General features: G+C 63.6%; 115 protein-coding genes, 2 pseudogenes and 1 riboswitch (1 of these 118 running past the window's edge). Of the genes and pseudogenes, 69 read left to right on the plus strand and 48 right to left on the minus strand.

What is annotated here, in order from left to right; translation table 11 throughout:
• On the minus strand, positions 1-3,134 hold a 3,134-nt coding region (locus FFS37_RS26770), incomplete at its 3' end, for an efflux RND transporter permease subunit (protein ID WP_171026437.1).
• Positions 3,119-3,370, minus strand: a complete 252-nt coding sequence (locus FFS37_RS26775) for a hypothetical protein (protein WP_137933982.1) — start codon at positions 3,368-3,370, stop codon at positions 3,119-3,121. The genes FFS37_RS26775 and FFS37_RS26770, both read right to left, overlap by 16 nt.
• Before the next feature lie 245 nt (positions 3,371-3,615).
• Here FFS37_RS26775 and FFS37_RS26780 point away from each other — a divergent pair, with 245 nt between their 5' ends.
• Positions 3,616-4,206 (plus strand): TetR/AcrR family transcriptional regulator, encoded by a 591-nt coding sequence (locus FFS37_RS26780; protein ID WP_137933983.1) that lies wholly within the window; start codon positions 3,616-3,618, stop codon positions 4,204-4,206.
• A gap of 370 nt (positions 4,207-4,576) precedes the next feature.
• Here FFS37_RS26780 and FFS37_RS26785 read toward each other — a convergent pair whose 3' ends face one another.
• The 7 genes from FFS37_RS26785 to FFS37_RS26815 all read right to left on the minus strand — a co-directional run bounded on the left by FFS37_RS26785 (position 4,577) and on the right by FFS37_RS26815 (position 12,740).
• Positions 4,577-5,599, minus strand: a complete 1,023-nt coding sequence (locus tag FFS37_RS26785; protein WP_137933984.1) for a LacI family DNA-binding transcriptional regulator — start codon at positions 5,597-5,599, stop codon at positions 4,577-4,579.
• Between the two features lie 136 nt (positions 5,600-5,735).
• A complete protein-coding gene (locus tag FFS37_RS26790) occupies positions 5,736-6,527 on the minus strand; it encodes an ATP-binding cassette domain-containing protein (RefSeq protein ID WP_137933985.1) in 792 nt (263 codons plus the stop codon).
• 3 nt (positions 6,528-6,530) lie between these two features.
• Complete coding sequence (locus tag FFS37_RS26795) at positions 6,531-7,517, minus strand: ABC transporter permease (protein WP_137933986.1); 987 nt, start codon at positions 7,515-7,517, stop codon at positions 6,531-6,533.
• A 114-nt stretch (positions 7,518-7,631) separates the two neighbouring features.
• Complete coding sequence (locus FFS37_RS26800; RefSeq protein ID WP_137933987.1) at positions 7,632-8,567, minus strand: substrate-binding domain-containing protein; 936 nt, start codon at positions 8,565-8,567, stop codon at positions 7,632-7,634.
• Between the two features lie 339 nt (positions 8,568-8,906).
• Positions 8,907-9,935: an ABC transporter permease gene (locus tag FFS37_RS26805; RefSeq protein WP_137933988.1), complete on the minus strand. Its 1,029-nt coding sequence runs from the start codon at positions 9,933-9,935 to the stop codon at positions 8,907-8,909.
• Positions 9,932-11,461 (minus strand): sugar ABC transporter ATP-binding protein, encoded by a 1,530-nt coding sequence (locus tag FFS37_RS26810; RefSeq protein ID WP_137933989.1) that lies wholly within the window; start codon positions 11,459-11,461, stop codon positions 9,932-9,934. Before FFS37_RS26810 ends, FFS37_RS26805 begins: the two co-directional genes overlap by 4 nt.
• A 118-nt stretch (positions 11,462-11,579) precedes the next feature.
• Positions 11,580-12,740, minus strand: a complete 1,161-nt coding sequence (locus tag FFS37_RS26815) for a fumarylacetoacetate hydrolase family protein (RefSeq protein ID WP_137933990.1) — start codon at positions 12,738-12,740, stop codon at positions 11,580-11,582.
• 298 nt (positions 12,741-13,038) lie between these two features.
• Between FFS37_RS26815 and FFS37_RS26820 the strand changes: the two genes are divergently transcribed.
• From FFS37_RS26820 to FFS37_RS26855, 8 genes are all read left to right on the plus strand, one after another.
• Entirely contained in the window at positions 13,039-13,923 is an 885-nt protein-coding gene (locus tag FFS37_RS26820) for an ABC transporter permease (protein ID WP_137933991.1), read from the plus strand.
• Positions 13,920-14,741 (plus strand): ABC transporter permease, encoded by an 822-nt coding sequence (locus FFS37_RS26825; protein WP_137933992.1) that lies wholly within the window; start codon positions 13,920-13,922, stop codon positions 14,739-14,741. Before FFS37_RS26820 ends, FFS37_RS26825 begins: the two co-directional genes overlap by 4 nt.
• Before the next feature lie 29 nt (positions 14,742-14,770).
• Complete coding sequence (locus tag FFS37_RS26830) at positions 14,771-15,841, plus strand: ABC transporter substrate-binding protein (protein ID WP_137933993.1); 1,071 nt, start codon at positions 14,771-14,773, stop codon at positions 15,839-15,841.
• A gap of 206 nt (positions 15,842-16,047) precedes the next feature.
• Complete coding sequence (locus tag FFS37_RS26835) at positions 16,048-16,656, plus strand: cupin domain-containing protein (RefSeq protein WP_137933994.1); 609 nt, start codon at positions 16,048-16,050, stop codon at positions 16,654-16,656.
• On the plus strand, positions 16,646-17,731 hold the full coding sequence (locus FFS37_RS26840) for an ABC transporter ATP-binding protein (protein WP_137933995.1): 1,086 nt from the start codon (positions 16,646-16,648) through the stop codon (positions 17,729-17,731). Before FFS37_RS26835 ends, FFS37_RS26840 begins: the two co-directional genes overlap by 11 nt.
• A gap of 39 nt (positions 17,732-17,770) precedes the next feature.
• Positions 17,771-19,198 (plus strand): aldehyde dehydrogenase family protein, encoded by a 1,428-nt coding sequence (locus FFS37_RS26845; protein ID WP_137933996.1) that lies wholly within the window; start codon positions 17,771-17,773, stop codon positions 19,196-19,198.
• A gap of 88 nt (positions 19,199-19,286) precedes the next feature.
• Complete coding sequence (locus FFS37_RS26850) at positions 19,287-19,895, plus strand: 2'-5' RNA ligase family protein (protein ID WP_232375782.1); 609 nt, start codon at positions 19,287-19,289, stop codon at positions 19,893-19,895.
• Positions 19,896-20,046: 151 nt separating this feature from the next.
• Positions 20,047-20,400 carry a SnoaL-like domain-containing protein gene (locus FFS37_RS26855; RefSeq protein WP_137933997.1) on the plus strand — a complete coding sequence of 118 codons (354 nt, stop codon included), beginning with the start codon at positions 20,047-20,049 and terminating at the stop codon, positions 20,398-20,400.
• Positions 20,401-20,494: 94 nt separating this feature from the next.
• On the opposite strand, the gene FFS37_RS26860 is transcribed toward FFS37_RS26855, so the two are convergent.
• Genes FFS37_RS26860 through FFS37_RS26870 form a run of 3 tightly spaced genes read right to left on the minus strand, consistent with a single transcriptional unit; the run spans position 20,495 to position 21,902 of the window.
• On the minus strand, positions 20,495-20,974 hold the full coding sequence (locus tag FFS37_RS26860) for an SRPBCC family protein (protein WP_137933998.1): 480 nt from the start codon (positions 20,972-20,974) through the stop codon (positions 20,495-20,497).
• Positions 20,971-21,324, minus strand: coding sequence for an ArsR/SmtB family transcription factor (locus FFS37_RS26865; RefSeq protein ID WP_137933999.1), 354 nt, complete (start codon positions 21,322-21,324; stop codon positions 20,971-20,973). The genes FFS37_RS26860 and FFS37_RS26865 overlap by 4 nt, the downstream gene beginning before the upstream one ends.
• A gap of 2 nt (positions 21,325-21,326) precedes the next feature.
• Positions 21,327-21,902, minus strand: a complete 576-nt coding sequence (locus FFS37_RS26870) for a dihydrofolate reductase family protein (RefSeq protein WP_137934000.1) — start codon at positions 21,900-21,902, stop codon at positions 21,327-21,329.
• Positions 21,903-22,060: 158 nt separating this feature from the next.
• Between FFS37_RS26870 and FFS37_RS26875 the strand changes: the two genes are divergently transcribed.
• Positions 22,061-22,408, plus strand: coding sequence for an ArsC family reductase (locus FFS37_RS26875; protein ID WP_137934001.1), 348 nt, complete (start codon positions 22,061-22,063; stop codon positions 22,406-22,408).
• A 228-nt stretch (positions 22,409-22,636) separates the two neighbouring features.
• Here FFS37_RS26875 and FFS37_RS26880 read toward each other — a convergent pair whose 3' ends face one another.
• Both FFS37_RS26880 and FFS37_RS26885 read right to left on the minus strand, forming a co-directional pair.
• Positions 22,637-23,893 carry an aminopeptidase gene (locus FFS37_RS26880; protein ID WP_137934002.1) on the minus strand — a complete coding sequence of 419 codons (1,257 nt, stop codon included), beginning with the start codon at positions 23,891-23,893 and terminating at the stop codon, positions 22,637-22,639.
• Entirely contained in the window at positions 23,890-24,882 is a 993-nt protein-coding gene (locus FFS37_RS26885) for a LysR substrate-binding domain-containing protein (protein ID WP_137934003.1), read from the minus strand. The genes FFS37_RS26880 and FFS37_RS26885 overlap by 4 nt, the downstream gene beginning before the upstream one ends.
• 97 nt (positions 24,883-24,979) lie before the next feature.
• Here FFS37_RS26885 and FFS37_RS26890 point away from each other — a divergent pair, with 97 nt between their 5' ends.
• The 3 genes from FFS37_RS26890 (at position 24,980) to sbmA (ending at position 27,887) form a co-directional block, all read left to right on the plus strand.
• A complete protein-coding gene (locus tag FFS37_RS26890) occupies positions 24,980-25,204 on the plus strand; it encodes a hypothetical protein (RefSeq protein ID WP_137934004.1) in 225 nt (74 codons plus the stop codon).
• A gap of 145 nt (positions 25,205-25,349) precedes the next feature.
• Positions 25,350-26,510, plus strand: coding sequence for a YbfB/YjiJ family MFS transporter (locus tag FFS37_RS26895; protein ID WP_137934005.1), 1,161 nt, complete (start codon positions 25,350-25,352; stop codon positions 26,508-26,510).
• Positions 26,511-26,624: 114 nt separating this feature from the next.
• On the plus strand, positions 26,625-27,887 hold the full coding sequence (sbmA, locus tag FFS37_RS26900) for a peptide antibiotic transporter SbmA (protein ID WP_137934006.1): 1,263 nt from the start codon (positions 26,625-26,627) through the stop codon (positions 27,885-27,887).
• A gap of 20 nt (positions 27,888-27,907) precedes the next feature.
• Here sbmA and FFS37_RS26905 read toward each other — a convergent pair whose 3' ends face one another.
• Complete coding sequence (locus FFS37_RS26905) at positions 27,908-28,915, minus strand: polysaccharide deacetylase family protein (RefSeq protein WP_232375783.1); 1,008 nt, start codon at positions 28,913-28,915, stop codon at positions 27,908-27,910.
• A gap of 198 nt (positions 28,916-29,113) precedes the next feature.
• On the opposite strand from FFS37_RS26905, the gene FFS37_RS26910 reads away from it, so the two are divergent.
• Positions 29,114-29,779, plus strand: coding sequence for a tetratricopeptide repeat protein (locus tag FFS37_RS26910; RefSeq protein ID WP_137934007.1), 666 nt, complete (start codon positions 29,114-29,116; stop codon positions 29,777-29,779).
• A 3-nt stretch (positions 29,780-29,782) separates the two neighbouring features.
• The gene (gene der, locus FFS37_RS26915) at positions 29,783-31,210 is read left to right on the plus strand and encodes a ribosome biogenesis GTPase Der (RefSeq protein ID WP_137934008.1); all 1,428 of its coding nucleotides are present in this window, start codon (positions 29,783-29,785) and stop codon (positions 31,208-31,210) included.
• Positions 31,211-31,216: 6 nt separating this feature from the next.
• Here der and FFS37_RS26920 read toward each other — a convergent pair whose 3' ends face one another.
• Positions 31,217-32,134, minus strand: coding sequence for a LysR substrate-binding domain-containing protein (locus FFS37_RS26920; RefSeq protein ID WP_137934009.1), 918 nt, complete (start codon positions 32,132-32,134; stop codon positions 31,217-31,219).
• A gap of 116 nt (positions 32,135-32,250) precedes the next feature.
• On the opposite strand from FFS37_RS26920, the gene FFS37_RS26925 reads away from it, so the two are divergent.
• The 7 genes from FFS37_RS26925 (at position 32,251) to FFS37_RS26955 (ending at position 37,820) form a co-directional block, all read left to right on the plus strand.
• The gene (locus FFS37_RS26925; RefSeq protein ID WP_137934010.1) at positions 32,251-33,552 is read left to right on the plus strand and encodes an MFS transporter; all 1,302 of its coding nucleotides are present in this window, start codon (positions 32,251-32,253) and stop codon (positions 33,550-33,552) included.
• Positions 33,553-33,698: 146 nt separating this feature from the next.
• Entirely contained in the window at positions 33,699-34,883 is a 1,185-nt protein-coding gene (locus tag FFS37_RS26930; RefSeq protein ID WP_137934011.1) for a cell wall hydrolase, read from the plus strand.
• 256 nt (positions 34,884-35,139) lie between these two features.
• Entirely contained in the window at positions 35,140-35,547 is a 408-nt protein-coding gene (locus FFS37_RS26935; protein ID WP_137934012.1) for an AtpZ/AtpI family protein, read from the plus strand.
• Between the two features lie 63 nt (positions 35,548-35,610).
• Positions 35,611-36,378 (plus strand): F0F1 ATP synthase subunit A, encoded by a 768-nt coding sequence (locus tag FFS37_RS26940; RefSeq protein WP_027034167.1) that lies wholly within the window; start codon positions 35,611-35,613, stop codon positions 36,376-36,378.
• A 59-nt stretch (positions 36,379-36,437) separates the two neighbouring features.
• The gene (locus FFS37_RS26945; protein ID WP_137934013.1) at positions 36,438-36,665 is read left to right on the plus strand and encodes a F0F1 ATP synthase subunit C; all 228 of its coding nucleotides are present in this window, start codon (positions 36,438-36,440) and stop codon (positions 36,663-36,665) included.
• A gap of 83 nt (positions 36,666-36,748) precedes the next feature.
• Positions 36,749-37,321, plus strand: a complete 573-nt coding sequence (locus tag FFS37_RS26950; protein ID WP_137934014.1) for a F0F1 ATP synthase subunit B — start codon at positions 36,749-36,751, stop codon at positions 37,319-37,321.
• A gap of 7 nt (positions 37,322-37,328) precedes the next feature.
• Positions 37,329-37,820, plus strand: coding sequence for a F0F1 ATP synthase subunit B (locus tag FFS37_RS26955; RefSeq protein WP_137934097.1), 492 nt, complete (start codon positions 37,329-37,331; stop codon positions 37,818-37,820).
• A gap of 233 nt (positions 37,821-38,053) precedes the next feature.
• Here the strand turns inward: FFS37_RS26955 and FFS37_RS26960 are convergent, their stop codons facing one another.
• Both FFS37_RS26960 and FFS37_RS26965 read right to left on the minus strand, forming a co-directional pair.
• Positions 38,054-38,749, minus strand: a complete 696-nt coding sequence (locus FFS37_RS26960) for a ribonuclease HII (RefSeq protein WP_137934015.1) — start codon at positions 38,747-38,749, stop codon at positions 38,054-38,056.
• A gap of 151 nt (positions 38,750-38,900) precedes the next feature.
• Positions 38,901-40,055, minus strand: a complete 1,155-nt coding sequence (locus tag FFS37_RS26965; protein ID WP_137934098.1) for a PA0069 family radical SAM protein — start codon at positions 40,053-40,055, stop codon at positions 38,901-38,903.
• Positions 40,056-40,205: 150 nt separating this feature from the next.
• Here FFS37_RS26965 and FFS37_RS26970 point away from each other — a divergent pair, with 150 nt between their 5' ends.
• On the plus strand, positions 40,206-40,733 hold the full coding sequence (locus tag FFS37_RS26970; protein ID WP_137934099.1) for a glycosyltransferase: 528 nt from the start codon (positions 40,206-40,208) through the stop codon (positions 40,731-40,733).
• A 147-nt stretch (positions 40,734-40,880) separates the two neighbouring features.
• The gene (locus FFS37_RS26975) at positions 40,881-41,855 is read left to right on the plus strand and encodes a hypothetical protein (RefSeq protein WP_137934016.1); all 975 of its coding nucleotides are present in this window, start codon (positions 40,881-40,883) and stop codon (positions 41,853-41,855) included.
• Between the two features lie 6 nt (positions 41,856-41,861).
• On the opposite strand, the gene FFS37_RS26980 is transcribed toward FFS37_RS26975, so the two are convergent.
• The 8 genes from FFS37_RS26980 to FFS37_RS27015 form a co-directional block, all read right to left on the minus strand.
• Positions 41,862-42,302, minus strand: a complete 441-nt coding sequence (locus tag FFS37_RS26980) for a GFA family protein (RefSeq protein WP_137934017.1) — start codon at positions 42,300-42,302, stop codon at positions 41,862-41,864.
• 139 nt (positions 42,303-42,441) lie between these two features.
• Positions 42,442-42,996: a molybdenum cofactor biosynthesis protein B gene (moaB, locus tag FFS37_RS26985; protein WP_137934018.1), complete on the minus strand. Its 555-nt coding sequence runs from the start codon at positions 42,994-42,996 to the stop codon at positions 42,442-42,444.
• A gap of 1 nt (position 42,997) precedes the next feature.
• Positions 42,998-43,885 (minus strand): 4-(cytidine 5'-diphospho)-2-C-methyl-D-erythritol kinase, encoded by an 888-nt coding sequence (locus FFS37_RS26990; RefSeq protein ID WP_137934019.1) that lies wholly within the window; start codon positions 43,883-43,885, stop codon positions 42,998-43,000.
• Positions 43,886-43,911: 26 nt separating this feature from the next.
• Positions 43,912-44,097, minus strand: a complete 186-nt coding sequence (locus FFS37_RS26995) for an NfeD family protein (protein ID WP_137934020.1) — start codon at positions 44,095-44,097, stop codon at positions 43,912-43,914.
• An 83-nt stretch (positions 44,098-44,180) separates the two neighbouring features.
• A complete protein-coding gene (locus tag FFS37_RS27000) occupies positions 44,181-45,044 on the minus strand; it encodes a S49 family peptidase (protein ID WP_137934021.1) in 864 nt (287 codons plus the stop codon).
• A 79-nt stretch (positions 45,045-45,123) separates the two neighbouring features.
• On the minus strand, positions 45,124-45,939 hold the full coding sequence (locus FFS37_RS27005; RefSeq protein WP_137934022.1) for a tRNA1(Val) (adenine(37)-N6)-methyltransferase: 816 nt from the start codon (positions 45,937-45,939) through the stop codon (positions 45,124-45,126).
• On the minus strand, positions 45,939-46,163 hold the full coding sequence (locus tag FFS37_RS27010) for a putative signal transducing protein (protein WP_137934023.1): 225 nt from the start codon (positions 46,161-46,163) through the stop codon (positions 45,939-45,941). Before FFS37_RS27010 ends, FFS37_RS27005 begins: the two co-directional genes overlap by 1 nt.
• A 73-nt stretch (positions 46,164-46,236) precedes the next feature.
• Positions 46,237-47,883, minus strand: coding sequence for an alpha/beta hydrolase (locus FFS37_RS27015; protein ID WP_137934024.1), 1,647 nt, complete (start codon positions 47,881-47,883; stop codon positions 46,237-46,239).
• Between the two features lie 154 nt (positions 47,884-48,037).
• On the opposite strand from FFS37_RS27015, the gene FFS37_RS27020 reads away from it, so the two are divergent.
• The 5 genes from FFS37_RS27020 (at position 48,038) to FFS37_RS27040 (ending at position 52,884) form a co-directional block, all read left to right on the plus strand.
• Positions 48,038-49,054, plus strand: a complete 1,017-nt coding sequence (locus FFS37_RS27020; RefSeq protein ID WP_137934025.1) for a polyprenyl synthetase family protein — start codon at positions 48,038-48,040, stop codon at positions 49,052-49,054.
• A 100-nt stretch (positions 49,055-49,154) separates the two neighbouring features.
• A complete protein-coding gene (locus FFS37_RS27025) occupies positions 49,155-49,823 on the plus strand; it encodes a GntR family transcriptional regulator (RefSeq protein WP_137934026.1) in 669 nt (222 codons plus the stop codon).
• Positions 49,824-49,930: 107 nt separating this feature from the next.
• Positions 49,931-50,524, plus strand: a complete 594-nt coding sequence (locus FFS37_RS27030) for a biotin transporter BioY (RefSeq protein ID WP_137934027.1) — start codon at positions 49,931-49,933, stop codon at positions 50,522-50,524.
• Positions 50,521-50,946, plus strand: coding sequence for a DUF1284 domain-containing protein (locus FFS37_RS27035; protein ID WP_137934028.1), 426 nt, complete (start codon positions 50,521-50,523; stop codon positions 50,944-50,946). Before FFS37_RS27030 ends, FFS37_RS27035 begins: the two co-directional genes overlap by 4 nt.
• Before the next feature lie 165 nt (positions 50,947-51,111).
• Positions 51,112-52,884: a tetratricopeptide repeat protein gene (locus FFS37_RS27040; protein ID WP_137934029.1), complete on the plus strand. Its 1,773-nt coding sequence runs from the start codon at positions 51,112-51,114 to the stop codon at positions 52,882-52,884.
• 92 nt (positions 52,885-52,976) lie between these two features.
• Here the strand turns inward: FFS37_RS27040 and FFS37_RS27045 are convergent, their stop codons facing one another.
• Positions 52,977-53,438, minus strand: coding sequence for a GNAT family N-acetyltransferase (locus FFS37_RS27045; protein WP_137934030.1), 462 nt, complete (start codon positions 53,436-53,438; stop codon positions 52,977-52,979).
• A 193-nt stretch (positions 53,439-53,631) separates the two neighbouring features.
• Here FFS37_RS27045 and FFS37_RS27050 point away from each other — a divergent pair, with 193 nt between their 5' ends.
• Positions 53,632-54,576 (plus strand): glycine--tRNA ligase subunit alpha, encoded by a 945-nt coding sequence (locus FFS37_RS27050; protein ID WP_137934031.1) that lies wholly within the window; start codon positions 53,632-53,634, stop codon positions 54,574-54,576.
• An 89-nt stretch (positions 54,577-54,665) separates the two neighbouring features.
• Entirely contained in the window at positions 54,666-55,355 is a 690-nt protein-coding gene (locus FFS37_RS27055) for a DUF4328 domain-containing protein (protein ID WP_137934032.1), read from the plus strand.
• On the opposite strand, the gene FFS37_RS27060 is transcribed toward FFS37_RS27055, so the two are convergent.
• Positions 55,316-55,504 carry a hypothetical protein gene (locus FFS37_RS27060; protein ID WP_137934033.1) on the minus strand — a complete coding sequence of 63 codons (189 nt, stop codon included), beginning with the start codon at positions 55,502-55,504 and terminating at the stop codon, positions 55,316-55,318. The genes FFS37_RS27055 and FFS37_RS27060 overlap by 40 nt on opposite strands.
• Positions 55,505-55,713: 209 nt before the next feature.
• Between FFS37_RS27060 and FFS37_RS27065 the strand changes: the two genes are divergently transcribed.
• The 3 genes from FFS37_RS27065 to FFS37_RS27075 all read left to right on the plus strand — a co-directional run bounded on the left by FFS37_RS27065 (position 55,714) and on the right by FFS37_RS27075 (position 59,299).
• Positions 55,714-56,112: an endonuclease domain-containing protein gene (locus FFS37_RS27065; RefSeq protein ID WP_137934034.1), complete on the plus strand. Its 399-nt coding sequence runs from the start codon at positions 55,714-55,716 to the stop codon at positions 56,110-56,112.
• A 189-nt stretch (positions 56,113-56,301) separates the two neighbouring features.
• Complete coding sequence (glyS, locus tag FFS37_RS27070; RefSeq protein ID WP_137934035.1) at positions 56,302-58,761, plus strand: glycine--tRNA ligase subunit beta; 2,460 nt, start codon at positions 56,302-56,304, stop codon at positions 58,759-58,761.
• 190 nt (positions 58,762-58,951) lie between these two features.
• Entirely contained in the window at positions 58,952-59,299 is a 348-nt protein-coding gene (locus tag FFS37_RS27075; RefSeq protein ID WP_137934036.1) for an ATPase, read from the plus strand.
• Positions 59,300-59,373: 74 nt separating this feature from the next.
• On the opposite strand, the gene FFS37_RS27080 is transcribed toward FFS37_RS27075, so the two are convergent.
• Both FFS37_RS27080 and FFS37_RS27085 read right to left on the minus strand, forming a co-directional pair.
• Positions 59,374-59,763, minus strand: coding sequence for a hypothetical protein (locus FFS37_RS27080; RefSeq protein ID WP_137934037.1), 390 nt, complete (start codon positions 59,761-59,763; stop codon positions 59,374-59,376).
• A gap of 194 nt (positions 59,764-59,957) precedes the next feature.
• A complete protein-coding gene (locus tag FFS37_RS27085; RefSeq protein WP_137934038.1) occupies positions 59,958-60,410 on the minus strand; it encodes a hypothetical protein in 453 nt (150 codons plus the stop codon).
• A gap of 178 nt (positions 60,411-60,588) precedes the next feature.
• Between FFS37_RS27085 and FFS37_RS27090 the strand changes: the two genes are divergently transcribed.
• The 3 genes from FFS37_RS27090 to FFS37_RS27100 all read left to right on the plus strand — a co-directional run bounded on the left by FFS37_RS27090 (position 60,589) and on the right by FFS37_RS27100 (position 63,754).
• Positions 60,589-61,563, plus strand: coding sequence for an L-threonylcarbamoyladenylate synthase (locus FFS37_RS27090; protein ID WP_171026438.1), 975 nt, complete (start codon positions 60,589-60,591; stop codon positions 61,561-61,563).
• Positions 61,564-61,572: 9 nt separating this feature from the next.
• On the plus strand, positions 61,573-63,003 hold the full coding sequence (locus FFS37_RS27095) for an FAD-binding oxidoreductase (protein WP_137934040.1): 1,431 nt from the start codon (positions 61,573-61,575) through the stop codon (positions 63,001-63,003).
• Between the two features lie 184 nt (positions 63,004-63,187).
• Positions 63,188-63,754: a DUF6101 family protein gene (locus tag FFS37_RS27100; RefSeq protein WP_137934041.1), complete on the plus strand. Its 567-nt coding sequence runs from the start codon at positions 63,188-63,190 to the stop codon at positions 63,752-63,754.
• Positions 63,755-63,923: 169 nt separating this feature from the next.
• Here FFS37_RS27100 and ubiA read toward each other — a convergent pair whose 3' ends face one another.
• The 3 genes from ubiA to FFS37_RS27115 are packed head-to-tail and all read right to left on the minus strand — an operon-like array spanning position 63,924 to position 66,458.
• Positions 63,924-64,907 (minus strand): 4-hydroxybenzoate octaprenyltransferase, encoded by a 984-nt coding sequence (ubiA, locus tag FFS37_RS27105; protein ID WP_171026444.1) that lies wholly within the window; start codon positions 64,905-64,907, stop codon positions 63,924-63,926.
• Positions 64,908-64,939: 32 nt separating this feature from the next.
• Complete coding sequence (locus tag FFS37_RS27110) at positions 64,940-65,530, minus strand: GNAT family N-acetyltransferase (protein ID WP_137934100.1); 591 nt, start codon at positions 65,528-65,530, stop codon at positions 64,940-64,942.
• A 16-nt stretch (positions 65,531-65,546) separates the two neighbouring features.
• Positions 65,547-66,458, minus strand: coding sequence for a LysR family transcriptional regulator (locus FFS37_RS27115; protein ID WP_137934043.1), 912 nt, complete (start codon positions 66,456-66,458; stop codon positions 65,547-65,549).
• A 90-nt stretch (positions 66,459-66,548) separates the two neighbouring features.
• Between FFS37_RS27115 and FFS37_RS27120 the strand changes: the two genes are divergently transcribed.
• On the plus strand, positions 66,549-67,370 hold the full coding sequence (locus tag FFS37_RS27120; protein WP_137934044.1) for a phytanoyl-CoA dioxygenase family protein: 822 nt from the start codon (positions 66,549-66,551) through the stop codon (positions 67,368-67,370).
• Between the two features lie 157 nt (positions 67,371-67,527).
• Positions 67,528-68,805 (plus strand): phosphoribosylamine--glycine ligase, encoded by a 1,278-nt coding sequence (purD, locus tag FFS37_RS27125; RefSeq protein ID WP_137934045.1) that lies wholly within the window; start codon positions 67,528-67,530, stop codon positions 68,803-68,805.
• A 16-nt stretch (positions 68,806-68,821) separates the two neighbouring features.
• Here purD and FFS37_RS27130 read toward each other — a convergent pair whose 3' ends face one another.
• Positions 68,822-69,982 (minus strand): glycoside hydrolase family 25 protein, encoded by a 1,161-nt coding sequence (locus FFS37_RS27130; RefSeq protein WP_232375785.1) that lies wholly within the window; start codon positions 69,980-69,982, stop codon positions 68,822-68,824.
• Between the two features lie 88 nt (positions 69,983-70,070).
• A complete protein-coding gene (locus tag FFS37_RS27135) occupies positions 70,071-70,307 on the minus strand; it encodes a hypothetical protein (protein ID WP_137934046.1) in 237 nt (78 codons plus the stop codon).
• Positions 70,308-70,510: 203 nt separating this feature from the next.
• On the opposite strand from FFS37_RS27135, the gene FFS37_RS27140 reads away from it, so the two are divergent.
• Both FFS37_RS27140 and FFS37_RS27145 read left to right on the plus strand, forming a co-directional pair.
• Complete coding sequence (locus FFS37_RS27140; protein WP_137934047.1) at positions 70,511-72,280, plus strand: acyl-CoA dehydrogenase; 1,770 nt, start codon at positions 70,511-70,513, stop codon at positions 72,278-72,280.
• Positions 72,281-72,299: 19 nt separating this feature from the next.
• Complete coding sequence (locus FFS37_RS27145) at positions 72,300-73,052, plus strand: crotonase/enoyl-CoA hydratase family protein (protein WP_137934048.1); 753 nt, start codon at positions 72,300-72,302, stop codon at positions 73,050-73,052.
• A 20-nt stretch (positions 73,053-73,072) separates the two neighbouring features.
• Here the strand turns inward: FFS37_RS27145 and FFS37_RS27150 are convergent, their stop codons facing one another.
• A complete protein-coding gene (locus FFS37_RS27150) occupies positions 73,073-74,410 on the minus strand; it encodes a serine hydrolase (RefSeq protein WP_210240481.1) in 1,338 nt (445 codons plus the stop codon).
• A gap of 111 nt (positions 74,411-74,521) precedes the next feature.
• Positions 74,522-75,139 (minus strand): pyridoxamine 5'-phosphate oxidase, encoded by a 618-nt coding sequence (gene pdxH, locus FFS37_RS27155; protein WP_137934049.1) that lies wholly within the window; start codon positions 75,137-75,139, stop codon positions 74,522-74,524.
• 58 nt (positions 75,140-75,197) lie between these two features.
• Here pdxH and FFS37_RS27160 point away from each other — a divergent pair, with 58 nt between their 5' ends.
• The 4 genes from FFS37_RS27160 to FFS37_RS27175 all read left to right on the plus strand — a co-directional run bounded on the left by FFS37_RS27160 (position 75,198) and on the right by FFS37_RS27175 (position 78,258).
• Positions 75,198-75,659, plus strand: coding sequence for an RT0821/Lpp0805 family surface protein (locus FFS37_RS27160; RefSeq protein ID WP_137934050.1), 462 nt, complete (start codon positions 75,198-75,200; stop codon positions 75,657-75,659).
• Positions 75,660-75,760: 101 nt separating this feature from the next.
• Positions 75,761-76,693 carry a DnaJ C-terminal domain-containing protein gene (locus FFS37_RS27165; RefSeq protein ID WP_137934051.1) on the plus strand — a complete coding sequence of 311 codons (933 nt, stop codon included), beginning with the start codon at positions 75,761-75,763 and terminating at the stop codon, positions 76,691-76,693.
• 106 nt (positions 76,694-76,799) lie between these two features.
• Positions 76,800-77,618 carry an enoyl-ACP reductase FabI gene (gene fabI / locus FFS37_RS27170; RefSeq protein WP_137934052.1) on the plus strand — a complete coding sequence of 273 codons (819 nt, stop codon included), beginning with the start codon at positions 76,800-76,802 and terminating at the stop codon, positions 77,616-77,618.
• Between the two features lie 52 nt (positions 77,619-77,670).
• Positions 77,671-78,258, plus strand: coding sequence for a histidine phosphatase family protein (locus tag FFS37_RS27175; protein WP_137934053.1), 588 nt, complete (start codon positions 77,671-77,673; stop codon positions 78,256-78,258).
• A gap of 125 nt (positions 78,259-78,383) precedes the next feature.
• Here FFS37_RS27175 and FFS37_RS27180 read toward each other — a convergent pair whose 3' ends face one another.
• Positions 78,384-78,644 (minus strand): DUF1344 domain-containing protein, encoded by a 261-nt coding sequence (locus tag FFS37_RS27180; protein ID WP_137934054.1) that lies wholly within the window; start codon positions 78,642-78,644, stop codon positions 78,384-78,386.
• A gap of 184 nt (positions 78,645-78,828) precedes the next feature.
• Here FFS37_RS27180 and aroC point away from each other — a divergent pair, with 184 nt between their 5' ends.
• Entirely contained in the window at positions 78,829-79,944 is a 1,116-nt protein-coding gene (aroC, locus tag FFS37_RS27185) for a chorismate synthase (protein WP_137934055.1), read from the plus strand.
• 76 nt (positions 79,945-80,020) lie between these two features.
• Positions 80,021-81,121 carry a 3,4-dihydroxy-2-butanone-4-phosphate synthase gene (ribB, locus tag FFS37_RS27190; protein WP_137934056.1) on the plus strand — a complete coding sequence of 367 codons (1,101 nt, stop codon included), beginning with the start codon at positions 80,021-80,023 and terminating at the stop codon, positions 81,119-81,121.
• A gap of 52 nt (positions 81,122-81,173) precedes the next feature.
• Here the strand turns inward: ribB and FFS37_RS27195 are convergent, their stop codons facing one another.
• A complete protein-coding gene (locus tag FFS37_RS27195; RefSeq protein WP_137934057.1) occupies positions 81,174-82,397 on the minus strand; it encodes an MFS transporter in 1,224 nt (407 codons plus the stop codon).
• A gap of 115 nt (positions 82,398-82,512) precedes the next feature.
• Here FFS37_RS27195 and FFS37_RS27200 point away from each other — a divergent pair, with 115 nt between their 5' ends.
• Together FFS37_RS27200 and FFS37_RS27205 are read left to right on the plus strand one after the other, a co-directional pair.
• Positions 82,513-83,121: a TetR/AcrR family transcriptional regulator gene (locus FFS37_RS27200; RefSeq protein ID WP_137934058.1), complete on the plus strand. Its 609-nt coding sequence runs from the start codon at positions 82,513-82,515 to the stop codon at positions 83,119-83,121.
• Between the two features lie 89 nt (positions 83,122-83,210).
• Positions 83,211-84,195, plus strand: a pseudogene (locus FFS37_RS27205) (hypothetical protein).
• Positions 84,196-84,359: 164 nt separating this feature from the next.
• On the opposite strand, the pseudogene bluB reads toward FFS37_RS27205, so the two are convergent.
• Positions 84,360-84,941, minus strand: a pseudogene (gene bluB, locus FFS37_RS36210) (5,6-dimethylbenzimidazole synthase); the annotation flags it as partial.
• A gap of 100 nt (positions 84,942-85,041) precedes the next feature.
• Positions 85,042-85,223: riboswitch (cobalamin riboswitch) on the minus strand.
• 178 nt (positions 85,224-85,401) lie between these two features.
• Here bluB and FFS37_RS27215 point away from each other — a divergent pair.
• The 7 genes from FFS37_RS27215 (at position 85,402) to FFS37_RS27245 (ending at position 93,125) form a co-directional block, all read left to right on the plus strand.
• Complete coding sequence (locus FFS37_RS27215; RefSeq protein WP_137934060.1) at positions 85,402-86,328, plus strand: histone deacetylase family protein; 927 nt, start codon at positions 85,402-85,404, stop codon at positions 86,326-86,328.
• A 3-nt stretch (positions 86,329-86,331) separates the two neighbouring features.
• A complete protein-coding gene (locus FFS37_RS27220; RefSeq protein WP_137934061.1) occupies positions 86,332-86,583 on the plus strand; it encodes an exodeoxyribonuclease VII small subunit in 252 nt (83 codons plus the stop codon).
• Between the two features lie 41 nt (positions 86,584-86,624).
• Complete coding sequence (locus FFS37_RS27225) at positions 86,625-86,891, plus strand: DUF2277 domain-containing protein (RefSeq protein WP_137934062.1); 267 nt, start codon at positions 86,625-86,627, stop codon at positions 86,889-86,891.
• A gap of 9 nt (positions 86,892-86,900) precedes the next feature.
• Positions 86,901-87,821, plus strand: a complete 921-nt coding sequence (locus tag FFS37_RS27230; protein WP_137934063.1) for a pirin family protein — start codon at positions 86,901-86,903, stop codon at positions 87,819-87,821.
• 401 nt (positions 87,822-88,222) lie between these two features.
• The gene (locus FFS37_RS27235) at positions 88,223-90,592 is read left to right on the plus strand and encodes an autotransporter outer membrane beta-barrel domain-containing protein (RefSeq protein WP_171026439.1); all 2,370 of its coding nucleotides are present in this window, start codon (positions 88,223-88,225) and stop codon (positions 90,590-90,592) included.
• Positions 90,593-90,769: 177 nt separating this feature from the next.
• Complete coding sequence (gene dxs, locus FFS37_RS27240) at positions 90,770-92,683, plus strand: 1-deoxy-D-xylulose-5-phosphate synthase (RefSeq protein ID WP_137934065.1); 1,914 nt, start codon at positions 90,770-90,772, stop codon at positions 92,681-92,683.
• A gap of 148 nt (positions 92,684-92,831) precedes the next feature.
• Positions 92,832-93,125 carry a hypothetical protein gene (locus FFS37_RS27245; protein WP_137934066.1) on the plus strand — a complete coding sequence of 98 codons (294 nt, stop codon included), beginning with the start codon at positions 92,832-92,834 and terminating at the stop codon, positions 93,123-93,125.
• On the opposite strand, the gene FFS37_RS27250 is transcribed toward FFS37_RS27245, so the two are convergent.
• Positions 93,122-93,523: a GFA family protein gene (locus tag FFS37_RS27250; protein WP_137934067.1), complete on the minus strand. Its 402-nt coding sequence runs from the start codon at positions 93,521-93,523 to the stop codon at positions 93,122-93,124. The genes FFS37_RS27245 and FFS37_RS27250 overlap by 4 nt on opposite strands.
• 120 nt (positions 93,524-93,643) lie before the next feature.
• Between FFS37_RS27250 and FFS37_RS27255 the strand changes: the two genes are divergently transcribed.
• The 4 genes from FFS37_RS27255 (at position 93,644) to FFS37_RS27270 (ending at position 98,557) form a co-directional block, all read left to right on the plus strand.
• Positions 93,644-94,408 (plus strand): TlyA family RNA methyltransferase, encoded by a 765-nt coding sequence (locus tag FFS37_RS27255; RefSeq protein ID WP_137934068.1) that lies wholly within the window; start codon positions 93,644-93,646, stop codon positions 94,406-94,408.
• A complete protein-coding gene (locus tag FFS37_RS27260; protein ID WP_137934069.1) occupies positions 94,405-95,643 on the plus strand; it encodes a class I SAM-dependent RNA methyltransferase in 1,239 nt (412 codons plus the stop codon). The genes FFS37_RS27255 and FFS37_RS27260 overlap by 4 nt, the downstream gene beginning before the upstream one ends.
• Before the next feature lie 143 nt (positions 95,644-95,786).
• Positions 95,787-98,111, plus strand: coding sequence for a caspase family protein (locus tag FFS37_RS27265; RefSeq protein WP_137934070.1), 2,325 nt, complete (start codon positions 95,787-95,789; stop codon positions 98,109-98,111).
• A 173-nt stretch (positions 98,112-98,284) separates the two neighbouring features.
• Complete coding sequence (locus tag FFS37_RS27270) at positions 98,285-98,557, plus strand: hypothetical protein (RefSeq protein WP_137934071.1); 273 nt, start codon at positions 98,285-98,287, stop codon at positions 98,555-98,557.
• Between the two features lie 126 nt (positions 98,558-98,683).
• Here the strand turns inward: FFS37_RS27270 and mctP are convergent, their stop codons facing one another.
• The 7 genes from mctP to FFS37_RS27305 all read right to left on the minus strand — a co-directional run bounded on the left by mctP (position 98,684) and on the right by FFS37_RS27305 (position 103,996).
• Complete coding sequence (gene mctP, locus FFS37_RS27275; RefSeq protein ID WP_137934072.1) at positions 98,684-100,222, minus strand: monocarboxylate uptake permease MctP; 1,539 nt, start codon at positions 100,220-100,222, stop codon at positions 98,684-98,686.
• 4 nt (positions 100,223-100,226) lie between these two features.
• The gene (locus tag FFS37_RS27280; protein WP_210240482.1) at positions 100,227-100,448 is read right to left on the minus strand and encodes a DUF3311 domain-containing protein; all 222 of its coding nucleotides are present in this window, start codon (positions 100,446-100,448) and stop codon (positions 100,227-100,229) included.
• Positions 100,449-100,638: 190 nt separating this feature from the next.
• A complete protein-coding gene (locus tag FFS37_RS27285) occupies positions 100,639-101,028 on the minus strand; it encodes a type II toxin-antitoxin system VapC family toxin (RefSeq protein WP_137934074.1) in 390 nt (129 codons plus the stop codon).
• Positions 101,015-101,290 carry an AbrB/MazE/SpoVT family DNA-binding domain-containing protein gene (locus FFS37_RS27290; RefSeq protein WP_137934075.1) on the minus strand — a complete coding sequence of 92 codons (276 nt, stop codon included), beginning with the start codon at positions 101,288-101,290 and terminating at the stop codon, positions 101,015-101,017. Before FFS37_RS27290 ends, FFS37_RS27285 begins: the two co-directional genes overlap by 14 nt.
• Positions 101,291-101,362: 72 nt before the next feature.
• Positions 101,363-102,775: a metalloprotease TldD gene (gene tldD / locus FFS37_RS27295; protein WP_137934076.1), complete on the minus strand. Its 1,413-nt coding sequence runs from the start codon at positions 102,773-102,775 to the stop codon at positions 101,363-101,365.
• Between the two features lie 119 nt (positions 102,776-102,894).
• Complete coding sequence (locus FFS37_RS27300; RefSeq protein WP_137934077.1) at positions 102,895-103,362, minus strand: YbjN domain-containing protein; 468 nt, start codon at positions 103,360-103,362, stop codon at positions 102,895-102,897.
• 73 nt (positions 103,363-103,435) lie between these two features.
• Positions 103,436-103,996 carry an invasion associated locus B family protein gene (locus FFS37_RS27305; RefSeq protein WP_137934078.1) on the minus strand — a complete coding sequence of 187 codons (561 nt, stop codon included), beginning with the start codon at positions 103,994-103,996 and terminating at the stop codon, positions 103,436-103,438.
• A gap of 380 nt (positions 103,997-104,376) precedes the next feature.
• Here FFS37_RS27305 and coxB point away from each other — a divergent pair, with 380 nt between their 5' ends.
• The 9 genes from coxB to FFS37_RS27350 form a co-directional block, all read left to right on the plus strand.
• On the plus strand, positions 104,377-105,243 hold the full coding sequence (gene coxB / locus FFS37_RS27310) for a cytochrome c oxidase subunit II (RefSeq protein ID WP_137934079.1): 867 nt from the start codon (positions 104,377-104,379) through the stop codon (positions 105,241-105,243).
• Positions 105,244-105,281: 38 nt separating this feature from the next.
• Complete coding sequence (ctaD, locus tag FFS37_RS27315) at positions 105,282-106,934, plus strand: cytochrome c oxidase subunit I (protein WP_137934080.1); 1,653 nt, start codon at positions 105,282-105,284, stop codon at positions 106,932-106,934.
• Positions 106,935-107,010: 76 nt separating this feature from the next.
• On the plus strand, positions 107,011-107,955 hold the full coding sequence (locus FFS37_RS27320; protein ID WP_137934081.1) for a heme o synthase: 945 nt from the start codon (positions 107,011-107,013) through the stop codon (positions 107,953-107,955).
• A 2-nt stretch (positions 107,956-107,957) separates the two neighbouring features.
• Entirely contained in the window at positions 107,958-108,119 is a 162-nt protein-coding gene (locus tag FFS37_RS27325; RefSeq protein WP_137934082.1) for a hypothetical protein, read from the plus strand.
• Positions 108,119-108,745, plus strand: coding sequence for a cytochrome c oxidase assembly protein (locus FFS37_RS27330; RefSeq protein ID WP_137934083.1), 627 nt, complete (start codon positions 108,119-108,121; stop codon positions 108,743-108,745). The genes FFS37_RS27325 and FFS37_RS27330 overlap by 1 nt, the downstream gene beginning before the upstream one ends.
• A 1-nt stretch (position 108,746) precedes the next feature.
• Positions 108,747-109,625 carry a cytochrome c oxidase subunit 3 gene (locus tag FFS37_RS27335; RefSeq protein WP_137934084.1) on the plus strand — a complete coding sequence of 293 codons (879 nt, stop codon included), beginning with the start codon at positions 108,747-108,749 and terminating at the stop codon, positions 109,623-109,625.
• A gap of 168 nt (positions 109,626-109,793) precedes the next feature.
• Entirely contained in the window at positions 109,794-110,282 is a 489-nt protein-coding gene (locus tag FFS37_RS27340) for a L,D-transpeptidase family protein (RefSeq protein WP_137934085.1), read from the plus strand.
• A gap of 24 nt (positions 110,283-110,306) precedes the next feature.
• Entirely contained in the window at positions 110,307-110,693 is a 387-nt protein-coding gene (locus tag FFS37_RS27345; RefSeq protein WP_137934086.1) for a DUF983 domain-containing protein, read from the plus strand.
• Positions 110,690-111,062, plus strand: partial view of an SURF1 family protein gene (locus tag FFS37_RS27350; RefSeq protein WP_171026441.1) — the start only. The gene runs 383 nt beyond the window's last position; the window shows 373 of its 756 coding nt (coding positions 1-373); it begins with the start codon at positions 110,690-110,692; its stop codon lies beyond the right edge, outside the window. The genes FFS37_RS27345 and FFS37_RS27350 overlap by 4 nt, the downstream gene beginning before the upstream one ends.

The following is a 111,062-nucleotide window of genomic DNA, read 5'->3' on the forward strand; positions in this document are numbered from 1 at the left end:
ATATGTTGGGAGGCGGGTTCGCCGCCTTGGCGGCGCTCCCGCAGCTGTTCGATGACCGCGTAGAAGACCGGCACGAACACCAGCGACAGGATGGTCGCGGCGACCATGCCGCCAAACACGGTGGTGCCGATCGACTGGCGGCTGGCGGCGCCAGCGCCGGTGGCGAACATCAGCGGCAGCACGCCCAGGATGAAGGCGAAAGCCGTCATCAGGATCGGGCGCAGTCTAAGCCGCGCGGCCTCCATTGACGCCTCGATGATGCTGAGGCCTTCCTCGCGCCGTCGCCTTGCGAACTCGACGATCAGGATCGCGTTCTTGGCCGCCAGGCCGATCAGCATGACGAAGCCGATCTGCGAGTAGACGTCGATCTGCATGCCGCGCGCCCAGAGTGCCGCGAACGCGCCGAACAGAGCGAGCGGCACGGCGAGCAGCACCATGAACGGCATGGCCCAGCTCTCATATTGCGCCGCCAGGATCAGGAAGACGAAGACGATGGCCAGCGCAAAGACCACCGACGCGATCGATCCCGCCTTGAGTTCCTGGAAGGTGATGCCGGTCCATTCGAAGCCGAAATCCCTGGGCAGGGCGGTGGCGGCGGCCCGTTCCATGGCGGCGACCGCCTGGCCCGACGAGAAGCCCGGAGCGGCACCGCCATTGATGGTGGCCGAGGCGTTGTTGTTATAGTGCGGCACCGTTTCGGGACCGACGAACGGCACCAGCTTTCCCAGCGTCGAGAGCGGCACCATGCCGCCCGAGGCGTTGCGCACATAGAGCCGCGAGATGTCGGCCGCACCCGCACGCGCGTCCTTGTCGGCCTGGATGGTCACGCGGAACGTGCGGCCGAACAGGTTGAAGTCGTTCACGTAGAGCGAGCCGAGATAGATCTGCAGCGTGTTGAAGACGTCGGGCAGATTGAGCCCTAGCAGCTTCGCCTTGGCCCGGTCGAGGTCGTAGTTGAACTGCGGCGTCGAGGTCGAGAATGGCGAGAACAGTTGCTGCGGATTGATCTCCGGCTGCTTGCGTGCCTCGGCGATCACGGCTTGCGTGGCGTCGTTGAGAGCGGTGCTGCCGCGGCCGGTGAGATCCTCGACCACGAATTCGAAGCCGCCCGTGGTGCCGATGCCGGGGATGGAAGGCGGATCGAAGGAAAGCGCGAAGGCTTCCGGAATCTGCATCAGCTTGCCGCGCACGTCCGAGACCAGCTTCGATGCGCTCTGGTCTGGCCCGCGCTCTTCCCAGGGCTTGAGAATGGCGAATTCGACCGCCGAGTTCGATTGCGCCGCACTGGTCAGGAAGTTCAGGCCGCTGATCGAGCCGACAATGTCGACGCCGGGCGTCGCCTGCAGGATGTCTCGCGCCTTCTGCGCCACCGCGTCGGTGCGCTCCAGCGAGGCGCCGTCGGGTAGCTGGATCACGACGAAGAAATAGCCTTGGTCCTCGACCGGGAGGAAGGTCGAGGGCAATTTCTGCCAGACGAAATAGGTGGCGACCAGCCCGGCCGCGAACAGGCCGAGCATGATCCAGCGCAAGCGGATGAGGAAGCGCACGCCATGGGCGTAGGCATGCGACAGTCTGTCGAAGCCCGTGTTGAACCAGCGGAACAGCACGAACTGCTCGCCATGGCGATGGCGCAGGAAGGCGGCGCTGAGCGCCGGGCTCAGCGTCAGCGAGTTGAAGGCCGAGATGCCGACCGAGATCGCCACCGTCAGCGCGAACTGATTGTAGAGCCGTCCCGACACGCCGGGAATGAAGGCGACCGGGATGAACACCGCCATCAGCACGGCCGTAGTGGCGATGATCGGGCCGGTGACCTCGGCCATGGCCGCCTTGGTCGCCGCGAGCGGTTTCAGCCCGGCTTCGAGCTGTCGCTCGACATTCTCGACCACCACGATCGCGTCGTCGACGACGAGGCCGATCGCCAGCACCATGCCGAGCAAAGAGAGCATGTTGAGCGAGAAGCCCATCATCTCCATGACGACGAGCGTCGCCACCAGCGACACCGGAATGGCGATGGTCGGGATGATGGTCGTGCGCCAGCTCTGCAGGAAGATGAACACCACGGCGACGACCAGCACCAGGGCTTCGCCGAGCGTGATCAGCACGTCGTGCATCGACGCCGAGACGAAGCGCGTCGTGTCGTAGTGCATGGCGTAGGACACGCCCTTGGGGAAGCGCGTGGACAGTTCCTGCATCTTGTCCTTCACGCGCTGCTGGAGGTCGAGCGCGTTGGACCCGGGCATCTGGTATACGGCCAGCACCACGGTCGGGTCCTTGCCGAAGAAGGCGGAGGACGAATATTGCAGCGCGCCGAGTTCGATGCGCGCGACGTCGCGCAGTTTGACCAGCGAGCCGGTCGCCGTGTTGGCGCGAACGACGATGTCGCCGAATTCCTTCGGATCGCTGAGGCGGCCGACGGCGTTGACCTGCATCTCGAAGGCGGTGCCGGCCGGCGCCGGCGACTGGCCGATCTTGCCGGCCGCGACCTGGACGTTCTGCTCGGCGATGGCGTTCTGCACGTCGACGGCGGTGATGCCGAGATTGGCGAGCTTGTCCGGGTCGAGCCAGACGCGCATCGAATAGCGCCGCTCGCCGAAGATCTGCACGTCGCCGACGCCCTGCAGCCGCTTCAGCGGATCGACGACCTGGAGATAGGCGAGATTGGAAAGCGCCACCGGATCGACGGAATTGTCGGGCGAGGTGAGATTGACGATCAGGACGAAGTTCGGGTTCTGCTTCTTGATCGTCACGCCGCCCTGGTTGACGATCGCCGGCAGCGAGGAGGCCGCTTGGCTGACGCGATTCTGCACGTCGACGGCGGCGGTGCTCAGGGAATAGCCGACATCGAAGGTGATGGTGATGGTCGAGGAGCCGTCATTGGAGCTCGTCGACGACATGTAGGTCATGCCCTGCACGCCGTTGATCTGCTGCTCGAGCGGCGTCGTCACCGTGTCCGCCACCACCTGCGCGCTGGCGCCCGGATAGTGGGCGCTGACCACGACCTGGGGCGGCGTGATGTCGGGAAACTGCGATACCGGCAGCAGGAAATAACAAATCGTACCGGCGAGCACCATGATGATGGCGATCGCCGAGGCGAAGATCGGACGGTGGATGAAGAAGTTTACCACGACACGCATGCCTCGCCGGCTGCTCTTGCCCGCCCGAAGGCGCTGGCAAGCCTGGACAATTGGCCGTGCCCGTCACGGGATTGCTCCCGTGACCGCAGCAGCGGCACCTCGCGCCCTTGCTCTTCGGCAAGCGAGCGAAGCATGGTCTCGAAGGCGCGGGGGTCGACCCCGTCTGCCTTCATGACCAGCCGGATCATCGGATCCCGGATGGCCTCATCTATGGTAAGATCGCGGCGCTGTGGCATTGGCCGGCTCCCTGTCTGTCGATTCGCAGCCCATGCTCGCGAACCGTTTTCATCTCTTCACCGGCCGAGGCCGCATGATTGGCAGTTTTTCCACCCGTCTCGATCTGGCAGGACCAGTTCACGGCCTTGTTATTGACGACGGATGATATAGGTGTTACCAGTAAGTAACATTCTGGAAGTTACAGACCGGTAACACCCTAGTCAAGAGGTGGCCGAGGGTTTTTTGGAAACGAAAGGAGATCATGATGACAGACGGCGTCGTGGAGCGCTCTCGTCCCCGGGATCGGATCCTGGAGACTGCGCGCGACATGTTCCACAAGCACGGCATCAAGGGCGTCGGTGTCGATGCCATCACCGAAGCCGCTGGCACGAACAAGATGACGCTCTATCGTCACTTCGAATCCAAGGACGATCTGATAATCGAGTGCCTGCGTGCCAATGCCGCCAAGGCCGGCGCGATGTGGGACACTTTCGAGACCGAATTTCCCGGCGACAAGCTCGCGCAGCTTCACGCCTGGGTTCGCAAGGCGGCTGCCATGCTCAACACCGACGGCCGCGGCTGCGACATGGCCAATGCCGCCGCCGAGCTGACCGAGCCTGACCATCCGGCGAGGCTGGTGATCAAGGAACTCAAGGAGGCTCAGCGCGAGCGGCTGGTTGGACTCTGCCGGGATGCCGGCATCGGACAGGCCGAGTTGCTCGCGGATACGCTGTCGCTGCTGTTCGAGGGCGCGCGCGTCAGCGTGCAGACCGTCGGCGCCGAAGGCCCCAGCACGCAGTTCGTGCGCATGGCCGAAGGATTGATCGTCTCCTTCCGGGGTGCCGCGGCCGGTTGAATTTCGCCGCGGCTGTTTGCGGACGGCCAGCCATCTGGGCGAGGCAGGTGCACGATTGTTGCGCGCCGCAAATACCGCAATCCGATGCGACGTCTGATGCGCTTCCGGCGGGTAGCGGCTTCGCGCTTTTCCGTGGAATTGCTTCTGGCTGAACGAAAAAAGCCCGCTGCCGGGAGGAGGTGGCAGCGGGCTCGATTTCGAATGTGGCGCGGGAGGAGGTGCACCCCATTCAGGGCCGGCATCGCATCTGGGAGGAGTAGATGGCCGACAAGGACAAACTACGGATTGCCCAACGATTCGGCAACGATGAATTGTGCATAGCAGCTGTGCAGATTTGCCGTGTCGCCATGGAAACCCTTGAGATACGGGCTCACTGTACCGGTACGTTTTCCCTGAAGATCAATCGCGGCTCGATGAACTTGCGCGTCAGATAGGGCGCCGACGAGGCGATCGAGCCGAGCAGTTGGATGACCGACTGCTCGGCGATCAGCCTGGCGTTTTGGTCGATGACGACATCGGCGAGGTCGTCGACGAGATAGCCGCGCGTTTCCCTTGTCAGATCATGGCAGATGAACACCGGCTTGCGGTTGGGCCGGGCTTCCCGGATCGCCTTGGCGACGCCGGAGCGCCCGGCGCCGACGCAATAGATGCCGAGCAGTTCCGGTTCGTTGCGCAGCGCCTTCATGGTTTCGGCATAGCTGGCGTCGGGCTCGTCGTTGATCTCGACGGCGCTGCTGACGGTGAGGTTGGGAAACTCCTCGCCGAGCACGGAACGGAAGCCCATCTCGCGCTCCTCGTGGCCGCGGTACGAGCGGGAGCCGACGACCATTGCCAGGCGCCCCTCGCGTCCGCCGAGGAAACGTCCCATCAAAAGCGCCGCCGTGCGTCCCGCCACCCGGTTGTCGATGCCGACATAGGCCGAGCGAGGGGCGGCCGGAATGTCGGATACCAGCGTCACCAAGCGGATGCCGGCCTCGACGATGTCGCGCAGGATGTTGCGCGTCCTGGGATGGTCGACGGCGATGACGCCGACGCCGTTGGCCCGCAACGACAGCTTTTCCACTGCCGTCTGCAGCGCGTTCGGCGAGATGCCGGCGAGGTTGTGGATCCGGCAGGATGCCACCAGCGGCAGGCGCGATGCATAGTCTTCGATGTGCCTGGCCAGATCCTGCATGAAGGCGTTGCTGCCGATCGGCAGGAAGAATTCGAGATTTGCCGGCTTGGAGGGAAGCGTCACCTGGTCGGCGACCGGCAGATAGCCGAGCTGCTTGGCGGCTTCCAGCACGCGCTGCCGGTTGGCGGCGCTGGCGCCCGGCCGGTTGTTGAGCACCCTGTCGACCGTGGCGGTCGACAGCCCGCAATTTCTGGCGATGTCGGAGACGGTGGCCTTCATGCCGCGACCCTATCCGTCGACGCGATGGCACGCCACACAAGTGATGTGACAGGTGATGTGATCTGAGGGGCGGGCGATCGACACCCGTCACCGTGATGTGGATCCGGTTGCTTCGACAAGGCGAATCCGCCCGTCCTCAGTGCGCCGGCTTGCCGTCGGCGACGGCGTCGCGGATTTCTTTGTCCGACATGCCGGTGATGATCCGTTCGACTTCCGCCACGGTTGTCTTCTTCGGATCGATGTCGTCGGCGACCACCTTGCCCCGGCGCATGACGACGATGCGGTCGACCACCTGGAAGACATGGTGGATGTTGTGGGCGATGAAGATGCAGGAATGGCCGGAATCGCGGGCGTTGCGCACGAAGCTCAACACGCCCTGCGTCTCGGCGACGCCGAGATTGTTGGTCGGTTCGTCGAGGATGATGAGGTCGCTGTCGAAATGCATCGCGCGGGCGATCGCCACGGCCTGGCGCTCGCCGCCGGAAAGCGAGCCGATCGGCGTCGTCGGCGGGATGTTCTTGGAAATGCCGACCTCTCTCAGAAGGTCGCGGGCAACCGTGTTCATCGTCTCCTGGTCCATGCGGTTGAGGAAGCGCGGTGGCTTGATCGGCTCGCGCCCGAGAAACAGATTGCGCGCGATCGACAGTTGCGTGACCAGCGCCGAATCCTGGTAGATCGTCTCGATGCCGTGGGCGATGGCGTCGCTGGTGCTGCGCAGGCTGACCTTCTTGCCGCGGATGAAGATGTCGCCGCTGGTCAGCGGCACAGCGCCGGAAAGAACCTTGATCAGCGTCGATTTGCCGGCGCCATTGTCGCCGAGCAGGCCGACGATCTCCTTTTCGTTGACATGGAAATTGGCGTCCACCAGCGCTTGCACGCGCCCATAGGACTTGCGGATGTTCTGCATGCGGATCAATGGCTCGGCCATGGTTCAAGTCCCTGCCTGGTGCCGGCGTTCCAGCCATGAATGCAATGCCATCATGCCAAGGATGATGGCGCCGATGAAGATGTTGTAGGCAAGCCCCGGCACGCCGATCAGCACGATGCCGTTGCGCATCACGCGCAGGATCAGGATGCCGAGCACGGTGCCGATGATGGTGCCGCGCCCGCCCGTCAGCGCCGTGCCGCCGATCACCACCATGGCGATGACTTCGAGCTCGTAGCCGGTTCCGCTGTTTGGGTTGGCGGCCGATGTGCGCAGCGAGGAGATGACGCCGGCGAGCGAAGCCATCACCGAGGACAGGACGAACAGGCCGATCTTGACGCGGCTGACATTGACGCCCCGGGCGCGTGCCGCGAGCGGATTGCCGCCGGCCGCCTGGATCCAGTTGCCGGTGCGGCTCTGGGTCAGCACATAGCCAAGGACGATCGCGGCGCCGATGAACCAGAACAGCGAGGCATAGACGCGGAACGGTCCGATGTAGAAATCGCCGACCAAGAGGTTCGCCAGCCAGCTGCCTTCGGCGCTCCAGGTGCGCTGCGGAAAGCCGTCGGTGATGAACAGGGCGGTGCCGCGTACCACCAGCAGCATGCCGAGCGTGACCAGGAAGGATGGGATCTTCAGCTGGGTCACGAACCAGCCATTGACCAGCCCGACGATCGCCGCGACCAGCAGAGCGGCAAGCAGGCCCACCTCCAGCGAGGTGACGCCGCTGTTGTAAAGCGTCCACATCAGCACTGGCGAGAAGCCGAACAGCGAGCCGACCGAGAGGTCGAATTCGCCCGATGTCATCAGCAGCGTCATCGCCAGCGCGATCAGGCCGAGTTCGACGGTGAAGGCAAGGATGTTGGAAATGTTCTGCGGCGACAGGAAGTCGGGATTGATGCCCCAGAAGACAGCGAGCTCGACGACAAGCAGCACCAGCGGACCGAATTCCGGCCGGCCGATCAGGCGTTGGATGAAGGAACGGTTTTCCATTGAACCCGCGACATGGTTGGAGCAGGCCACGATCTCCGCCGCTTCGGCGGACTGGTCGCGGCGCGGGAAAATACCTGGCGCCGCGCGATGATGCGCGGCGCCAGGGATCGCGGATTATTTTCCGGACAGGATCTTGTCGTAGACGCCGGCGGTGTCCTTTTCATAGAGCGCGCCGGTGATGACGTTGAAACCCGGAGGAATGCCTGACGCCGCCATGTTGGCGAGCGACAGCGCGACGTAGCTGGTCGCCTGCGGGTCCTGCCACTGAGCGGCGTTTACATAGCCGTTCAGCACTTCCTGCGTGGTGTCGAGCGAATTGCCCCAGCCGACGACAGGGATTTCGCCAGGCTTGACGCCGACCTGGTCGAACACGCGCTTGATCGAGCCGGTGACGAGATCGCCGAGGCCGATGATCGCGTTGACCTTGCCCTTGTGAGCGGTGAGGTAGTCGACCATGCGGTTGATCACTTCTGCCTGGTCGAGCGTGGCTTCGGTGACCTCATAGGTGATGCCGAGCGGACCGAAGACGCTCTTGATGCCTTCCTCTTCCTGCACGCCATAGGTGGCGCCGGGGATTTCGACCGGCATCCAGACGAAATCACCCTTCTTCACCAAGCCCTTGTCGACCAGATACTGCGCCCAGTGCTTGCCGAAGGTGACATTGTCGCCGCCGACATAGGCGTTGAAATTGGCCTTGGGGTCGGGTGTGTTGAAGTTGATGATCGGGATGTTGGCCGCGCGGGCTTCCTTGACGATCTCGACGAGGCTGCCCGGATCCGGGCTGGTGGTGACGATGCCGTCGGCCTTGGCGGAGAGGGCGGCGCGGACCGCTTCCTGCTGCGAGGCGACGTCGCCATTGTGGAACGAGGTGTTGACGGTGTTGCCGGTATCCTTGGCCCATTGCTTGGCGCCGGCCAGGAAATAGGTCCAGACCGGGTCGGCGGGGCCGCCATGCGAAATCCAGTAGAATGTCTTGGCCTGCGCCGCCGCCGGAATGACCGTCAGCGCGACCAGCAGGCCGTAGAGCACAAGTCTTAGTCTTGTCAGCATTTGATTTCCTCCCGGTTGAAGATGATCCGTCCCTTGTTCCGGCTTCTGCCGGATGCGTCTTTTTGCCAGCGCCGCTCGGAGCCTCAAGAGCATCCCCTTTTTCGACGGTTGGCAAGCCTCCATCTGCAGATGTAGTCGGCGCCCGACGCGGCGCCATCAGCGGTCCCATCAGATTGCATCAGCTGCGGTGATTTTCAGGGCGACCAGATGATTGGCCTAGAGCCGGATGATTTCAGGTCGGATCGACCTGAAATCTGAATCCGCCTCTAAACCAAATAGATAGAGCATGATGTCACCCGAAAACCGCTTCACACTTTTCGGCATCATGCTCTAGAGGGCTCAGCCGAGGGGATCGTCGCGACCGTATCCGGTGCGCCGTTCACGCCACAGCCGGATCAGCCGGTCGACAGCGAGGGCAAGCACGATCAGCGCACCGGTGGCGAAAGCGGCCCAGATGGCATCCACGCCAAGAAGTGTCATGGCGCTCAGTATTGTCTGCAGGACCAGCATGCCGATCGCGGCGCCGATGACACTGCCGGTGCCGCCCGAAAGTGGTGTGCCGCCGATAATGGCCGCCGCGATCGCCAGCAGCGCGAATGTGCCGCCGTCACCGGGAGCAACGGCGCCATGGGCGCCGATATGGATCACGCCGGCAAGTCCGGCCATCGCACCCATCAGCACCAGCGTCAGCACCCTGACATTGCCTGTCGGAATGCCGGCATGGGCGGCGGCTTGTGGATTGCTGCCCACGGCCTGGACCCGGTAGCCGAAACGGGTGCGGTGGAGCACCACATGCATCGCCACCGCCAACACGACAAAGATGATGCCTGTCGCCGGAACGATGACGAACGCGTTGCCCGACAGCGCGGCCAAGACATCCTGGCCCGGCGGCGCGATTGTCTGCCCCTTGCCGACGACCAGCGACAGGCCCTGGATCATCCACCATGTGCCGAGCGTCACGAGCAGGGCCGGCAGCCGCAGCGCGATCACCAGAAGGCCGTTGATCAGCCCGAGCCCGGCGCCGGCCGCGACGCCTGCCAGTGCGGCGAGCCAGGGGTTCGTTCCGGCAATTATGAGCAGGGCCGCGATGGTCGCCGCGAGATGAAACACGGCGCCGGCCGAAATGTCGATCTGGCGGGCCGCGAGCACGAACACCATGCCGATCGCCAGCAAGCCGGGAAGGGCGGCCTGGCCCAGCACCGAGAGCAGGCTGGCGGGCTCGAGGAAGGAGGGGCTGAGCCAGCCGAGCAGCGCGACCAGAACGGCGAGCGCGATGACGGCGCCCGTCTCCGCAGGCAGCCGGAGGCGGCGCCTGGGGGGATGGTTCGCCGAGCCGGCGAGCGTCGGCGCCGTATCGATCCCGGTCATGCCGCGTTCTCCTGTTTTCCCCGAAGGCGTTCGTCCGTGGGCTTGCCGGAAGCGATCAGCCTCGCAAGCATGCCGGTATCCATGTCATCGCCGGCGATTTCACCGGCCAGCTTGCCCTGATGGAAAGCAAGGATACGATCGCAAAGCCCTGTCAGTTCGGACAGCTCGCTCGAATGCAGGATGACGATGCAGCCGCTGGCCGCCATCTGGCGGATCAGGGCGTAGATTTCCTGCTTGCTGCCAATGTCGACGCCGCGGGCCGGCTCGTCGAGCAGCATCACCTGCGGGCCGATTTCCAGCCATTTGGCGATGGCCACCTTCTGCTGTCCGCCGGCTGAAAGCGACCCGGCGGGCATCTCCGGCGCGCTCCTGATGCGCAGCGCCTCGATCTGCCGCGTGGCGCGGTCGATTGCCGATCTGGGTGAATACCAGCGCGACCCCCAGCTGCGCGCGCCGACGACCACGCTTGCCATGTTGAAGGCGATGGACTTGTCGGGCATCAGCCCGCTGCCGCGATCTCCCGACACCATGCAGATGTTGCGCCGGGCCGCCTCCATCCGCGTTTTTGGCAAGCCGTCTCCATCGGGAAAACGCACCTTGCCCTGGCGCGGCTTCTTCAGTCCGAACAACAGGGCGAGCAGATCCTGTCCGGCGGTGCCGGCAATCCCGAGAATCTCGCCCGCATGTGCCGTCAGACTGGCGCTGGAAAGCAGGCCGCCGGCCAGCCCGTCGACGAATATTCGCGGCCGCAACGTGCCAGCATGCTGCGGCAAGGCCCTAAGCGGCAGCGGGAAGAGCGACTGGCGCAACTGGCCGATCATCGCCTCCTCGGAGGTCGTCAGATCCTGCCGCGCCTTGGTCAGCACGTCGCGGCCGTTGCGCATCACCGTCAGCTGATCGGCAATGGCCAGCGCATCCCCCAGCCGGTTCGACGCGTAGAGCACGCTCATCCCCTTTGCCGTCAGTCCCCTCAGCGCCGCGGAAAGCCGCTCGTTCTGCTGTTGGTCGAGTGCCGAATTCGGATCGTCGAGAACAAGCAGTCTGGGGCTCTCCAGCAGTACGCGGGCGATCGCGACAAGCTGCCGGTCGCCCGGTCCGAGGTCGCCGAGCGGGGCATGGACATCGATGGCGAGACCAAGCTGGCGAAGCAGGTCGCGGCTGCGCGCCTCCATCTCGCGCCGGGAGATCAGCCCGTTGTGAACCGGTTCGCGGTTGACGAACAGATTGGCGAGCACCGGGCGCTCAGGAAATTGTCCCGGCCGCTGCATAACCACGCCGATGCCGAGCTTTCGCGCGGCGCTGGGGCTGTCGATGATCGCTTTCTTGCCGTCGAATTCGATGGTGCCGCCGTCCGGCCGGATCATGCCCGCCAGCACCTTGACCAGCGTCGATTTGCCGGCGCCGCTTTCGCCAACCAGGGCGTGGATCGAGCCGCGCTCGACCATAAGGTTCATGTCTTCGAGCACGACCGTGCCGCCAAAGCGCTTGGCGGCGGTGCGCACGAACAATATCGGCGAATCGGACATCGCAACGGCCCCCCGACCGCATCGCGATCTTGAAGCGGATTGCGTTCGCAGTCACCCGAATTCCGCATAAAATTGTGTTGATGGCGCCCGTTCAGCGCGCCAAGGGCCGTCTATGGGATCACTGGAGCAGGCCGGCCCTGGCAAGGTCGCGCATCAGATGGCTGGCGCCGTAGGTCCAGTGCGGGCAATCCGGCGACAGCCGTACCCGGTTGACCAGCGCACCGAACTTTTCCGATGAGATGGTGACGATGTCGCCGACCTTGTGCGTGAACCCCTTGCCTTTTTCGCCGCGGTCCTTCGACGGCACGAACATGGTGCCGAGATAGAGCGCCAACCCGTCCGGATACTGGTGATGCAGGCCCATGGCCGCGGCGACCAGTTCTTCCGGCGAGCGGCTGATCTCAGCCATGGAGCTCGCGCCCTCCAGCGAAAACCCGTCCTCGCCCTCGACTTTCAGCCGCACGACGGCTTGCTTCACGTCGTCCATCGAGAAGCTGTCGTCGAACAGGCGGATGAATGGCCCGAGCGCGGCGGAAGCATTGTTGTCCTTGGCCTTGCCCAGCAGCAGCGCCGAACGCCCCTCGACATCGCGCAGGTTGACGTCGTTGCCGATCGTGGCGCCGACGATGCTGCCGGTGCTGGCGGCGATCATGGCGATCTCGGGTTCGGGATTGTTCCAGGTCGAGACCGGGTGCAGGCCGACATCGGCGCCGAAGCCGACTGAGGCCATTGGTTGGCACTTGGTGAAGATCTCGGCGTCCGGGCCGATGCCCACTTCGAGATATTGCGACCACGCACCGCGTGAAATGAGCTTGGCCTTGATCTCCATGGCTTCCGGCGAGCCGGGCTTGAGTTTCGACAGATCATGGCCGATCAGCCCGGCAATATCGGCGCGGATGGCATCCGCCTTGTCAGCCGAGCCGCGCGCCTGTTCCTCGATCACCCGCTCGAGCAGGCTGACGACGAAGGTCACGCCCGATGCCTTGACCGCTTGCAGGTCGACCGGGGAGAGGAGATAGGGTTTTGCCGGATCGCGCGTGGCCTCGAAACTGTTGGCCGCGATGTCATCGAGCGAGCCGATCGGCTTGCCCTTGGCCGTGCGCACATGCGCGGCCGGATCCTTTATTTCGCAGAGGTCGCGCATGGTCGGCGCTGCGCTCGACGTGATGTCGAAGACGGTGCCGTCGCGGACCGTGACCACCAGCGGATGCGAGGCATCGCCGCTCCTCGCGCGCCCGACAAAAAGGCCTTCGGTGGGCAGACGTGTCGGGTTGGTCATGCGGTGTTCCTCTGATCATCGAGCGCGTTTGGCGCGGCACTTTCACCGGATTCCGGCAAAACGTCTATCCCGCGATTCAAGTGCCGTGTTCTCGAGGTTCCTGCGGGGTATGGTCAGGTTCAAATTTCAAAGACGTGAAATCCAAGACAAAATTTTCATGTCCTGCGATCTGGCGCTGGTACCTTGGCTCTCAAGGCTCAAGCATCAGCAAGCCCATTCCCAAGCGGAGGATTCCGCTTGACAGTTTCACAAATATGAAAAAATCTTAGGTGGTTTCAAATTTTTGACAGGCCGGTCAATGTCGACCCTGGTTTCAGCACAAGCGTCGCAAGGCCGCTCTTCGTCGGGCTTTCGCCTCGCCATGTTGCTGCCGGGGGCACTGGTCACCTTCCTGCTGATCCTGTTTGCCCTGGCGCTGGTGATCTTTCTCGCCTTTCGCGCCAATGACGGCTCGCTGCTGGGCAACGGCTTCAGCATCGCCAATTTCACCACGGTGCTTTCCGATCCGCTCTACTGGACGGTAACGCTGCGCTCCCTGGTCATCGCCGGCCTGGTCACTCTGGCCACGGTGGTCACGGCCTATCCCGTCGCCTACTATCTGGCCTTCCACGCCGGCCGGCGGCGCGGGCTGCTGCTGTTCCTGGTGACGCTGCCGTTCTGGACCAGCTATCTCCTGCGCGTCTTCGCCTGGAAGATCGTGCTTGCCTACAATGGCGTGCTGAATTCTGCCTTGATCGAGACCGGCATCTGGTCCGAGCCGACCCTGGCCTTCCTCAACACGCCGGCGGCGGTGGTCGTGACGCTCGCCCATGCCTACGCGCCCTTCGCCATCCTGCCGATCTATGTGGCGCTCGACACGATTCCGAAATCGTTGCTCGAGGCCGCTTCCGATCTCGGCGCGCGGCCCTTCACCGCCTTTCGCCGTGTGGTGCTGCCAAACTCCATGCCGGGCGTGCTCGCCGCCGCTCTCGTCGTCTTCGTGCCGACGGTCGGCGACTACGTCACACCGGCGATGGTCGGTGGCCCGGCCAGCACCATGATCGGCACATTGATCCAGTCGCAGTTCGGCAAGGCCAATGATTGGCCGTTCGGCGCCGCCCTTTCGGTCTGCGTCATGCTGGTCATCCTCCTGGTGGTGCTGGTCGCGCGCGGCGCCGACCGCAGGTTTGGCAGCCGCACATGAACGCTCAACGCGCCAGCACGAAACAAGATGGCCGCTGGCTCGGCCTCTATGTGCTTGCCTATCTGGTGTTTCTCTATCTGCCGGTTCTGCTGATCCCGCTGTTTTCCTTCAACGATTCCATCCAGGCAGCGTTTCCGCTGCAAGGCTTCACGCTGCAATGGTATGCGACGCTCTACGGCAATCCGGCCCTGTCCGGCGCGCTTGCCAACAGTCTCGTCATCGGTGCCATCGCCGCTTCCGGCGCCACGCTGTGCGGCATTACCGTCTCCTACATGGACCTCTATGGGCGCTCGCCGCTGGCCGCCACCATCAGCGCCATCGCGCGGCTGCCGATCCTCATCCCCGGCGTGATTGTCGGCATTTCGCTCCTGATCCTGGTCAACCTGATCGGGCTCGGCCCATCGCGCGTCGCCATCGTGCTCGGCCATATACTGGTGGCGCTGCCGACCACCGTCGTCGTCATGCGCAGCCGCTTCGCCGCCATCCCCAGGACGGTCCGCGAGGCGGCGCTCGACCTTGGCGCTTCCGACTGGACGACGTTCCGGCGTGTCATGCTGCCGCTGAGTGCGCCGGCCGTGCTGTCGGCGTTCATGCTCGCCTTCCTGATCTCCTTCGACGAATTCATCGTCGTCTTCTTCCTCGCCGGCACCGAGCCGACGCTGCCGCTCTATATCTGGAGCCAGCTGCGCTTTCCCCGCTCGCTGCCGACCGTCATGGCCCTGGGGACGGTGATCCTGGCCGTGTCCTTCATCATCGCCGGCACCGCCGAGATATTGCGTCATCGCGGGCTCGGCGCCGCGCGCCGCAGTCCAGCCTGAACCACAACAACCAGAGAGGAGAACGAAAAATGGCATTCCATCTGAAATCGCTGACCGGACAGAAAGCCCGGGCCGGCCTCGCCGCGCTGGCGCTGGCGCTGTCGTCGACGGTGGCGATCGCCGCCGACAAGCTGCAATACTTCACCTGGTCGGGCTATGAACTGCCCGACTTCAACAAGAGCTTCCTTGCGGCGCATCCCGATGGCGTCGAGGCTTCCATCTTCGGCGACGACGACGACGCCTTCACCAAGGTCAAGGCCGGTTTCCGCCCCGATATCGCGCACCCCTGCTACGACAAGGTGGCGCGCTGGAACAAGGAAGGCCTGCTGCAGCCGATCGACACCAAACGCATCAAGAACTGGGATTCGATCTTCCCGGTTTTCAAGAACCTGCCCGACCTGCAGGCCGGCGACGGCAAGGTCTGGATGGTACCCTGGGACTGGGGCAACACCTCGATCCTCTACCGCACCGATCTGGTGAAGAACCCCGAGGCGAGCTGGAACCTGCTTTGGGACAAGCAATATGCCGGCCGCATGGCGACCATCGACGCCGTGCATGACACGCCGATCGTGGCGGCGCTGCTGGCGGGCGTGAACCCCTTCGACATGACGCCGGAGCAAATGGACAAGGTGGCCGAGAAGTTGCGCGAGCAGCGCCCGCTGCTGTCGAGCTACACCACCGACATGACCTCGGTCGAACAGGCATTGGCCAGCGGCCAGCTCGTCGCCGCCATGACCTGGAACGCGTCCGCGACCTCGCTCAAGAAGCAGGGTGTGCCGGTCGAGTTCATGAAGCCCAAGGAAGGCATGCTGACCTGGGCCTGCGGCTTCGTCATGCTCAAGGACGCCAAGAATGTCGACCTTGCCTATGACTTCATCAACAGCCGGCTCGATGCGGACTCGGGCAAGTTCCTGATCCAGTCCTATGGCTACGGCAGCTCGCTGAGCACCGCTTTCGCCGGCGTGTCGAAGGAAGAGCTGGACAAGCTGCAACTGCCGGCCGATCCGGATGTGATGCTGAAGAGCACCATCTTCACCGGACCGATGAAGCAGAATGACGACGTGGCCAAGATGTTCGAGAAGGTGAAGGCTGGGGGATGAACCTGAGGTCTTCCCTTCTCCCCTTGTGGGAGAAGGTGGATCGGCGCGCAGCGCCGAGACGGATGAGGGGTGCTGGCCGGAGCGCCATCGGTGTCAAGCTGGAACACCCCTCATCCGTCGCCTTCGGCGACACCTTCTCCCACAAGGGGAGAAGGGGAGCCCGTCGGCGCTGCGCCGTGCTGATATGAGACAACGAGGACGAATGCATGGATGTTACCGACGAAGCCGCCGAGAAACCGAGGGACGATGCCGACATCCGCGTCGGCCGTCGCGTGCGCGCGCTGCGGCTTGAGCGCCACCTGTCGCTGGCCGATCTTGCGGCTAAAGCCGGCATCTCCATCGGCGCGCTCAGCCAGATCGAGCGCGGCCTGTCCTCGCTGCGCGTCAAGGTGATCTGGCCGCTGGCCGCCGCCCTCGACATCGAACCGTCGGCGCTGATCGCCGACGGCGACGATGCCGTCAACGACCTCTATTGCGTGCGCGCCGACAAGCGCCGTTCGATCCCGGTCAAGTCGGAAGGCATCGCCAAGGCGTTGCTGTCACCCCCGGGCGCCACGCTGACCGGTATGTTGGTCACGGTCGAGGCCGGCGGCGGGACGGCTGAGGCCTACGCGCATGCCGGCCACGAGTTCGGCTGCGTGCTTTCAGGCGAGGTCGAGCTGGTGGTGGATTCCACGAAATACGTGTTGAAGACCGGCGACAGCTTCGCCTTCAAGAGCACGCTCCTGCACGCCTTCCACAATCGCGGCGCCAGCCAATGCCAGATCCTGTGGGTCAACACCACCAAACCTTCCGAGGTTCGCGATGGCGCTTGATCCACTTGTCCGGCTGCAGGCTGTTTCCAAGGTCTTTTCGGGCGGCATCGTCGGGCTCGACGCCATCGATCTCGACATTGTAGGCGGCGAGTTCATCACCCTTCTCGGGCCTTCCGGCTGCGGCAAGACCACCAGCCTGCGTGTCATCGCCGGCTTCGAGAACCCGTCGAGCGGCAATGTGCTGCTCGACGGTCGCGACATCACATCGCTTCGGCCTTTCGATCGGCCTGTCAATACCGTCTTCCAGGACTATGCCCTGTTCCCGCATATGAACGTCGCCGAGAACGTCGGCTTCGGTCTGTCGCTGCGGAAGCTTTCCGGCACGGAGCAGGCAAGGCGTGTCGGTGAAGCGCTTGATATGGTCGGGCTGGCAGACAAGCTTCGCGCCCGCGTCTCCGAACTGTCGGGCGGCCAGCGCCAGCGCGTTGCGCTCGCCCGCGCCATCGTCTGCGAACCGCGCGTGCTCCTGCTCGATGAGCCCTTGTCGGCGCTTGACGCGCATCTGCGCGAACAGATGCAGGTCGAACTGAAACGGCTGCAGGCACAGCTCGGCACCACCTTCGTCATGGTCACGCATGACCAGACCGAGGCGCTGTCGATTTCCGATCGCATCGTCGTCATGAACAAGGGTCGCATCGAGCAGATCGCGGCGCCGGCCACGCTTTATGACCGGCCCGCGACGCGCTTTGTCGCCTCCTTTATCGGCACGATGAACCTGCTGCAGTCGCGCTTTGTCGCCCGCGATGGCGAACGGTTGCGCTTCGCCGCTGGCGACTTGTCGCTGGACGCTTCTTCGGAGACCGGCGAGACGCCGGCCGCCGGCGACACACGCACCGTCGGCGTGCGGCCGGAGGATTTTCTGGCCGCCAGCGAAGCCGCCGAAGGAAGCGCGCCGGCGCGGGTGAGCGGCGTTGTCTTTCATGGCCGCACCCTGCGCCTTCATCTTGAACTCGGGCAGGGGACGTCGGTCATTGTCGATGCGCCGCGCCGCGCCGATGGTTTTCAATTCAGCGTCGGCGACGTGGCGCATATCAGCCTGCGCCGTGGCGCTAACTGCCCTATGCTCTCCGCATAAACTGACCGCCCATTTCCCGAAAAACCGGAGTATTTCCCTGTGAGCAATCATCTCAACTTCTTCATCGACGGCAAATGGGTGGCGCCCGTGGTGCCGGCGACGCTTGACGTCATCGATCCGTCGACCGAAGAGGCCTATACGAAAATTTCCGTCGGCTCGAAGGCCGATGTCGACAAGGCGGTTGCCGCCGCCAAGGCCGCTTTTCCATCCTTCTCGCAGACCAGCAAGGCCGAGCGCCTGAAGCTCTTGAAGCGCATTCTCGAAGTTTACAACGAACGCTACGAGGACATCGCCCAGGCCGTGAGCCAGGAAAATGGTTCGCCCATCACCTGGGCGCGCGAGGCGCAGGCCTGGGCGGGCAGGGCGCATATGGAAGCCACCATCAAGGCGCTCGAGGATTACGAGTTTTCCGAGAAGCGCGGCGGCACCCTGGTGGTCAAGGAGCCGATCGGCGTTTGCGCGCTGATCACGCCGTGGAACTGGCCGCTCAACCAGATCGTCTGCAAGGTCGCGCCGGCCATCGCCGCCGGCTGCACCGTGGTGTTGAAGCCCTCCGAGATCGCACCGATCAGCGGCATCGTCTTCTCCGAAGTCATGGAAGCCGCCGGCACGCCGAAGGGCGTCTACAACATGGTCAACGGCAACGGCCCGGATGTCGGGCAGATCATGGCCGGCCATCCCGACGTCGACATGGTGTCCTTCACCGGTTCGACCCGCGCCGGCATCATCGTCGCGCAGACCGCGGCGCAGACGGTCAAGCGCGTGGCGCAGGAACTGGGCGGCAAGTCCGCCAACATCGTCCTGCCGGACGCCGATTTCGAAACGGCGGTGCGCAAGGGTGTCGAGGGTTGCTTCGGCAACAGCGGCCAGTCCTGCGACGCGCCGACCCGCATGCTGGTGCCAGCCGCCCGCCACGACGAGGCGCTCGCCATCGCCAAGAAGGCCGCCGAGGCACACAATGTCGGCGACCCGCGCAATGAAGAGACCAAGCTTGGCCCGGTCGTCAGCGAGCTGCAGTTCAACAAGATCCAGCGCCTGATCGAAGCCGGCATCAAGGAAGGCGCCACGCTGGTCACCGGTGGACCCGGCAGGCCCGAACACCTCAATCGCGGCTACTATGTGCGCCCGACCGTGTTTGGTCACGTCACGCCGGGCATGACCATCGAAAAGGAAGAAATCTTCGGCCCGGTGCTGTCGGTCATTTCCTATAATGACGACGACGACGCGGTGAAGATCGCCAACGACACCGTCTACGGCCTCGCCGCCTATGTGCAGTCCGCGGATATCGACCATGCGCGCAAGGTGGCTGCACAACTGCGCGCCGGGCAGGTCTCCATCAACTACCCCGAGTGGGACACGTTCGCTCCGTTCGGCGGCTACAAGCAGTCGGGCAATGGCCGCGAATACGCCGATTGGGCGATCCATGACTTCCTCGAAGTCAAAGGCATCATCGGCTACGGAGCGTAAGGATCAGGCCAATCCGCGCTTGACTTGGGAATATGTTCCTGTTTTGTTCTTGTATTAGAACGAAACAGGAGCGTTCCTTGGCGAGCGTATGCGTATGTACCAGGGCGAGTTCGATTTCGGAATTCCAGAGCCGCCATGGCGGCCCAAGCAACCGGAGCGCGTCTTCTACGCCTTATTTCTACAGCAGAAAGACTATTCGCGGTTTGCGGATTGCCAAAGCCGCCTATGCGGCCAATGTGAGATAACTGGCTCCCGTCTGCTGTATCACCGGTTTCACGTCAGCCTGCAGCACGTCGGTGACTACAAGAGACTGCGAGAGAAAATCATCTTTGCAGCCGCCCGATCCGGGCGGCGCATCGTGATGTCCGAATTTGAGGTCACCTTCCGTCATTTCAGGAGCTTTCCCGGTCGCCCGGCAACGCGGGGCCGCCCGGCCAAGCATCCTTTCGTGCTTCTTGCCGATGACGGCCCGGTTTGTGAATTGAGCAGGAAACTCGGCGTTGAAATGTTGCGCGAGGGCCTCAAGGCTTCAAATGGTTTCGTTCCACATTTGACGCTGGCCTATGATCAGAAGATCATTCCCCAACAGCCTGTCGGCCCAATTAGCTTTATCGCCCGGCAGTTCGTTCTTGTGCACAGCTTGCGCGGACTGAAGAAGTACGTTTTCCCGGAATGTTGGCCGCTGAATGCGATGTGATGCGCCGGTCGCTCTGCCTCAAATCAAATCATCGTCACACGGCTACGCTATGTCCATCGTCCTGACAGCGCCTTGTCAGCTATCGACCGGCCGGCAGTGGCGCACAGACAGGCTGTTCCCTACTTGCAGCGTGTCAAAACAGGAGGAACACATGACCATCGCGGAAATTGCCAAGGATTTCACCGAGCTCCTCAAGCAGGGTGATCACGACGGTGCGGCCGAGAAATACAATGCCGACGATATCGTCAGCTACGAAGCCATGGAAGGGCCGATGGCCGTGGCTCGTGGCAAAGAGGCTCTCAAGCAAAAGAGCCAATGGTGGCAAGAGAACCACGAAGTCCATGGCGGCCTCGTCGAGGGGCCGTATCTCAATGGCGACCAGTTCGCCGTGCGCTTCAAGTTCGACATAACGCCAAAATCCACCGGCGAGCGTGTCACCATGGATGAGGTTGGCCTGTACACGGTCAAGAACGGCAAGATCACCGAAGAGCGCTTTTACTATTGAACCGGTGAACCTCACCGATCGGAGCCCGCTCTTGCCGCTCCAGGTCGGAAAACCAGGCATGATGGCCGGCCGATACCGGCCATCATGCGGCGGCTCAAATCGTCTTCACATACCGCGCAAGCTGGTCCGCGACCGTGCCCCAGCCGTCGAAGAAGCCCATCTCCTCATGGTTCCTGCGGGTGGCCTCGTCGCGATGAATGGCGGTTGCCGTGTAGCGCGTGCCCTTGCCTTCGGGCCGGAGCGAAATCACCGCGGTGATGAAGGGCTCTCCCGACGGCCGATAGCCGGGCAGCAGCGCATCGGTCCACACCAGCCGTTCGTTCGGCACGATGTCGAGATAGCAGCAATGGCGGTCGTTGACTTCCCGGCCGTCGGGTGACTGCATGCGGGTGCGGAACAGGCCGCCGGGCCTGAGGTCGATCTCGCAGTCGGTGACGATCCAGGGCTTCGGCGTGAACCATTGCTTGACATGGTGAGGTGTCGTCCAGGCCCGCCACAGCAATTCGCGCGGCGCATCGAGCACTCGCTCCAGTGTCAGGTCCAGTCTGGGGTCCGGCTTGAAGGGATAGCTCACTTTTCCTGCTCCTTGAGGGTCATGACATAGGCGTCGAACTGGTCGAGGCGGCGCTCCCACAGCGTGCGCTGTTCGGCCAGCCAGCCTTCGGCAAGCTTCAGCGGTTCGGGCGAGAGTTGATAGGTCCTGGTGCGGCCGATCTTTTCCGAACGCACCAACCCGCAGCCTTCCAGCACCTTGAGGTGTTCGATGAAGGAGGGCAGCGCCATCTCGAAAGGCTGCGCCAGTTCGCTGACCGAGGCCGGGCTCCTGTTCAGCCGCTCGACGACACGGCGCCGCGTCGGGTCGGCAAGGGCACGGAAGATGCCGTCGATTGGCGGCGTGCCCGGGTTGGCGGTCTGCAAGCCCATCGTCAGATCTCCTCGCCGCGCAGGACCTGATAGGTTAGTTCGACCGCGCCGTTGGGGAAGGACTGCGTAGCCACCAGCCGAAGGTTCGTCGCGTCCTCGGTCCGGTCGAAGAACTGCGCGCCGCTGCCCAGGATGACTGGAAACACCATCAGCCGGTATTCATCGACCAGGTCATGGCGGCGCAGCGCATTGGCCAGCGTGCGGCTGCCGCCGACGAGAATATCGCCTTTGAGGCTCTGCTTGAGCCTGGCTACGGCCGCCATCGGCTCTCCCTGCAGGACGGTGGTGTTGTTCCAGGCCGGATCTTTCAGCGTCGAGGAAACGACATATTTCGGCATGCCGTTCATGCGGTCGGCAAACCGCCCCTTATAGGTCGGCCAGGCACCGGCAAAACTTTCATAGGTCACCCTGCCGACCAGCAGCGCTTGATGATCGAGCACCTCCTTGAATTTGTGCTCGATCTGCTTGGCCTCGTGGCGCTTGCCGACCCAATTCGTGTGCCGGTAGCCGGGCTCGCCGCCCGGCGCTTCCGACACGCCGTCGATCGATATGAATTCCGCAACGACGAGCCTGCCCATGGTTTTCCTCCTCCTCATTCAATTTGACCAAAGCATTACTTAGGAAAAAACCTTAGTATTGGCAAGCGCCGAATTTGAACAATGGCGAAGCGCTGGCAAACCGGGCAGGGCGGGCCTAGGCTCGGCGGGATTCGCAATGTCATCCAAAGAGGTCAGTCGTGACGATCACCATGTACGGCATCACCACCTGCGACACGATCAAGAAGGCGCGTGTCTGGCTGGAGAGCCATGACGTTCCCTATCGCTTTCACGACTATCGCGCCGAAGGGATCGAGCCCGGCAGGTTGGACGGCTGGATCGGCAAGGTTGGTTGGGAAAAGCTGCTCAACAAGGGCAGCACGACCTTTCGCGAACTGCCCGACAAGGACAAGGCAGGGCTCGACGAGAAGAAAGCCAAGAAGCTGATGCTGGCCAAGCCGACGATGATCAAGCGGCCGGTGCTTGAGGTGGGGGACAGTGTTCTCGTCGGCTTCAAGCCGGACGTTTATGAGGCGGCGGTGAGGTGAAATAAGTCCTTCACCGTCGCGTTCCTTCGCGCCCCCCTCTGTCCTGCCGGACATCTCCCCCACGAGGGGGGAGATTGGCGGTTCCGGCGCCTCGCCTACCGTGCAACGTTGGTGATTGGCGAAAGCCCGCGTGACGTCTGATCTCCCCCCATGTGGGGGAGATGTCCGGCAGGACAGAGGGGGGCGCTGTCCCGCCGACGTCTAAAAGCCAGCGCTAAATGGAAGCCCTCAGGCCCACTCGCCCTTGCGCATGACCGGGACGCGGCTGCCGTCCTTGTTGACGCCGTCAATGTCGATCCTGTCGGAGCCGATCATCCAGTCGATATGGATAAGGCTCTTGTTGCCGCCGCGGGCAGTGATCTCGTCCTGGCTGAGCGAGGCGCCGTTGACGAAGCACTTCGAATAGCATTGACCGAGCGCGATGTGGCAGGCCGCGTTCTCGTCGAACAGCGTGTTGAAGAACAACAGCCCGCTGGCGGAGATCGGCGAGGAATGTGGCACCAGCGCCACCTCGCCGAGGCGCCGCGCGCCTTCGTCGGTGTCGAGCACCTTCTTCAGCACGTCCTCGCCTTTCGAGGCCTTTGCCTCGACGATGCGCCCACCCTCGAAGCGCACCGAGATCTCGTCGATCAGTGTGCCCTGATAGGAGAGCGGCTTGGTCGAGGAAACATGGCCCTCGACCCGTCTGGCATGCGGCGTGGTGAAGACCTCCTCGGTCGGAATGTTGGGGTTGCAGGTGATGCCGTTCTTCGCGGTCGAGGCGCCGCCCATCCACTCATGGCCGTCCGCCAGACCAACCGTCAGATCGGTGCCCGGGCCGGTGAAATGCAATGCATGGAAATTGTGGCCGTTGAGCCATTCGGTGCGGCTGCGCAACGCCGCATTGTGCGCCGCCCAGTTGCCGATCGGGTCCTCCACATCGACCCGCGACGCGGCGAAGATCGCATCGGCGAGCTTGGCCACCGCGACATCGTCGGCATCATCGGGGAAAACCTGCCTGGCCCAGGCCAGATCGGGATAGGCGACGATGTTCCAGTTGATGTCGAAGCCTGTGATCTTTTCCAGCGCCGGCTGGTAGGCCATCGAATTGGCCTTGTTGGCGCGCGCCACCTTCGCCGGGTCCTGCGCCGACAACAACGAGGGATCCTCGCCGCGCACGGCGAGCCGCGCGGCGTTGTTGGAGAAGGCCTTGGCCATGCCCTCATAGAGCCAGCCGGCGGCATGGTCGAAACCGGCCTCAGTGCCATAGCGGAAGCGCGCCAGCGTGATCTCGTCGTCGTTGAAGATCGGCGTCACCAGACCTGCGCCGGCTTTGTAGGCATGTTCGACGATGCGCCTGGTGAGCGGCAGTGCGGCGATCGAGGAGGTCAGTACCAGGTCCTGTCCGGGTTGCAATTGCAGCCCGACCTTGATGGCGACTTCCGCCAGCCTGTCGAGCTTCACCGGGTCGATCGTTGCGGAGACGCCGCGCGAATGTGTGGTCATGATCCTGCCTGCCGTAGTTTGATATCAGTCTCACCATAGACCGGCGCTCCGGTGCTTTCCACCGCCATCGCTTCGGCGCCACGCCTGGCGGCCGATCCGAATTGCGCCATCGTCGCCTCGATCTCTTCCCTGATCCAGGCCTTGAAGTGCCGGACCTTGCGGCTTTCGGGCTTTGTGGCCGAAGTCACCAGCCAGTAGCCGAGCCCGCTCTGGGCGCGGACACCGAAAGGCGCCACCAGCCGCCCGTCGGCCAGCGCGTCCGCCGTCAGCAATTGCCAGCCCAGCATGACGCCGTGGCCGGCGATCGCCGATTCCAGGCACAGCATCGGGTCGGTGAAGCGCGCGCCCTTCTGGAACGTGACCGGTGGAACGCCGGCGGCCGCGAACCAGCTTTCCCAGTTGATCATGGCGCGTTCGTCGGTGATGGCGCAGGTCTGGGCGAGATCGCCGATCGACTTCAGTTTTCGTGCAATTACGGGCGCGCAGACGGGAAAGACTTCCTGCGCCAGAAGCAGTTCCGCCTTGCCGCCGGGCCATTTGCCGTCACCAAGCCGGATGGCGATGTCGATGTCGGAGTGATCGAGGTTGGCGAGCCGCACCGAAGCATCGATGCGCAGCAGCACATTGGGATGCCGGTCGAAATGGCGTGACAATCTGGGCAGCAGCCACTTCGAGGCAAAGGCGGGCGCGGCCGAAACCACCAGCGTGCATTGGGTGGCCTCGTCGGCCAGAGCCACGGCCTGGGCGAGTTCGCGAAAGCCGGCGCCCAGGCGGGTCGCGAAGACCGTTCCGAACTCGGTCAGCACGAGGCCGCTTGCCGTGCGCTCGAACAGCGCCTGGCCAAGCTGCTTTTCGGTGCGGCTGATCTGCTGGCTGACAGCGCTGACGGAAACGTTGAGTTCGCCGGCCGCCGCTGCCAGCGATCCGAGGCGGGCGACGGCCTCGACCGCCCGAAGACCGTTGAGATGAACGCGATTGAGCATGGTCATTTCAGATTTTCTAAACCGATCCGGCCGAAATCTCAATTGAAAGACATGACCGGACGACGGATTTTATCCAAGGGAAATAGACCCGCGGAGCCGGAACATGCTGAGGATGTTGTCATCACTGAAAGTCCTGTTCGCGGCCACTCTGCCGGATGAGGCAAAGTCCGACACCGATAAGACGAGATGGCTGACTGATCCGCTCGCCCATCCGGTTCTCAGCACCATGTCGGAGCGCGAGCTTGGCGATGTGCCTTTCCGCTTGACGGCACGGCGCACGGCGCATGAGACCGTTTCGCTGCACGCCGGCTTTGGCGGCCGCTGCTGAGCAGAAAGGCGCAAGGCGGTTTTCTGGCGACATCATGCTCCGCGCCTGACGCGAACTTCATGCTCCCGGGAATTGGGCCATCGCAATGCGCTGGCCCAACGCAAGCCGATTGTTTGGGCCGCGCGTGCACTTATTGTGCACTGCAATGACACCTGCCAACCCGACAGCACTGCGTTACGCCTTCGCCGGCATGGTCGCCATGGCCGTGGCGATGGGGATCGGCCGTTTCGTCTATACGCCTATCCTGCCGGGCATGATGCAGGAACTGCATCTGTCGCCGGCCAATGCCGGGTGGATCGCGTCGGCCAACTATCTCGGCTACCTCGTCGGCGCACTGGTCGCGGCGGGCGGCTGGGCGCACAGGCGCGAACGCCTGCTGATGCTGGCCGGTCTCGGCGCCAGCACCCTGCTTGCCGCGCTGATGGGACTGTCCGACACCATGGCCGCTTTCCTCGTCATCCGCTTCCTGGCGGGGCTGGCGAGCGCCTTCGTCATGGTGTTCATGGCCAGCATCGTCTTCAGTCACATCGCCGCCGCCGGCCGTGGCGACCTCCAGGCCTGGCATTTTGGTGGCGTCGGCCTCGGTATTGCGATCTCCGCGGCGATGATGGCGGTCCTGGTCAGCGAGCACGCCGGCTGGGCGCAGGGCTGGTTGTGGTCGGCGGCGATTTCGGCCTGCGGCTTCATCATCGTCGCCTTGTTGGTCAACGAAGGGCCGATCGCCAATGACGAGGCCGCGCGCGAGCCGGCGCTGCCGAAAGACCGCTCGCTGATGAAGGTCATCATTGGCTACGGCCTGTTCGGTTTCGGCTACGTGGTGACGGCGACATTCCTGGTCGCCATTGTCCGGCAGGGCGGCGGCAGCCGCGTCTTCGAGGCCATGGTATGGATGGTCGCCGGTCTTGCCGGTTTCCCCTCGACATGGGCGTGGCAGAAGATCGCCGCAGGCATCGGTCTCTACGCCGCCTACGCGCTGGCATGCTTCATCGAAGTGATCGGCGTTACCGCCAGCGTGGCGCTTGGCGGATATTCGGGGCCGCTGCTTGGCGGCCTGCTGCTCGGCGGCACCTTCATCGCCATCACCGCACTTGGCCTGCAGGCCGCGCGGCAGCAGGCGCCAAAGGCGCCGCGCCGCATCTTTGCCTTGATGACGGCCTCCTTCGGCCTCGGCCAGATCATCGGCCCGATCGCCGCCGGACTGCTCGCCCAGGCGTCGGGCGATTTCTTCCTCGCCTCGATCGTCGCCGCGGCCATGCTGGTCCTCTCCGGCCTCATCATATGGTCGGCCGTGCCAAAATCGCCATGATTTGTGGTCTTGCTCGGCATCGGGCATCGGGCAGGCATTTTCTTTCCCCCTAATGTGTGACTTTATGCCCGCTGAACCCAGCTGATTTGCGCACAGATCGAGGAATTCGCCACAGTGTTCGTATCCTTCTTCCCGCAGCCGAAGCTGTTTTTCACCTCGGCCGCCCTATGGAGCCTTGCGGGTATTCTTTTCTGGTTCTTCGGCGGTCAGGAACTGGGCGCGCATGTTGGTTTCCCCCTTGCGGCGGCCGGCGCGCCACCTATCCTCGGCATTCCCATTTTTTGGTCGCCGCCCTTCCTCTGGTTCTATATCTACTTTGCGGTGATGCTGGCCGCTTTCTACCTATTTTGGCGGTTCTACGCGCCGCATCCCTGGCAGAACTGGTCCATCCTGGTTTCCGCCTTCATTTTGTTTTCGACTTATATCAGCGTTCAGCTCAACGTCGCGTTGAACACTTGGCGTGGGCCGTTTTTCGACCTTTTCCAGAAGGCGTTAACCACCCCGGGCGCGGTGTCAGCCTCGGAGCTCTACAGCCTGTTCTGGATCTACGCCCTCATCGGTTTCATGTTCATATCGCTTTATGTCGTCACGCGTTTCATCGTCAGCCATTACATCTTCCGCTGGCGCACCGCGATGAACGAATTCTATGTCCAGAACTGGTCCAGGCTGCGCCACATCGAAGGCGCCTCGCAACGTGTTCAGGAAGACACGATGCGTTTCTCCACCACCATGGAATTGCTGGGCGTTGCCTTCGCCGATTCAGTGCTGACGCTGATTGCCTTCCTGCCAGTGCTCGACGCCTTGTCGACCCACATTACCGAGCTACCTCTGATCGGCTCGATTCCGCATTCGCTGGTGATCGCGGCGTTGCTGTGGTCAGCATTCGGTACGCTTCTGCTGGCCGTCGCAGGCATCAAGTTGCCTGGCATGGAGTTCCGCAACCAGCGGGTGGAGGCTGCCTACCGCAAGGAACTCGTCTATGGTGAGGACGATACCAACCGGGCCACGCCGCCAACCTTGGCCGAGTTGTTCCAAAATGTGCGGCGGACATATTTCCGGTACTATTTCCACTACGCTTATTTCAACATCTTCCGGGCTGGCTTCGGACAGGCGGATGCGATCTTTTCCAGCGTCATCCTCATTCCGACCATTGCCGCCGGCAAGATCACTTTGGGCATATGGCAGCAGATCAGCACCGCCTTCGGCCAGGTTTCCGATTCGTTTCAATATCTGGTCAACGCTTGGCCTACGATCGTGGAATTGATCTCGATCTACAAACGCCTGCGCGCCTTCGAGGCGACGCTGCATGGTGAGCCGCTGCCGGACCTCGATCAGCGTTATCTTGCCCGGCAGGCAGCCGCTGAGGATCCGGTCTGAAAAGGATGAGAGTGGGCGGCTCAGCCGCCCACTGTATGTTCGCCGCCCTTGAACCGCTCGACATACTCGCGGAAACTGATGCATTCGACGTCCGGTTTGACGCAGACCTCGCCGGCAAAGCGCTCCATCGCGTTCCAGTAGGCGCCGTCATTCATCAGCGTGAAGTGGAAGCCGAGCTGCAACGGGGTGCGCTTGCCCTGGTATTGCGCGTCGAAGGCGGAGCGAAAAGCCTGATAGGTCCGGTCCGCGAACTCGCCCGCCTTGCCTGGCTTCTCGAAGCCGCCAGAATGCCTGACATAGAGATTATAGTCCATGGCGATGACCGGCCGCGATTTCGGCCCTTCGGGAATCTGCGGCAGGGAAAAGCGCGCTATGCCGCCGGTGGTCGGCGGCAGCGCAGGACCCTTCGAAACGCCGCTGGCATCGAACGCGTAGCCGGCCGCGGGCAAGGCTTCGTAAAGACCCTTGCTGGTCGACAGATAAGGGGCGCGAAAGCCAACCACGGCATGCCGCGCGAAATCGCGCCAGCCTTTTGGTTCGGGCGTGATGCCGTTGATCGCGTAGGCGTTTTCCAGAATATGCTCGAAGGAGGCGAACTCCTTCAGCCAGTCTGCCTTGGTCCAGTCCTTGCCGTCGAAATGGCCGCAGGCATGGCTGGCGATGTCATGGCCTTCGGCGGCGGCGAGCCCGATCTGCTCAAGCCGGTCGGCCACTTCCTGCCTGGAGGCGGCAAAGCCGATATTCGATTTGCCCGCTGTTTTGCCCGGCGCCGTGTATTCCTTGCGGGTCTCCGGCGACAGCAGGAAGACGCAGGACAGGAAATAGGTGAAGTGCGCACCGGTGCGTTGCGCCAGCGCCCGGCTGCGCTTCCACTGCGGGATGTCGCGCGCGCTGTCGAACGAGATGATGACGACCTGTTTCGGCTTTGCCGTCGACGGCGGCGCGGGCGGATCGGCAAGAGCCGTGCCGGCAGCGGCCGGCAGGGCAAGCGACAGAGCGACAAAGCGGTACAGATGGTTTTTCGGCAAATGGACTGGCTCCGGGCGATCAGGAAGCCGGCTATCGCCCAAATGTGGCGTGGGTGCGATTGCGCTTTTCCTCGGTTTGCCCGGGGGCAAACATCCGGAATGGGCGATTTTCCAGCCGAACCCCTTCCATGCCGACAAAATTTCGCTAAAACGCGGGCACATGAACCGCCCTGGCTTGGGGCAGGAATGGTTTGATTGATGTCCGACGATAGTTTCATCCGCGAAGTCAATGACGAGATCCGCCGCGAACAGGCGCAGGCGCTGTGGGACCGTTTCGGTCCGGCGCTGATCGCCATCGCTGTGCTCGTGGTGCTGGGCACCGCCGCCTTCGTCGGCTACCGTTATTGGGACGAGACGCGCGCCAACCGCTCCGGTGATGCGTTCTCCCAGGCGCTCAAGCTTGCCAATGACGGCAAGAACGATGAGGCGCTGGCCGCGCTCGACCAGCTGGAGAAGGATGGCTACGGCGCCTATCCGCTGCTTGCCCGCATGCGTGCCGCGACCGTCAAGGCCAGCAAGGGCGACGTCGCCGCGGCCGTCAAGGATTTCGACGAGGTCGCCGCCGACACCGCCATTCCCCAGGGCATTCGCGACATGGCGCGGCTCAGGGCGGCATTGCTGCTCGTCGACCATGGTTCCTTCGCCGACGTTTCCAGCCGCGTCGAGGCGCTGACCTCGGACACCAACACGCTGCGTCACACCGCTCGCGAGGCGCTAGGCCTTGCCGCCTGGAAGGAAGGAAAGACCCAGGACGCGCTGAAGCTGTTCGACCAGATTGCCGCCGATGACGGCGCCCCGCGCAACACGCGCGAGCGGGCCACCTTGATGTCCGAGCTGATCCGCGGCTCGGGCAACGCGTCTTGAGATATGACCTTCAAAGTCGCCATCATCGGCCGGCCTAACGTCGGCAAATCGACTCTTTTCAATCGGCTGGTGGGAAAGAAGCTGGCGCTTGTCGACGACACGCCGGGCGTCACGCGTGATCGGCGCGTTCATGCCGCCAAGCTTTACGATCTGCATTTCGATGTCATCGATACGGCCGGCTTCGAGGATGCTGGCGCTTCGACGCTCCCTGGCCGCATGCGGGCGCAGACCGAGATCGCCATCCGCGAGGCGGATCTGATCTTCTTCACCATCGATGCCAAATCCGGCCTGCTGCCGGACGACCGGACTTTCGCCGAAGTGGTGCGCAAATCCGGCAAGCCGGTGGTGCTGGTCGCCAACAAGGCTGAGGCGCGCGGCGCCCAGGGTGGGATGCTGGAAGCCTGGGAGCTCGGCCTCGGCGAACCGATCCCGGTCTCGGCCGAACACGGTCAGGGCATGCCCGATCTGCGCGACGCCGTGGTCGAGGCACTCGGCGAGGAACGCGTCTTCGGCGAGGATGACGAAGACGACGAGGAGATCGCCTCCGGCGAGGTGCTGATCGGCGAGGATATCGCCGACCCCGACGCCGAGCCGGCCTACGATGACACCAAGCCGATGCGCATCGCCGTCGTCGGCCGCCCCAATGCCGGCAAGTCGACGCTGATCAATGCGCTGATCGGCGAGGAGCGGCTGCTGACCGGGCCGGAAGCCGGCATCACCCGTGATTCGATCTCCGTCGACTGGGACTGGCGCGGCCGTCGGATCAAACTGTTCGATACCGCCGGCATGCGCCGCAAGGCCAGGATCCACGAGAAGCTGGAAGTGATGTCGGTGCAGGACGGTCTGCGCGCCATCCGCTTCGCCGAAATCGTCATCATCGTTCTCGACGCGACCATTCCCTTCGAGAAGCAGGATCTGCAGATCGCCGACCTCATCATCCGCGAAGGTCGGGCGCCGGTGATCGCCTTCAACAAATGGGACCTGATCGACAATCCGCAGGAACTGCTGGCGGAACTGCGCGAGAAAACCGAGCGGCTGCTGCCGCAGGTGCGCGGCATCCAGGCCGTGCCGGTCTCGGCCGAGACCGGGCGCGGCCTCGACAAATTGATGGATGCGGTACTGAGAACGCACAAAGTTTGGAACAGCCGGGTCTCGACCGGCAGGCTCAACCGCTGGCTCGAGGCCATCCTTGCCCATCATCCGCCGCCCGCCGTCGCGGGGCGCCGGCTGAAGGTCAAATATGTCACCCAGGCCAAGACACGGCCGCCGGGCTTCGTGGTGCAGTGTTCGCGCCCCGAAGCGATGCCGCAGAGCTACGTCCGCTATCTCTCCAACAGCTTGCGCGAAGCCTTCGATCTGCCAGGTGTGCCGATCCGCATCGCCTTGCGGACCTCGGACAATCCGTTCGCCGGCCGGGCGAAGAAGCGCTAGGCCAGGTCAAGCGACGTTCCGCAGCCGGCCCTGCGTCGTCCCATCGGGCAACACGTCCCGCACCGCCTCCAGCAGAATCTCGGCCAGCCGCGCCGCGACCGGATCGAGCTCGGCGTCCTTCTGATGCAGGTGCAGTGCCATTTTCGGCAGTGCCGGCAGGCCGAGCTGTCCAGGCGCGAGCGCCCTGACATTGGCCGGCAGGCCGATATCGGTGCGGATCGTCAGGCCGAGGCCGGCCGCGACCGCCGCCCATATGCCGCCGAGGCTGGGGCTGGAGAATGCCATGCGCCAGGCAAGCCCGGCGCGATCCAGCGTCTCGGTCGCCACGGTGCGCAGCAGGCAGGGGGCTTCGAACACCACCAGCGGCAGCGCCTCCCCATGGAGGTGGCCCGCTTCCATCGGCTTCGCCGGGCCTATCCAGCGTGACTGCACGTCGCCGACATGCCGGCTGTAAGGCAGCGTCTTGCCGTCGTGCCAGGCGAGCGCCATGTCGAGGCCGCCGGAGAGAACACGCTCGGCGAGCTCATGGCTGCGGCCTATGCGGGCTTCGATCCGCACCTTGGGATGGGCGCGGGCAAAGCGCCCGAGCACGTCAGGCAGCACCGCCTCGCCGAAATCCTCCTGCAGGCCGAGCCGCACCCAGCCTTCCAGCTCCACGTCGCGAATGGCCGAGGCCGCCTCGTCATTGAGTTCGATCAGCCGGCGCGCATAGCCCAGCATCGTCTCGCCGGCCTCGGTCAGCGCCAGACCGCGCCCCGCCTTGCGGAAGATTGGCGTATCCGCCTGCTCCTCCAGCTTCTTCAACTGGGCGCTGACGGCCGAGGTCGAGCGGCCGAGCCGTTCGGCTGCCCTGGCGAAGCTGCCGAGTTCCATCCCGGTGATGAATGTTCTGAGGACGTCGAGGTCGAATGTGACGCGTCTCATGAGATTGTCCCTATTATCAGGATTATTGATCCGAAAAATCCCGATTTTATGGATGAACCTATGGCGCTACATCAATCCCGTCAAGGCCGGTCGACCGGCGTCACGGGAAGGGAATCATGTCTGCCATAGTCACGCGTAACGATTGCCAAACTTCCGGGCAGGGCGCGGCTGCCACTGCTCATGGCCCTGTCTTCGGGCGTAACCACCGTTGGAAAGTGCTGGGCATCGGTGTTGCCGCCAATGCCGGTTTCTCCGCGACCTTCTCCGGCATACCGGCAACCGCCGTCGTGCTCAGGCAGGGGTATCAACTCACCAATGCCCAGCTCGGCATGGCGCTGGGTCTTCTGGGGCTGGGCGTGGCGCTCAGCGAACTGCCCTGGGGCCTGCTGACCGACCGCTGGGGCGACCGCCGCGTGCTGTTGATCGGGCTCGGCGCTACCGCTGCCTGGCTGCTCGCCATGGCGATGTTCGTGGTGCCGACAAGGTCGGCCATTCCGGGCGTCACGCTGCTGTCGGCCAGCCTGCTGCTCACCGGCCTGCTCGGCGGCAGCGTAAACGGGTCGAGCGGCCGCGCCATCATGGCCTGGTTCCGGGACAGCGAACGCGGCTTTGCCATGAGCATCAGGCAGACCGCCGTGCCGCTCGGCGGTGGCCTCGGCGCGCTCGTCCTGCCTTCACTCGCGCTTGCATTCGGCTTTGCCGCGGTGTTCGGCCTGCTGGCTGGCGCTTCCGCTCTCTCCGCTCTGTTTGCCTGGCGGTGGCTGCACGAGCCGCCGATGGGGGAGGGACATTCCGTTTCGGCGGCCGTCTCGGGACGGCCGCCGCTGCGCAACATGGAGGTCTGGCGCATATCGGGCGCCATCGGCCTGCTCTGCTTTCCGCAGGTCGCCGTGCTCACCTTCGCATCGGTGTTCCTGCATGACTTCGCCGGACTGGGCACGGCGACGATCAGCGCCAGCCTCGCCGCCGTGCAGGTCGGCGCCATGGTCATGCGCGTCTGGAGCGGCCGCTTCACCGATCGCCATGGCAACCGCCGCCAGTTTCTGCGCCTGTGCAGTGGGCTGAGCGCATTGGCCTTCGGTCTGCTCTGGCTGCTTGTGCTGGCCGGTCCGGCGGTCTCCGGCGGCCAGTCTTTCACGGGAGCAATCTTTCCCGTCGTGCTGCCGGTCGTCCTGATCGTCGCGGGCATCTGCGTTTCGGCCTGGCATGGCGTTGCCTATACCGAACTCGCCACACTGGCCGGCGCCGGCCATGTCGGCACCGCGCTCAGCCTCGCCAACAGCTTCGTATTTGTCGGCTTTTTCCTGGTGCCGGTGGCGATTCCCGGGCTCTTGCATTTGTGGTCCTGGCCAGGCGTCTGGCTGTCGGCCGCCATCTGCGCGCTGGCCGCCCGGCCGATCTTTCTGGCGCCGGCGTGACTGCCGTTGCCGTCGAAATCGCCCACCCCGGAAATCGCGACCATGAGCCGACTGAGAAAACCCGACCGGTTCCGTTAACGTCCCATCAAGGTTAATGCATCATTTTGCTCTCCAGTGGGGTCAGTAGCGTTCCTGGAGAGAGTTCCGTGCATCGACGCGTGTTGAAGCGGCTTGTCGCCGCCGCCGGTGAGAAGAAACGCAATTTTGTGTCTCCGTTCATCATCGGCCTCGGCATCTGGATCGGGTTTCCGACCGTCGCCGCATACCAGGACATGACAAGCCTTGTTTCCGGCCTGGAAGCGCCGACCGCACGCTGGAATTCCTATGTCGAGAAATCCGTTGCCGGCTCGGTCCACGCTGCCGAGATGCCGTTCGTCGATTCCGACACCACCGGTTCGCTCTCGGGCTCCGGCGTCAGGCTTCCCGGCATCGGCGCCGTGTCGTTCCGCGGCAAGGGCGGCAAGGCCAACGCCACGCCGGACGAGGACCGGATCGTACGCGCCGACAAGAAGGGCCGCATCGTTCAGGTATCTCCGGTCGCTCCGCCGAAGAACTTCAATGCCGGGTCGATCTTCGAGCGGACCTCGTCCCTGATGCGGCCGAGCATGGACGGCGAACTGAAGATGGCCTTCGCCAAGCCGCAGATCAAAGGCAAGGAAATCCAGATCGCCTCGGCATTCCATGCGCGCGAGGACAAGAAGCCGGATCCCGGCGTGCCGGCAATGCTCGCCTCGCTGGTCAACAACGACCATCCGGATGTTCTGGCTACGGCCTACGCGCAATCCGCGCCCGACTATGCCAAGGCCTCGCCCTTCGAAGTCCTGCTCCAGGACGAGCAACCCAACAGCGGCCGCTTCATTCCGCCGATGGCCAAGGGCGACCATTGGTGGATCCAGAATCCGCTGCCGGAAAGTGTCTTCTCCAAGAAGGAACAGGCATGCCTGGCCAACGGCATCTACTTCGAGGCGAGGAGCGAATCCGTGCGCGGCCAGGCAGCCGTCGCCCAGGTCATCCTCAACCGCGTTCGCAATCCGGCCTATCCTAATTCGATCTGCGGCGTCGTCTACCAGAACGACAGCTGGTTCAACCGCTGCCAGTTCTCGTTCGCCTGCGACGGCCGGAAGAAGCGCATCGACAGCCCGGTCGCCTACAAGACCGCGCAGGACATCGCCATGGCGGTCACGGCCGGCAAGATCTTCATTCCGGAGGTCGGATCCTCGACCCATTACTACGCCCAGTACGTCCATCCAGGCTGGGCGCGCACGATGCAGAAGATGACCAAGATCGGTCTGCATATCTTCTACCGCACCTATGGCGGCGGCTGGAGCTGAGGGCCCGTCGGCCGCCGGTCTTTTCGAGCGCCCGCATGGCCGATCGGCGGGTCATTGCCGGGGGGATTCGCGCGACGCATCCCCATCTGCGCTGCGGGCACGATGTCGCACCTTTATAACTATCTGATTTTATTACGCAAAATACATGACAATGAACTTCCGCCCGTGGCTTGACGGGCGCAAACCCTCTAACTATGTTGCCGGCGACTTTAGAAGCGGACGGACGGTGACGGTCTGACCGGGCAGGGGGGTTGCGATGGCCAACAAAAACAGGCCAGACGGAACCGGAGAAACCGGCCGCGGCAATCAGCATGACGCCGAAATCCGCGACGACGATCTTGAGCGACGTCGGCGAGAACTTGAAGCATCGCTTGCGACAAGGCTGCCGAACCGGCTCGAGGATGGAGGGTCGGACAGCGCAGGCAATGTTGCCTTGGTCTTCCGGTTTGCTAGTGAATTTGTCGCTGGCGTTCTGGTTGGCGGGTTGATCGGCTGGGGTTTAGACTGGTTATTGGGGTCGTCGCCGATCTTTCTGATCGTCTTCCTGCTTGGCGGTTTCGGTGCGGCCTTGACAAACATGGTTCGTGTCGCCAAGGCAGCGCAGGCCAAAGTGCCGTTAGGCAAGGACTTGCCCGCCGGTAGCGTTGATGACGAGGATTCTTGATAGATCCTCGATGGGATTTAATTCTGCTCCGTCCATACGGAGCCAATTTTGGGGTAGAGAAACGTGGCTGGCACCGCAGATCGGGTTGATCCAATCCACCAGTTTCATATCGTCGATCTGTTCCAGATCGGCCAGATTGGCGGGATGAAGTTCGCCTTTACCAATTCGGCGCTGTTCATGTTGATTGCCGTGGCGCTGTCTTTCCTTCTCCTCTACGCAGGTTCAGCCCCTCGTGCGCTGGTTCCAGGCAGGTTCCAGTCGGTCGCCGAGGAATTCTACTCCTTCGTGCACAATCTTGTGCGCCAGGTACTGGGTGAAGAAGGCAAGGCCTTCTTTCCGTTCATCTTCTGCCTGTTCGCCTTCGTGCTCTTTACCAATTTTCTCGGCCTTATTCCTTACTTCTTCACCGTCACCAGCCAGCTTGTCATCACCGGCACGCTCGCTCTTTTCATCATTCTTATGGTGCTTGTGGTTGGCTTGGCGAAACACGGTCTGAAGTTCTTCGGGCTCTTTGTCCCGCACGGCGTGCCGATTTTCCTGCTGCCGTTCATCTCGCTCATCGAGATCATCTCTTTCCTCGCCCGCCCGGTCAGCCTGTCGCTTCGACTGTTCGGCAACATGCTTGCCGGACACATCGTGCTCAAGGTTTTTGCTGGCTTCATCGTCAGCCTGGCGGGTCTGGGATTTGGCGGTTGGATCGGTGCTATCGGACCACTTTTCATGACGGTGGCAATCACCGCTCTCGAATTCCTCGTCGCTGCTCTGCAGGCCTTTGTGTTCGCGGTGCTGGCCTGTGTCTACCTCAAGGACGCACTTCATCCACATCACTAAACTGGCGGCACAACGCCCCGGTGACCTAGACAACGTTACCCATCGCAAGGAGAAACAAGATGGACGCTGAAGCTGCAAAGATGATTGGCGCGGGCATTGCCTGCATTGGTATGGGCGGCGCTGGTATTGGTGTCGGCACGATTTTCGGAAACTTCCTTTCCGGCGCGCTTCGTAACCCGTCTGCCGCACAGGGCCAGTTCACCAACGCCCTGATCGGCGCGGCGCTCGCCGAAGGTCTGGGCATCTTCTCGCTCGTCGTTGCCCTGCTTCTGCTGTTTGTTGTCTGATATCGTCACAACCAAGCCGGCTCGCCGTTGCTCTTTGAACGGCGACTGGCCCTTGATGATCGGTATCAGGGGGAAAGAGCGCAATGGCGACCACGACTGAAGCAACTCAACCCGCCGGCGGCGAGGCGACTGCAACCACGGAAGTTGCGCATGGTGAAGGCCATGGCGCTTTTCCGCCGTTCGACAGCTCGACCTTTCCATCGCAGATCCTGTGGCTCGCGATTGCTTTCGGGCTGCTTTATCTGCTGATGTCGCGCATCGCACTGCCGCGCATGGCGTCCGTCCTCGACGCGCGCAGTGATCGGCTGACATCCGATATCGACGCAGCCAATCGCCTCAAGGGCGAGAGTGATGCGGTCGCCGCCGCGTACGAACAAGCCTTGGCCGAGGCGCGAAACAACGCCTCCGGGATTGCCCAGAAGGCACGCGACGCCGCAAAGGCGGAAGCGGATGCGAAGCGGGCGGAGGCGGAAGCCTCCGGGGCGGCCAAGCTGGCGGATGCCGAGGCTGCCATCGTCGCGGCCAAGGCAAAGGCGATGTCCGGGGTCGGAGCAATCGCTGCCGATACGGCCGACGCGATCGTCAAGTCTTTCGCCGTCGCGACCGCTACGAAATCCGAGATCGAGCAGGCCGTAAAGGCCGCACTGGCAAAGTGAGTTGACGATGAACGCTACCAGTTTAGCCACGCTGTGGGTCTTCATCGCGCTTCTCCTGTTTGTTGGCATACTCATCTGGGCCGGCGTGCCGAAAAAGCTGGCGGGAACCCTAGATGGGCGCGCCGACCGGATTCGCAAGGAGCTTGATGAAGCGCGCCGGCTGCGTGAAGAGGCCCAGCAACTGCTCGGCCTGTACCAGAAGAAGCGCAACGAAGCCGAGCAGGAGGCCGCGGCAATCGTCGCCGCCGCCAAGCGTGAGGCAGAGCTTTTTGCTGCCGATGCGCATCAGAAAACCGAGGATTATGTCGCCCGGCGCACCGCGCTGGCCGAACAGAAGATCGGTCAGGCCGAACGCGATGCGATCAGCGAAGTTCGCGCCAGCGCCGTCGACATCGCCGTCGAAGCGGCCCGCGCGTTGCTGGCCGCCAAGGTCGATGCCAAGGCCGGAGCGGATCTGTTCAAGGCCTCGCTGGCGGACGTGAAGGCGAAGCTCAACTGAGCTGACAAAGTTCCGAAATGAGAAAGCCGCCCGGGCAACCTGGCGGCTTTTTTGTGCGCTGATAATCTCCCCCCTCGAGGCGGAGATGTCGCCGAAGGCGACAGAGGGGGTCGGTTCGACCGGTCTCAACGCAATCTTTGCGGCGTAGAATAGAAAAAGTCGGCGCTTCATAAGCGGCGACCCCCTCTGGCCTGCCGGCCATCTCCCCCTCAAGGGGGAGATCGCTTGTCAGCTCAATCCAGCCCGGCCAGGCTTTCTTCTTCAGCGACCTCAGCCCCGCCCAACCTGAACGGCGCGAACGAAACCCGGTGCAGCCGTGCCACCGGCCCGTGCGTCTCGATCGCCGTGCGGTGGCGGGCCGTGGCGTAGCCCATATGAACCTCGAAGCCGTAACGGTCGTGATGGTTGCCGCAGCCGCACATCATGCGGTCGCGCATCACCTTGGCGACGATCGAGGCCGCTGCGATCGATTGCGAACGCTGGTCGCCCTTTATCAACGCACGGCCTTCGCAGGGTAGCCCTGGCGGCACGTCGCGTCCGTCGGCGAGAGCGAGCTTCGGTCGGACGGATAGACCGACCAGCGCGCGGCGCATCGCTTCAAGGCTCGCCTTGAGAATGTTGCTGTTGTCTATGCCTTCGGCACTCACCGACGCCATCGAAACCCCGAGCGCAGAGCCGATGATGCGCAGGAACAGCGCTTCGCGCTGCAGATAGCTGAGCCGTTTGGAATCATCGAGGCCTTCGGGAATGTTGGCGGGGTCGAGGATCACCGCCGCAGCGACCACCGGCCCGGCAAGCGGACCGCGGCCGGCCTCGTCCATGCCGGCGACCGGCCACAGCCCCTCGGCCATCGCTTTCGTTTCGGCGGAAAAATCGGGCTTCTCGACGATTTCGAAGAGAAGCGGAGAATCGGAACGCGCGCGAGCCATGTTGCGGCGAGGTTCGCATCGGCTCCGATTCTCCGCAAGTCCCTCCGGGTCGGGTGGGGCGCCGGACCGGGAGGGCACCGTCTGCAGGCCGGGGCAGGCCGGACGGGATTTTTTGCCGCGGCAGGTCAAACCGCTGCGGCGAATTTCATTCTCACAGCAGCATCAATTGCTCCTGGTCCTTGCCGGCCGCGACGAACTGATCGGTTCGCAGCGCGCGTCGTTCGGCATTGAGGCCGAGCCGCTTGGCCGTGATCTCGAAGCGCCGGCCGATCTGCCAGGCGTAGGGCCCGGCGCCCTTCATGCGCTTGCCCCATTCCGAATCGTAGTCCTTGCCGTCGCGCATCGAGCGGATCAGCGACATCACGTGACGGTAGCGGTCGGGATAGTGGCGCAGCAGCCAGTCCTTGAAGATCGGGCTGACTTCCAGCGGCAGGCGCAGCACGACATAGCCCGCCTCGCGCGCGCCGGCCGCCCGCGCCGAATCGAGGATACGCTCCATCTCCTGGTCGGTAAGCCCAGGGATGATCGGCGCCACCATGACCGAAGCCGGGATGCCGGCATCCGAAAGCTGCCGGATGGCTTCGAGCCGCTTGGTCGGCGTCGAGGCGCGAGGCTCCATGGTGCGCGCCAGCATGCGGTCCATCGTCGTCACCGACAGTGCCACCTTGGCGAGGCCCCGTTCGGCCATGCGCGACAATATGTCGATGTCGCGCGTCACCAAAGCGGACTTGGTGACGATGCCGACGGGATGGCCGCGCGCCTCCAGCACTTCGAGGATCTCGCGCATGATCCGGTACTGCTTTTCGATCGGCTGGTATGGATCGGTGTTGGTGCCGATGGCGATGGTGCGCGGCTGGTAGCCGTCCTTCGACAGTTCCTTGTCCAGCAGGCGGGCGGCATCAGGCTTGGCGAACAGCTTGGATTCGAAATCCAGCCCCGGCGACAGGCCCATGAACGAATGCGTCGGCCGCGCGAAGCAATAGACGCAGCCATGTTCGCAGCCGCGATAGGGATTGATCGAGCGGTCGAAGGATATGTCCGGCGATTCGTTGCGGGTGATGATGGTGCGCGGCTTCTCCACCTGCACCTCGGTCTTGAACGGAGGCAGTTCCTCCAGCGAACTCCAGCCATCGTCGAAGACATGCCGGCTGACCGGTTCGAAACGGCCGGACGGATTGATGCCGGCCGAACGGCCGCGATTGCGATCCGGACGGATGCGCATGCCGCTTTGCTCGATCATCGCATTGGCCATCTCGGCTCGTCCTGCTCCAAAGGCTGCAATGTCGGCCCGCACGATCGGTTCCATTTTCGCCCGCTCCCAGGGACTGTCCATGTTGTGTCGAATCGTTCTGTTCATGAAATTATTCCTATTTCGCAGAAGAGAACAAATCAAGAACTTTCTATGGTGCGCCGCAAAAACTGGCGCCGCGCGCGCCTTTCCGCTATTCGGCTCATGATGCTCAGTGTTCTCATCGAAACGCACAATGACGAGGAAGGCCTTGCCCGCACGCTCGCCTCGCTTATCGGCGGGGCCGTCGAGGGGGTGGTGCGCGAGGTCGTCGTCTGCGATGCCGGCTCGACCGACCAGACGCATCACGTCGCCGAGCACGCCGGCTGCCAATATGTGGCCAGCGGAGGGGTCGCCATCGGCATAGGGCAGGCCAAGGGAGACTGGCTGCTCTTGCTGGAGCCAGGCGCGCGCCTCGTGGAAGGCTGGATCGAGGCGGTCGTGGCCCATACGGCGAAACAAACCATGGCGGCACGGTTCTCGCGTGCGCGTGGCAGCCGCGCGCCTTTCCTGGCCAGGGTCTTTTCGGGAAACCGGGCGCTCGCCGACGGGCTGGTGATCAGCAAGCGTCAGGCGGCGTCGCTGTCGAAGAGCGCCGGCAGCGCCGAAGCCCTGGCGCGCGGCCTGGCGACAAGGAAGCTCGACGCCGAGATCTGGCCGGCGCCGCCGAAGCCGCGGCAGCGCTCGCAGACATGATTTTTCGCAGCCGCTCTATCCATTGTGCATTGCACAAAACCTGACGCGGGGTTAGCCTCTCCTCCAGGCGGGTGAATTGGGTTTGGGTCATAAGAGCGGTGGACACCGATGCGGCAATCGGGTGCCACCCTCGCAGACGAGGACCCGATGAACCTTTCAACCCCAGACAAATCCGGCACGGCCAGTCTCGAGGCCATAGCGCGCAATGGCAGCCTGTTGCGCCGTATCGCCGTGCGGATCCCCACCTATCTGACCGATCTGCGTGAAAACCCGGCCTGGCTGCCGATGTTTGTGCTGGCGCGCACCATGCCCGGACGGCGCATGCACTGGCTGGGCGCCAAACGCGCCCGTCCGGTGGAGAACGCAGGGGATACGATGTTCGCCGGCGTCGAGCGATCGACCGTGGTCGATGCGTTACGTTCCGACGGCCTGTTCTCAGGCCTTGTCCTGCCGCCCGCAATCCATGAGGAGATCGCACGCTTCGCCAGGCGCACGCCCTGCTTCGGCAATTTCGACCGTCGCCTCGAATTCATGCCGCAGGAACATACAGAAGCGGAAAAGCGCCTTGGCCGCTCGCTGCTCAGCGGGCACTATTTCGAGCGTATCCTCGACTGCCCGGCGGCGCTTGCCATCCAGCGCGATCCGCTGCTGCTCGACATCGCCGCGCATTATCTCGGCGCCCAGGCAAAGCTGATCACGACGCGCGTCTGGTGGAGCTTCCCGACAGGCGAGGCATCCGACGCCGACAAGAACCTTGCCTCGCTCGGCAAATACCATTTCGACCTCGACGACTGGCGGATGCTGAAATTCTTCTTCTACCTGGTGCCTGTCGACGCGGGCACCGGTCCGCATGTCTATGTCAGGGGAAGCCACAACAGGCGCGCCCTCAAGCACCAGTTGACGCTGCTGGTCGGCCATCCCGCCGATGAGGTGCTGAATGTCTATGGCAAGCAAAGCCCGGTGACGCTGACCGGCGAAGCGGGGCTGGGTTTCGTCGAAGACCCGTTCGGCTTCCACATGGGCACGGTGCCGGCGCGCATGCCGCGGCTGATGATGGAAGTCGGCTTCGGCGTGTCGACGCCTTCGCGACGGCGTTTTCACGGCGAACCGGTCATCCGCTAAGCGAGATCAGCCGAAGCTCAGCTCGACCGGCATCCAGCGGAGGCGACGCCTGGCCTGACGTTGCTCTGTGCTTTCCCCGTCGAAATCGACTGGGACGGGCTGCCGACTGAACGCCCTTTGGTCGTCCAGGGCATTGACGATGACGATTGCTCTTGCGTCGTCGTCTCTGGCGACTGCATCGGCTGCGGCGATCGCAGCGACATAGACACCGCACTCGCTGCAAATCAGATAGTCGGCCGTCCTCAACCCGAACCGGTATTTGTGCAATCGCCTGATATCCTTGACCGCGACGGTCAGCCTGCCGTCCGGGTCGGCGGCGGCTCGCGAGGCATGTTTGACGCAGAAGCCGCATTGGCAGGCGCGGACTTCGATCTGCGACGGATCGAGTTCGGTTGAAAAGCGAAGGCGTATGTTGCCGCAATGGCACCCGCCGGCATGCTCGGTCATCGCATCGCCCTTGTCGTGATCGGCTGCCCTTCCACGAGAAAGTACCTTCTCCGGCATCCGGTTTGGAATGGTGTTTCGAAGGCGCCGATGCCGTTCTGCCTGGCAAACGCGGGGTGAAACCGGGGCCTGCCCTTGGCTCCTACGGAACCGATTTCCCGCGCCGCAGGTGCTCGTCCAGCCGTGGCATGATCTCTACGAAATTGCAGGGCATGTGGCGGTAGTCGAGCTGCGCCTTCAGGATACCGTCCCAGGCGTCCCTGCAGGCGCCGGGCGAACCCGGCAGCACGAAGACGAAAGTCGCGTTGACGACGCCGCCGGTCGCCCGGCTCTGGATCGTCGACGTGCCGATCTTGTCGTAGGAAATCCGGTGGAACACTTCGGAAAACCCGTCCATGCGCTTTTCGAAGATCGGTTCCAGTGCGTCCGGCGTCACATCGCGCCCGGTGAAGCCAGTGCCGCCGGTGGTGATGACGACGTCGATGGCCTTGTCCCGCGACCATGTCAGCACCGTGTCGCGGATTTTGTCTTGGTCGTCGGTGACGATATCGCGGGCGGCCAGGATATGGCCCGCCTCGATGATACGATCGGCCAATGTCTGGCCGGATCTGTCTTCGGCCAGGCTGCGTGTGTCGGAAACCGTCAGCACCGCGATGCGCACGGGAATGAAGGAACGGCTCTCATTGGTCCCAGCCATCTCATTCAGCCTCTGAACTCATGCTGCGCGTCGCCGCGACGAACCAGTCGGGCTGACGGCCGCGGATCTCCGCCGCTGCGCGCTTGGCGACATTGCCGGTTTCAAACAGACCGAAACAGGTGGCCCCGGAGCCGGACATCCGTGAAAACCCCGACCCGGCCTTGTCAAGCCAGGACAGTGCCCTGCCTATGGCGGGCTGAAGCGCAAGCGCGGCCGGCTCAAGATCGTTGCGGGTGAGTTCCAGCCAGTTGCGCAGGCTGTGAAAATCGATGCTGCGCGGCAGCGGCGGCAGCGGCTCGTTGTCACGGCGGGAAAGGGCCGCGAAGATGTCCGCCGTCGAGACGGGCATGCCGGGATTGACCAGCACAAGGCCGAGCGCCGAAAAATCCGGCACCATCGACAGCTCCTCGCCAATGCCGCGCGCCACCAGCGGCTTGGCCGCCAGGCACATCGGCACGTCGGCGCCAAGCGACAGGCCGATCCGGGCCAGCGCGGCGCCATCGAGGTCCAGGTCCCAAATCTCCGCCAGCCCGCGCAGTACGGCCGCCGCGTCGCTTGAACCACCGCCGACGCCGGAAGCGACAGGCAGGTTTTTTTCCAGCTTGATCGAGATCGGGCTGGTCTTTCCCGGCCCGGCTGCCCGTCGCAAGGCATCACGCGCCTTCAGCACCAGATTGCTTTCGTCGAGCGGAACCGCCGGCGCATAACGGCCGGACACGGTGAAATCATCGTTTTCGGCCGGGGCGATCTCGACCCGGTCGCCAAAACGCGTGAATACCGCCAGACTTTCGATCAGGTGATAGCCGTCGGGGCGCCTGCCGGTGACGTGCAGGGCAAGGTTTATCTTGGCGGGAGCCGCCCAGATGCGGGCAAGCTTGCCGTCTTCCACTGTCTCGGCTGCGAGGGAAATGCGGGTCAGTCCTTGGCCAGCCGGTACTCGCCGGTCTTCGGATCCTTGACCAGCGTACCGGTCGCGCCGTTGGCCGCCTGTTTCTCGGTGCGCCGGACCTTGGCCGTCACACGCTCGGCCTCGCGCACGAAGGTGCGGTAGCCGAAATAGGCGGCAGCGCCGACAACGGCGAAGAAAATCAGCTGCGGCATGTCAAACTCCTACCATGCAAGGGCCAAAGCGAGCGGCCTGTCAGGCTGGTCAGACGACAATGCTAGACGGTTTCCTCGCTCTTTCAAAGCCCGAAGCGTGCCCAAAGCGCGCGCTCTTCCGCCGCATCGATCACGCCGCTGGCCGCGGCGGCGGCGATGTCGGGCGCGGAAAAGCCCAGTTTTGAGCCAAACAGGCCGAAGCGGCCAAGGAAACCGCGCGGCGCCGTCACCAGCCGCAACTGCGTCTTGGCCCCGAACCGGGTCTTCAGCACCGAGCGCATGTCGCCAAGGGCATCGACGAGACCGAGCTCCAGTCCCCTCTTGCCTGTCCAGAACAGGCCGGTGAACAGGTCCGGATCGTCCTTCAGCCTGGTACCGCGCCGTTCCTTGACCAGATCGATGAAGGTCTCGTGCACCTCGAGCTGCAAGGCCTTCAGCCGCTCGACGTCCTCCTTCTTCTCCGGCTTGAAGGGATCGAGCACGGCCTTGTTCTGGCCGGCGGTGTGCACACGGCGTTCGACACCGATCTTCTTCATCAGCTCCGGGAAGCCGAACGAGGCCGAAACGACGCCGATCGAACCCACGATCGAGGACGGATCGGCGAAAATCTCATCGCCGGCGACCGCGATCATGTAGCCGCCCGAGGCCGCGACGTCCTCGACGAAGACCAGCACCTTCTTGTTCTTTTCGTTTGCTAGGTCGCGGATGCGCTTGAAGATCAGCCGCGACTGCACCGGCGAGCCGCCCGGCGAATTGATCGACAGGGCAACCGCTGGCGCGTCGAAGGAAAAGGCTTTTTCGATGAGGCCCGCGGTGGAAGCCAGCGACAGGCTCGGCCGGAACTGGCCGCCGCCGGCCATGATCGTGCCCTGCAGCCGGATGACCGGAATGGTGACGACGGTGGAGCGCCAGGATTTCGGCAGCAGTCGGTTGAAAAGGCGTTTCACGGTGGCGTGGTCTCCGGTCGATGGGCAGCAGGCATGTAGGGATTTCCCGGCCAACGGCAATGTGGCCGGGCAGAATAGCTCAATCTCCAAACAGCGAGGCAAGACCGTTGGTGATCATCTCGCTGCGCTCGTCAGGGCTGTTGCCTGACCGCGCGTGAAGCATGAGCGGCGGGCGGATGGCGAGCTTTCCCCGGGCGCCGAGCGCGGCCCGGACGATGATCCGGATCGCCGCGGCGTCGGGGCGAGGATGGATAGCGAGCATCTCGGCATCGCCGAAACGGCCCGACATCGCGTCGAGAATGGCGCCGAGCTGTTCGGGGCGGGCAATGACGGCAAGTCCGCCGCGCGGCCTGACCACAGCCGCCGCGCTGCGGATCCAGCTCTCGAACAGCCCATCCTCCATGACATGGGCCTGCCGCCTCAACGGGTCGGGCGTGGCGCGGTCGCGCCCGGCGTTGAAAGGCGGGTTCATGATGACGAAGTCGAAATCATTGTCGGCAAGGCCGGCCTCGGCCCGTGCCCGGCCGTATATGGTGACATCGGCTGTGAGCACGCGGGCGCGGTCGCTGAGATGCGCGTTGCCGGGATGGGCAAGGGTGGCCGCGGCAAAGGCCGCCATTTCCGGCGCGCGTTCGACAAGCACGGCCTCGGCGCCCGGGCAGCGCGACAGCACCGCCAGGCCTGCCGCACCGGCTCCGGCGCCGAAATCGGCGAGGCGCCCGCCAAAGGCGGATGGCACGGATGCCGCCAGCATCATGGCATCCATGCCGGCGCGATGGCCGCCATGCTTGGGCTGCACCAGCCAGAACCGGCCGCGATGGAAGGCATCGACCGTATGGGCCGGCGTGTCCGGGCCAAGGGTGTCAAGGACAGGGGCTGCTGGTGCGGCCGGCATTACTTCTCGCGGATCTCGTTGGCGATGCCGGCGTCCGTCAGGATGCGCCGCGCCGCGTCGGCCTGGTCGGCGTCGACCATGACACGCCGCGGCAGGATGCCGAGCGAGCCGTCGAGCACGCTCATGTTCTGGTCGGCGACGAAACAGCCGATGCCGGCATCGCGCATGAGCGATTCGACAAAGGAGATGATGACGGCGTCGTTGGTGCGGATGAGCTCTATCATCGGGCGAAACTCTCAGTTTGCGCGGCCGATGTAAACGGGCACGCGGATTTCAGGCATCTGCGGCGCTCCCGGCCTATCTCTGGGCAAAGTGGCCCTTCAGCCTGGCGATGTCGTCGGCCGACCATCCCTGAACATCCGTTACCGCGATCCAGGCATCGATATAGTGTTCCGGCGCGTAGACATGGCCATGCCCGATCGGCATCGTCGCGGCTTCCATCATGTCGACCGCCAGCTGCAGGAAGGTCACGATCGGATACCAGCGCAGATCGGCGGAAACATCGGGCCCGCGCGGCTGCGCCATCCAGTCGGGCCGCCTGTAGAAGGATGCGGGTTCGAAGAAGGTCACTGCGTCGCTGGCATATTGCAGATAGACGATGCGCATCGGCCCCCAATGCGCGCCGGCGATATCGAGCGCGTTGTTCTGGTTGGTGAAGCGCACATAGGAGCCGTCGCGGAAGCGTGGCAGCCATGCCGGCGAACCTGGATTGCGATTGCTGGTGACGGAGCGCCAGATCCGGCTTCGATAGGGCGGGCCGCTCCAAAGCGCTCCCTGGTAGGGGTCGCCCAGCACCTCGAACAGCTCATTGGACTGCTCGGAATTCATCGCGCCGAGACTGAGCCCATGCAGATAGAGCTTCGGGCGATGGTCCTTCGGCAGGGTCGTCCAGTAGCCGTACACCTCCTTGAAAAGGGCACGCGCGGCTTCGCCGCCATAGCCGGGTTCGACCATCAGCGACAGCCAGCTGGGCAGATAGGAATACTGGATGGCGACGCTGGCAACGTCGCCGCCGCGCAGATATTCCAGCGTGTCGATCGCCGCTGGGTCGATCCAGCCCGTGCCTGTCGGCGTGATGATGACGAGGATCGACCGGTCGAACGCTCCAACGCGCTTCAGTTCCGCCAGAGCCAGTCGGGCCCTGTCTTCCGGCGTGTCGGCGGAGCGCAATCCGGCATAGACGCGGATGGGCTCGAGCGCGTTACGCTTGAGGAACGATTGCAGTTCCTGTTTCGTGGGGCCCGTGGTGATGAATTCCCTGCCGGTGCGGCCGAGGTGCTCCCAGTCGATCAGCGAGGCTGCGCTGCCGGTCTTGGCCGGGTCGCCCGGCTGCTGGATCGTGTCCTCCACAAGCGCGTCGAGCTGCTGGTAGGAGCTGTCGGCGACGTGAAGCGCGTATCGCAAGAGAACGCCGTTGATGATGCTGGCGAACAAAAGGACGGCGATCGAACCCCCCGCGACGATCGCTATGCGCCTGGGGATGAAGCGGGCGAGCCAGCCGGCGGCGAATCGGAATGTGATCTGAAACAGCCGCGCCAGCATCAGCACGACGACAAAGGCCGCCAGCGCGATCAGGCCGACCCGCAACGGCTGCGCGCTGTCCACGGGCGCCAAGTCCATCACGGTCCGGATCGAATTCTGCCAGTCCGAAGCGCGCCGCAGGAAGATGATCGCAATCGCCGTGCAGACGGCAGCCGCGACAAGCTTGATCGGGCGAGCCTTGCGCGGCTCCGGCGCCGGAAGCTCCAGATAAGTCCATAGCCAGAGGCCGAAAACACCGACGCCGTAGCCCACGGCGAAGCAAAGTCCGGAGAGGATGCCCTGGACAAGCACCGCGCGCGGATTGAGCGATGGGGTCAGAGAGGCCGCGAAGAAAAGGGTTCCGACGAGCAGGCCCACGGTCGAGAACTGGTGCCAGAGCCAGATTATCCAACCTCGCATCATCGGCCGCGCTCAACTTCCTTTCGGCGTCTGTTGACAGGCTGTCATCACCACCGCGCCAATTCGCCACTTGCCGTGGCCGTGTCGACCGACCTAGAGTCCATCCTGGGACTAAGGGTGCCGTCGCACGCGTTATACCAAGACGGGAGTGATTGTCGTGGGTGTCGTTCTCAATATGGAAAATGGGAAGCGGGAACCCGCCTCCATCAAGGATCTGATCGATCTGACGGCGGCCGATATGGGGCGCGTCAACGAATTGATCCTGTCCAAGGCCGGCTCCGACGTCGAGATGATTCCCGAAGTCGCCAACCACCTAATCTCGTCCGGCGGCAAAAGGCTCAGGCCAATGTTGACGCTGGCAGCGGCTCAGATGTTCGGCTATGCCGGCGAGGGCCACGTCAAGCTCGCCACTTCGGTCGAGTTCATGCACACGGCGACACTTCTGCATGACGATGTCGTCGACGAGAGCGGCATGCGGCGCGGCAAGAAGACCGCCCGCATGATCTGGGGCAACCAGGCGAGCGTGCTGGTCGGCGACTTCCTGCTCGGCCAGGCCTTCCGCATGATGGTCGACGTCGGTTCGCTCGAAGCGCTCGACATCCTGTCGAGTGCGGCCTCCATCATCGCCGAGGGCGAGGTGATGCAGCTTGCCGCCGCCAAGAACCTTGAAACCACCGAGGACGAGCATTTTGCCGTCATCAAGGCCAAGACCGCCGCGCTGTTTTCGGCCGCCGCCGAAGTCGGCCCGGTCATCGCGCAGGCGACCCGCAATGACCGCGCCGCTTTGCGCTCCTACGGCATGAACCTCGGCCTTGCCTTCCAGCTCATCGACGACGCGCTCGATTATGGCGGCACCAGCAAGGATCTGGGCAAGAATGTCGGCGACGATTTCCGCGAGGGCAAGGTGACCTTGCCGGTTATCCTCGCCTACCGGCGCGGCAGCAAGGCCGAGCGCACCTTCTGGAAGCGCGCCATCGAGGAAAACGTCACCGACGACGCCGGGCTCGAAAAGGCCATCGGCCTGATGACCCGGCATGGCGCCATCGCCGACACGATCGGCCGCGCCCGCCATTTCGGTGAGATCGCGCGCGACGCGCTGGCGCCGCTGGAAGAAACGCTGCAGAAATCGGCTCTGGTCGATGTCATCGACTTCTGCATCAGCCGGGTGAACTGAAAAAGCGGATGCCCGCCGCTCCCCGGCATGGCTGGGGAGAACTTCGTTATTGCTGGAAGCCGTCTCGACAAGCCGCCCGGCCCCAAATTATCTATAAAACATGGCAAAGGGCACGGACGACACCATCGCGGTGCGCATCAGCAAGGTCTTGGCGGACCGGATCATCTCCGGCGCGATCGAACCCGGCGCACGGCTTCGGCAGGATCATGTCGCCGAGGAGTTCCACACCAGCCATGTTCCGGTGCGTGAGGCGTTCCGCCGGCTCGAGGCGCAGGGGCTGGCCGTCAGCGAACCACGCCGCGGGGTGCGCGTCGCCGCCTTCGATCTCGGCGAGGTAAAGGAAGTCGCCGAAATGCGGGCCGCACTCGAGGTGCTGGCGCTGCGTCATGCCGCGCCGCATTTGACCTCAGCCATTCTCGACCAGGCCGAGGAGGCGACCAAGGCCGGCGACAAGTCCCGCGACGTCCGGTCGTGGGAGGAAGCCAACCGCGCCTTTCACCGTCTGATCCTGGCGCCTTGCGCCATGCCGCGTCTGCTCGCGACCATCGACGATCTGAACGCCGCCAGCGCCCGCTTCCTGTTCGCGGCATGGCGCTCGGAATGGGAAGCGCGCACCGATCAGGACCACCGCGCGATATTGGCGGCGTTGCGCCACGGGAACACCGAATCGGCGGCGCTCACCTTGGGCCGGCATGTGCAATGGATCGGCCGCAAGCCGGTCAAGACCGCCTCGGGGACGACGCGCGAAGCCTTCGCAATCGTGGGCTGAACGGTCTTTTGGCGACGGCAGGCTTGCCTCCCGCTCAAAAATGTGGATTCGATAATAGATCGAAGTTAGAAATTATCTATAATTTTTGATCGACTGAAGGGAAGCCTATGACCAATCTCGCATTCTCGTCCGCCAGACCGTCCTTCAGCCCGCTGCGGCTGCAACAGCGGTCGCTCGGCTGGCAAGCCGCGGCCGTCGTGCTCGGCACGCTTTTCCTGGCGCTTTCCTCCTATATCGAAGTGCCGATGGTGCCGGTCCCCATCAATATGCAGACGTTCGCGGTGACGCTGATCGGCGCGCTCTATGGCTGGCGGCTTGGTGCGATCACCATTGCAGCCTGGCTGGTCGAGGGCGCGGTCGGCTTCCCCGTTCTGTCCGGAGGCGCCGCGGGCGCGTCCTATTTCGTTGGGCCGACGGGTGGTTATCTCTTCTCTTTCCCGCTTGTCGGCGCGCTTGTCGGCTGGCTGGCCGAACGCGGCTGGAACGGCAACAGGGCGGTGCTTGCCTTCGCCGCCATGCTGCTCGGCAATCTTGCCTGTCTTGTGCTCGGCACGGCATGGCTTGCCGCGATGATCGGTGCCGGACAGGCCATTACCTTCGGCTTCCTGCCGTTCATCGTCGGCGGCTTGCTGAAGTCGGCGCTCGGTGCCGCGACGCTGATGGCGCTGCCGCGCGGCACGATGAACCTGCCCAAGCCGTGACGGTCAGGCTGCGCGCCCATCACCTCCTTTGCCTGCTCACCTATGTGGGCAAGGGATATACCCCTGCTTTCACCGCCAATTACGACGGGATCGCGCAACGCCTGAGCCGGGGCGAGGACATTCTCCTTGTCTCCGGCCCGGACGACATCTGCACACCCTTGCTTGGAGAGGCAGAATCGCACTGCCTGCGCGACAGTGCAGCCGGGCGCGACCGGTTGGCGGCGCGGGACGTGGAGGCGTTGCTGGCGCGGCCAATCCGCGATGGCGTCCGTCTCGATCTCGATGCCGCCATCCTTGCGCGCATGCGGCAGGCGTTTTCGACCGGCGTCGTGCGCGAGGCGTGTGAGGGCTGCGAATGGAGCGGCCTGTGCGGCGCCGTCGCGGCGGACGATTATCGCGATACGCGGCTGCAGGCCTGTTGACGCGCGAAAGCGTCCCTTTTAGCCATGGTTTGTTAATCGGGTGATCCGATTGTGAATTTCAGGCGGATTGAAGCGTGACCCCAAAAAGGCCATGCTTTGCCCGGAAGGATCGAGTCTGGGCCGATCCCGCTGACGCGGAGATGGCGCCTGGCTGAAAGGGATACGATGCAGCAAGGACGTGCGCGCTGGCTGACCAGGCTGGCAATTGTGACGGGCATGGCGATCTCGGCTCTGCCGGCCTATGCCAAGCAATCCACCGAACCGGTCAAGATTTCGTCGTTCTCTGGCGCCTATCTGGCCGCCAGGATCGCCGAAGGCGACAACGATCTCGACAGCGCCATTGCCTATTACAAGCAGGCTCTGGCCTTCAATCCGAGCGACACCGCCTTGCAGCAGAGCCTTATGCTGTCGCTGATCGCGCAAGGACGCTTCGACGAATCCCTGGTCTATGCCGACAAGCTCAAGGAAGTGCCCGATGTCGAGCGCTTCTCGCGCCTGGCGCTGGCCGTGAATTCCTTCCACAAGAAAGATTTTGCCAAGGCGCAGTACTGGCTCAAGCTGTCGCTGGAGTCCGACCTCGACCGGTTGATTTCCGGCGTCATGTCGGGCTGGGCGCAGCAAGGCGCTGGAGAGGCTAGCGATGCGATGGCCTCGATCGACAAGCTGCAGGGGCCGGACTGGTTCGGCCTGTTCAAATCCTTCCACCGCGCGCTGATCGCCGATGCTTCCAACATGCCTGAGAAGGCCGACGCGATCTATGCCGCCACGATGCAGGACACCGCCGCCGGCGGCGCCGCGCCCGAAACCTGGATGCGCAACGCGCAGGCCTATGCCTCGTTCCTGGCCCGCAAGGGCGACAAGGCCAAGGCGATATCGGTGCTCGATCAGGCCGAGGCGTTTTCGCCGGGCAAGCTTGAGATCGTCGCTTTGCGCGACAAGATCAGCAAGGGCGACAAGATAGCGCCCTTCGTTTCCGGTCCGTCGGACGGCGCTTCCGAAATCCTGCTCGACCTCGCCACCGCGCTCAATCGTGGCGGCGGCGAACCGTTCGTCAGGCTCTACCTGCAATACGCGCTCGCCCTGAAGCCCGATAGCGACGCGGCGCTTGTGCAGCTCGCGGCGGTCGCCGAGCAACTGAAGGACGGCGAGGGCGCCATCGCGCTTTATCGGCGCATTCCCGATTCGTCGCCGCTGAAGGAGCTCTCGGACCTGCAGCTCGGCTTGAACCTTGCCGATATCGACCGTCATGATGAGGCGATCACCCATCTCAAGGCGTTCGTCGACGCTCATCCCGACGACATGCGCGCCTATCTGGCGCTTGGCGGCGTCTACTCCTCGAAGGACGATTTCCGCTCGGCCGCCAACCTCTACGACAAGGCGGTCGAGGTGCTGAAGACACCGACCGCGGCCAACTGGAACATCTTCTATCAGCGCGGCATCGCTTATGAGCGCCTGAAGGAGTGGCCGAAGGCGGAGCCGAATTTCCGCAAGGCGCTGGAATTGCAGCCCGACCAGCCGCAGGTGCTGAACTATCTCGGCTATTCCTGGGTCGACCAGAATACGAATCTCAAGGAGGCCCTGGCGATGATCCAGAAGGCGGTCGATCTCAGGCCGAGTGACGGTTACATCGTCGATTCGCTGGGCTGGGCCTATTTCCGCCTCGGCCGCTTCGACGACGCGGTGCGCGAGATGGAACGTGCCGTGGCGCTGAAGCCGGAAGATCCGGTCCTCAACGACCACCTGGGCGATGCCTACTGGCGCGTTGGCCGCAAGCTGGAAGCCACTTACCAGTGGGCCCAGGCCCGCGACCTGAAGCCCGATCCCGACGTGCTGGCCGCCCTGCAGCAGAAGCTGATGAAGGGACTGCCGCCGATCGAGTCCAATACGGCGCAGGAAACGCCGAAGGTGAAGCCGGTAGCGCCGGCCCCCAAGGGCTGAATTCGGCATTCCGGAATGCGAACGGGGCTCTCTGCAGAGCCCCGTTTTCGTTTTGGATACAGCCTTTCTCCTTGGGCGCGCGCCGGAGGGCTTCAGAACAGCTTCCGGTAGACGATGAAGCCGGAGCGTTCGCCGACCTTGTCATAAAGCTTCATCGCCGTGTGGTTGGTCTCATGGGTCTGCCAGTAGACACGGCCCGAGCCCGCCGCTTGCGCCCTGATGTAGACACCCTCGATCAGCGCCCTGCCGACGCCTTTGCCGCGCACGGCCTCATTGGTGAAAAGATCCTGCAGATAGCAGTTCGGCGCGATCGCCGTCGTGCTGCGGTGGTAGAGGTAGTGCACGAGCCCGACGAGCCGCCCATCGCTTTCCGCGACCAGCGCATGAACCGGCTCATAGGCGTCGAAGAAGCGGGACCATGTCATCGCCGTGATTTCGCTCGCCAGCGCGGTCGGCCCCGATCGCCCGTAGAAAGCATTGTAGCCGTCCCATAGCGGCAGCCATTGCTCATGGTCCTGCAGTGTCACGGGGCGGATAATGATCGGGCTGGACATCGCCTTCACCTGCTTGTCTTGCGAGAGGATTGAAGCCGTCGAGCAGAGCGCAGACGGCTGCCGGCGACAATGGGCCAGCCATTCGCAATGCTTTCGACATGTCTTGCAGGGCCGGCGAGGTCGATTGCTTGACGCTTCGCCGCCGTGTCTCTAGGACGGGCCGGCAAGCCAGCCTATGCCGCCCGAGGCCACCGTGACGATTGAACTTCCCGCCCACATGCATCCCAGCCGCTCCTTCCAGGGGCTGATCCTGACCTTGCACAATTACTGGGCCGCCTATGGTTGCGTCATCCTTCAGCCCTACGACATGGAGGTCGGCGCCGGCACCTTCCATCCGGCAACGACGCTGCGCGCTCTCGGTCCCCGTCACTGGAACGCGGCCTATGTTCAGCCTTCGCGTCGCCCCAAGGATGGGCGCTACGGCGAAAACCCGAACCGGCTGCAGCACTATTATCAGTATCAGGTGATCCTGAAGCCCAATCCGCCGAACCTGCAGGAACTCTACCTCGGCTCGCTGGCGGCGATCGGCGTCGATCCCCTGCTGCATGACATCCGCTTCGTCGAGGACGATTGGGAAAGCCCGACGCTTGGCGCCTGGGGGCTGGGCTGGGAGTGCTGGTGCGACGGCATGGAAGTCTCGCAGTTCACCTATTTCCAGCAGGTCTGCGGCATCGAATGCGCACCGGTGGCCGGCGAACTGACCTATGGGTTGGAGCGGCTGGCCATGTATGTGCAGGGCGTCGACAATGTCTACGACCTCAACTTCAACGGCCGCGAGGGCGACGAAAAGGTCACCTATGGCGAGGTCTTCCTGCAGGCGGAGCAGGAATATTCGCGCCACAATTTCGAATATGCCAACACGGCGATGCTGCTCAGGCATTTCGAGGACGCGGAAGCCGAGTGCAAGGCGTTGCTGGAAGCCGGCGCGCCCGCCTCCAACGACAATCTGCCGATGCACCGCATGGTCTTCCCGGCCTACGACCAGTGCATCAAGGCGAGCCATGTCTTCAACCTGCTCGACGCGCGCGGCGTGATCTCCGTCACCGAGCGGCAGAGCTACATCCTGCGAGTGCGCAATCTGGCGAAAGCCTGCGGCGAGGCCTTCTTGAAGACCCATGCGGGCGGATTGGCCGCCTAGCAGGGTTCGACGGAACAACCTTTCCGCTTGATTATAAAAATATTCCCGCTTAGGTTGTCTTCGATTGCAGGCAAAAGGGCGGGCTGAAGATGGGCATCTTCAGGAATTTTTCGACCAACACCACATGGCTTACCAGGCTGCTTTGGCTTGGCATTGTGGTCGATGTCATCGCCGTTCTGTCCGGCCTGTCGGAGATCTGGTTGCTCAGCGACATCGAAAGCGGCAACCATGCTTATGATCTGGCCGCCGCCGCCGACAGCAACGACACCAGGCAGTGGGCGATAGGCATTGTTCAGCTGGTCATCTGGCTGGCCCAGGCGGTCATCATCCTGGTCTGGATCAGACTTGCCAACAGGAATGCCCGTGACTTGGGTGCCAGGGATATGGAATTCACGCCCGGTTGGGCGATCGGCTGGTATTTCATCCCGGTCGCCAATCTGTGGAAACCCTATCAGGCCATGGCCGAGATATGGCGGGCAAGCAGCGGCTCGCCGGATTGGAAAACAGGCGAGACCTCGGGCGCCCTGATCGGCTGGTGGTTTGCCTGGCTGGCAGCCAATGTGCTCGGACGCCTGTCCTTTCAACTGATGATGAAGGCCGAGGCGATCGGCGAGATCAAGAATGCCTCGATCGCGACCACGGCCGCCGATGTCGCCAGTATCGTGCTTTCCGTGCTCTTTCTGGATATCATCAAGGAAATTCATCGGCGGCAGTCGAACTGGGCCGCGGCGCCGCGATCTCAGAATGTGCCCGCGCCGCTGGCGGGCGATACGCTGTAGGCGATCGGTGCAAGGATGGCTTGAGCGCCGGCGCTATCGATGGTGCGCAGCGCCTGCCTTACCCCCGGCATCGAGAAGGCGCCATGGACCTGCGCGGTGAAGCAGGCGCTGAGCGCGAGGATCTGGAGAAGTCTGGATGCTGTTTTCATCGTCGTTCAGCCAAGTGTTCCCTGCCTGAGCGTGGGTCGCTTCAGCGCCGCATTCGGTTCATGGAAATCTTTGATCCAAGGACGGGTGGGATTGCCCCGTCCCGACAGGCGGCTGAAATTTATGGAAAGGGTTGCTGTCCCTCCTTACCTCCCCCTAGATGGGGGAGGTCGCCGCGAAGCGGCGGGTGGGGGTGACAGCGCGGCGTCTCATGCCAAAACTCGATCGGTTCAAGCTGCAGTCTGCGCAACGGCTTCGAGCGGCAATGACCGACGAGGAACGCATCCTGTGGCGGCACCTATGGCGCATTCCGGTCGAAGGAACGCACTTCCGCAAACAGGCGTCGGTCGGTATCTACTTCCCGGACTTCATCTCCCACCGCCTGAGATTGATCATCGAAGTGGATGGCGCGCACCACAGTTTCGATGACCAGCAGCGCCACGATGAGCTTCGGACAAAGTGGTTCGAGAGCCAAGGCTATCACGTTATCCGCTTCTGGAACCATGAAATTAAAAACGAACTGGATTCCGTGCTCGATACGATTTATGCGGCGGTGGAAGAACGAAAATCACGCCCAGGCCTGCCGGACGCCGAAGGCGCTTTAGACTGAGACGCCGCCACCCCACCCCGGCGCTGACGCGCCGACCCTCCCCATCGAGGGGAGGGTGAGGAGCCACCCAATGCCTGACCTGCTTCTAGAACTCCGCTCGGAAGAGATACCCGCCCAGCCGCGCGGCCGCAGCGCCGTAGGCGCAAGGACGCGCAAACAGGAAAATGGCATGCGGGCGGAGACACTCTGATGCCGGATTTGTTGCTCGAACTTCGTTCCGAAGAAATCCCCGCCCGCATGCAGCGGAAGGCGGCAGGCGATCTCAAGAAGATGCTGACCGACGGTCTCGTCGAGGCTGGCCTGACCTATGAGGCGGCGCGCGAGTACTGGACGCCGCGTCGCCTCGCGCTCGACATCAGGGGGCTGACCGCGCGCTCGAAGGACATCCGCGAGGAGATCAAGGGCCCGTCGACATCGGCGCCTGAACAAGCGATCCAGGGCTTCCTGCGCAAGGCCGGACTGGCGTCGGTCGCCGAGGCTCATGTCCATCCCGACCCGAAGAAGGGTGACTTCTATGTCGCCCATATTTCGAAGCCGGGCAGGGGCGCGGAAGAGGTCATCGCCGAACTGGTCCCAGGCATCATCCGCAATTTCCCCTGGCCGAAATCGATGCGGTGGGGGCCGGCCTCGGCCAAGCCGGGCTCGCTGCGCTGGGTTCGGCCGCTGCAATCGATCCTGTGTACCTTCGGCCCGGAAACCGAGGAGCCGGTCGTGGTCGATTTCGAGATCGACGGCCTCCGCTCCGGCAACGTCACCTACGGCCACCGATTCCTGGCACCGGGCGAGATCACCGTACGTCGCTTCGACGATTATGCGAGCAAGCTCGAGGCGGCCAAGGTCGTGCTCGACGCCGACCGGCGCAAGGAGATCATCCTGGCGGATGCCCGTAACCTCGCCTTCGCCAACGGACTCGACCTCGTCGAGGACGAGGGTTTGCTGGAGGAAGTGTCCGGGCTGGTGGAGTGGCCTGTCGTGCTGATGGGCGAGTTCGAGCAGGATTTTCTCGCCATTCCGCCCGAAGTGATCCGGCTGACCATCCGCGCCAACCAGAAGTGCTTTGTCTCGCGCCCGCAAGGGGAGAGCGAGGCGCTGTCCAACCACTTCCTGCTGACCGCCAACATCGAGGCCAGGGACGGTGGCAAGGAGATCGCGCACGGCAACGGCAAGGTGGTTCGCGCGCGCCTTTCCGACGCGCTCTATTTCTGGAGGACCGACCAGGGCGATCTGCCCGATCTCGACCAGCTCAAGGCATCGGCACAGAAATTCGGCCTCGACCTGAAGAAGCCGCTCGACCAGCGCATGGCCCGCCTCGACCATCTCAACGTGACCTTCCACGCCAAGCTTGGCACGCAGGGTGAGCGTGTGGAGCGCATCAAGCGATTGGCGGAAGAACTGGCGCCAGCAGTGGCGCAGTCGATCTCCCCCCTTGAGGGGGAGATGGCCGGCAGGCCAGAGGGGGTCGCCTCGCGTCAAGCGCCGGCATCCTCTGGCCGCGATAAGGCGTCGCGTCCGGTCTTGCCGACCCCCTCTGTCGCCTCCGGCGACATCTCCCCCTCGAGGGGGGAGATTCCCGCGCTCGCCGCTCGCGCCGCCGTCCTCGCCAAGGCCGACCTCCAGACCGAAGTTGTCGGCGAATTCCCCGAACTGCAGGGCGCCATGGGCCGCAAATACGCGCTGCTGCAGGGCGAACATGCGAGTGTCGCCGCCGCGATCGAAGAGCATTACAAGCCGCAGGGACCTTCCGACCACGTGCCGACCGATCCGGTTTCGGTGACCGTCGCGCTGGCTGACAAGCTCGACACGCTAATTGGCTTTTGGACCATCGACGAAAAGCCTACCGGTAGCAAAGACCCTTACGCGTTACGCCGGGCAGCGCTTGGGGTGGTGAGGATTTTGATTGAGAATAGAGTGGGTTTGCGGCTCAGAGCCGCTTGGCATTCTGCCTTTCTGCTGGCCTTCCGGTCGATCCGAACATCGGAGATTGTGCCTGCATTCATCCAGGTCAGAGAATTGGGAAGACATTTTGACGATGCTACCGCCGATCAGCTGGAACAGGACATCTACAAAAAACTAGAGAATCTTCCCGATGAAGACGCGGCGCATTGGGCTTTTGTGTTAACCAAGGCCGAGCGCGACCTCCTGGCCTTCTTCCACGACCGTCTCAAAGTCTACCTGCGCGACCAGGGCGCTCGCCACGACCTGATCGATGCCGTCATCACGCCGCAGTCCGATGACCTCCTGCAGATCGTGCGCCGCGTGGAAGCTCTGGGTTCCTTCCTCGACACCGAGGACGGCAAGAATCTGCTTGCCGGCACCAAGCGCGCCGCCAACATCCTGGCCGCCGAGGAGAAGAAGAAGACGGCGGTCGCCGAAACCGTTGAGCCGGCGTTGTTTCGTCAGGATGCCGAGAAATCGCTGTTTGCGGCGGTGAATCAGGCCGAGAGAGAAGCCGGCGAAGCGATTCAAAACCAAGACTTTTCCGCCGCCATGCTGGCGCTTAGCGCATTGCGCGAACCCGTTGATTCATTTTTCGAGCATGTTCTCGTGAATGATGAGGACGTATCCGTGCGCGCCAATCGCCTGGCACTGCTCGCGCGCATCCGCGAGGCTACCGGTCAGGTTGCGGATTTCTCGAAGATCGCGGGTTGAGAAGGCCGGATCGAGGGCCACTTTGGTGAAAGGCTGGCACCGGTTTTCGGGCCGGCTCACGCTCGAACGGGGCAGCGCACGAACCCCGGAAAAATATCTTTCAGCCGGCCGCTCGAGCCGGCTTACAGTCATATGACGATGATCTCTCCGTGGCAAAAGGGACATGTTCCCCAACCCAACGGAGGCTTCCATGAATTCCGATCACGAAATCGAAGTGACTGAAGAAACCTCGGCCGCCGCCGAGGCGATTGAAACCGCTTCCGAAACCGATCACGACGCGGCTGCCGCGGTCGAAGCCGCCGATCACTCTGATGACGAGGACGGCGACGAGGAAGAAGGCGACGACGAGGACGGCGAGGAATCCGACGAGGACGACGCCGAAGCCGCCACGCTCTCCAGTGACGACGAAGAAGATGATGAGGACGAAGATGAGGACGACGCCGATCACGCCGTGAAGGCGGAAGGCGACGACGCTTCGGACGAAGAGGAATCCGAGGACGAAGAGTCCGACGAAGACGACAAGGAAGAAGCGGCCTGAGGTTTCAATCCGGCTCTGTCGAAAGAGGGGCGGCGCATCAGCGCCGCCCTTCTTTCATTCCGGTGTCAGCCGGATCAATTCTCCAGGATGCTGACGCGTACGCTGTTCTCGTACACATCGACCTGGATCAGCGGCTCGCCATTGACGATGGCGCGTCTGGTCGAGGCGCTCATCGCGCCGGGCCGCTCCAGCATGCGCTGGAGGGAGGCGCGCTCGTCATTGGTCGTGAACCAGGAATCGCCTTCGTCGTCTCTGTCGCGGCGATGGAACTTGTGCCAGTTGGCGCGGTCCTGCCGCACCATCTGCGCCGCGTTGTCCAGCGCATAGCCGTCGCTCGCCTGATGATCGCGATCGGAGATGCGCGCGACATAGGACCCCAGCATGTCATCGGCATGGGCCGTGCTGGCCCCAAGCAACGACGCCAGCAGGAGACCGGCCAGTGTGATGGTTCTGGATATTCTCATGATCAACCCCCTTTGAAAGACGAAATACCATCTGCCGCCGCCGCTTGACCAAATTCAGGCAGTCCCAATCCAGACATCTAAATCCAGCCGGCATCGCGCGGCCAGCCGTGTCAAGGGGCGCGGCGATGGTGCGCAGGGAGCCGAAGCGCCGTCAAGCCGCCGCCGGCGGCCCGGTCAGTCACGGGTGTTCGCCCCTATTTGACCTTGCCGACCCCGGAAGCCGGCAACGGTGCGGCCGACGATGTCGTAGACTTCTTCTGGGGGGTACCCGAAGCGGGCGTGGCCGAAGCAGTGGCCTTGGCGGGCGTGGGAGCGGGCGTGGCGGCTGCTGCAGGGGCCTTGCCCTGTGCCGGCACCGAGAAAGGAGCGCCGACGACGCCGCCACGAATGACCATCGGGCTTACCACAAAACCATGCTGCGTTTTGGTCTCGCCTGGAATCGCCGACACTTTTTCGTAGGTCACGTCAGGCTCGGCGAGCGCCATGACGGAGATCACATCACTCGTGTCGCTTGCCTTCAGGGAGAGGATAGACGGCGTTGAAGCAGGTGCGCCAGGAAAGACCAGTGACGAGGCCTCGGCCGCGCAAGCTTGAGCCCCGCAAGTCAATGTCGCCAGGGTGATGCCCAGCACAACACGCAAAAACACTTGTATCGCTCCCCTTTGCCCCGAGACCGCGATGGTAGCGCACCGGAATTGATACCGGCCTTCGCCGAAACCTAGCATTTTAGGGATTGATAAATCGCCAAGACACTTTCTGGCCGGGAGCCGGCTTGCCCAACAGCCGCCATCGTATTACGCAACCGGCATCCGAGAGGTGACGAAAGTGACTGAAATTCTTGCCGTCGGCGAGGCGATGGGACCGGCGTTGGCGCTGCTTGGCGGTGGCGATGTGGTGGCCATTCCGACCGAGACCGTCTATGGCCTCGCCGGCGATGCCACCAACGGCATCGGCGTGGCGCGCATCTTCGAGGCCAAGGGCCGCCCGCGTTTCAATCCGCTGATCGCCCATGTCGCCGACATGGCGATGGCCGAGCGCATCGCGATTTTCGATCCGCTGTCGAGGAAACTGGCGCTCGCCTTCTGGCCGGGGCCGCTGACCCTGGTGCTGCCGCAGCGGCCCGGCAACGGCATCCATCCGCTGGTCACGGCCGGGCTCGATACGATTGCGCTGCGCATGCCGAGGGGTTTCGGCGGCGATCTGATTGCCAAACTCGGCCGACCGCTCGCCGCGCCGAGCGCCAATTCATCGGGCAGGATCAGCGCGACGACCGCGCAGGCCGTGGCGGCGGATCTTGGCGCGCGTATCAAGCTGGTGGTGGATGGCGGCGCAACGCCGGTCGGGCTGGAATCGACCATCGTCAAGGCGGAAGGCAAAGGCTTGCGGCTGCTGCGGCCGGGTGGCATCGCGGCCGGGGAGATCGAGGCGCTCATCGGCATGCCGCTGTCGCGCGGCGGCACTGCCGGCGTGGAGGCGCCGGGCATGCTTGCCTCGCACTATGCGCCGGGGGCGGCGGTTCGGCTCAATGCCGACACGGTCGGCAAGGACGAAGCCTTGCTTGGCTTCGGTCGCCGGCGTGCGGAAGGCTGGCAACACGCCGCCGCCTTCCTCAATCTCTCCGAAGCTGGCGACCCGCGCGAAGCGGCGAGCAATCTCTTCGCCTACATGCAGGAACTCGACCGCAGCGGCACGCGCACCATCGCGGTCGAGCCTATTCCCCAAGGGGGGCTGGGCGAAGCGATCAACGACCGGCTTTCCCGTGCCGCTGCCCCCCGTGACAACCTCCTCCCGCCAACATAGTTTCCCGACATGACCGATACCGCCTGGACACTCGACCCTGCTCTCATCGACCGTTTCGCCGCAATCGTCGGTGAAAAATACGCATTGCGCGACGAGCAGGACATCGCGCCCTATCTCATCGAGCGCCGCGGCCTCTGGCATGGCGCCACATCGCTGGTGCTGCGGCCGGGCAGCGTCGACGAGGTCAGCCGCATCATGCGGCTGGCGACGGAGACCGGAACGCCGGTCGTACCGCAAAGCGGCAACACCGGGCTGGTCGGCGCCCAGGTGCCGGACAGATCGGGCCGCGAGATCGTGCTGTCGCTGTCGCGGCTGAACCGCATCCGCGAGATCGATGTCCTGTCGAACACGGTGACGGTCGAGGCCGGCGTCATCCTGCAGACGCTGCAGGAGGCGGCCGACGCCGTCGACAGGCTGTTTCCGCTGTCGCTGGCCGCGCAGGGCTCCTGTCAGATCGGCGGCAATCTCTCTTCCAATGCCGGGGGCACCGGCGTGCTTGCCTATGGCAATGCGCGCGAACTCTGCCTCGGTGTCGAGGTGGTGCTGCCGACAGGCGAGGTGTTCGACGATCTGCGCAAGCTGAAGAAGGACAATACCGGATACGACCTGAAGAATCTTTTCGTCGGCGCCGAAGGCACGCTCGGCGTCATCACGGCCGCCGTGCTGAAACTGTTTCCGAAGCCGAAGGGGCGTGAGGTCGCCTTCGTCGGCCTGTCCTCGCCGCAAGCAGCCCTTTCCCTGTTCGGCCTGGCAATGGACCGGGCCGGGGCCGCGCTGACCGCTTTCGAACTGATCGGCAAGCGGCCGTACGATTTCACCCTGGCACATGCCCAGGGTGTGACCCGGCCGTTGATGGAAGATTGGCCCTGGTATGTGCTGATGCAGATTTCGTCCGGCCGTTCGTCGGAGGATTCGCAGGCCCTGATCGAGGATGTGCTGTCGGCCGGTCTCGAACAGGAATTCGTCGGCGATGCCGTCATCGCGGCGAGCCTCGCGCAGGGCGATGCCTTCTGGAATTTCCGCGAGTTGTTGCCGGAGGCGCAGAAGCCGGAAGGCGCCTCGATCAAGCATGACATTTCAGTGCCGATCGCCTCCATACCGCGCTTCATCGAGGAAGCGGCCGGGGCCGTGGCGTCGGTGAGCGCCGGCGCTCGTGTCGTCTGCTTCGGCCATATGGGCGACGGCAATCTCCACTACAACATTTCGCGGCCCGTCGACGGCGACGATGACGCCTTCCTCGCCCTCTACCATCCCATGAACAAGGCGGTTCATGATGTCGTGCGCAGCCTGCAAGGTTCGATATCGGCCGAGCATGGCATCGGCCAGTTGAAGCGCGAAGAACTGATCGAGACCGCGCCGCCGATGGCCATCGATCTGATGCGCCGGGTAAAGGCGGCCTTCGATCCGGCCGGTATCATGAATCCGGGTAAGGTTATCTGATCGTTTCAACATCTTGTGCCTGGTTGCATTCCGATAACCATCCCTGAGATCAGCAAAATTTAACCGACTTTCTTAAGCGCGGCGGTAAGGAGCCCGCGCTAATGTTTCCCCATAACGAGGCCGGGAAAACTGGCCCGGAGAGAACCGGACACCGGCTCTCAGGAGACAGACAGGAAGGCACTCTATGAACACTGGACTGAAGCCAGTCTGGGCGGGACGCAACATGCGCCTCGACCCATTCCGCCTGCCGCAGGTGGTTAGCTACGCCACGCGCGACGACTATGGCGATGTGACCTTCACAATCGACCAGCGTGGCGCCGTGATCCGGCGCATGCTCGAGATGAGCGGCGTGCCTGCGATCATCGCGCTGCCCGCCAATGCGTTTCGTGGCGTTGCCGCCCGCGCGATGGAAGACCCGGACGGCAATGTCACGGTGACGCTGGAACTCCTGCACAACGATCCCATGCTGTCGGTGCCGCTGCTGGTGGCCGACGATCTCGAAGATGTCGCCGCCGACTGGCGCGCCTGGGCCGACGCTTACCGTCTGCCGATGCTCCTGATCGAGGCGGATGGCGTCGCCCGCACGCTGGAGGAATCGCTCGGCGCGGCCATCAAGACGCTGCCGCCGCAGGATCGCCGCAAGGGCCGTGTTTCGAACATGCGCCGTCCGCGCTTCCTCGCCCGCCGCAGAACCGGCGACCTTGGCCTCAGGCTCGTCATCGACGGCCAGGAGATCATTTCGCGGGACTGAACATGACCTTCCCTTCTCCCCTTGTGGGAGAAGGTGGCCTCGCGAAGCGAGGTCGGATGAGGGGTGTTCCAGGGAACGCCAAGGCTTCACTCCGCTGGAACACCCCTCAACCGTCTCGGCGCTGCGCGCCGATCCACCTTCTCCCACAAGGGGAGAAGGAGAAGCTGTGCTACACCAGCGGCTTCAGCGCCACCCAGACAGCGCCGCCGATCAGGCCGAGGAAAATCAGCCAGCCGACCTGGTTGTTCGAGCGGAACAGCCGCAGGCACTGGTCCGGATTGTTGATGTCCAGGACCGCTATCTGCCGGGCCATGTGCGCGCCGGCGGCGATCAACCCAGCCAGCGCCACCACCGGGGCCTGCGCCGCCGCGAAGGCGATGGCGAAGCAGATCAGCGTCCCACCGTAAAGCCCCGCCAGCCACGCCTTGGTGTTGTCGCCGAAGAGACGTGCCGTCGAGCGCACGCCGACGATGGCATCGTCTTCCTTGTCCTGATGCGCATAGATGGTGTCGTAGCCGATCACCCACAGGATCGAGCCGATGTAAAGCATGACGGCCGGCCCATCGATATCGCCGAACTCGACCGCCCATCCCATCAGCGCACCCCAGGAAAAGGCAAGGCCGAGGAACAGCTGCGGCCAGTTGGTTATGCGCTTCATGAACGGATAGACGGCGACGATCGCCAGCGAGCAGATGCCGAGCAGGATGGCGAAGCTGTTGAATTGCAAGAGGACGACCAGGCCGACAAGGGCCTGGAGCACGAGGAACAGCCAGGCGCGCCGGCGTGTGGTCTGGCCCGATGGCAGCGGCCGCGAGCGGGTGCGGTCGACCTGGTTGTCGATGTTTTCATCGACGATGTCGTTGTAGGTGCAGCCCGCGCCGCGCATGGCGATGGCGCCGACGAGGAACAGCACGAGATACAAGGGCGCCGGCAGCAGCGACAGCAGCGGGTCGCCGGGGCGCGGGTAGGCGCTGGCGGCCAGCGCCGCCGACCACCAGCACGGCCACAGCAGCAATTGCCAGCCTATCGGCCTGTCCCACCGCGCAAGCTGGGCATAGGGCCATATCGAACGCGGCAACACGCGGTAGACCCAATGGCCGTTGGGCGCATCGGCAACACGGCCCTGGGCCGCTTTCGACTGGATAGGTTCCATGTCCATGGGAGTGCCAGCGACGGAGTCGGGCGTCAAGATCGCTTGGCGGCATCTGATGCAGCACCCTGCCGGAAATCCCTGTCGAAGCGCAAATACCAGAGCAGGGCGACCTCGCGGCTCTGCGGGTCGAGCCCGCGATAGAGCAGACGGTCGACGCCGCCGAGCTCAAAACCATAACGCTCGTAGAAGCGGCATGCGGCAATGTTGTTGTTCTGGGTCTCCAGCATGATTCCGGCCAGTCCCTCATTGCGGCCCCATGCCACGCAGGCGTCCATGAGCAGGCGGCCGACACCGGAGCCGCGATAGGCCGTGTCGACGGCGATATCGTCGACAAGCGCGTAATTGTTCCAGTTGCGGCTGATCATGGCCCGCCCGATAGGGACATGGTCGTCCCAGGCAAGGAACACGACGTCGCTTCCCTCGCCCGCCGGCTCGCTCTCGGGATGAGCCAGGCGATAGTCCTTTCGATAAGCGGGAACGGAAGTGCCCGGCCACTGTGCCGCCGGCATGTCGAATGCCGGTTCGTGGAAGGCCTCGACCAAGAAGCTGAAATCACGATCCTCGACTGCATGGGCCAGCGAGATATCGGCACGCTTGATGAGAATGGCCACGCCTGGCTCCATGCCGATCAGGATCAACTCATGACGCGAAAACGGCGCGGGTCGAAAACCACGCCTTTGCCACGTCGGCGAACGCTAGCGCCGCATTCGATACACGCTGGTTCGTGTCGTAGGTGAGGATGATGCGCTGCATCGGCAAGGGGTCCGAAAGCGGTTTGCGGATCAGTGGCAGGCCGTCATAGCTGCGGTCGCCATGCGGCCTGGTGTAGCTGACGGCGACACCGAAGCCGTTCGCGACCATGCTGCGCTGGAGTTCGAACGAACTCGTCGCCCGGTCCGCCACCGGCGACAGGCCCCGGCTGCGGAACAGGTCGAGCATGTGCTGCCAGCTCTGCGGCTGGTCTGTGGTGATCAGCGGGTAGGCGGCGAGCTCCGCCAGGCTGACCTCGGCGCGCTCCGCCAGCGCGTGGCCCGCCGGCAGCAGCGCATGCGGCTTGAGCTCGTGCAGCAGGATGCGGGCAAAATGCGAGGGCAGGCCGAGATCGTAGCTGAGGCCAAGGTCGATGGCCGCGTCCGCCAGGCGCCGGCCAAGCGTCTCGAAAGTCTCGTCACGAACCGTGACGGAGACATCCGGATGGCGCTCGGAAAAGGCGCGGATGAGACCTGGGGCAAAGTACGGCGCCAGGTCCTCGAAACAGCCGAGCACCAGTTCTCCGCTGACCGCCGACTTGCTGGAGCCCAGGCCGGCGAGTTCTTCCACTTCGGCAAGAACCTGCCTTGCCTTCGCGATAACGGCACGGCCGAAAGAGGTGAGGGAAACGCCGCTGCCGCGCTGGCGCACGAAAAGCTTCTGGCCGAAATCCTTTTCGACGGCGTCGATCGCCACCGAAATCGAAGGCTGCGATATGTTCAGCGCCTTGGCGGCGCCGGTGACGCTGCCATGACGGGCCACGGCGACCAGATAGCGCAATTGGGTAATCGTGAGGCTCATAGTCAAACACTATTTGTCGGATGAGAAGTTATTATTTTACTGAATGAACAGCTGTTGCGATAGTCGGTCCGATCCTGAAAGGAGGACATCATGGCTTCCCAAGCTGCAATCAGTGCAATCGACAACGACATCATCGACCCCCAGACGATCGCCGACTACCAGCGCGACGGCGCCGTCTGCATCCGTGGCGCGTTCAAGGGCTGGGTCGACACGATCGCCGCCGGCATCGAGCGCAACATGCAGAACCGCAGCGCCACGGCGTCAGACATCGCCAATGGCCGCGGCAGCTTCTTCGACGACTACTGCAACTGGGAGCGCATCCCCGAATTCGTGAAGGTGGTGCGCGAATCGCCGGCCGCGCAGCTGGCGGCGGCGGTGATGCGGTCGCGCACCGCGCAATTCTTCCATGATCACGTGCTGGTCAAGGAGCCCGGCACGCAAAAGCCGACGCCCTGGCACCAGGACATTCCGTACTACTTCGTCGATGGCCAGCAGACGGTCAGTTTCTGGATTCCGATCGACCCGGTGAAAGAGGCGACGCTGCGCCTGATCGCCGGCTCGCACAAATGGGACAAGATGATCCTGCCGGTGCGCTGGCTCGACGACAGTAATTTCTACGCCGGCGACGGCGACTACCTGCCGGTGCCCGATCCCGACAAGGACCCGTCGCTTAAGGTGCTGGAATGGGAGATGGAACCGGGCGACGCCATCCTGTTCGACTTCCGGACCGCGCATGGCGCGCGCGGCAACCTGACGGCGGCGCGGCGCCGGGCGCTGTCGCTGCGCTGGGTCGGCGACGATGCCCATTATGTCGAGCGGCCGGGCCGCACCTCGCCGCCCTATCACGGCCACGGCATGCAACCGGGCCAGAAGCTGCGCGAGGACTGGTTTCCGGTCGTCTACCAGGGTTGAAACGGGCAGCCGGAAGATCGGCGGCGATGGCCGCCGCCGACGTCCGGCAGATGTAACGTTCCCGTGCGCAATTCCGGTCAAAACACCCTGATGCCTTGACCCGTCGTCCAGAGAGCAATAGCGGGTTCTCTCAAAGGGACAGCATCAAGAGGTGGCCATGAACGTTCTTCTTCTCGGCTCGGGCGGCCGCGAACATGCGCTCGCCTGGAAGATTGCTGCTTCGCCGCTGCTTACAAAACTCTACGCGGCGCCAGGCAATCCGGGCATCGGCAGCGAGGCCGAACTGGTGAAGCTGGACATTGCCGATCACGCCGCCGTCGGCGCCTTCTGTCGTCAGAAAAATATCGATCTCGTCGTGGTCGGCCCCGAAGGGCCGCTTGTCGCCGGCATCGCGGATGATCTGCGCGCCGAAAATATCCGCGTCTTCGGGCCATCCAAGGCCGCGGCGCGCCTGGAAGGCTCGAAGGGTTTCACCAAGGATCTCTGCGCCCGCTACGACATCCCGACCGCCGCCTACGGCCGTTTCGCTGACCTGGCTTCGGCGAAGGCCTATGTCGAAAAGACGGGCGCGCCGATCGTCATCAAGGCCGACGGGCTCGCCGCCGGCAAGGGCGTCACCGTCGCCATGACGCTGGACGAAGCGCGGGCAGCGCTCGATGCCTGTTTCGAGGGCTCGTTCGGCGCCGCCGGGGCCGAAGTGGTGGTCGAGGAATTCATGACCGGCGAGGAGGCAAGCTTCTTCTGCCTCTGTGACGGCACGACCGCGCTGCCTTTCGGCACCGCGCAGGACCACAAGCGCGTCGGCGACGGCGACGTCGGGCCTAATACCGGGGGCATGGGCGCCTATTCGCCGGCACCCGTCATGACGCCCGAAATGATCGAACGCACGATGCGCGAAATCATAGAGCCGACCATGCGCGGCATGGCCGACCTTGGCGCACCCTTCGCCGGCATTCTCTTTGCCGGGCTGATGATCACCGAAAAGGGGCCGAGGCTGATCGAGTACAATACCCGCTTCGGCGATCCGGAATGCCAGGTGCTGATGATGCGGCTGAAGGACGATCTCCTTGTGCTGCTCAACGCCGCGACCGACGGCCAGCTCGCCCATGCATCGGTGCGCTGGCGCGACGAGGCGGCGTTGACGGTGGTCATGGCGGCGAGGGGCTATCCCGGCACGCCGGAGAAAGGTTCGGTCATCCGCGGCGTCGACCAGGCTGTTGGCGAAGGCGTCCAGATTTTCCATGCCGGCACCGCCATCAATGGCGGTGCGTTGGTCGCCAATGGCGGCCGTGTGCTCAATGTCACGGCGACCGGCGCCACGGTCGGCGAGGCACAGAAGCGGGCCTATGCCGCGCTCGACCGCATCGAGTGGCCGGATGGGTTCTGCCGCCGCGACATAGGCTGGCAGGCCGTGGCGCGTGAACAGGCAAGCTGACATTCCTGCCGTCGCCCTACCGTTGAGCTGAATCGAGTTCCGTGGACGCGGTGCTGAGCGGATCGGCGGCCGCGGCAAAGGCGGCGTCGAGTTGCGCGGGCGAGCGCTGCCCGCTCCGCTTCCAGGCGACATACTGGACAATGCCGAAGCCCGGCCGGCGTGGCACTGTCTTGACGACAGGCATGCGGAACCCGTCGCTGAATTTCGACCAGCGCGCGCCCAGCACCGCAACCATTTCCTCGAAAGTCGGCGGCGTTGCCACATCGGCATAGGTGATGGTCGTCTTGCCGGCCAGGGCGGCCTCCCGCGACAGCGGCACGGGGATGCTGGCAAGATAGTCGGATGGCACGTCGATCAAGCCGCCGAACGGCCATTGCTGGCGCAATGTGGCGGCATCCGTGGGGGCGACGTTGACATCGATATCGTCCGGAGTGCCGGCGACCCTGTAGGGGCAATGGAGTCGGCCGCAATTGGCCTGCGCCGAAAACTGCCAGAGCGCATAGCCCTGCCAGTTGCCCATCGGGAAATGCACGTCGATGTCGGCCTTGTAGCGCGCATACCAGAGCGGCAGCCGCGACAGCAGCCGGTACTTGTACCTGTTGTCGGCTATGTACTGGGCGGTCTTGCCGTTGGTGTAGAGCACCGGAAATCGGCCGACGCGCCGATGCACCTGGCGCACGAACTCCTCCGCATCGTCCAGCGACATCCATTGCGAGGGGTCGTTGCCCTCGATATCGAGGGCCATGAGATCATCGGGCGCGGGATCGGCGAAATCGAGGAAGTTGTTGGCCTGGTCGACCGGGTTGCCGGGGCGGGCGAGATGATAGGCGCCCCATTTCATGCCGAGCGCCTTGGCGACCACCCTGCGCGTCTGGAACAGTTCGCGCGTCACCGCGTGGCGCTTCCACAGCGCTTTGCAGAGCTTCACCTCGGTGTCGCTGCCGAGACAGAAATAGGGCGGCGGCATGCCGTCGGAGGCCTTATTGATGAAGGCCACGATGCGTTTGTCGGTCGCAAGCTGCGCCCAGTCGATGGAATTGTACTCGTAGGCGTCGACCACCAAAGCGCGGTCGGCATTCTTCCATGGCTCGGAAAAATCCGAGGCCTTTGCCGCCGTGCCCAGCACAATCGCCGCCGCGAGGGCGAAAAGTGCCGTAAGGCGAGGAGAACGGACAATGCTCTTCAACGACGCAGTCCCCATCGACCGAAGGTGAATCCTGAACCGCTATGGTTAAGGATTCCTTCCCCGTGGGGCTACGGCGAGGTCAGCGCCGCATGGCAGGCGGAAATTCAAACGGATCGGGCGCCGGCTCCTGTTGAAGCGTGCCTTCGGCGGTGCGTTTGCGATGATGCGCGAGCGAGCAGCGCGGCGAGCACAGGATGCCCCGGTCCGACCAGTAGGCCGGGCCGTTCGCTACATCCCCGTGATAGTAGGAGAAGCCGGCCGCCCGATAGGGCAAGCCGCACTCGATACAGCGATAGGCGTCGGGTCTGGCGAGCATTGTGATGTTCCGGTCGGCTGGTTCTGTCGCCGGTCGATCTGGTCCGGCACCAGGGGAATTTAATAGAGGCCGGCACGATTGCAAAATCCGCGTGACAAAGTTTGACGTTTACGTAAAAAGAAGTTTCGTGAACCGTGTCAGGGCGGATGGTTTGCGCTGGTGCTTCCCGATAGGGTTTGTCGCCATCGAGGAGGAGGGAAAACATGTATAGAGCGCCGGTCGAGGACATCGCCTTCACGCTGAAGCACGTGGCCGGCATGAAGCCGGCGCTCGATGCTGGCACCTTCGGCGATCTGGGCGAGGATCTGGTCGATGCGGTTCTGGGCGAGGCCGGCCGTTTCGCGACAGAGGAAGTGGCGCCCCTATACAAGATCGGTGATGAGCAGGGAGCCGTTCTCAAGGACGCCGCCGTCACCATGCCGGCTGGCTGGAAAGACCTTTATCGCCGCTGGATCGAGGGCGGCTGGAACGCCCTGGGCGGCCCTGCGGAGTACGGCGGCCAGGGCCTGCCGACCATGCTCGGCGTCGCCGCGTTGGAAATGTGGAACTCCGCCGCCATGGCTTTCGGCATAGGCCCGACCCTGACCATGGGCGCCGTTGAAGCCCTGGACAAGCACGCCTCGGAGGGGCTCAAGGCGAAATACCTGGAAAAGCTCGTCTCCGGCGAATGGATGGGCACGATGAACCTGACCGAGCCACAGGCCGGCTCGGATCTCGCGGCCTTGCGCACCCGCGCAGAGCCGGCCGGGGACGGCAGCTACCGCATTTTCGGCCAGAAGATCTTCATCACCTATGGCGAGCACGATTTTACCGACAACATCATCCATCTGGTACTGGCGCGACTGCCGGACGCTCCTGCGGGCACGCGCGGCATCTCGCTTTTCCTGGTGCCGAAATTCCTGGTCGGCGAGGACGGCTCGCCGGGCGCGCGCAACGACGTTTTCTGTTCCGGCCTCGAGCACAAGCTCGGCATCCACGCTTCGCCGACCTGCACCATGATCTATGGCGACGGTTTCCAGGGTGCCGAGCCGGGTGCCGTCGGCTGGCTGATCGGCGAGGAGAACAAGGGCCTCGCCTGCATGTTCACGATGATGAACAATGCGCGGCTTTGCGTCGGCATGCAGGGAGTCGCGGTGGCGGAAGCGGCGACCCAGAAGGCGATCGCCTACGCCAATGAACGCCGCCAAGGCAAGGCGGCGGATTACGCCGGCGCCGGCATGGCGCCGATCGTTCACCACCCCGACGTGCAGCGCAATCTGCTGAACATGAAGGCGCTGACCCAGATGGCGCGGGCGATCAGCTATTCCTGCGCCCATGCCATCGATCTCGCACGCGTGTCCGCCGGCGAAGAGGCCGCGCACTGGCGCGACCGGGCCAATCTCCTGACGCCGCTGGCCAAGGCGTTCTCGACCGATGTCGGCGTCGAAGTTGCCTCACTCGGTGTTCAGGTGCATGGCGGCATGGGCTTCATCGAGGAGACGGGAGCGGCGGCCCTTTATCGCGATGCCCGCATCGCGCCGATCTACGAGGGCACCAACGGCATCCAGGCGATCGATCTGGTGACGCGCAAATTGCCGCTCGGCGGCGGCGAACATGTGCACGGTTTCATCGGCGAACTGGCCGCGGTCGCCAATGCCGTGCGCACCTCCAACCTGCCAGGGCTGGGCCGTACCGCCGATGCGCTCGACGCTGCCCTTGACGATCTGACGCAGGCGACCCGCTTCCTGCAAAAGCTGTCGGCCGACGGCCATGCGGATCAGGCGCTTGCCGGTGCCACGCCCTATCTCAGGCTGATCTCGCTTGCCGCCGGTGGCGCCTACCTGGCGCGCGGCGCGCTTGCCGATCAGGCCCGCATCGGCCTTTGCCGATTCGTCGCCGAAAACCTGCTTGGTGAAACGCGTGCCTTGAAGGAACGCGTTGTCGACGGCGCCGAAAGCCTTGCTGTCGCCGGCAAGACACTGATCTCAGCCTGACCTTCACAAGGAAAAGACCGTGACAGACCATATCCTCGTCGAGCGCCAGGGCGCCGTCCAGATCATCCGCTTGAACCGGCCGGACAAGAAAAACGCACTGACGCGCGCCATGTACGCGAAGATGTCGGCGGCCCTTGCCGAAGGCGATGCCGATCCGGCGATCCGCACCCACGTCTTCCTCGGCGTGCCGGGCGCCTTCTCTTCGGGCAACGACCTCGCCGACTTCATGGTGGTGGCCACGGGAGGCGACGGCGGCACCGAGGTCTGGGATTTCCTGATGGCGCTGGCCAGGGTGGAAAAGCCCATCGTCTCCGGCGTCGACGGCATCGCGGTCGGCATCGGCACGACGATCAACCTGCATTGCGACCTGACCTTCGCCACGCCCCGCACCGTTTTCAGGACGCCATTCGTCGATCTCGGCCTGGTGCCGGAGGCGGGATCGAGCCTGCTTGCGCCGCGAATACTCGGGCAGCAGGGCGCGTTCGCGCTGCTTGGCCTTGGCGAAGGTTTTTCGGCCGAGCGCGCGAAGGCCGCCGGGCTGATCTACGAAGTCGTCGAGGAGGGCGCGCTGGAAGCCTCGGTGCTTGCCGCCGCCGGCCAGATCGCCGCCAAGCCTCCTGAGGCCCTCAAGATCGCGCGCGATCTCATGCGCGGCTCGCGCGATGATCTTGTCGCCCGTATCGGCGAGGAGAGCGAGCATTTCCGCCAGCGGCTGAAGTCGGACGAGGCGCGTGCCGCACTTACCGCCTTCATGACCAGAAAGAAGGGCTGACGGCGTTGCGCACGCACCGGTCAGACGATGCGCGCCGCCGGCATCTGCTGCCCCGCTTGGTGGAGCGTCAGCCCTTCGGCGCGGCCTGATCCTTCGAAGGTGATCTGGGCGTCGACGATCTTGAGGAAGAAGTCGCGCTCGGTTTCGGGAAAAATCTCGTATTGCTCCTGGCCGGTAAGCTGCACCATGAGGCGGTCTCCGTCCCTGGCCACATCGATGACCGCGCCGGGAGCCAATTGGTATTGGCCGACATAATTGTCGTAAAGCTGGGGGTCGATGCTGATCTCGGTGCGTTGCTTTGGCGGCGGAGCAAGCACTGTCGCCGGATCGAGCAGGTGCCGACCGAAATTGTCGACGAACTCCGTCACCGTATTGGCCAGCACCACCACGCCCCGCCTGGATTTCGGCAGGAAGCCGAGAAAGGAGCAATAGCCGCCGGTGCCGCCATTGTGCCAGACGATCTCTTCGCCTCCGGCTTTCTCGATCATCCAACCGAGACCGATCTCCATCGTGTCCGCGCCAAGCGGCCGCCGTGTGCTCAACGTCAGGTCGAAGGCCGCGGCCAAGGGCGAGGTGCTGTCCAATGCCGCTTCAATGAAAGTGAGCAAATCCCGCACCGTGGAACGCAAGGCGCCGGCGCCGGCAAGTGTCGGCAGGTTCCAGTTCGCCACGGGCATCAGGCCCAACCCGTGTCCGTGCGCGAGCCTTGCCGACAAGGCCGCGGTCAGCGCAATCGCGGTGCTGTCCATTCCGAGCGGGATCGCGATGCGATCCTGGATCAGTTGGTCGTAATCAGTCCCGGCGCGCCGTGCCAGAACGTGCCCAAGCAGCCCGAAGCCGACATTGGAATATTCATGATGCGTGCCGATGTCGTGCGCCAGCCGATGGTTGCAGAGGAATTCGTGGAGCTGTTCGACCGTATAGTCCGCATAGGGATCGGCATTGTCCGCCGGCGCCATGTTGTCGGGAAGGCGCGGCAGTGACGACATATGGCTGGCAAGGTCGGCCAGGGTGATCGACCTGCCGTTTCGCCGTGGGGCGGAAACCTCTGGCGGCAGGAGTTTTTCGATCGGATCGTCGAGTTCCAATTCTCCCCTGTTGGCCATGTCGGCCAAAAGCAGCGTCGTGAACACCTTGGTGACGGAGCCGATTTCGAACAGTGTATCACCGTCTACGGGGCGCGGATCATCCCTGGAGAAACGTCCCCGCGCGATGATGCGGCGCCCTTGCGGCTCGACAATGCCGACGACCACAGCCATCGCCTGTCCGCGCTCGCCGACGCGCTCGGAGAGAATCTCAGCTATTTGCTGACTGGACAGGAAGGGAGAACTCGGCTCTCCCGAATTGGTTTTTGTCACGAAACAGCTCCTTCAAAGCACCGCTGGTGGAGCTATTCTGCCTCGATTGCCGCAGCATTACGGGACAAGACGCGCGGGCAGTTCAACTGCGTGCTCGCGCTGCGTTCCAACTCAGGGATAGAGCCGCGTCTTGTCCCAGCCGCCCTTGGCATCACTCGAAAAGACGACGCGATCATGCAGGCGGAACGGCCTGTCGTGCCAGAACTCCATCGTCTTCGGCACGATGCGGAAGCCGGACCAATGCTTGGGGCGCGGAATCTCGCCGATGGCGTAACGGGCCGTATATTCGGCGACGGCCTTCTCCAATGCGAAGCGGCCCTCCAGTGGTCGCGACTGTTTGGAAGCCCAGGCGCCTATGCGGCTGCCGCGCGGCCGCGTCGCGTAATAGGCGTCGGCTTCCGCATCGCTGACGATCTCCACCGGACCTCGGATGCGCACCTGCCGGCGCAGCGATTTCCAGTGGAAACACATCGCTGCCTTCATGCTGCCAAGAATTTCCCGGCCCTTGGCGCTCTCGAAATTCGTGTAGAACACAAAGCCGCTTTCATCGAAGCCCTTGAGCAGAACCATCCGCACGTCAGGCATGCCATCGGCATCGACGGTTGCCAGAGCAACGCCGTTGGCGTCGTTGATTTCACTCTTGCTGGCATCGTCAAGCCATGTGGCAAAGAGCCGAAACGGCTCCGCAGCCTCGGTAAAGTCACCGCTTGTTAACTCTGCATCACTCATAGTTTTTCTCAAATTGTCACGAAACCCGGATTTCTGCCGGGCAAAGGGGGATTGCCGATTGTCGCGTATCGCGCAAGCCTTTGACAGCAGGCAATGGAGCGTTATCGCTTCGGCCAGCGCGAAAGCGATGATTGTGGCGGCCGCCCTGCCGCTTGCAGCCTGCGGAGCGGGCGGGTTCAGCCTGGAAAAAGCAGAGGTCGATCGCTCGATCCTGACCAGCAGCACCTCGGCTTCGGCCAAGCCGGCCGATTCGGATCGCGACTCCGATCAGACCACGATCGGCAACGCCGTATCATCAGCCGATATCGAGCAACTCGGCGGGCAGGCCGTACCCTGGGCCAATGCCGGCACCGGCTCGCGTGGCTCCATCACCGAACTGGCGGAACTCAAGGACAGGGGCCAGACGTGCCGCCGCTTCAAGGCTTCGCGCGAGAGCTTTGACGGGGTTGCCATGTTCCAAGGCGAGCTGTGCCTGGCCAGTGCCGGCGGCTGGCGCATGCAGGACTTCAAGGCGCTCTGATTTTTCCGCTTTTGATATGATGGTCCGCCACTGGAATTTCTTCCTATGCGAGCGCATATAGGAGGCAAGTATGGACTCAACTCATCTCCAGGGCAGAATTGATGCGCGACCCGTATGAGGTGCTGGGCGTTGCAAAGAACGCATCGGCCAAGGATATAAAATCGGCCTATCGGAAGCTCGCCAAGAAGCATCATCCGGACCAAAATCCGAATGATCCGAAGGCGAAGGACCGTTTTGCCGCGGCCAACCAGGCCTATGAGATCGTTGGCGACGAGAAGAATCGCGCGGCCTTCGATCGCGGCGAGATCGACGCCGCCGGCAAGCCGCGCTTCCAGGGTTTCGAAGGCGCCGCCGGCGGTGGCGATCCTTTTGCCGGGTTTCGCCGCCAGCAGCAGGGCGCCGGCGGCTCTCGATTCGAATTCCGGTCGGGCCGCCCGGGCGGCGATCCGTTCGACGGCAACAGCGATATTTTCAGCCAGATATTCGGCGACGCCTTTTCCGGAGCGCGCGGCGCAAGCGCCGGCGATCGCCGCCAACCCGCGACGGCTGCCGACCTGAACGTGACGCTGGACGTCACCATCGAGGAAGCGGCCAACGCCGAAAAGGTGACGGCGATGTTCCCCGATGGCCGCAAGGTAGCGGTCAAGCTGCCGGCTTACGTCGAGGATGGCCAGACCATCCGGCTCAAGGGACAGGGCGAGCAAGGCCCCGGCCAGCCGGGCGATGCGCTGGTCAAGATCCATATCCGCCGCCATCCGCGCTACCGCGTCGAGGGGCGTGACCTGCACGCCGATCTGCCGGTGCCGCTGGCCGATGCCGTGCTGGGCGCCAAGGTGCCTGTCGAGACGCCGACCGGCAGGCTCGCTGTCAATGTTCCGGCATGGTCGAGCTCAGACAAGGTGTTGCGCCTGAAGGGCAGGGGTCTGCCGGAAAAGGCGGGTGGGCATGGCGATCTCTATGCCCATGTGCGCATCATGCTGCCCGAAGGTGGAGACAGCGCCCTGGAAGTGTTGCTGCGCGGCCAAAAAGGTTGATCGTCGGCTTTTGTCCCCCGAACTGTCCGGTTTGAGCGCTTGAAGGGGCTGTGTGCCTGTGCGATAGGCACTCCACAAAGCAGAATATCTTGCGGAGAGCACGCACATGGCGGGTGGACAGGGCCTGATGGCCGGCAAGCGCGGCCTGATTCTCGGCGTCGCGAACAACAGGTCGATCGCCTTCGGCATCGCCAAGGCGTGCGTCGACCACGGCGCCGAAATCGCGCTCACCTATCAGGGTGAGGCGTTCAAGAAGCGCGTCGAGCCGCTGGCGGCGGAACTGGGCGCCTATGTCGCCGGCCATTGCGACGTTACCGATCCGTCGAGCCTGGACGAGGTTTTCTCCAATGTCGCCAGTCATTGGGGCAAGATCGACTTTCTGGTCCATGCCATCGCCTTTTCCGACAAGGACGAACTGACCGGCCGCTATGTCGAGACCACGCGCGACAATTTCCTGCGCACCATGGACATTTCGGTGTTTTCCTTCACCACCATCGCCAAGCGTGCCGAAGCGCTGATGCCCGATGGCGGCTCCCTGCTGACGCTGACCTATTACGGCGCCGAAAAGGTGATGCCGCACTACAACGTCATGGGTGTCGCCAAGGCGGCGCTGGAAGCCAGCGTGCGTTATCTCGCCGTCGATCTCGGCGCCAAGAAGATCCGGGTCAACGCGATCTCCGCGGGCCCGATCAAGACCCTGGCCGCCTCGGGCATCGGCGACTTCCGCTACATCCTGAAGTGGAACGAGTACAATTCGCCGCTGAAGCAGACGGTGACCCAGGAAGAGGTCGGCGATTCCGGCGTCTATTTCCTCTCCGACCTGTCGCGTGGCGTCACCGGCGAGGTGCATCATGTCGATTCCGGCTATCACGTGGTCGGCATGAAGGCGGTCGACGCGCCGGATATTTCGACGGTCAAGGACTAGTTTTCCTTAGCCCATCCTTCGCCCAGGCCCAGGCCCGACCCCGGAAGACCTGATGTATCCGCTGGTTTATATCGTGCGCCACGGCCAGACCGCGTGGAACGCCGAATTCCGGCTGCAGGGGCAGGCCGATACCGACCTCAATGTTCTCGGTCGCGAACAGGCCACGCAGAACGGCCGTCATCTGGCCGCGCTCGTCAGCGATGTCGGGGATTTCGACTTCGTCGCCAGCCCGATGCGGCGGACGCGCGAAACCATGGAGCGCATCCGCGCGGCCATGGCGCTCGATCCGCTTGCCTATCGGACGGACGTCAGGCTGATCGAGGTCAATTTTGGTGACTGGCAGAGTTTCACGTTCGCCGAACTTGAAAAGCAGTCCCCCGGCGCAAGTCGGTCACGCGCTCTGGACAAATGGAACTTTCAGCCGCCGGGCGACGGGGCGGAAAGCTACCAGATGCTGCTCGAACGGGTGAAGCCCTGCTTCGATGAGATGGCGCGCCAGACGGTCTGCGTTACCCATGGCGGCGTCATGCGCACCTTGTTCCGGTTCGTGCTCGGCATGGCCGAGGACGAAGCGGCGAACCTGGAGATACCGCAGGATCGCGTGCTCCGGCTGCAGGGCAGCAGCCTGGAGTGGCTCTAGGCTGATTTCAGGAAAAATCTGTAACGGTTTTCCGCCCGGAAACCAGGCGGCGGATGCAACGCGTCCCAGCCGGCCCGGCTCGACGCCGAGCGTTCCCCTGAAACCGTTCAACCGGGCGGAAAAGCCTAGTTCGTGTCGCTGTCGGGCAGCTGCATGTCCGTGACGACATTCTCGCCATTCGTCACGTCATAGGCAATGACGATGTCCATGCCGGGCTTGAGCGAGTCGATGTCGGTCTCGGCATTGAGCTTGTAGGATTTGCCGTCGTCCAGTGTCAGGGTCAGCGCGTCCTTGTCTATCTTCTTGATCAGGCCTTCGGTCTGGCCCGCGAAAGCGGCGGTGGCAAACAGCAGCGTGGCGGCAACAGCGCCAATCAGGGTACGCATCATCGTCCTCTTTGGTCATTGCGCCGGCACTTTGGCGGCGGGTCCTCAACGGCGAATGGAAGAAAGCAGAAACCAGCCGAATGTGTCAAAACTTAAACGTCGGGGATGACAGTTTGACCACTGTGGAAAACGCCAATAGAAGGCAGGCTTCAGCCGGCTTCCATGCCGGGCAGGGCTCTTTTGCATGTCTCACAACACGTTCGGCCACCTTTTCCGCGTCACCACCTGGGGTGAAAGCCACGGCGCAGCGCTCGGCTGCGTGGTCGACGGCTGTCCGCCGGGCATCCGCTTCACGCGCGACGAAATCCAGGCGGAGCTCGACAAGCGCCGGCCCGGCCAGTCCCGCTTCGTCACCCAGCGGCGCGAACCCGACGAGGTGAAGGTGCTTTCCGGCTTCGTGCTGGACGAGGACGGTGTCACCATGATCACCACCGGCACGCCGGTGTCGATGCTGATCGAGAATGTCGACCAGCGCTCGAAGGACTATGGCGAGATCGCACGCCAGTTCCGCCCGGGCCACGCCGACTACACCTATGACGTCAAATACGGCATACGCGACTATCGCGGCGGCGGCCGCTCCTCGGCGCGCGAGACGGCGGCGCGTGTGGCTGCCGGCGCGCTTGCCCGCAAGGTCGTTCCGGGCATGGTGGTGCGCGGCGCGCTGGTGTCGATGGGCGAGAAATCGATCGACCGCGCCAACTGGAACTGGAATTTCATAGGCGACGCGGAAAACCCGTTCTTCACGCCGGATCCCGCGTCGATTCCTGTGTTCACGCAGTATCTCGACGGCATCCGCAAGGCCGGATCGTCGGTCGGCGCGGTCATCGAGATTGTCGCTGACGGCGTGCCGCCGGGGCTCGGCGCGCCGATTTATGCCAAGCTCGACCAGGATATCGCATCCGGCCTGATGTCGATCAACGCCGTCAAGGGCGTGGAAATCGGCAACGGTTTCGAGGCGGCCCGCATCACCGGCGAGCAGAATGCCGACGAGATGCGCATGGGCAACGACGGCAATCCGGTGTTCCTGTCCAACAACGCGGGCGGCATTCTGGGCGGCATCTCGACCGGGCAGGCGATCATTGCCCGCTTTGCCGTCAAGCCGACTTCGTCGATCCTGACGCCGCGAAAGTCGATCGACAAGGACGGCCGCGATGTCGAGGTCATGACCAAGGGCCGCCACGACCCCTGCGTGGGCATCCGCGCCGTGCCGATCGGCGAGGCCATGGTCGCCTGCGCCATCGCCGATCACTACCTGCGCCATCGAGGCCAGACGGGGAAGGGAATAGGTAGTAGGGAATAGGCAGTAGGCCGCCCGAGACAGCCTTTCTTTTCCCTACTGCCTACTCCCTATTCCCTGCGAGCGAAGCGAGCATCCAATGCCTTACGACCAGAAGAAGATCGTCGAAGCCATCCGCGCCTTCGAGCGCGGCGAGATCGTCGTTGTCATGGACGATGACGGCCGCGAGAACGAGGGCGACCTGATTGTCGCCGCGGTTCACTGCACGCCGGAGAAAATGGCCTTCATCGTGCGCAACACCTCCGGCATCGTCTGCACGCCAATGCCGCGCGAGGAGGCCAAGCGGCTCAACCTCGCGCCGATGGTCGCCGACAATGATTCCGCCCACACCACCGCCTTCACCGTCAGCGTCGACTTCAAGCATGGCACGACGACCGGCATTTCGGCCGACGACCGCACGCTGACCGTGCGCAACCTCGCCAACGGCAATGTCGGCGCCTCGGACTTCGTGCGCCCCGGCCACATCTTTCCCCTCATCGCGCGAGAGGGCGGCGTACTGATGCGCTCGGGCCATACCGAGGCGGCGGTCGACCTGTGCAAGCTCGCCGGCCTGCCGCTGATCGGCGTCATCTCGGAACTGGTCAATGATGACGGCACCGTCAAGCGTGGCCCGCAGGTCGCGGCCTTCGCCGAGGAGCACGGCCTCAAGCAGGTTTCGGTCGCCGATCTCATCGCCTACCGCCAGCGCAAGGAAACGCTGGTCGAGCGCGTCGCCTGTTCCGAGATCGATACGCTCGGCGGCAAGGCGCAGGTTTTCACCTACACGCTGCCCTGGGACACGATGCATCACGTCGCCGTCGTCTTCGGCGACATCCGCGACGGCGAGGATGTGCCGGTGCGACTGCATTCCGAGGATGTGGTGACCGACGTCTTCGGCACCAGCCACCGGCTGGACGCCATCATGAAGGCGATGGGCGAACGCAAGCGCGGCGTCATCGTCTATCTGCGCGAGGGTTCCGTCGGTGTCGCTCACCAGGAGCGCAAGCGGCCTCAATCCGGTGATCGCGAGGACCATGAGGAGGCGCGCCGGCGCGAAAGCGAATGGCGCGAGATCGGCCTCGGTGCGCAAATCCTGAAGGACCTCGGTATTTCCTCGATCAACCTCATTGCCTCGCGCGAGCGCCACTATGTTGGTCTCGAAGGCTTTGGCATTCACATCGCGAAGACCGAGATCATCTAAGGCCGAATGACGAGGCGCCCGGTCTCTGTCGGACCGGGCGCTTATGAAAAGCTCATTCCGCGGGAACCACGGCGGCCTCGCATCCCTCCAGGTCGCATCTGTGAATGGCAAGGCTGCGTTGTCCCAGCAGCACCGTCGCCAGTGCGATAACGCCCGAGGCCACGGAGACCCAGAACCCGTTCTGGGCGCCGAACGTGTCCACCACCGCGCCGGCGACGAATGATCCCAGCGCCATGCCGATGCCGATGCCCGTGGTCACCCAGGTGATGCCCTCGGTCAGCATGGTTTCCGGTACATGCCGTTCTATCAGGCCGAAGGCCGTGATGAAGGTCGGCGAGATCGCCACGCCGCTGATGAAGACGGTGACGGCGAGCAGCGGCACGCTCCCCGCGGTCAGCGGCAGCAACGTGCCGAGCGCCACCAGGGCGACCGCGATGGCGAGTTGGCGCTGCAGCGGTGCTCTCAGGTTGAGCGCGCCGATGATGATGCCAAGGATGAACGATCCCAGAGCATAGACGCCGATGACCAGGCTGGCGGCACTGGGTTGGCCGAGCTCCTTGGTGATCGCCACGGTGCTCACTTCCGTCGTGGCAAAGGTCGCGCCAATGAAGATCAGGGCGAAGGTGATGATCTGCACCGGCCGCAGGCGGATGGCCGAGCCGCCTGAACCCTGTACCATCGGCCGCACCTGGGGCTCGGTCGATCGCTGCAGGATGAACGCTGTCGACCCAAGGGCCAGGAACAGGGTGCTGGCGATCATGCCCGCTTCCGGGAACAGGCCGGCGCTGAGGCCTACCGACAGCGATGCGCCGGCGATGTAGACCAGTTCGTCCGCGGCCGATTCGAAGGCGAAGGCGGTGTTCATCTGCGGCCGGCCGCGAAAAAGCTCGGTCCAGCGGGCGCGTACCATTGCCGGCATGCTGGGCATGGCGGCGGCGAGCAATGCCGACACGAATAGCGTCCAGACCGGCCAGTCCTGATTGGCAGCCGCGATCAGGACCGCGAAGGCGACCACGGAGATGAAGGTGGTGGGCGCCACGATCCGTGTCTGGCCAAGGCGGTCTACCAGCCTCGATATCTGCGGCGCCAGGAAGGCATTGGTGAGCGCGAATGTGGCGGCGACCGCACCCGCCAGCCAGTATTCGCCGCGCGTCTGCGACAGCATCGCCACGATGCCGATCGGCGCCATGGCGATCGGCAGGCGCGCCATGAAACCGGCGGTCGCGAATCCCCAGGCTCCGGGGGCACGGAAGATTTCCGAATAGGGGTTTTGCATGGGCTTTCCTCGACAAAGGAGGGTTGGACAATTACATACGGAACGTATGGGTGTTAGATAGATCATACGCCCCGTATGTCAATTGGCATACGAGGCGTATGTGGATGAGGCCAGCATGCACAGACCGCGCAAGGAGATGATCGCCGAGACACGCGCCAAACTGATCGCCGCCGCCCGCCAGGCGTTCGGCACGATCGGTTATGCGCAGGCCTCGATGGATGATTTCACCGCGTCGGCCGGGCTGACGCGGGGCGCCCTCTATCATCACTTCGGCGACAAGAAGGGGTTGCTGGAGGCGGTCATCGCCGAGATCGACGCCGAGATGGCGGCCCGCGTCAACGAGGTGGCGTCGAGGGCGCCGACCCGTTGGCAGCATTTCGTCGACGAGTGCACGACCTATATCGAGATGGCGCTGGAGCCGGAAATCCAGCGCATCATGTTCCGGGATGGCCCGGCGGTTCTGGGCGATCCCGCACAGTGGTCGAACGCCAATGCGTGCGTCGGCTCGATGGCCGGCCATCTGAGCGCCTTGCAAAGGGAAGGGGTCGTCGTCGACAGCCTCGACCCGGAGACCACGGCGCGGCTGATCAACGGGGCAAGTAGCCAGGCCTCGCAGCGGATCGCCAATTCGAACGATCCTGAAGCAACCTCGAAAATGGTGGTCGCCGCCTTCAAGCAATTGCTGGAGGGGCTGCTCAGCAAGCCGCAATCACGGCCGAGCTAAACCGCCGCGACGATCCCGCCATCACCCGCAATTGACATCAGCGGGTTTGAGAGCATCCTCCCCAACCATCTCTGAGGGGGATTCGGGGCATGTGGGATTTCGATATCGGCCGGTCGGTGTCCATCATGATGCGGACCTGGCCCCTTCATTGTCTTTCGCATGATCGTCTATTTCGGCATCACGCTGGCCTACATCGTGGCCACCGGCACTGGTGCCTCGGTTGGCTATGGCGTCGGCCATATCTCCACCGATCCCGACGGGCCGCTGTCATTTGCCATGTGGGGCGGAATTGTCGGTTTCGGGATCGTGTCGATCGCCGTCTACTGGATCCGCGAATATATCCTCTACGTCGTCAAGGCCGGGCATATAGCCGTCATGGTCCACCTGATCGACGGCCATGACGTTCCGGACGGCCAGAACCAGATTGCCTATGCAAGGGAGGTGGTGGCCGCGCGTTTTGCCGAGGCCAACATCCTTTTCGTCGTCGACCAACTGGTCAAGGGCGCCATCCGCGCCATCACCGGCCTGCTCGGCGGTATCGCCGCCTTCCTGCCCATTCCCGGTTTGAGCGGCCTGGTCTCCTTCCTCAACACGGTGATCCGCCTGTCGTTGACCTATGTCGACGAGATCATCCTCGGCTACAACATCCGCATCAATTCGGCCTCGCCGTTCGAGACCGCTCGCCAGGCTGTGGTGCTCTATGCCCAGAACGGCAAGATCATGGTCAAGAACGCCGTCTGGCTGGCCGTCATCATGTGGGGTGTGTCGTTCGTGATCTTCCTGCTGATGCTGGCGCCTGCCGCAGCGATTCTTTTCATCATGCCGGGGCAACTCGCCGGCTGGGCCTTCGTGCTCGCGATCGTTTTCGCCTGGGCGTTCAAGGCAGCCTTCATCGAACCCTTCGCCATCGCCTGCCTGATGCAGGTCTATTTCAAGACCATCGAAGGCCAGGTGCCGGATCCCGCTTGGGACGCACGGCTCGCGGAGGCGTCGTCGAAGTTCAGGGAATTGAAGGACAAGGCGCTGGCCTCCTTCGGCGGCTCGCGCTGGGGCACGGCAGGCGCGACGCGCTGACTGGCGGGGCTTGGCGGGACCGCAGCAACGCCGTTGAGACGGGCCGTCGCCGACTTGAGCGACGCTTCGCCTTGCCCGCGAAACGTCTCGCTCATGATCAGCTCGGGCAAGGGCAGGCGCCGGCCCCACCCCTGCGTTTCAAGGTCCGGTTTGGGTGCAAACTGCGAAACACGGCCGACGCAGAGATAGGCGATCGGCGTCACATGCTCCGGAATGGACAGCAGGTCCTTGAGCGCCTGTGCCTCGATGATGCTGACCCAGCCGACGCCGACGCCTTCGGCGCGTGCCGCCAGCCAGAAATTCTGCACCGCGCAGACCGTGCTGTAGAGATCCATCTGCGGATTGTGAAAGCGCCCCAGCGGTGAGCCTTGCGAGCGCTCCCGGTCGCAGGTGATGCAGATGTTGAGCGCGCTTTCGCAGATGCCTTCCAGCTTGAGCTTGCGGTAGAGCGCCTGCCTTTCCGCCTCGATGGCCGGCAATTCCTGCTCGCGCGCGGCCAGGAAAAGGTCGCGCACCTCTGCCCGACGCGCCGCGTCGCGGATCACGATGAAATTCCAGGGCTGCATGAAACCGACCGACGGCGCGTGATGGGCGGCGAGCAGAAGCCGGGCCAGCACCTCGTCGTCTATGGTCTCCGACGTGAAATGGCTGCGCACGTCACGCCGCGTGAACATGGCGCGATAAACCGCCTCGCGCGCCAATTGATCAAAGCCGTCATGCATTTGAGCGGTCATGTCTTCCAGCATCGCTTGTCCCCTTGCGATTGCAGCAGTTCAACCCTTCAGAGCGCACTTTGTGAGTCCAAGTGGACGCACGTCGCTCTGATGCCAGCCGCCTGACCATGCGGATGACGGTTCCTGCCAGGCCGGTCTTCTGGCTCGGGATCAACCCGCGTCCGGCGCCTTCCCGTCATCGACAGTGGCATTTACCGGCGCGGTCCCCCTTACAGCGTTGGGCACGCCACGGAGTTCAACCGTGTTCCCGATTCTCCCGCCGGAGCATTTGCAGCCAAATGAAATCACTTGGCGTCGCACAATGCGGCTAAACAAACAGACCGGCGGGCACCAGGCAGTGGCCGTGACCTTACGCCGAAGCGTCAGCCACGCCAATCCCCGCGGCGACGCGAATGGACGCAGACGCGATTTTCCCCAGCGATCAAAGTCGGGCGCATGGCCTTTGTGCCTCGGCGGCACTAGATAGGGGGGCATGGCTACCCGTCTCTACACGCACCCGATCTTTCTCGACCACATCACGCCGCCCGGTCATCCAGAGCGGCCGGACCGTTTGCGCGCCATCGAGCGTGTGCTCGACGATGAAGCCTTCGCCGCGCTCGATCGCGTCCAGGCGACTGAAGGCGATGAAGCCACCATCCTTTATGCGCACCCCGCTGATTTCGTCGCTCGCGTGCGCGCCGCCATCCCGGAGGAGGGGATTGCCCGCATCGATGCCGATACCACCGCGAGCCCCAAGAGCTGGCAGGCAGTGATCACGGCGATAGGCGCGGCCAACGCCGCCGTCGACGACGTCTTTGCGGGCCGCGCCGACAATGTCTTCGTCGCCGCGCGGCCTCCCGGCCACCATGCCGAAAAGGCGACGGCGATGGGTTTCTGTTTCTTCAACACGGCGGCGATCGCGGCGCGCTACGCGCAGAAGAAACATGGCGTCGAGCGCGTTGCCGTCGTCGACTGGGATGTGCATCACGGCAATGGCACGCAGGATATCTTCTGGGACGATCCATCGGTGCTCTATTGTTCGACGCACCAGATGCCGCTCTATCCCGGCACGGGCGCGAAGAACGAGACTGGTGCCGGCAACATCGTCAACGCGCCATTGGCGCCACAGACAGGCAGTGAGGTGTTCCGCGATGCCTTCCTGTCGCGCGTGCTGCCCGCGCTCGACAATTTCGCGCCCGACCTGATCATCATTTCGGCAGGCTTCGACGCGCATCACCGTGATCCGCTGGCCGAGATCAATCTGACCGAGGATGATTTCGACTGGGCGACAGGCCAGCTGATGCAGCGCGCGGCGCGTCACAGCGGCAACCGGCTCGTCAGCCTGCTCGAGGGCGGCTACGATCTGCAGGGATTGGCATTTTCGGTCGCCGCCCATGTCGGGCGGCTGATGAAAGGATGAATGATGGCTGGTGAAACCAACGAAGACATCAAGGCGATGAGCTTCGAACAGGCACTCGACGGGCTGGAGAAGATCGTCGATGATCTGGAGCGTGGCGATGTGCCGCTCGACCAGTCGATCCGGATCTACGAGCGCGGCGAGGCCCTGAAGGCGCATTGCGACCGGTTGCTGAAGGCCGCCGAGGACAAGGTCGAGAAGATCAGGCTGTCGCGCGACGGCAAGCCGGTCGGGACGGAGCCTCTCGACGCCGAGTAAGCGGGAATGGGCGAGGCGAAAGCAGGTAAGGAGTGAAAGCCATGTGCCGCAACATCAAGACCCTGTTCAACTTCGAGCCGCCGGCGACGAACGACGAGGTGCATGACGCGGCCCTCCAGTTCGTGCGCAAGCTGAGCGGCGCGACAAAGCCCTCCAAGCGCAACGAGCATGCTTTCAACCATGCTGTCGAGGCCATTGCCGCCGTGGCACGCGAATTGATCGATTCTCTCGAAACCACGCAGGAACCGCGCAATCGCGAGGAAGAGGCCGCCAAGGCGAAAGCCAGGTCGGCGCTGCGTTTTGCCTGAGGAGCCGCGATGAGCTTCTTTCCGGGGAAAGACCCTGAAGCGGGCGATGCCTTCGCCAGCGACCAGATCGAGCTGATGGTGATCCCGAACGCCAAGGATATTGGCGGCTTCGAGGTGCGCCGCGCCTTGCCGACCGCCAAGAGGCGGTTGGTCGGTCCCTTCATCTTCTTCGACCGCATGGGTCCGGCGATCCTGCGTGGCGGCCAGGCGATGGATGTCCGTCCGCATCCGCATATCGGCTTGTCCACGGTGACCTATCTGTTCGACGGCAGGATCAGGCATCGCGATTCCCTTGGCACCGAAATGGTCATCGAGCCCGGGGACGTGAATCTGATGACGGCGGGCCGCGGCATCGTGCACTCCGAGCGCACGCCCCAGGAACTGCGCGGCGCGCCGATGTCGATCTCCGGCCTGCAGACCTGGCTTGCCTTGCCGGATGGCAAGGAGGAGGTGGCGCCGGTATTCGAAAACACCGCCGCACTGCGGCTTCCAGAGATCGATGCCGAAGGCGTTCGCGGACGTGTCGTCATCGGCGAGTTTCAGGGACTGCGGTCCCCGGTGCGGGCCGACACCGAAACGCTTTACGCCGACCTCAGACTGGCGCCGGGCGCCGTCGTGAAGATACCGGCCGACGCGGAAGAGCGCGCGATCTATACGCTGGAGGGCGAAGTCTCGATCTCGGGAGATGTCTTCCCGGCCGAAAGGCTGCTGGTCTTCCGCCCCGGCGACGAGATCATCATTACCTCGCAGACCGGTGCGCATTTCATGCTGTTCGGCGGCGCCTCACTCGGCTCGAAGCGTTACATCTGGTGGAATTTCGTCTCCTCATCCAAGGAGCGCATCGAACAGGCCAAGCAGGAATGGAAGACGGGCCGCTTCGATATCGTTCCTGGAGATGAGAAAGAGTTCATCCCGCTGCCGGAAGGCTAGGCTCGCTTTTGGCGCAGAGCCATCCCGTGCCAACGCACTGATCGAAAACATCAAGCGCCTGAATTTGTTTGTGTCTTTGTGACGTCCGCCTTTGCGGGGACGCGCCATGACCGCACTCTCAGCAGAATTAGCCGCAGGGGGAAGATTATTTAACGGGAATGTAGGGAGCGAATTCAAGAGCTTCACTGTAACGCAGTGTCAATGCCCGATATCTCGTATGCGAAGCAAAAAGGCGCTCGCCTGCGACTTGATACATCGATAGTGTCTGTGCGGCTAAGGGGATGGGGCGTTTCATTTTGTACAAGTATATGTCGGCCAACACGGCCTTGTGTTGGGGTTTGTTATTTCTGACGCAGCAGGCGCGAGCAGCCGACGAGCCGATAATCACCGGCACATATGACGTGACCTTCACCGCTCCCGGTCAAACGCTCGCGACGGACCTGCTCGGCGCCGAGGAGGTGACATTCCGTACCGCTGGCTACGACGCGACCTACTCTGGAACCATCGACGGCTTCGTCACCAAAACCGACGCCGGACGGTTGCTGCTCACTGGTTCGCTGACTGTTTCCCACGACGATGTCTACACTCAGGAAATCACCGTCGCCGGAGGCATTCTTGCCGGTTCCGCGGAAACGCTGGGTTCGCATGGAATCTTGCTGGCCGACACGGGGCGGCTCGAGATCACCGGCGGGGTTTTCACCGGTACGGTCACCGGTTACCAGGGCGATGCGGGCATCCTCATCGATGGCCATGATGTCACTTACGCGGGGCCTTCCGGGAACCCCTTCTACGGTCCCATCACCATCCGCAATGGCGGCAACCTGACGATCATGACACGGCGGGTGACCCTAGTCCCGTCGGCGATTGAGGTAGACGGGACGTCCACCCTGACGTTCGGCTCGACCCCCAAGCTGGGTATCTCCGCGCCCATAGTGGTCAGTGACGGCGCGACGATCCATACCGACTATGACTTCAGCCAGGTCGCCAACATCGTCAGCGGCGGTGTGTGGAACAAGACCGGCACCGGCAATCTGTTTTTAAACTCTCCCAACGAATCGGCCGGTGTCAATGTCAAGGCCGGAACACTTACGGTTACGCATCTGACCTTGCCGCCGGTCGTCACCATCTCAAGCGGCGCGAAGGTCGTTTTCGGCCCTCTCGAAGACGGCGGCGTTTACGCCGGTTCGATCAGCGGCGAGGGAGCCGTCGATATCGATGCGCCGGCTTCCCTGGTCTTCACGGGGGTCAACACTTACAGCGGCGATACAAGGATACTGGCCGGCTTGTTGCAGGTCGACGGCTCGATCGCCAGTTCGCATGTGGTTGTCTCCGATGGCGTTAGGCTGGGTGGCGGCGGCAGTGTCGGCTCCATCTCGGTTGCCTCAGGCGGAACGCTTGCGCCCGGCGCCTCGATCGGCACACTGCACACTGGCGACGTGGCGTTCGAGGTTGGGTCGATCTTCGAGGTGGAGGCTGGCGGGACCGGTGCGAGCGACAGGGTCCAGGCAAGCGGCTCGGCCATGATCGGCGGCGGCATTGTCAATGTGCTGGCCGCAAGCGGCAGATACGCCGCCGCCACTACCTACACCATCCTGAGCGCCACAGACGGCAGGGCGGGCGAATTCGATACGGTCACCTCCAACCTGGCGTTTCTGACGCCGACGCTGAGCTATGACGACAAAAACGTCTTTCTGACGCTGACCCGAAACGGCATCGCCTTCTCGCATGCGGGCGCGACTGCCAACCAGATCACCGCGGCGGATGCTATCGAGGCGCTTGGCGGTGGCGATGTGTTCGACGCGGTGGTGCAACTGGCCGTGCCGGAAGCCCGGATTGCCTTCGATCAATTGTCGGGAGAGGTCCATGCGTCTGCCGCCGGCCTGCTGCTGGACGAAGGCGTCCATGTTCGCGACGCGGCACTCCAGCGCTTGCGGGGTGAAACGGTCGATGGCGCGCGGGCCGCATGGCTGCAGAGTTACGGCGCCTTCGGTCAAAGCGAGGGCGATGGCAACACCGCCACGCTCGCGTTTCGCTCGGGCGGTATATTTGCCGGCGCCGACGGCTTTCTCGATGATGGCTGGCAATTGGGCGGGCTGGTTGGCTACTCCAGGGCGACCTTCGATGTCGAGGATCGCAACGCGACCGGCTCGGCCGACACACTGCATCTGGCCGCCTATGGCGGCCGCGATTTCGGCAACCTCCGCCTCCGGACCGGCGCCGCCTATGCCTGGCACGATGTTGAAATCGGCCGCAATGTCGACTTTGGCGGCTTCACCGGCCATCTGTCGGCCGATTATGGCGCGAACACCGGTCAGATCTTTGGCGAGGCTGCCTATGCGTTTAGCTTTGGCGGCGTCACGCTGGAACCGACAGCGTCGCTGGCCTATGCCGGTTACAGCAGCAGGCCTTTCCGCGAGAGCGGCGACGACGCTGCGCTTTCCAGCGCTGGCGTCGATGCCAATGCCGTCTATTCGACGCTCGGCATGCGCGGAGCCGCCCAGCTTGAACTCGACGGCATTGTCGCGCGCACGACAGGCTTCATTGGCTGGCGGCACGGCTTGGACGACCTCCAGCCGAAGGCCGACCTCGTTTTCGCCAATGGCCAGCCCTTCACTGTCCTTGGTGCCGCCGCCGCCCGCAACGTAGCGATTGTGGATTTTGGATTGGATATCCAGGCCGGTTCCGCCGGCATCAACCTTTCCTATTCCGGCCAATTCGGCCCCGGCGCTTCGAGCCAGGCAGTCAAGGCGGGACTGAAGCTGGTGTTTTGAGTAGGGGTAGCGGCGGTGTTGGCACCGTCATGCTGGCCTGCGCCGTGAGCGGATGACTTCTCATTTGCCAGCCGGTCCGCGCCTGCGGTTCGACGATCCGCGTCACCGGCACGCATTTACTTTCGCCTGGCGGCGGCCTATCCCGCTCATGAACAGACAGACCCGAGCAGGCCTCCCGTGAACGCAACGCCGCATACGCCGCTTCTCGACAAGGTCCGCATTCCGGCCGATCTGCGCACTTTGGCCGAGAGCGACCTGCCGCAACTGGCGTCCGAGCTGCGCGCAGAACTGGTCGACGCGGTGTCACGCACCGGCGGCCATCTCGGCGCCGGCCTCGGCGTCGTCGAACTGACAGTGGCCCTGCACTATGTCTTCAACACGCCCGACGACCGGCTGATCTGGGATGTCGGCCACCAGGCCTACCCGCACAAGATCCTCACCGGCCGCCGCGACCGCATCCGCACGCTGCGGCAGGAGGGCGGCCTCTCCGGCTTCACCCGCCGCGCCGAGAGCGAATACGACCCCTTCGGCGCCGCCCACTCCTCGACATCCATCTCCGCCGGCCTCGGCATGGCTGCCGCCCGCGATCTCTCGGGCGGCCGCAACAACGTCATCGCCGTCATCGGCGACGGCGCCATGTCGGCCGGCATGGCCTATGAGGCGATGAACAATGCCGGCGCGCTGGACGCGCGTCTCATCGTCATCCTCAACGACAACGACATGTCGATCGCGCCGCCGACCGGTGCCATGAGCGCCTATCTGGCGCGGCTGGCGTCAGGCAGGGCCTATGTCGGCCTGCGCGATTTCGGCAAGAAGCTGACGTCCTATCTTGGCAAGCGCGCCGACCGCGCCATCACCCGGGCGGTCGAGCATGCGCGCGGCTATGTCACCGGCGGCACGCTGTTCGAGGAACTCGGCTTCTATCACATCGGTCCGATCGACGGTCATAATCTGGAGCATCTGATCCCGGTTCTGAGAAACGTCCGTGACAATGGCGAAGGCCCGGTGCTGATCCATGTCGTCACCCAGAAGGGCAAGGGCTATGCGCCCGCGGAAGCCGCTGCTGACAAATACCATGGCGTCAACAAGTTCGATGTCATCACCGGCGCGCAGGCCAAGGCACCGGCCAATGCACCCGCCTACACCAAGGTGTTCGCCGAAAGCCTGATCCAGGAGGCCCGCGAGGACGACCGTATCGTCGCTGTCACCGCCGCCATGCCGACCGGCACCGGCCTTGATCTGTTCGGCGAGGTTTTCCCGAAGAGAACCTTCGATGTCGGCATCGCCGAGCAGCATGCGGTGACCTTCGCTGCTGGCCTGGCGACGGAAGGATACAAGCCGTTCGCGGCGATCTATTCGACCTTCCTGCAGCGCGCCTACGACCAGGTCGTGCACGACGTGGCGATCCAGAAGCTGCCGGTGCGTTTCCCGATAGACCGCGCCGGCTTCGTCGGCGCCGATGGCGCCACCCATTGCGGCGCCTTCGACACGACTTTCCTGGCCTCGCTCCCGGGCTTCGTCGTCATGGCGGCGGCCGACGAGGCGGAACTGCGCCATATGGTGCGCACGGCCGCAAGCTATGACGATGGCCCGATCGCCTTCCGCTATCCGCGCGGCAACGGCGTCGGCGTCGACATGCCGGAGCGCGGTTCGGTGCTTGAAATCGGCAAGGGCCGTGTCGTCAGGGAAGGCACGAAGGTGGCGCTGCTGTCCTTCGGCACCCGGCTGCAGGACTGTCTGATCGCCGCCGAGGAACTTGGCGCGGCCGGGCTTTCCACCACTGTCGCCGATGCCCGTTTCGCCAAGCCGCTCGACGAGGATCTGGTTCGCCGGCTGGCCCGTTCGCACGAGGTTCTGGTCACGGTGGAGGAGGGCGCCATCGGCGGGTTCGCCAGCCACGTGCTGCAGTTCCTCGCCCATGACCGCCTGCTGGAGAGCGGCCTGAAGGTGCGCCCGCTGGTGCTGCCCGACGCGTTCACCGACCACGCCAAGCCGGAAAAGATGTATAGTGATGCCGGCCTGGATGCCGCCGGCATCGTGCGCACGGTGTTCACCGCGCTCGGCCATACGGTGCGCGCCCAGCGCGCCTGAATCAGAACCTCAACGGCTTGAATCGGTTTGCCGACTTGATTTCGTAACGCATTGTTAACACTGCCGTTTGGCGTTTTGCTTACCGTGTCCCTTGGCCGTTTTTCAACGGCGCCCTGCTAGATCGGCATCAGGCAGGGAGACAACAACAATGAAGATGCTTCTGTGCGGCGTGGCCCTCCTGGCCGCGACAGCCGCGCCGGCCAGGGCCGAAACGCGCTATGACCGCAATCTTGAAAAGGCCGCGGTCGGCATCGTTGCCGGCAAGATGGGCGACATCCGTGGCGGCTTTTCCTACAAGCAGGTTCCGCAATTGGTGGTGGTCCCGGATGCAGCGCCCGTGCCTGCCGCCCCAGCCGAGCATCCGCGCGAGCAGGCGTCTGGTGATCTGGACGCCGGTTTGTCTCCTGCCGTCGAGCGCCAGGTTTCCCGCACCATCTTCTAGAACCACATGTCGCGCACGCAGCGCCCGTCGCGCGGCAGGTCGTCAAACGTGTCGAGACCGTCGAAATGGTCGATGGGGAGATCGGCTACGGCTTCAGGCGGCGCCAGCCTCACATTGACCGCGATACGGGTCCGGCCAGAGGTGCCCGCGCGCAAACCGCGCCAGGCCAGCACGCAGGCACAGGTCGGGCAGAACAGGATTTCGAGCGACGGCGCATCCTTGCCTGCGCGCGTATAGCTGTTAACCGGTCCCGCGACGCGGATGCGCTCATCGACGAAGTCATAGGCCCACAGCGTGCCATAGCGGCGGCAGAGCGTGCAGTTGCAGGCGGTGACAGGACCAGGATCGCCTTCCAGGGTCCAGTGGGTTGCGCCGCAATGGCAGGTTCCCGTCAGCATCTGGCCTCCTTTGCCGCTGTGTTCGACCTCTCGCCCGTCGCCATTGTGCCGGCCCTGTGCACCGTCTGCAAGCCGCCCAATGTCCTTGCGTTCGCGCCCGCCTTTCTCCAATGAAGGGCGATGAACACGCCTTTGCCAGCCAGCACGCGCCAGCGGCTCGACGACCTGCTCGTCCAGCGCGGGCTGTTTGCCAGCCGCTCGCGAGCCCGCGACGCGGTAGAGCGCGGCACCGTCACCGTCGATGGCGTCGTTGCCCGCAAGCCGGGGCAAACTGTCCAGCCCGATTGCGCCGTCGGCGTGGATGATCCGGCACAGCGCTACGTCTCGCGCGCGGCGCTGAAGCTGATTGCCGGGCTCGACCTTTTTGGCCTCGATCCGGCCGGCCGGGAGGCGCTCGATATCGGTGCCTCGACCGGAGGCTTTACCCAGGTGCTGCTTGAGCGGGGCGCGTCGCACGTCACGGCCATCGATGTCGGTCACGGCCAGATGCATCCGGATGTCGGCAAAGACCAACGGGTGACGGTGATCGAAGGCCTGAACGCCCGCGATCTGCGATCGGCCGATCTGGCCGGCCGCATTCCGGACTTCATCGTCTCGGATGTCAGCTTCATCTCGCTGAAACTGGCTCTGCCGCCCGCACTCGCTATCGCCAAGGCCGGCGCTGGGGCCATGCTGCTGGTCAAACCGCAATTCGAGGCGGGCCGCGAAGCCATCGGCAAGGGTGGCCTGCTGAAGGATCCCGCCGATGCCGCCCGTGTCGCCGGCCTGCTGCGGGACTGGCTGGACGATATGCCCGGCTGGCGGTCGCTCGGCCTGCATCCGTCACCGATCGAAGGCGGCGATGGCAATCGAGAATATCTGCTTGGCGGGATCAGGGATCGATGAGCGCGCGCTTCAACATCAGGAAATTGGGCGCGCAGGGCGACGGCATCGCCGAGACCGAAAGCGGCGATCTGTTCATTCCGTTCACACTGCCCGGCGAGACGGTAACGGCGGCGCGTGAAAGGGACCGCGCCACGCTGATTGCCGTGCAGGAGGCCTCGCCGTTGCGCGTCGATCCCGCCTGCCGCCATTTCACCGAATGCGGCGGCTGCGCGCTGCAGCATTTCGAGGCCGAGGCCTATCGGCAGTGGAAGCGCGAGAAAGTCGTGCATGCCCTGAAGGGCATCGACTGCGACATTTCAGACCTCGTCGCCTGCCAGCCGCATACGCGCCGCCGTGTCGTGCTCGCCGCCCGGCGCACCGAAGCCGGCATGCTGCTCGGCTTCAACCGCCATCTGTCGCCGGAAATCATCCCTATATCGGAGTGCCCGATTTCGCTGCCCGAAATCGTTGCGTCGCTCGGCCCATTGAGGGCGCTCGCCGAATTGATATGCGCCACGACGAAATCGTTCCGCATGGCGGTCACCGTGACGGCTTCCGGCCTCGATGTGGCGGCCCACGAGTCCGGCAAGCTCGGCGAAAACCAGCGCCGCATCGCCTCCAATTTTGTCATGGCGCAGGGCTTTGCCAGGCTGTCCATCGACGACGAAATCATCATCGAGCCGAGAAAGCCGGTGGTCATGTTCGGCAGCGTCTCGGTCGCTGTGCCGCCCGGCGTCTTCCTGCAGGCAACCGAGACCGCGGAGCAGACCATGGCCGATCTCGTCGGCGCTCATCTGAAGCGCGCCAAAAGGGTCGCCGATCTTTTCGCCGGTTGCGGCAGCTTCACGTTTCGGCTCGCCCGGAATTCGGAAGTGCATGCCGTGGAAGGCGATGCGGCAGCACTTTCGGCGCTCGATCGGGGATCGCGTTTCGCCACGGGCCTCAAGCGGGTGACCGGCGAACGCCGTGACCTGTTCCGGCGTCCGCTGACATTCAAGGAATTGAATGCTTTCGATGGTCTCGTCTTCGATCCGCCGCGGGCCGGTGCCGAGGACCAGTCGAAGCAGATCGCGCGCTCGGATGTTCCGCTCGTTGCCGCTGTCTCCTGCAATCCGGTGACGCTGGCCCGCGACCTGCGCATCCTGATCGATGGCGGCTATGCCTTGAAGAGCGTCACGCCGGTCGACCAGTTCCTGTGGTCGCCGCATGTCGAGGCCGTCGCCCTCCTGGAAAAGCCCAAGCGACGGCGCGGCTGAGGCTCCTGATGATCACGTTTGGTTGAGACCGGGCAATTCGGCCGTTTTCGACCGAAAGGTGCCGGATTAACGCCGCAAAGCCGCCTTGATGCACCCGCCTATTCCTGGCCTGGGGCGGAAATATCGTTACTCTCACCTGACGGATGATCGTAATGCGGACGGTCTCGAAATTTCTCGCGTTCTTCTTCGCGCTCTCCATTTTCGCGCTAGGCCTGACAGACGGGGCGCTGGCGCAAGGCCAGAAGCGCCTTGCTTTCGTCATCGGCAATGCGGCCTATCCATCAGGCGCACTGGCGACGCCGGCCAATGATGCCGGGCTGATCGCACAGACATTGCAGGCGGCGGGTTTCGATGTGGTCGGCGCGCGTGATGTCGACCAGGAATCGCTGCGCGGCGCCTATCGCGACTTCCTGGCGAAGGTGACGGCGGCCGGCCCCGACGCCGTGGTGTTCGTCTATCTGGCCGGCCAGGGCTTGCAGTTCGAGGGCGAGAACTACTTCGCCCCGGTCGATGCCCAGATTACCAATGCGGCGGACGTGCCGATGGCCGCGGTGCGGATTTCCGACCTCACCAAGCCGCTGGCCGCCTTGCCGACGAAGGTCAACATCGTCGTGCTCGACGCGGCACGGCCGAACTCGTTCGCCAAGTCGAACCAGCCGCTGGCAGGCGGTCTCGCGCTGGTCGATCCGGATCCCAACATGCTGATCGCATTCAATGCCGCCCCAGGCACCGTCGCGCCGGAGGGCAAGGGGCCGTACGGCGCCTATGCCCAGGCGCTCGCCGAGATGATCCGCGACGCCGGCCTGCAACTCGGGGATGTCTTCGACCGCACGCGCCTGCGTGTCAGCGAGGTGACACAGGGCGCCGAATTGCCATGGGACGCGTCCAAGATCACCGATCCCTTCGTATTCTTCGATCGCGGCCCGGATGCCCCGCCGCCACAGGTTTCAGCCGCCGAAGTTCGCACCGACCGGACCAAGGAGATTCGCGATTTCGATGCGCATGACGCCTATGTCGCGGCCCTCGATCGCGACACGATGCGCGGCTACGAGGATTTCCTCGTCGCCTATCCGCACGACCCGATGGCCAAGCGCGTTCGCGCCATCCTTGGGGCGCGGCGCGAGGCGATCACCTGGCGCCAGACCTGGCTGAGGGACACGCCGGAGGCCTACTGGTCCTACCTTCAGCGCTATCCGCACGGCCCGCATGCCTGGGATGCCCGCCGCAGGCTCGAGCATTTCGACGCCGCGCTGGAGCCGCCGCCGAGCTTCACCGTCTACGCCTATGACGTGCCGCCGCCGCCGCCGGAGGAAATCGTCTATGTCGACCGGCCGGTTCTCTATTTCGACGACCCCGAGTTCGACTTCCCGCCGCCGCCGCCGGTCGCGGTGATCTTCCTGCCGCCGCCGCCGCCGGATTTCATCGTGCTGCCGCCGCCACCGCCGCCGATCGGGGTTTTCCTCCTGCCGACCCCGGTCTTCGTGCCGGTGCCTGCCTGGGTGAATCCGCCGCATGATATTTTCCCGCCGCCCGACAATGTCATCTTCAACAACATCCACAACACGACGGTCATCAACAACACGACCATCAACGAGAACAACAATCAGGGCGGTGGCCTGACCACCGGGCAGAAGCTGACCGCCGGCGCGGTAGGCATTGGCGCGGCAGCGCTCGCGACCAAGGTTGCGCTGCCCGCCTTCCTTCAGAAGAAGGAGGCCGCGCTCGCCAAGAACCCGGCGGTCAACCCGGGAGGCCTGCCGTCGAAGCTGGTCAAGACAGGCCAGCCGAACGGTGGCGCGGCACCGCTTTCCAAGACATTGCCGGCGGACAAGCTGGCCGGGCACGCCTTGCCCGGCGCCGACGGCAAGACGCTTCCGCTCGTCAACGGCAAGCCGGTTCTCAACAGTCAGAACCCGCCTGACGACAAGGCCGCGAAGCTGTTGCGCAAGAAGGGCGTTGGCGGCGCAACGCCGCTCGCTGCCACCAATGGCGGTGCTGCGACGGCCAATGGGCAAGGCACTCCGCCGAAACCCAAAACCGGCAACGCGCCCAAGACCGGCAACGCACTCAAGACCGGCAACGTCCTGACGCCCGACGAGCAGATGGCCGCCAATGGCAAGCACAAAAAACTGCACGCCCAGGATACGGGCGGCCCGGCCTCGAATGGTGGTCAGTTGGGTGCGCAGGGCAAGGGGCCGAAATTCCACAAGCAACCGACCGGAGCCGGCCCGACCGGCAATGATGCGGGTGGCAAGCAGAAGTTCAATGCATCGAACGGCAATCCGCAGCGTCAGATCAAGCTGCAGGAAAAGCCAAGGATGCAGGTGCAGTCAAAGCCGAAGCCCGAATTCCACGCCCAGCCCAAGCCTCAGATGCAGGAGCGGCGCCAGCCGCCGGGGCCGCCAAAGCCCCAGGGCGGGAAGAAGCCGTCTTGCGGCCACCAGGGTGAGCCTGCCTGCAGGAAATAACCGCTCTGGCGAATGGGGCCAATCTTATGGGGCGGCACCACATCCGGTTGCGATGTGGTGCCGCTTTGCCACCGGATCACAACTGCGTGGGGTAGGCCCCACCAAGATTGCGGCTGTCCCGGCCCGCTGGTACCAGTCGAAACCAGGCTGGGGCGCCTAAGGGAGTGATCTTGATGAGGATTGCAAGCGTTCTGACATCAATCGCCGTGGCCGGCTTCCTTGCGACCGGAGTAGCCTCCGCCGCGACGACAGCAGCTACAACGACCACCACGGCGCCGGCCGCCACGACGGCGGCTCCGATGAAGAAGAAGGCGTCTGCCATGACGCCGGAGCAGACCGCGATTTCAAAGCAGTGCTCTGCGCTTGCGGATGCCAAGAAGCTGCACGGCAAGGAGCGTCACAAATTCCGCGCCGATTGCAAGAAGAACGGCGGCAAAGCCACCTGATTTCCTAGCCAGGAGTGGCGGCCAACTCGATGCGGGCTGGCCGCCATTTGAGTAGACATGAAGCGGCTCCCCTATCGAGCCGCTTCGAGAGACCGTGGATTGGCTCCGGGAGCCTGCTGTTTCCGGTCAGCCGATGTAATCGGCGGCTACGGTCGCGTCCTGCCGGTCGGCCATCCCGAGCACACGGATGAAAAGATTGGCCGCGATGGATACCGCGAAGTTGAGGATCAGCGCGTAGAGCCCGATATAGGCCGGTATCGTCAGGCCGCCCATATGCAGCGGAAAGCCGGACGTCTGAAAGCCCGTCAGCGACGCGGCCCATATGCCCCAGATCAGTCCGGCAGCCAGGCCCAGCAGCAGGGCCTTGGCATCGAACCAGCGCGTATAGATGCCGCAGACGATGGCCGGCAGGGTTTGCAGGATGAGAATGCCACCCAGGAGCTGCAGCTGGATCGCATAGGTCAGCGGCAGGAACAGGATGAACATCAGCGCCCCGAACTTGACGATGAGCGAGAACAGCTTGGCCATGCTGGTCTCCTGCTCGGCCGAACAGGCCGGATTGAAATAGGCCTTGTAGATGTTGCGGGTGAAGAGGTTGGCCGCCGCTATGGACATGATCGCGGCAGGCACGAGGGCGCCGATGGCGACCGCCGCAAAGCCCAGGCCGACGAACCAGCTCGGGAAGAAGTGGAGCAGCAAGCCGGGCATCGCGAACTGCGCCTTGTACTGGGCGAAATAGGGCGCCAGTTCCGGCGATTTGTCGATGCCGGACGCGTAGGCGAAGTAACCAAGCATCGCGATCAGGCCGAGCACCAGCGAATAAGCCGGCAGGAAGACCCAGTTGCGGCGCAGCGTGTTCGGCCCTTTCGCCGACAGCACCGCGGTGGTGGCGTGCGGGTAGAGCATCAGCGCCAGCGCCGATCCAAAGGCGAGCGTGGTGTAGATGGATATCTGCCCGGTGTTGCCATCCTTCACCGCCGGCAGCAGCAGCCGGTTGGGCGGAATGGCCGCGAAGATTTTCCCCAGACCGCCCATCTTGATCGGCACGACGACGATCAGGGCGATGACCGTGACATACACCAGCAAATCCTTCACGATGGCGATGGACGCCGGCGCGCGCAGCCCGCTGGTGTAGGTGAAGGCCGCCAGGATGATGAAGGCTATGATCAGTGGCAGGTCGCCGGCGAGACCGCCGGTCGGGAAGCCCAGTCCGCCTATGACCACCTGGATGCCGACCAGTTGCAGCGCGATGTAGGGCATGGTGGCGACGATGCCGGTCAGCGCGATCGCCAGCGCCAGCGCCCGGTTGTTGTAGCGGCCGGCGACGAAATCGGAGGCGGTGACATAGTTGTGCTGCCGCGCCACCAGCCACAATCGCGGCAGGATGGCGAAGACCAGCGGATAGACCAGAACCGTGTAGGGCACAGCGAAGAAGCCGAGCGCGCCGGCGCCGAAGACGAGGGCGGGCACGGCGATGAACGTATAGGCCGTGTAGAGATCGCCACCGATCAGGAACCACGTTACCCATGTGCCGAAACGGCGCCCGCCGAGGCCCCATTCGTGCAATTGGCTCATGTCGCCCTTGCGCCAGTGTGCCGACACGAAGCCGAGCAGGGTGATGAAGCCGAATATCGCGATGAAGACAGCGGTGGCCACCACGTTCATGATGTCAGTCTCCACTGCCGGGCGGCACGGTCATCCTGTAGACGACGGCGATGAAGATGCTGGACAGCGGCACCCACAGGATCTGCCACCAGTAGAAGAACGGAACGCCGAACAGGCTTGGCTCCAGCCGGTTGAAAAACGGTACGACAAGCACGGCAATGCAGGGGACCGCGAGCAGGATGACCTGCAACGGCCCGAGCTTGCGCGGGCTGGAAACGGGGCTCATGTCAGGCATCCTCCCTTGCATGCGAAAACCGACCCTTGGGCGGCACGCTGCGCCGAATTTTTGCACTGAGCAAGAACGGCTCACCGGGACTGCAATGCCAATAATGTTACTGGAAAGCGGGATATCCCGGTTGCACGGCAGCGCGATCGGGTCGCTTCCGGAAAGAGGCGCGCAGCAATTATCCAGGTCGCTATGCTTCTTGCACGTCCCCGACCGCCGCAGCTTGCGCGGCCTTGATCAATTTGCGGTCAAAAGTCGCGAATCCCGTGCAATGCAAGGACTTGCGGAGGTGTAGTGCATCCGCGAAATCCACGCCGGTCTCGACCAGATCGAGTGCGGAAGAGACGATTGCCGCGTCCTCGATTTGAACCGTGGGAAGGCCACCGAAACCTCGCAAGGCTCTGACGATTGTGGCCTGGTCATAGCCGTAGGCGCTGCGCAGCACCCACTCGGCTTCCAGGAAGACTGTCACGGCGACAAATACCTGCAGATCGTCGATGATGCGCCGGGCGCGGAGAGATTGTTCGGGATGATCGTTCGTCAGGTACCGAACGACGACATTGGTATCAATCGCGAGCATGCCGTCGCCGTGCTTCGGCGTGAACGCCCGCATCCATTTCTTCCAGCGTCTTCGGCCCGCCCTTGTGGGGCAGGGAACCAAATACGTCTGCGGGCAGGGTTGCGGCGAAGGCAGGCGCTGGCTTCAAAAGGACGCCCTCCGGCGTCTCTTCGACCTCGAGGCGAGTGCCGGCGCCCCATTCCCTGCGTTTACGGATCGCGCTCGGCAGGATCACTTGCCCCTTGGTCGAGACGGTTGTGGTGAGCTTTTCAGAACTGGCCATTGTCGCTCGCCTCGATGTAAGACGACGGTAAGATAATAGAAAGTGATGGCGATTTCAAGGCGATAGGGTCCATCAAACCCGGGTGCCGCCGACCGTCATCTGGTTCATCCTGAGATGCGGCTGGCCGACGCCGACGGGCACGCCCTGGCCAGCCTTGCCGCACATGCCAATGCCGTTGTCGAGCTTCATGTCGTTGCCGACCATCGAGACGCGGTGCATGGCGTCCGGTCCGTTGCCGATCAGCATCGCGCCCTTGATCGGCTGGGTCACCTTGCCGTTCTCGATCATGTAGGCCTCGGTGCAGCCGAACACGAACTTGCCCGAGGTGATGTCGACCTGGCCGCCACCGAAGGAGACGGCGTAGATGCCGTTCTTCACCGAGGCGATGATCTCGTCCGGCTCCATGTCGCCTGAAGTCATGTAGGTGTTGGTCATGCGCGGCATCGGCTGGTGCGCGTAGCCTTCGCGCCGGCCATTGCCGGTGGCCTTCATGCCCATCAGCCGGGCGTTCTGCCGGTCCTGCATGTAGCCGACCAGCTTGCCGTTCTCGATCAGTACGTTGCGGGCCGAAGGCGTACCCTCGTCGTCAACGGTAAGCGAGCCGCGCCGCTCGGGAATGGTGCCATCGTCGACGACCGTGACGCCCTTGGCCGCCACCTGCTGCCCCATCAGGCCGGCGAAGGCCGAGGTCTTCTTGCGGTTGAAGTCGCCTTCCAGGCCATGGCCGACGGCCTCATGCAGCATGACGCCCGGCCAGCCGCTGGAAAGCACGATGTCGAACGTGCCGGCCGGGGCGGGGATTGCCTCGAGATTGACCAGCGCCTGCCTGAGCGCTTCCCCGGCTGCGTGCTTCCAGCTGTCCTCGATCAGGAACTCGCCGAAGGCCTTGCGTCCGCCCATGCCATACGAACCGCTTTCCTGGCGATCGCCGTCACCGACCACGACCGACACGTTGATGCGTACCAGCGGTCTGATATCGCGCACCACCTGGCCATCGGCGCGCACGATCTCTACATGCTGCCAGGAGGCCGCCAGCGACGCCGTCACCTGGCGCACGCGCGGATCCTCGCTGCGCAGCCAGGCATCGATTTCCTGCAGCAGTTTGGCCTTGGCCTCAAAGGAGGGCGAGGGGATCGGGTTGTCGTCGCCGTAGAGATGGCGGTTGGTGCGCGCCGGTGCGGCGGCAAGCGTGCCCGAATAGCCGCCCTTTACCGTCGAAACAGCGTCAGCCGCGCGCAGCAGCGAGGCCTCGGACAGGTCGCTCGAATGGGCGTAGCCGCTGGCTTCGCCCGCGACCGCGCGCAGGCCGAACCCCTGGTCGGTGTTGAAGTTGGCGGTTTTCAGCCGGCCGTTGTCGAACATCAGCGCTTCGCTCTCGCTGTATTCGAGAAACAATTCGCCGTCGTCGGCCCCCTTGAGCGTGTCGGCGACGATCCGTTTGACGCGATCGTCGGAGATATCGAATTGGCCGGTAAGGCTGTTCATGGCAAGTCCATCCGCGGGAGAGGCGATTTTTCACCACGATGTAGGCGCGAAGTCTCGAAGAGACAATCGTCACGCCTTGATCGCGCGGACAAAAGCGATTGCGGAACGCCTGGCGGCGATCACTTCTGGTTAACGAAGTCCTTGATGTCGCTTGTCATCGAATCCCAGTTCGAGAACTGCTCCTCGAGATTGGATTTGGTAATGCCGCCGGCAAAGCTCACATCCATCTTGAAGTTGGAGCCATCGCCCGAAAAAGCCTTCACCCAACGATACTTCTTGTTCCACGCATTGGCCTGCTCGACCGTGAAGGCATCGGTGTAGCCCGAGGAGAACTGGATCGACTTGCAGTTCTCATGGTTTTCGCAGCCATAGAAGTAGATGACGTACTTCATGCCCTGGAGCCGGCCGGAGACCATCGGGTCGCCGCCATCGTCCTTGTCGAGCTTGGCCGATCCATAGCCCTTGGCGATCTCGACGATCGCGGCCGGATCGGGTTTCTTGATGATTTCGGCATCGTCCGCCCAGGCAAGCGACACCGAGCCGGCCGAAATCAGACCGGCGGACAAAAGCAACGAGAACGAGCGCATGATGACCCCCAACGCCAACCCACATCCCGTGGGAATTCTGCGTCAGGCCAGGGCTTTTCGCAAGCGCCAACCGTCACGGCAGCGCGGCGAAACCTTCGGCGAAGCCCTTGAGATCGACGGGAATGCCGATGCCTTCCTCCGGTGTCTGGAAGACGATGAACGTCGCCGACGTGCCGGTCTTCAGCGTGTCGAGCAGCGGCTTTTCGAGGATGACCTCGGCATAGCAGCCGTCCTGGAAGCAGCGCACGAAATAGGCGCGGCCGATATCCTTGCCATCGACATTGAGGCCGAGCCCGTTCGGCAGCAGCACGCCGAGCGGCGCAAGCACGCGCAGGATTTCGGCCTTGTTGTCGGCGGTGCGCAGCACGACCACCGACAGCCCCATCTCCGGGCGGTCCTCGGCGACGACATTCTGCATCATCACGCATTGTTCGGAGGTGGCCCCGGCAGGTGTGTCGCAGATGATCGACCATGCGCCATGCGTCGAGCGCACCGTGCCGCTCGGCTGGGCGGCTTCGGCGTGGCCGGAAAGCAGAAGACCGGCCGCGCACAGGACGGCGAGAAACACGGCGCCCGCCAGAGGGCTCGAAAGCCCCTGTCGCGTATACCCCGGTCTTGAAAGCCAAGAGTTCATGACGGCTCCATTGCGAATCACGGCACTTTAAGCCGCGCCAATGCCAAGTAAAGGACGAGACAGCGGCTGAACGCCCCTGAAACGGCGCATGCGGCGCTTTTCCCTGCGAAATTCGCCCGAATTGCGACGCCTCGCCTGTCTCTCGGTCATAGGGGGCATGACCTCCCCGGCAATTGCTATTCGCCGCCTTCACCGCTATCCGCGAAGGGCCATGGCAGCTTGCGCGCAAAAATGCCGCACAGTTTCCTCCGCTCCTTTCTTGCGGAGGGAAAAAGAGTATGGTTTGAACCAGCTTGAAACTGTCCGGGATTCCCGTCCCGGCATTGTTCGTTATTCTCGCGGGGGTACGGATCGCGAGAAACTGGGAGACGAAGAGGGCGATGAGAAAATTCCTAGCAAGCACCGGTGCTGCTGCCACGTTCCTCGCCAGCGGATCCGCTTTCGCGGACCAGCCAAGGGCGTGGGAGACGGGCTTCCAGGCGCCGGCGACCGATATGATGCGGCAGATCGAGTGGTTCGGAAACTACACGATGTGGTTCATCATTCCGATCACCGTCCTGGTGCTGTTCCTTCTGCTCTACTGCGTCGTGAAATTCCGCGCGAGCGCGAACCCGGTCCCCTCCAAGACCAGCCACAACACGCTGATCGAGGTGATCTGGACGGTTGGCCCTGTCGTCATCCTGCTGTGCCTCGCCATTCCCTCGTTCCAGCTGCTGACCGCGCAATACACGCCGCCGGAAGAAGCCAAGCTGACGGTCAAGGCGACCGGCAACCAGTGGAACTGGGACTACGAATACCAGACCGACAACACGCTCACCTTCAACTCGGCCATCCTCCAGGAAGGTGATCGCGCCAAGGCCGGCAAGGAGGATCGCTCGATCTATCCGCGCCTGCTTGCAGTCGACAATGAACTGGTGGTGCCGGTCAACACGATGACCCGCGTGCTGGTCACCGCAACCGACGTCATCCATTCCTTCGCGATGCCGTCCTTCGGCATCAAGATCGACGCCATTCCGGGCCGTACCAACGAGACCTGGTTCAAGGCGGAGAAGGAAGGCCTCTATTACGGCCAGTGCTCGCAGCTCTGCGGCAAGGACCACGCCTTCATGCCGATCGCCATCCGTGTCGTGTCCGACGCGCAGTTCAAGACCTGGCTGGCCGCGGCCAAGACCGACCTGCCGGGTGCCAACAAGACGCTCATGGCCCAGGTCGATGGCCAGAACAAGGTAGCGGCCGCCGGCAACTGATGCCGCGGGTTAGCAAGATTTAGGGAACGGAGCGGAACATGGCAGACGCTGCAGCTCATGACGGGCACGACCACAAGCCGTATCGCGGCTGGGTGCGCTGGGTTTATTCGACCAACCACAAGGACATCGGTACGCTCTACCTGATCTTCGCGATCATGGCCGGCATCATCGGCGGCGCGCTGTCCGTCGCCATCCGCATGGAGCTGCAGGAGCCCGGCATCCAGATCTTCAGCGGCCTCGCGCAGATGGTCTACGGCATGAATGGCGACGCCGCGATCGACGGCGGCAAGAGCATGTACAACGCCTTTGCCACCGCGCACGCCCTGATCATGATCTTCTTCATGGTCATGCCGGCCCTGATCGGCGGTTTCGCCAACTGGATGGTTCCGATCATGATCGGCGCGCCCGACATGGCGTTCCCGCGCATGAACAACATCTCCTTCTGGCTGCTGCCGCCGGCCTTCATCCTGCTCTTGACCTCGATGTTCATGCCGAGCGCTCCCGGCGCCTATGGCGTTGGTGGCGGCTGGACGCTCTATCCGCCGCTCTCGACCTCGGGCCAGCCCGGGCCGGCCATGGATCTGGCGATCCTGTCGATCCACATCGCCGGCGCGTCCTCGATCCTCGGCGCCATCAACTTCATCACCACCATCTTCAACATGCGCGCTCCGGGCATGACGCTGCACAAGATGCCGCTGTTTGCCTGGTCGGTGCTGGTAACCGCCTTCCTGCTGCTGTTGTCGCTGCCGGTGCTGGCCGGCGGCATCACCATGCTGCTCACCGACCGCAATTTCGGCACCACCTTCTTCGCGCCAGACGGCGGTGGCGATCCGATCCTGTTCCAGCACCTGTTCTGGTTCTTCGGTCACCCTGAAGTGTACATCCTGATCCTGCCGGGCTTCGGCATCATCAGCCACATCGTCTCGACCTTCTCGAGGAAGCCCGTGTTCGGCTATCTCGGCATGGCCTACGCCATGGTCGCGATCGGCGCCGTGGGCTTCATCGTCTGGGCGCACCACATGTACACGACCGGCCTGTCGCTCGACACGCAGCGCTACTTCGTCTTCGCCACCATGGTCATCGCCGTGCCCACGGGTGTGAAGATCTTCTCGTGGATTGCCACGATGTGGGGCGGTTCGATCTCGTTCAAGCCGCCGATGCTTTGGGCGCTGGGCTTCATCTTCCTGTTCACCATCGGTGGCGTCACCGGCGTGCAGCTGGCCAATGCCGGCCTCGACCGCTCGCTGCACGACACCTATTTCGTGATCGCCCACTTCCACTACGTGCTGTCGCTGGGCGCGGTGTTCGCCATCTTCGCTGGCTGGTACTACTGGTTCCCGAAGATGACCGGCTACATGTACTCGCCCGTCATCGCCAACACCCATTTCTGGGTGATGTTCGTGGGCGTCAACCTGATCTTCTTCCCGCAGCACTTCCTCGGCCTCGCAGGCATGCCGCGCCGCACCATCGACTACCCGGATGCGTTCCACGGCTGGAACATGGTGTCGTCCTACGGCTCCTACATCGCGGCCGTCGGCGTCGCGATCTTCCTCTACGGCGTGTTCGAGGCCTTCCAGAAGAAGCGGATCGCCGGTGCCAACCCATGGGGTGAGGGCGCAACCACGCTCGAATGGCAGCTGCCTTCGCCGCCGCCGTTCCACCAGTGGGAGCAGCTGCCGAAGATCAAGTAAGGCGGCACGCCGCCCGAATACGAAACCGCCGGTGCGCCGGCGGTTTTGGCCAACGGAATGATGGACTTGAGTACGCATGGCCCTAGTCGACGAAACCAGCATTGACGAAGCGGGCTTCCGCATGTCGGAAGCCACCGCGGGCGATTTCTTCGCCCTGCTGAAGCCGCGCGTCATGTCGCTGGTCGTGTTCACGGCCTTTGTCGGGCTGGTCGCCGCACCCGTGACCATCAATCCGCTGCTGGCGGTGATCGCTATCCTGTCGATCGCCATCGGCGCTGGCGCCTCGGGCGCCCTCAACATGTGGTACGATGCCGACATCGACGCGGTGATGACCCGCACGGCCAGCCGCCCGGTGCCTTCGGGCCGCATCCAGCCGCACGAGGCGCTGAGCTTCGGTCTGGTGCTGTCGGTGCTGTCGGTGATGACACTCGGCGTGCTCGTCAACTGGCTGTCGGCGTCGCTGCTGGCCTTCACCATTTTCTTCTATGCGGTCGTCTACACCATGTGGCTGAAGCGCTGGACGCCGCAGAACATCGTCATCGGCGGCGCGGCTGGCGCGATCCCTCCGGTTATCGGCTGGGCAGCGGTCACCGGTTCGGTCAGCCTCGAAAGCGTCATTCTGTTCCTGATCATCTTCCTGTGGACGCCGCCGCATTTCTGGGCGCTGGCGCTGTTCAAGTCCGAGGATTACGGGCGCGCCGGCATCCCGATGATGCCCAATGTCGCCGGTGAGGCATCGACCCGCCGTCAGATTTTCGCCTATGCCCTGGTGCTGGCGCCGGTCGGCGTGCTGCCGTGGCTGCTTGGCTACACCACGCCTTTCTACGGCGTGGCCGCACTGCTGCTTGGTGTCGGCTTCGTCTGGTATGCCTGGAAGGTACTCGGCATGGCTGACGACGATCGTGCGATGAAGCCGGCCAAGGCGCTGTTCGCCTATTCGCTGCTTTATCTCTTCGCCATCTTCGCGGCCTATCTGGCCGACAGCGTTGTCGAACGCGCGCTCGCAATGGGTGGAGCATGAGCATGGCCGAGGAAAAGCTTGAAACGGTCGTTCTGACCGAACGCCAGAAGAAGGCCCAGCGCAGCCGCTCCATCGCCATCGGTGTGGCGCTCGCGGTTCTGGTCGTGATTTTCTACATCGCGACGATCGTCAAGTTCGGCCACAATTTGTCGGGCAAGATGTGATGGGCACCGGGACAGCAGGGAAGACGGCCGGGAAGACCAGCAACCGCGTCGTCGCGGCTGTGTGCCTGGCGTTTTTCACCGGCATGATTGGCATGGCCTATGCGGCCGTGCCGCTCTACAAGATGTTCTGCCAGGCGACCGGCTATGGCGGCACGACGCAGCGCGCCGAAAAGCAATATGCCGGCCGCGTGCTCGACCGTGAGATAACCGTTCGCTTCGACGCCAACATCGCCGGCGTGCCGTGGGAGTTCCAGCCGGTCCAGCGTTCGATGACCATGAAGATCGGCGAGACGGTCCAGGCGCATTACAAGGCGACCAACAAGTTCGACCAGCCAGTCACCGGCCGCGCCACCTTCAACGTGCAGCCGGAACTGGCGGGGCCGTACTTCAACAAGGTCGAGTGCTTCTGCTTCACCGATACGTCGCTGAAGCCCGGCGAGACGCTGGACATGCCGGTCCTCTTCTATGTGGACCCCGATATCGTGAACGTGCCGGAACTGAAGGACGTGAAGACGATCACCCTGTCCTATACGATGTTCCCGGTCGAGAAGAACAAGCCGGTCGCCTCCTCGGAGCCGGCCAAGGGCAATGGCAAAGTTTCAGATACCGAAAATCTCGGGGGTTGATATGGCAGACGCGCACGCAAAACATCACGACTATCATCTCGTCGACCCGAGCCCGTGGCCGTTCCTGGGATCGGTAGGCGCCCTCGTCATGGCTTTTGGCGGCGTTGCCCTCATGGAGTACCTGAAGGGCGGCTCGTTCCCGATCTTCGGCTACAACATCGCCAATCCGTGGCTGTTCTTCATCGGCCTCGTGATCGTGCTCTACACGATGTTCGCCTGGTGGTCGGACACGATCAAGGAAGCGCATGAGGGCCACCACACGCGCGTCGTGTCGCTGCACCTGCGCTACGGCATGATCATGTTCATCGCCTCGGAGGTGATGTTCTTCGTCGCCTGGTTCTGGGCCTATTTCGACGCCAGCCTTTTTGCGGGCGAGGCGCAGAACTATGCGCGCCACACATTTACCGGTGGCGTGTGGCCGCCGAAGGGCATGGAAGTTCTCGACCCCTTCCATCTGCCGCTCTACAACACCATCATCCTGCTGCTGTCAGGCACGACGGTCACCTGGGCGCATCATTCGCTGCTTCACGGCGACCGCAAGGGCCTCATCAACGGTCTGGTGCTGACCGTCGGCCTGGGCATGCTCTTCACCATGGTCCAGGCCTACGAGTACATGCACGCTCCGTTCGGCTTCAAGGATTCCATCTACGGCGCCACCTTCTTCATGGCGACCGGCTTCCACGGTTTCCATGTCATCATCGGCACCATCTTCCTGCTGGTCTGCCTGATCCGGGCGATGAAGGGCGACTTCACCCCCAAGCAGCATTTCGGCTTCGAGGCGGCGGCCTGGTACTGGCACTTCGTCGACGTGGTCTGGCTGTTCCTGTTCGCGTCGATTTACGTCTGGGGATCGGTTGGCGCCGTCATCGAAGGCCACTGATCGCTCCTGCGAATCCCGATTTTGAAGAAGGCGGCCGCGGCGACGCGGCCGCCTTCTTCTTTTCGGCGCCTCATCTTCTTTCCATCGCCCCATCTTCTTTCCAACGCCCCATCTTCTTTCCAACGCCCCATCTTCTTTCCAACGCAATGATCGCCGATCGATGGCCGGATGCGGCTGACACTTCCCTGGGCGATCTGCCTGCTCATCCTCTCGGCATTTCCAGCCTTTGCGGCGGATGCGGTCGATCTGGTGCGCGTCCACAAGGCGGAGCGGCGGCTTGAGTTGATTGGCGGCGGGAAAGTCCTGCGCAGCTACGGCATCGCGCTCGGCGGCGATCCCATCGGTCACAAGCACCGGGAAGGCGACCAGCGAACGCCCGAGGGGCGCTATGTCCTCGATTGGCGTAACCCCAACAGCATCGCCCATAAGTCGATCCACATTTCATACCCAAATCCGGACGACCGGGCAGCTGCCCGGGCACGCAATGTCGACCCCGGCGGCATGATCATGATCCACGGCCAGCCGAACGGTTTCGGCTGGTGGGGCTGGCTGCTTCAATTGGTCGACTGGACCGATGGCTGCATAGCCGTTACGGACTCCGACATGGACGAAATCTGGGCGATGGTGGCCGACGGGACGCCAATCGAGATCGAGTAATGACGACCAATGACGGCACCTTCCATGAGTGAAGACAAGGCGATCTGGCCTCCGATCGATCCGATCTCGGCTGGCCTGCACGGCCGCTGCCCACGCTGCGGCGAGGGGCGGCTGTTCTCCGGCTTCCTCACCGTCGGCAAACGCTGCGTCAATTGCGGGCTCGACTATTCCTATGCCGATGCCGGCGATGGGCCGGCGGTGTTCGTCATCCTGATCATCGGCTTCATCATCGTCGGCCTGGCGCTGTGGGTCGAGGTGACGCTCAGCCCGCCGCTCTGGCTGCATCTGCTGGTCTGGATCCCGCTGGCACTGGTGCTCTGCCTGACCGCGCTCCGGCTGATCAAGGGCGTGCTGCTGACCCTCCAATATGCCAACAAGGCAGCCGAGGGACGGCTGGATCGCGGCGAATGAGCCAGACTTCCATGAGCAAGGAAGGCCAGTCGCGGCCAAGGTCGGCATTGCTGCTCGGACTTGGCCTCCTGCTGCTGTTGATCCTGCTTGCGCTCGGCACCTGGCAGGTCCAGCGCCTGCAATGGAAGGAAGGCCTCCTTCAGACCATCGACCAGCGCACCCACTCGGCGCCACGGCCGCTGGCCGAGGTCGAGAAGGAATTCGCCGCGACCGGTGATGTCGACTACACGCCGGTTACAGTGACCGGCACTTTCCTGCATTCCGGCGAGCGGCATTTCTATGCCACCTGGGACGGCGAGGCCGGCTTCAATGTCTACACGCCGCTCGCGCTCGATGATGGCCGCTTCGTGCTGATCAATCGCGGTTTCA

The sequence above is a fragment of the Mesorhizobium comanense genome, from assembly GCF_005503535.1.
GTDB classification, from domain to species: Bacteria; Pseudomonadota; Alphaproteobacteria; order Rhizobiales; family Rhizobiaceae; genus Mesorhizobium; species Mesorhizobium comanense.

What these genes read in the sequence shown, in the direction of transcription:
- FFS37_RS27225 (WP_137934062.1), top strand. Translation starts at nt 86,625, where the DNA reads ATGTGCCGCAACATCAAGACCCTGTTCAACTTCGAGCCGCCGGCGACG.
- FFS37_RS26870 (WP_137934000.1), bottom strand. Translation starts at nt 21,902, where the DNA reads ATGGGCAGGCTCGTCGTTGCGGAATTCATATCGATCGACGGCGTGTCG.
- FFS37_RS26865 (WP_137933999.1), bottom strand. Translation starts at nt 21,324, where the DNA reads ATGGGCTTGCAGACCGCCAACCCGGGCACGCCGCCAATCGACGGCATC.
- FFS37_RS27175 (WP_137934053.1), top strand. Translation starts at nt 77,671, where the DNA reads ATGTATCCGCTGGTTTATATCGTGCGCCACGGCCAGACCGCGTGGAAC.
- FFS37_RS26945 (WP_137934013.1), top strand. Translation starts at nt 36,438, where the DNA reads ATGGACGCTGAAGCTGCAAAGATGATTGGCGCGGGCATTGCCTGCATT.
- FFS37_RS27015 (WP_137934024.1), bottom strand. Translation starts at nt 47,883, where the DNA reads ATGATGCGAGGTTGGATAATCTGGCTCTGGCACCAGTTCTCGACCGTG.
- FFS37_RS26965 (WP_137934098.1), bottom strand. Translation starts at nt 40,055, where the DNA reads ATGGAACCGATCGTGCGGGCCGACATTGCAGCCTTTGGAGCAGGACGA.
- FFS37_RS26950 (WP_137934014.1), top strand. Translation starts at nt 36,749, where the DNA reads ATGGCGACCACGACTGAAGCAACTCAACCCGCCGGCGGCGAGGCGACT.
- FFS37_RS26840 (WP_137933995.1), top strand. Translation starts at nt 16,646, where the DNA reads ATGGCGCTTGATCCACTTGTCCGGCTGCAGGCTGTTTCCAAGGTCTTT.
- FFS37_RS27320 (WP_137934081.1), top strand. Translation starts at nt 107,011, where the DNA reads ATGGCCCTAGTCGACGAAACCAGCATTGACGAAGCGGGCTTCCGCATG.
- ribB (WP_137934056.1), top strand. Translation starts at nt 80,021, where the DNA reads ATGCCTTACGACCAGAAGAAGATCGTCGAAGCCATCCGCGCCTTCGAG.
- FFS37_RS26795 (WP_137933986.1), bottom strand. Translation starts at nt 7,517, where the DNA reads ATGGAAAACCGTTCCTTCATCCAACGCCTGATCGGCCGGCCGGAATTC.
- der (WP_137934008.1), top strand. Translation starts at nt 29,783, where the DNA reads ATGACCTTCAAAGTCGCCATCATCGGCCGGCCTAACGTCGGCAAATCG.
- FFS37_RS27075 (WP_137934036.1), top strand. Translation starts at nt 58,952, where the DNA reads ATGAATTCCGATCACGAAATCGAAGTGACTGAAGAAACCTCGGCCGCC.
- FFS37_RS27165 (WP_137934051.1), top strand. Translation starts at nt 75,761, where the DNA reads ATGCGCGACCCGTATGAGGTGCTGGGCGTTGCAAAGAACGCATCGGCC.
- FFS37_RS27060 (WP_137934033.1), bottom strand. Translation starts at nt 55,504, where the DNA reads ATGAAAACAGCATCCAGACTTCTCCAGATCCTCGCGCTCAGCGCCTGC.
- tldD (WP_137934076.1), bottom strand. Translation starts at nt 102,775, where the DNA reads ATGAACAGCCTTACCGGCCAATTCGATATCTCCGACGATCGCGTCAAA.
- FFS37_RS26890 (WP_137934004.1), top strand. Translation starts at nt 24,980, where the DNA reads ATGCTGAGGATGTTGTCATCACTGAAAGTCCTGTTCGCGGCCACTCTG.
- FFS37_RS27045 (WP_137934030.1), bottom strand. Translation starts at nt 53,438, where the DNA reads ATGTCCAGCCCGATCATTATCCGCCCCGTGACACTGCAGGACCATGAG.
- FFS37_RS26920 (WP_137934009.1), bottom strand. Translation starts at nt 32,134, where the DNA reads ATGAGACGCGTCACATTCGACCTCGACGTCCTCAGAACATTCATCACC.
- FFS37_RS26790 (WP_137933985.1), bottom strand. Translation starts at nt 6,527, where the DNA reads ATGGCCGAGCCATTGATCCGCATGCAGAACATCCGCAAGTCCTATGGG.
- FFS37_RS27120 (WP_137934044.1), top strand. Translation starts at nt 66,549, where the DNA reads ATGGCTTCCCAAGCTGCAATCAGTGCAATCGACAACGACATCATCGAC.
- FFS37_RS27305 (WP_137934078.1), bottom strand. Translation starts at nt 103,996, where the DNA reads ATGAACTCTTGGCTTTCAAGACCGGGGTATACGCGACAGGGGCTTTCG.
- FFS37_RS27260 (WP_137934069.1), top strand. Translation starts at nt 94,405, where the DNA reads ATGAGCGCGCGCTTCAACATCAGGAAATTGGGCGCGCAGGGCGACGGC.
- FFS37_RS27290 (WP_137934075.1), bottom strand. Translation starts at nt 101,290, where the DNA reads ATGGCCAGTTCTGAAAAGCTCACCACAACCGTCTCGACCAAGGGGCAA.
- FFS37_RS26885 (WP_137934003.1), bottom strand. Translation starts at nt 24,882, where the DNA reads ATGACCATGCTCAATCGCGTTCATCTCAACGGTCTTCGGGCGGTCGAG.
- FFS37_RS26995 (WP_137934020.1), bottom strand. Translation starts at nt 44,097, where the DNA reads ATGCCGCAGCTGATTTTCTTCGCCGTTGTCGGCGCTGCCGCCTATTTC.
- moaB (WP_137934018.1), bottom strand. Translation starts at nt 42,996, where the DNA reads ATGGCTGGGACCAATGAGAGCCGTTCCTTCATTCCCGTGCGCATCGCG.
- pdxH (WP_137934049.1), bottom strand. Translation starts at nt 75,139, where the DNA reads ATGAGTGATGCAGAGTTAACAAGCGGTGACTTTACCGAGGCTGCGGAG.
- FFS37_RS26880 (WP_137934002.1), bottom strand. Translation starts at nt 23,893, where the DNA reads ATGACCACACATTCGCGCGGCGTCTCCGCAACGATCGACCCGGTGAAG.
- FFS37_RS27250 (WP_137934067.1), bottom strand. Translation starts at nt 93,523, where the DNA reads ATGCTGACGGGAACCTGCCATTGCGGCGCAACCCACTGGACCCTGGAA.
- FFS37_RS27135 (WP_137934046.1), bottom strand. Translation starts at nt 70,307, where the DNA reads ATGCTCGCCAGACCCGACGCCTATCGCTGTATCGAGTGCGGCTTGCCC.
- FFS37_RS27345 (WP_137934086.1), top strand. Translation starts at nt 110,307, where the DNA reads ATGAGTGAAGACAAGGCGATCTGGCCTCCGATCGATCCGATCTCGGCT.
- FFS37_RS27095 (WP_137934040.1), top strand. Translation starts at nt 61,573, where the DNA reads ATGACCGATACCGCCTGGACACTCGACCCTGCTCTCATCGACCGTTTC.
- FFS37_RS26825 (WP_137933992.1), top strand. Translation starts at nt 13,920, where the DNA reads ATGAACGCTCAACGCGCCAGCACGAAACAAGATGGCCGCTGGCTCGGC.
- FFS37_RS26835 (WP_137933994.1), top strand. Translation starts at nt 16,048, where the DNA reads ATGGATGTTACCGACGAAGCCGCCGAGAAACCGAGGGACGATGCCGAC.
- FFS37_RS27055 (WP_137934032.1), top strand. Translation starts at nt 54,666, where the DNA reads ATGGGCATCTTCAGGAATTTTTCGACCAACACCACATGGCTTACCAGG.
- FFS37_RS26895 (WP_137934005.1), top strand. Translation starts at nt 25,350, where the DNA reads ATGACACCTGCCAACCCGACAGCACTGCGTTACGCCTTCGCCGGCATG.
- FFS37_RS26850 (WP_232375782.1), top strand. Translation starts at nt 19,287, where the DNA reads ATGCGTATGTACCAGGGCGAGTTCGATTTCGGAATTCCAGAGCCGCCA.
- FFS37_RS27335 (WP_137934084.1), top strand. Translation starts at nt 108,747, where the DNA reads ATGGCAGACGCGCACGCAAAACATCACGACTATCATCTCGTCGACCCG.
- FFS37_RS27115 (WP_137934043.1), bottom strand. Translation starts at nt 66,458, where the DNA reads ATGAGCCTCACGATTACCCAATTGCGCTATCTGGTCGCCGTGGCCCGT.
- FFS37_RS26810 (WP_137933989.1), bottom strand. Translation starts at nt 11,461, where the DNA reads ATGTCCGATTCGCCGATATTGTTCGTGCGCACCGCCGCCAAGCGCTTT.
- FFS37_RS27180 (WP_137934054.1), bottom strand. Translation starts at nt 78,644, where the DNA reads ATGCGTACCCTGATTGGCGCTGTTGCCGCCACGCTGCTGTTTGCCACC.
- FFS37_RS27030 (WP_137934027.1), top strand. Translation starts at nt 49,931, where the DNA reads ATGACCAATCTCGCATTCTCGTCCGCCAGACCGTCCTTCAGCCCGCTG.
- FFS37_RS27195 (WP_137934057.1), bottom strand. Translation starts at nt 82,397, where the DNA reads ATGCAAAACCCCTATTCGGAAATCTTCCGTGCCCCCGGAGCCTGGGGA.
- purD (WP_137934045.1), top strand. Translation starts at nt 67,528, where the DNA reads ATGAACGTTCTTCTTCTCGGCTCGGGCGGCCGCGAACATGCGCTCGCC.
- FFS37_RS26780 (WP_137933983.1), top strand. Translation starts at nt 3,616, where the DNA reads ATGACAGACGGCGTCGTGGAGCGCTCTCGTCCCCGGGATCGGATCCTG.
- FFS37_RS27330 (WP_137934083.1), top strand. Translation starts at nt 108,119, where the DNA reads ATGGGCACCGGGACAGCAGGGAAGACGGCCGGGAAGACCAGCAACCGC.
- FFS37_RS27100 (WP_137934041.1), top strand. Translation starts at nt 63,188, where the DNA reads ATGAACACTGGACTGAAGCCAGTCTGGGCGGGACGCAACATGCGCCTC.
- FFS37_RS26960 (WP_137934015.1), bottom strand. Translation starts at nt 38,749, where the DNA reads ATGGCTCGCGCGCGTTCCGATTCTCCGCTTCTCTTCGAAATCGTCGAG.
- FFS37_RS26935 (WP_137934012.1), top strand. Translation starts at nt 35,140, where the DNA reads ATGGCCAACAAAAACAGGCCAGACGGAACCGGAGAAACCGGCCGCGGC.
- FFS37_RS27200 (WP_137934058.1), top strand. Translation starts at nt 82,513, where the DNA reads ATGCACAGACCGCGCAAGGAGATGATCGCCGAGACACGCGCCAAACTG.
- aroC (WP_137934055.1), top strand. Translation starts at nt 78,829, where the DNA reads ATGTCTCACAACACGTTCGGCCACCTTTTCCGCGTCACCACCTGGGGT.
- FFS37_RS27255 (WP_137934068.1), top strand. Translation starts at nt 93,644, where the DNA reads ATGAACACGCCTTTGCCAGCCAGCACGCGCCAGCGGCTCGACGACCTG.
- FFS37_RS27285 (WP_137934074.1), bottom strand. Translation starts at nt 101,028, where the DNA reads ATGCTCGCGATTGATACCAATGTCGTCGTTCGGTACCTGACGAACGAT.
- FFS37_RS27005 (WP_137934022.1), bottom strand. Translation starts at nt 45,939, where the DNA reads ATGCCGGCCGCACCAGCAGCCCCTGTCCTTGACACCCTTGGCCCGGAC.
- FFS37_RS27040 (WP_137934029.1), top strand. Translation starts at nt 51,112, where the DNA reads ATGCAGCAAGGACGTGCGCGCTGGCTGACCAGGCTGGCAATTGTGACG.
- FFS37_RS26970 (WP_137934099.1), top strand. Translation starts at nt 40,206, where the DNA reads ATGCTCAGTGTTCTCATCGAAACGCACAATGACGAGGAAGGCCTTGCC.
- FFS37_RS27270 (WP_137934071.1), top strand. Translation starts at nt 98,285, where the DNA reads ATGAGGATTGCAAGCGTTCTGACATCAATCGCCGTGGCCGGCTTCCTT.
- FFS37_RS27265 (WP_137934070.1), top strand. Translation starts at nt 95,787, where the DNA reads ATGATCGTAATGCGGACGGTCTCGAAATTTCTCGCGTTCTTCTTCGCG.
- FFS37_RS26855 (WP_137933997.1), top strand. Translation starts at nt 20,047, where the DNA reads ATGACCATCGCGGAAATTGCCAAGGATTTCACCGAGCTCCTCAAGCAG.
- FFS37_RS26785 (WP_137933984.1), bottom strand. Translation starts at nt 5,599, where the DNA reads ATGAAGGCCACCGTCTCCGACATCGCCAGAAATTGCGGGCTGTCGACC.
- FFS37_RS27300 (WP_137934077.1), bottom strand. Translation starts at nt 103,362, where the DNA reads ATGCGCTCGTTCTCGTTGCTTTTGTCCGCCGGTCTGATTTCGGCCGGC.
- FFS37_RS26910 (WP_137934007.1), top strand. Translation starts at nt 29,114, where the DNA reads ATGTCCGACGATAGTTTCATCCGCGAAGTCAATGACGAGATCCGCCGC.
- FFS37_RS26775 (WP_137933982.1), bottom strand. Translation starts at nt 3,370, where the DNA reads ATGCCACAGCGCCGCGATCTTACCATAGATGAGGCCATCCGGGATCCG.
- mctP (WP_137934072.1), bottom strand. Translation starts at nt 100,222, where the DNA reads ATGAACGTGGTGGCCACCGCTGTCTTCATCGCGATATTCGGCTTCATC.
- FFS37_RS27025 (WP_137934026.1), top strand. Translation starts at nt 49,155, where the DNA reads ATGGCAAAGGGCACGGACGACACCATCGCGGTGCGCATCAGCAAGGTC.
- coxB (WP_137934079.1), top strand. Translation starts at nt 104,377, where the DNA reads ATGAGAAAATTCCTAGCAAGCACCGGTGCTGCTGCCACGTTCCTCGCC.
- FFS37_RS27110 (WP_137934100.1), bottom strand. Translation starts at nt 65,530, where the DNA reads ATGGAGCCAGGCGTGGCCATTCTCATCAAGCGTGCCGATATCTCGCTG.
- FFS37_RS27340 (WP_137934085.1), top strand. Translation starts at nt 109,794, where the DNA reads ATGCGGCTGACACTTCCCTGGGCGATCTGCCTGCTCATCCTCTCGGCA.
- FFS37_RS26925 (WP_137934010.1), top strand. Translation starts at nt 32,251, where the DNA reads ATGTCTGCCATAGTCACGCGTAACGATTGCCAAACTTCCGGGCAGGGC.
- ubiA (WP_171026444.1), bottom strand. Translation starts at nt 64,907, where the DNA reads ATGGAACCTATCCAGTCGAAAGCGGCCCAGGGCCGTGTTGCCGATGCG.
- FFS37_RS27080 (WP_137934037.1), bottom strand. Translation starts at nt 59,763, where the DNA reads ATGAGAATATCCAGAACCATCACACTGGCCGGTCTCCTGCTGGCGTCG.
- FFS37_RS27065 (WP_137934034.1), top strand. Translation starts at nt 55,714, where the DNA reads ATGCCAAAACTCGATCGGTTCAAGCTGCAGTCTGCGCAACGGCTTCGA.
- FFS37_RS27230 (WP_137934063.1), top strand. Translation starts at nt 86,901, where the DNA reads ATGAGCTTCTTTCCGGGGAAAGACCCTGAAGCGGGCGATGCCTTCGCC.
- FFS37_RS26980 (WP_137934017.1), bottom strand. Translation starts at nt 42,302, where the DNA reads ATGACCGAGCATGCCGGCGGGTGCCATTGCGGCAACATACGCCTTCGC.
- FFS37_RS26805 (WP_137933988.1), bottom strand. Translation starts at nt 9,935, where the DNA reads ATGACCGGGATCGATACGGCGCCGACGCTCGCCGGCTCGGCGAACCAT.
- FFS37_RS26815 (WP_137933990.1), bottom strand. Translation starts at nt 12,740, where the DNA reads ATGACCAACCCGACACGTCTGCCCACCGAAGGCCTTTTTGTCGGGCGC.
- FFS37_RS27325 (WP_137934082.1), top strand. Translation starts at nt 107,958, where the DNA reads ATGGCCGAGGAAAAGCTTGAAACGGTCGTTCTGACCGAACGCCAGAAG.
- FFS37_RS27220 (WP_137934061.1), top strand. Translation starts at nt 86,332, where the DNA reads ATGGCTGGTGAAACCAACGAAGACATCAAGGCGATGAGCTTCGAACAG.
- glyS (WP_137934035.1), top strand. Translation starts at nt 56,302, where the DNA reads ATGCCGGATTTGTTGCTCGAACTTCGTTCCGAAGAAATCCCCGCCCGC.
- FFS37_RS27245 (WP_137934066.1), top strand. Translation starts at nt 92,832, where the DNA reads ATGAAGATGCTTCTGTGCGGCGTGGCCCTCCTGGCCGCGACAGCCGCG.
- FFS37_RS27215 (WP_137934060.1), top strand. Translation starts at nt 85,402, where the DNA reads ATGGCTACCCGTCTCTACACGCACCCGATCTTTCTCGACCACATCACG.
- FFS37_RS26830 (WP_137933993.1), top strand. Translation starts at nt 14,771, where the DNA reads ATGGCATTCCATCTGAAATCGCTGACCGGACAGAAAGCCCGGGCCGGC.
- FFS37_RS26820 (WP_137933991.1), top strand. Translation starts at nt 13,039, where the DNA reads ATGTCGACCCTGGTTTCAGCACAAGCGTCGCAAGGCCGCTCTTCGTCG.
- ctaD (WP_137934080.1), top strand. Translation starts at nt 105,282, where the DNA reads ATGGCAGACGCTGCAGCTCATGACGGGCACGACCACAAGCCGTATCGC.
- FFS37_RS27010 (WP_137934023.1), bottom strand. Translation starts at nt 46,163, where the DNA reads ATGATAGAGCTCATCCGCACCAACGACGCCGTCATCATCTCCTTTGTC.
- fabI (WP_137934052.1), top strand. Translation starts at nt 76,800, where the DNA reads ATGGCGGGTGGACAGGGCCTGATGGCCGGCAAGCGCGGCCTGATTCTC.
- FFS37_RS26955 (WP_137934097.1), top strand. Translation starts at nt 37,329, where the DNA reads ATGAACGCTACCAGTTTAGCCACGCTGTGGGTCTTCATCGCGCTTCTC.
- FFS37_RS26800 (WP_137933987.1), bottom strand. Translation starts at nt 8,567, where the DNA reads ATGCTGACAAGACTAAGACTTGTGCTCTACGGCCTGCTGGTCGCGCTG.
- FFS37_RS27140 (WP_137934047.1), top strand. Translation starts at nt 70,511, where the DNA reads ATGTATAGAGCGCCGGTCGAGGACATCGCCTTCACGCTGAAGCACGTG.
- FFS37_RS27280 (WP_210240482.1), bottom strand. Translation starts at nt 100,448, where the DNA reads ATGAGCCCCGTTTCCAGCCCGCGCAAGCTCGGGCCGTTGCAGGTCATC.
- FFS37_RS26975 (WP_137934016.1), top strand. Translation starts at nt 40,881, where the DNA reads ATGAACCTTTCAACCCCAGACAAATCCGGCACGGCCAGTCTCGAGGCC.